Source organism: Streptomyces sp. NPDC051018 (assembly GCF_044456085.1).
GTDB lineage: Bacteria > Actinomycetota > Actinomycetes > Streptomycetales > Streptomycetaceae > Streptomyces.
On sequence record NZ_JBITFN010000001.1, the window covers coordinates 345719 to 461061 of the forward strand.

Annotated in this window: 93 protein-coding genes and 2 pseudogenes (2 of these 95 running past the window's edge); 40 read left to right on the forward strand and 55 right to left on the reverse strand. The window is 71.9% G+C overall.

Annotation, left to right across the window (positions count from 1 at the left end; translation table 11 throughout):
* The 3 genes in view from allB to ACIBCM_RS01370 are tightly spaced (at most 7 nt apart) and all read right to left on the reverse strand, a layout consistent with a single transcriptional unit that may run on beyond the window.
* Positions 1-1478: the 5' portion of an allantoinase AllB gene (allB, locus tag ACIBCM_RS01360; RefSeq protein WP_399238860.1), read on the reverse strand. Its footprint begins 268 nt before the window's first position; 1478 of the gene's 1746 nt are visible here — the first part of the coding sequence; the start codon lies at positions 1476-1478; the stop codon falls past the left edge of the window.
* Complete coding sequence (locus ACIBCM_RS01365) at positions 1475-2767, reverse strand: amidohydrolase family protein (protein WP_399238862.1); 1293 nt, start codon at positions 2765-2767, stop codon at positions 1475-1477. The genes allB and ACIBCM_RS01365 overlap by 4 nt, the downstream gene beginning before the upstream one ends.
* A gap of 7 nt (positions 2768-2774) precedes the next feature.
* Complete coding sequence (locus ACIBCM_RS01370) at positions 2775-3455, reverse strand: pyroglutamyl-peptidase I (RefSeq protein ID WP_399238864.1); 681 nt, start codon at positions 3453-3455, stop codon at positions 2775-2777.
* 314 nt (positions 3456-3769) lie between these two features.
* On the opposite strand from ACIBCM_RS01370, the gene ACIBCM_RS01375 reads away from it, so the two are divergent.
* The 8 genes from ACIBCM_RS01375 to ACIBCM_RS01410 all read left to right on the forward strand — a co-directional run bounded on the left by ACIBCM_RS01375 (position 3770) and on the right by ACIBCM_RS01410 (position 14104).
* Positions 3770-5416 (forward strand): ABC transporter substrate-binding protein, encoded by a 1647-nt coding sequence (locus tag ACIBCM_RS01375; protein ID WP_399238866.1) that lies wholly within the window; start codon positions 3770-3772, stop codon positions 5414-5416.
* Positions 5413-6441: an ABC transporter permease gene (locus ACIBCM_RS01380; RefSeq protein WP_399238868.1), complete on the forward strand. Its 1029-nt coding sequence runs from the start codon at positions 5413-5415 to the stop codon at positions 6439-6441. The genes ACIBCM_RS01375 and ACIBCM_RS01380 overlap by 4 nt, the downstream gene beginning before the upstream one ends.
* Positions 6441-7349, forward strand: coding sequence for an ABC transporter permease (locus tag ACIBCM_RS01385; protein ID WP_399238870.1), 909 nt, complete (start codon positions 6441-6443; stop codon positions 7347-7349). Before ACIBCM_RS01380 ends, ACIBCM_RS01385 begins: the two co-directional genes overlap by 1 nt.
* Entirely contained in the window at positions 7346-8557 is a 1212-nt protein-coding gene (locus ACIBCM_RS01390; protein ID WP_399238872.1) for an ABC transporter ATP-binding protein, read from the forward strand. Before ACIBCM_RS01385 ends, ACIBCM_RS01390 begins: the two co-directional genes overlap by 4 nt.
* Positions 8554-9378 (forward strand): ABC transporter ATP-binding protein, encoded by an 825-nt coding sequence (locus tag ACIBCM_RS01395; protein WP_399238874.1) that lies wholly within the window; start codon positions 8554-8556, stop codon positions 9376-9378. The genes ACIBCM_RS01390 and ACIBCM_RS01395 overlap by 4 nt, the downstream gene beginning before the upstream one ends.
* A gap of 28 nt (positions 9379-9406) precedes the next feature.
* Positions 9407-11050, forward strand: a complete 1644-nt coding sequence (locus tag ACIBCM_RS01400) for an ABC transporter substrate-binding protein (RefSeq protein ID WP_399238876.1) — start codon at positions 9407-9409, stop codon at positions 11048-11050.
* Between the two features lie 501 nt (positions 11051-11551).
* Positions 11552-12130 carry a hypothetical protein gene (locus ACIBCM_RS01405; protein WP_399238878.1) on the forward strand — a complete coding sequence of 193 codons (579 nt, stop codon included), beginning with the start codon at positions 11552-11554 and terminating at the stop codon, positions 12128-12130.
* Between the two features lie 240 nt (positions 12131-12370).
* Positions 12371-14104 carry an ABC transporter substrate-binding protein gene (locus tag ACIBCM_RS01410; protein ID WP_399238880.1) on the forward strand — a complete coding sequence of 578 codons (1734 nt, stop codon included), beginning with the start codon at positions 12371-12373 and terminating at the stop codon, positions 14102-14104.
* Between the two features lie 85 nt (positions 14105-14189).
* Here the strand turns inward: ACIBCM_RS01410 and ACIBCM_RS01415 are convergent, their stop codons facing one another.
* Genes ACIBCM_RS01415 through ACIBCM_RS01430 form a run of 4 tightly spaced genes read right to left on the reverse strand, consistent with a single transcriptional unit; the run spans position 14190 to position 17651 of the window.
* Complete coding sequence (locus ACIBCM_RS01415; protein ID WP_399238882.1) at positions 14190-15323, reverse strand: C45 family autoproteolytic acyltransferase/hydolase; 1134 nt, start codon at positions 15321-15323, stop codon at positions 14190-14192.
* Complete coding sequence (locus tag ACIBCM_RS01420) at positions 15320-16054, reverse strand: SDR family NAD(P)-dependent oxidoreductase (protein WP_399238884.1); 735 nt, start codon at positions 16052-16054, stop codon at positions 15320-15322. The genes ACIBCM_RS01415 and ACIBCM_RS01420 overlap by 4 nt, the downstream gene beginning before the upstream one ends.
* The gene (locus tag ACIBCM_RS01425) at positions 16051-16845 is read right to left on the reverse strand and encodes an SDR family NAD(P)-dependent oxidoreductase (RefSeq protein ID WP_399238886.1); all 795 of its coding nucleotides are present in this window, start codon (positions 16843-16845) and stop codon (positions 16051-16053) included. Before ACIBCM_RS01425 ends, ACIBCM_RS01420 begins: the two co-directional genes overlap by 4 nt.
* Positions 16842-17651 (reverse strand): polysaccharide deacetylase, encoded by an 810-nt coding sequence (locus ACIBCM_RS01430; protein ID WP_399238888.1) that lies wholly within the window; start codon positions 17649-17651, stop codon positions 16842-16844. The genes ACIBCM_RS01425 and ACIBCM_RS01430 overlap by 4 nt, the downstream gene beginning before the upstream one ends.
* A 263-nt stretch (positions 17652-17914) precedes the next feature.
* Here ACIBCM_RS01430 and ACIBCM_RS01435 point away from each other — a divergent pair, with 263 nt between their 5' ends.
* A complete protein-coding gene (locus tag ACIBCM_RS01435) occupies positions 17915-19324 on the forward strand; it encodes an APC family permease (RefSeq protein WP_399238890.1) in 1410 nt (469 codons plus the stop codon).
* A 464-nt stretch (positions 19325-19788) separates the two neighbouring features.
* Here ACIBCM_RS01435 and ACIBCM_RS01440 read toward each other — a convergent pair whose 3' ends face one another.
* From ACIBCM_RS01440 to ACIBCM_RS01475, 8 genes are all read right to left on the reverse strand, one after another.
* Positions 19789-24156 carry a CHAT domain-containing protein gene (locus tag ACIBCM_RS01440; protein ID WP_399238892.1) on the reverse strand — a complete coding sequence of 1456 codons (4368 nt, stop codon included), beginning with the start codon at positions 24154-24156 and terminating at the stop codon, positions 19789-19791.
* A gap of 26 nt (positions 24157-24182) precedes the next feature.
* Entirely contained in the window at positions 24183-24521 is a 339-nt protein-coding gene (locus ACIBCM_RS01445; RefSeq protein ID WP_399238894.1) for a hypothetical protein, read from the reverse strand.
* Positions 24522-24642: 121 nt separating this feature from the next.
* Positions 24643-26262, reverse strand: a complete 1620-nt coding sequence (locus ACIBCM_RS01450; RefSeq protein ID WP_399238896.1) for a serine/threonine-protein kinase — start codon at positions 26260-26262, stop codon at positions 24643-24645.
* A gap of 275 nt (positions 26263-26537) precedes the next feature.
* Positions 26538-27323 (reverse strand): ABC transporter permease, encoded by a 786-nt coding sequence (locus ACIBCM_RS01455; RefSeq protein WP_399238898.1) that lies wholly within the window; start codon positions 27321-27323, stop codon positions 26538-26540.
* Positions 27320-28330 carry an ATP-binding cassette domain-containing protein gene (locus ACIBCM_RS01460; RefSeq protein ID WP_399238900.1) on the reverse strand — a complete coding sequence of 337 codons (1011 nt, stop codon included), beginning with the start codon at positions 28328-28330 and terminating at the stop codon, positions 27320-27322. Before ACIBCM_RS01460 ends, ACIBCM_RS01455 begins: the two co-directional genes overlap by 4 nt.
* Before the next feature lie 72 nt (positions 28331-28402).
* Positions 28403-29245 carry a DUF4097 family beta strand repeat-containing protein gene (locus ACIBCM_RS01465; protein ID WP_399238902.1) on the reverse strand — a complete coding sequence of 281 codons (843 nt, stop codon included), beginning with the start codon at positions 29243-29245 and terminating at the stop codon, positions 28403-28405.
* Positions 29246-29325: 80 nt separating this feature from the next.
* On the reverse strand, positions 29326-29850 hold the full coding sequence (locus ACIBCM_RS01470; protein ID WP_399238904.1) for a toxin-antitoxin system HicB family antitoxin: 525 nt from the start codon (positions 29848-29850) through the stop codon (positions 29326-29328).
* A 557-nt stretch (positions 29851-30407) separates the two neighbouring features.
* Complete coding sequence (locus ACIBCM_RS01475; RefSeq protein WP_399238906.1) at positions 30408-30734, reverse strand: MazG-like family protein; 327 nt, start codon at positions 30732-30734, stop codon at positions 30408-30410.
* Positions 30735-31144: 410 nt separating this feature from the next.
* Here ACIBCM_RS01475 and ACIBCM_RS01480 point away from each other — a divergent pair, with 410 nt between their 5' ends.
* Positions 31145-31612, forward strand: coding sequence for an SUKH-3 domain-containing protein (locus ACIBCM_RS01480; protein ID WP_399238908.1), 468 nt, complete (start codon positions 31145-31147; stop codon positions 31610-31612).
* A gap of 5 nt (positions 31613-31617) precedes the next feature.
* Here the strand turns inward: ACIBCM_RS01480 and ACIBCM_RS01485 are convergent, their stop codons facing one another.
* Both ACIBCM_RS01485 and ACIBCM_RS01490 read right to left on the reverse strand, forming a co-directional pair.
* The gene (locus tag ACIBCM_RS01485; RefSeq protein ID WP_399238910.1) at positions 31618-32829 is read right to left on the reverse strand and encodes a transposase; all 1212 of its coding nucleotides are present in this window, start codon (positions 32827-32829) and stop codon (positions 31618-31620) included.
* 147 nt (positions 32830-32976) lie between these two features.
* Positions 32977-34551, reverse strand: coding sequence for an ISL3 family transposase (locus tag ACIBCM_RS01490; protein WP_399238912.1), 1575 nt, complete (start codon positions 34549-34551; stop codon positions 32977-32979).
* Positions 34552-34768: 217 nt separating this feature from the next.
* On the opposite strand from ACIBCM_RS01490, the pseudogene ACIBCM_RS01495 reads away from it, so the two are divergent.
* From ACIBCM_RS01495 to ACIBCM_RS01505, 3 genes and pseudogenes are all read left to right on the forward strand, one after another.
* A pseudogene (locus ACIBCM_RS01495) lies at positions 34769-35267 on the forward strand (IS21 family transposase); the annotation flags it as partial.
* 144 nt (positions 35268-35411) lie between these two features.
* Positions 35412-35780, forward strand: coding sequence for a VOC family protein (locus tag ACIBCM_RS01500; protein ID WP_399238914.1), 369 nt, complete (start codon positions 35412-35414; stop codon positions 35778-35780).
* Positions 35781-36521: 741 nt separating this feature from the next.
* Positions 36522-36908, forward strand: coding sequence for a VOC family protein (locus ACIBCM_RS01505; protein WP_399238916.1), 387 nt, complete (start codon positions 36522-36524; stop codon positions 36906-36908).
* A 121-nt stretch (positions 36909-37029) separates the two neighbouring features.
* Here the strand turns inward: ACIBCM_RS01505 and ACIBCM_RS01510 are convergent.
* A pseudogene (locus ACIBCM_RS01510) lies at positions 37030-37296 on the reverse strand (ATP-binding protein); the annotation flags it as partial.
* A 285-nt stretch (positions 37297-37581) separates the two neighbouring features.
* Between ACIBCM_RS01510 and ACIBCM_RS01515 the strand changes: the two are divergent.
* The 3 genes from ACIBCM_RS01515 to ACIBCM_RS01525 all read left to right on the forward strand — a co-directional run bounded on the left by ACIBCM_RS01515 (position 37582) and on the right by ACIBCM_RS01525 (position 38998).
* Complete coding sequence (locus tag ACIBCM_RS01515; RefSeq protein WP_399238918.1) at positions 37582-37830, forward strand: hypothetical protein; 249 nt, start codon at positions 37582-37584, stop codon at positions 37828-37830.
* A gap of 16 nt (positions 37831-37846) precedes the next feature.
* Entirely contained in the window at positions 37847-38755 is a 909-nt protein-coding gene (locus ACIBCM_RS01520) for a hypothetical protein (protein ID WP_399238920.1), read from the forward strand.
* A gap of 162 nt (positions 38756-38917) precedes the next feature.
* Positions 38918-38998, forward strand: a complete 81-nt coding sequence (locus ACIBCM_RS01525; protein ID WP_399239799.1) for a hypothetical protein — start codon at positions 38918-38920, stop codon at positions 38996-38998.
* 480 nt (positions 38999-39478) lie between these two features.
* On the opposite strand, the gene ACIBCM_RS01530 is transcribed toward ACIBCM_RS01525, so the two are convergent.
* Entirely contained in the window at positions 39479-40228 is a 750-nt protein-coding gene (locus ACIBCM_RS01530; RefSeq protein ID WP_399238922.1) for an SDR family oxidoreductase, read from the reverse strand.
* 192 nt (positions 40229-40420) lie between these two features.
* Here ACIBCM_RS01530 and ACIBCM_RS01535 point away from each other — a divergent pair, with 192 nt between their 5' ends.
* Positions 40421-41077, forward strand: coding sequence for a ScbR family autoregulator-binding transcription factor (locus tag ACIBCM_RS01535; protein ID WP_399238924.1), 657 nt, complete (start codon positions 40421-40423; stop codon positions 41075-41077).
* Positions 41078-41310: 233 nt separating this feature from the next.
* Here the strand turns inward: ACIBCM_RS01535 and ACIBCM_RS01540 are convergent, their stop codons facing one another.
* Positions 41311-42612, reverse strand: a complete 1302-nt coding sequence (locus tag ACIBCM_RS01540; protein WP_399238926.1) for an IS701 family transposase — start codon at positions 42610-42612, stop codon at positions 41311-41313.
* Between the two features lie 1022 nt (positions 42613-43634).
* Here ACIBCM_RS01540 and ACIBCM_RS01545 point away from each other — a divergent pair.
* Positions 43635-45284 (forward strand): MFS transporter, encoded by a 1650-nt coding sequence (locus tag ACIBCM_RS01545; RefSeq protein ID WP_399238928.1) that lies wholly within the window; start codon positions 43635-43637, stop codon positions 45282-45284.
* A gap of 339 nt (positions 45285-45623) precedes the next feature.
* Here the strand turns inward: ACIBCM_RS01545 and ACIBCM_RS01550 are convergent, their stop codons facing one another.
* The 4 genes from ACIBCM_RS01550 to ACIBCM_RS01565 form a co-directional block, all read right to left on the reverse strand.
* The gene (locus ACIBCM_RS01550; protein ID WP_399238930.1) at positions 45624-46937 is read right to left on the reverse strand and encodes an MFS transporter; all 1314 of its coding nucleotides are present in this window, start codon (positions 46935-46937) and stop codon (positions 45624-45626) included.
* Positions 46934-47539 (reverse strand): ArsR/SmtB family transcription factor, encoded by a 606-nt coding sequence (locus ACIBCM_RS01555; protein WP_399238932.1) that lies wholly within the window; start codon positions 47537-47539, stop codon positions 46934-46936. Before ACIBCM_RS01555 ends, ACIBCM_RS01550 begins: the two co-directional genes overlap by 4 nt.
* Positions 47540-47738: 199 nt before the next feature.
* Complete coding sequence (locus tag ACIBCM_RS01560) at positions 47739-48191, reverse strand: nuclear transport factor 2 family protein (RefSeq protein WP_399238934.1); 453 nt, start codon at positions 48189-48191, stop codon at positions 47739-47741.
* The gene (locus tag ACIBCM_RS01565) at positions 48188-49111 is read right to left on the reverse strand and encodes an aldo/keto reductase (RefSeq protein WP_399238936.1); all 924 of its coding nucleotides are present in this window, start codon (positions 49109-49111) and stop codon (positions 48188-48190) included. The genes ACIBCM_RS01560 and ACIBCM_RS01565 overlap by 4 nt, the downstream gene beginning before the upstream one ends.
* Positions 49112-49827: 716 nt before the next feature.
* Between ACIBCM_RS01565 and ACIBCM_RS01570 the strand changes: the two genes are divergently transcribed.
* Both ACIBCM_RS01570 and ACIBCM_RS01575 read left to right on the forward strand, forming a co-directional pair.
* Positions 49828-50859 (forward strand): small ribosomal subunit Rsm22 family protein, encoded by a 1032-nt coding sequence (locus tag ACIBCM_RS01570; protein ID WP_399238938.1) that lies wholly within the window; start codon positions 49828-49830, stop codon positions 50857-50859.
* A 135-nt stretch (positions 50860-50994) separates the two neighbouring features.
* Complete coding sequence (locus tag ACIBCM_RS01575; RefSeq protein WP_399238940.1) at positions 50995-51486, forward strand: universal stress protein; 492 nt, start codon at positions 50995-50997, stop codon at positions 51484-51486.
* A 264-nt stretch (positions 51487-51750) separates the two neighbouring features.
* Here ACIBCM_RS01575 and ddaH read toward each other — a convergent pair whose 3' ends face one another.
* Positions 51751-52575, reverse strand: coding sequence for a dimethylargininase (ddaH, locus tag ACIBCM_RS01580; RefSeq protein ID WP_399238942.1), 825 nt, complete (start codon positions 52573-52575; stop codon positions 51751-51753).
* Positions 52576-53363: 788 nt separating this feature from the next.
* Between ddaH and ACIBCM_RS01585 the strand changes: the two genes are divergently transcribed.
* Positions 53364-54140 (forward strand): bifunctional DNA primase/polymerase, encoded by a 777-nt coding sequence (locus ACIBCM_RS01585; protein ID WP_399238944.1) that lies wholly within the window; start codon positions 53364-53366, stop codon positions 54138-54140.
* Positions 54141-54236: 96 nt separating this feature from the next.
* On the opposite strand, the gene ACIBCM_RS01590 is transcribed toward ACIBCM_RS01585, so the two are convergent.
* From ACIBCM_RS01590 to ACIBCM_RS01620, 7 genes are all read right to left on the reverse strand, one after another.
* A complete protein-coding gene (locus ACIBCM_RS01590; RefSeq protein ID WP_399238946.1) occupies positions 54237-55196 on the reverse strand; it encodes a hypothetical protein in 960 nt (319 codons plus the stop codon).
* The gene (gene efeU / locus ACIBCM_RS01595) at positions 55114-56163 is read right to left on the reverse strand and encodes an iron uptake transporter permease EfeU (protein WP_399238948.1); all 1050 of its coding nucleotides are present in this window, start codon (positions 56161-56163) and stop codon (positions 55114-55116) included. Before efeU ends, ACIBCM_RS01590 begins: the two co-directional genes overlap by 83 nt.
* 228 nt (positions 56164-56391) lie before the next feature.
* Positions 56392-57801: an iron uptake transporter deferrochelatase/peroxidase subunit gene (efeB, locus tag ACIBCM_RS01600; protein WP_399238950.1), complete on the reverse strand. Its 1410-nt coding sequence runs from the start codon at positions 57799-57801 to the stop codon at positions 56392-56394.
* 12 nt (positions 57802-57813) lie between these two features.
* Positions 57814-58950, reverse strand: coding sequence for an iron uptake system protein EfeO (gene efeO, locus ACIBCM_RS01605; protein WP_399238952.1), 1137 nt, complete (start codon positions 58948-58950; stop codon positions 57814-57816).
* Positions 58951-59139: 189 nt separating this feature from the next.
* The gene (locus ACIBCM_RS01610; protein WP_399238954.1) at positions 59140-59970 is read right to left on the reverse strand and encodes a heme ABC transporter ATP-binding protein; all 831 of its coding nucleotides are present in this window, start codon (positions 59968-59970) and stop codon (positions 59140-59142) included.
* The gene (locus ACIBCM_RS01615; protein ID WP_399238956.1) at positions 59967-61268 is read right to left on the reverse strand and encodes a FecCD family ABC transporter permease; all 1302 of its coding nucleotides are present in this window, start codon (positions 61266-61268) and stop codon (positions 59967-59969) included. Before ACIBCM_RS01615 ends, ACIBCM_RS01610 begins: the two co-directional genes overlap by 4 nt.
* A 2-nt stretch (positions 61269-61270) precedes the next feature.
* Positions 61271-62272, reverse strand: coding sequence for a hemin ABC transporter substrate-binding protein (locus tag ACIBCM_RS01620; RefSeq protein ID WP_399239801.1), 1002 nt, complete (start codon positions 62270-62272; stop codon positions 61271-61273).
* Between the two features lie 379 nt (positions 62273-62651).
* Between ACIBCM_RS01620 and ACIBCM_RS01625 the strand changes: the two genes are divergently transcribed.
* The 5 genes from ACIBCM_RS01625 (at position 62652) to ACIBCM_RS01645 (ending at position 68612) form a co-directional block, all read left to right on the forward strand.
* Entirely contained in the window at positions 62652-64046 is a 1395-nt protein-coding gene (locus tag ACIBCM_RS01625) for an HtaA domain-containing protein (RefSeq protein WP_399238958.1), read from the forward strand.
* Between the two features lie 47 nt (positions 64047-64093).
* Complete coding sequence (locus ACIBCM_RS01630) at positions 64094-65701, forward strand: HtaA domain-containing protein (RefSeq protein ID WP_399238960.1); 1608 nt, start codon at positions 64094-64096, stop codon at positions 65699-65701.
* A gap of 151 nt (positions 65702-65852) precedes the next feature.
* Positions 65853-66596, forward strand: a complete 744-nt coding sequence (locus tag ACIBCM_RS01635) for a PhzF family phenazine biosynthesis protein (protein ID WP_399238962.1) — start codon at positions 65853-65855, stop codon at positions 66594-66596.
* A gap of 320 nt (positions 66597-66916) precedes the next feature.
* On the forward strand, positions 66917-67867 hold the full coding sequence (locus ACIBCM_RS01640) for a phosphotransferase family protein (protein ID WP_399239803.1): 951 nt from the start codon (positions 66917-66919) through the stop codon (positions 67865-67867).
* Positions 67868-68345: 478 nt separating this feature from the next.
* Positions 68346-68612: a hypothetical protein gene (locus ACIBCM_RS01645; protein ID WP_399238964.1), complete on the forward strand. Its 267-nt coding sequence runs from the start codon at positions 68346-68348 to the stop codon at positions 68610-68612.
* Positions 68613-68968: 356 nt separating this feature from the next.
* Here ACIBCM_RS01645 and ACIBCM_RS01650 read toward each other — a convergent pair whose 3' ends face one another.
* Both ACIBCM_RS01650 and map read right to left on the reverse strand, forming a co-directional pair.
* Entirely contained in the window at positions 68969-69622 is a 654-nt protein-coding gene (locus ACIBCM_RS01650; RefSeq protein ID WP_399238966.1) for a heme oxygenase (biliverdin-producing), read from the reverse strand.
* A 197-nt stretch (positions 69623-69819) separates the two neighbouring features.
* Positions 69820-70677 (reverse strand): type I methionyl aminopeptidase, encoded by an 858-nt coding sequence (gene map, locus ACIBCM_RS01655; RefSeq protein WP_399238968.1) that lies wholly within the window; start codon positions 70675-70677, stop codon positions 69820-69822.
* A gap of 58 nt (positions 70678-70735) precedes the next feature.
* On the opposite strand from map, the gene ACIBCM_RS01660 reads away from it, so the two are divergent.
* Entirely contained in the window at positions 70736-70990 is a 255-nt protein-coding gene (locus tag ACIBCM_RS01660) for a hypothetical protein (RefSeq protein WP_399238970.1), read from the forward strand.
* Positions 70991-71131: 141 nt separating this feature from the next.
* On the opposite strand, the gene ACIBCM_RS01665 is transcribed toward ACIBCM_RS01660, so the two are convergent.
* The gene (locus tag ACIBCM_RS01665) at positions 71132-72412 is read right to left on the reverse strand and encodes an MFS transporter (protein ID WP_399238972.1); all 1281 of its coding nucleotides are present in this window, start codon (positions 72410-72412) and stop codon (positions 71132-71134) included.
* A 174-nt stretch (positions 72413-72586) separates the two neighbouring features.
* Positions 72587-73192, reverse strand: a complete 606-nt coding sequence (locus ACIBCM_RS01670; protein ID WP_399238974.1) for a hypothetical protein — start codon at positions 73190-73192, stop codon at positions 72587-72589.
* Between the two features lie 117 nt (positions 73193-73309).
* On the opposite strand from ACIBCM_RS01670, the gene npdG reads away from it, so the two are divergent.
* Together npdG and ACIBCM_RS01680 are read left to right on the forward strand one after the other, a co-directional pair.
* Entirely contained in the window at positions 73310-74017 is a 708-nt protein-coding gene (gene npdG, locus ACIBCM_RS01675) for an NADPH-dependent F420 reductase (RefSeq protein WP_399238976.1), read from the forward strand.
* A 77-nt stretch (positions 74018-74094) separates the two neighbouring features.
* The gene (locus ACIBCM_RS01680; protein WP_399238978.1) at positions 74095-74277 is read left to right on the forward strand and encodes a hypothetical protein; all 183 of its coding nucleotides are present in this window, start codon (positions 74095-74097) and stop codon (positions 74275-74277) included.
* A 105-nt stretch (positions 74278-74382) separates the two neighbouring features.
* Here ACIBCM_RS01680 and ACIBCM_RS01685 read toward each other — a convergent pair whose 3' ends face one another.
* Positions 74383-75192, reverse strand: a complete 810-nt coding sequence (locus tag ACIBCM_RS01685; protein WP_399238980.1) for a site-2 protease family protein — start codon at positions 75190-75192, stop codon at positions 74383-74385.
* 336 nt (positions 75193-75528) lie between these two features.
* On the opposite strand from ACIBCM_RS01685, the gene ACIBCM_RS01690 reads away from it, so the two are divergent.
* Entirely contained in the window at positions 75529-79137 is a 3609-nt protein-coding gene (locus ACIBCM_RS01690) for an AfsR/SARP family transcriptional regulator (protein WP_399238982.1), read from the forward strand.
* A 106-nt stretch (positions 79138-79243) separates the two neighbouring features.
* Here ACIBCM_RS01690 and ACIBCM_RS01695 read toward each other — a convergent pair whose 3' ends face one another.
* The 3 genes from ACIBCM_RS01695 to panB form a co-directional block, all read right to left on the reverse strand.
* Complete coding sequence (locus ACIBCM_RS01695) at positions 79244-80152, reverse strand: ABC transporter permease (RefSeq protein WP_399238984.1); 909 nt, start codon at positions 80150-80152, stop codon at positions 79244-79246.
* Positions 80149-81162: an ATP-binding cassette domain-containing protein gene (locus ACIBCM_RS01700; RefSeq protein WP_399238986.1), complete on the reverse strand. Its 1014-nt coding sequence runs from the start codon at positions 81160-81162 to the stop codon at positions 80149-80151. The genes ACIBCM_RS01695 and ACIBCM_RS01700 overlap by 4 nt, the downstream gene beginning before the upstream one ends.
* A gap of 241 nt (positions 81163-81403) precedes the next feature.
* Complete coding sequence (panB, locus tag ACIBCM_RS01705; protein WP_399238988.1) at positions 81404-82276, reverse strand: 3-methyl-2-oxobutanoate hydroxymethyltransferase; 873 nt, start codon at positions 82274-82276, stop codon at positions 81404-81406.
* Between the two features lie 231 nt (positions 82277-82507).
* On the opposite strand from panB, the gene ACIBCM_RS01710 reads away from it, so the two are divergent.
* The 3 genes from ACIBCM_RS01710 to ACIBCM_RS01720 all read left to right on the forward strand — a co-directional run bounded on the left by ACIBCM_RS01710 (position 82508) and on the right by ACIBCM_RS01720 (position 86329).
* Positions 82508-84124, forward strand: a complete 1617-nt coding sequence (locus tag ACIBCM_RS01710) for an MFS transporter (RefSeq protein WP_399238990.1) — start codon at positions 82508-82510, stop codon at positions 84122-84124.
* 328 nt (positions 84125-84452) lie between these two features.
* Positions 84453-85091 (forward strand): TetR/AcrR family transcriptional regulator, encoded by a 639-nt coding sequence (locus tag ACIBCM_RS01715; RefSeq protein WP_399239805.1) that lies wholly within the window; start codon positions 84453-84455, stop codon positions 85089-85091.
* Positions 85092-85303: 212 nt separating this feature from the next.
* Positions 85304-86329: an endonuclease/exonuclease/phosphatase family protein gene (locus ACIBCM_RS01720; RefSeq protein ID WP_399238992.1), complete on the forward strand. Its 1026-nt coding sequence runs from the start codon at positions 85304-85306 to the stop codon at positions 86327-86329.
* Positions 86330-86452: 123 nt separating this feature from the next.
* On the opposite strand, the gene ACIBCM_RS01725 is transcribed toward ACIBCM_RS01720, so the two are convergent.
* The 3 genes from ACIBCM_RS01725 to ACIBCM_RS01735 form a co-directional block, all read right to left on the reverse strand.
* Positions 86453-88210: an NAD+ synthase gene (locus ACIBCM_RS01725; RefSeq protein WP_399238994.1), complete on the reverse strand. Its 1758-nt coding sequence runs from the start codon at positions 88208-88210 to the stop codon at positions 86453-86455.
* A gap of 82 nt (positions 88211-88292) precedes the next feature.
* Entirely contained in the window at positions 88293-89879 is a 1587-nt protein-coding gene (locus tag ACIBCM_RS01730) for a multicopper oxidase family protein (RefSeq protein WP_399238996.1), read from the reverse strand.
* A gap of 62 nt (positions 89880-89941) precedes the next feature.
* Positions 89942-90844 (reverse strand): hypothetical protein, encoded by a 903-nt coding sequence (locus ACIBCM_RS01735; protein ID WP_399238998.1) that lies wholly within the window; start codon positions 90842-90844, stop codon positions 89942-89944.
* Positions 90845-90914: 70 nt separating this feature from the next.
* Between ACIBCM_RS01735 and ACIBCM_RS01740 the strand changes: the two genes are divergently transcribed.
* Together ACIBCM_RS01740 and ACIBCM_RS01745 are read left to right on the forward strand one after the other, a co-directional pair.
* A complete protein-coding gene (locus ACIBCM_RS01740) occupies positions 90915-91592 on the forward strand; it encodes a DUF998 domain-containing protein (protein ID WP_399239000.1) in 678 nt (225 codons plus the stop codon).
* Positions 91592-92494 (forward strand): alpha/beta fold hydrolase, encoded by a 903-nt coding sequence (locus tag ACIBCM_RS01745; RefSeq protein ID WP_399239002.1) that lies wholly within the window; start codon positions 91592-91594, stop codon positions 92492-92494. The genes ACIBCM_RS01740 and ACIBCM_RS01745 overlap by 1 nt, the downstream gene beginning before the upstream one ends.
* A gap of 398 nt (positions 92495-92892) precedes the next feature.
* Here the strand turns inward: ACIBCM_RS01745 and ACIBCM_RS01750 are convergent, their stop codons facing one another.
* From ACIBCM_RS01750 to ACIBCM_RS01765, 4 genes are all read right to left on the reverse strand, one after another.
* Positions 92893-93312, reverse strand: a complete 420-nt coding sequence (locus tag ACIBCM_RS01750) for a CBS domain-containing protein (RefSeq protein WP_399239004.1) — start codon at positions 93310-93312, stop codon at positions 92893-92895.
* Between the two features lie 325 nt (positions 93313-93637).
* Complete coding sequence (locus ACIBCM_RS01755; RefSeq protein WP_399239006.1) at positions 93638-94297, reverse strand: DUF305 domain-containing protein; 660 nt, start codon at positions 94295-94297, stop codon at positions 93638-93640.
* Between the two features lie 5 nt (positions 94298-94302).
* Positions 94303-94956 carry a DUF3105 domain-containing protein gene (locus tag ACIBCM_RS01760; protein WP_399239008.1) on the reverse strand — a complete coding sequence of 218 codons (654 nt, stop codon included), beginning with the start codon at positions 94954-94956 and terminating at the stop codon, positions 94303-94305.
* 126 nt (positions 94957-95082) lie between these two features.
* On the reverse strand, positions 95083-95397 hold the full coding sequence (locus ACIBCM_RS01765; RefSeq protein WP_399239010.1) for a hypothetical protein: 315 nt from the start codon (positions 95395-95397) through the stop codon (positions 95083-95085).
* A 275-nt stretch (positions 95398-95672) separates the two neighbouring features.
* Here ACIBCM_RS01765 and ACIBCM_RS01770 point away from each other — a divergent pair, with 275 nt between their 5' ends.
* Entirely contained in the window at positions 95673-97034 is a 1362-nt protein-coding gene (locus tag ACIBCM_RS01770; protein ID WP_399239012.1) for a glutamine synthetase family protein, read from the forward strand.
* A 643-nt stretch (positions 97035-97677) separates the two neighbouring features.
* Entirely contained in the window at positions 97678-97872 is a 195-nt protein-coding gene (locus ACIBCM_RS01775) for an antitoxin (RefSeq protein ID WP_399239014.1), read from the forward strand.
* 194 nt (positions 97873-98066) lie between these two features.
* On the opposite strand, the gene ACIBCM_RS01780 is transcribed toward ACIBCM_RS01775, so the two are convergent.
* Together ACIBCM_RS01780 and ACIBCM_RS01785 are read right to left on the reverse strand one after the other, a co-directional pair.
* On the reverse strand, positions 98067-98498 hold the full coding sequence (locus tag ACIBCM_RS01780) for a VOC family protein (protein ID WP_399239016.1): 432 nt from the start codon (positions 98496-98498) through the stop codon (positions 98067-98069).
* 284 nt (positions 98499-98782) lie between these two features.
* Positions 98783-99328, reverse strand: a complete 546-nt coding sequence (locus ACIBCM_RS01785) for a pyridoxamine 5'-phosphate oxidase family protein (RefSeq protein ID WP_399239018.1) — start codon at positions 99326-99328, stop codon at positions 98783-98785.
* A 260-nt stretch (positions 99329-99588) separates the two neighbouring features.
* Here ACIBCM_RS01785 and ACIBCM_RS01790 point away from each other — a divergent pair, with 260 nt between their 5' ends.
* Positions 99589-102567: a bifunctional [glutamine synthetase] adenylyltransferase/[glutamine synthetase]-adenylyl-L-tyrosine phosphorylase gene (locus ACIBCM_RS01790; protein ID WP_399239020.1), complete on the forward strand. Its 2979-nt coding sequence runs from the start codon at positions 99589-99591 to the stop codon at positions 102565-102567.
* 217 nt (positions 102568-102784) lie between these two features.
* Here ACIBCM_RS01790 and ACIBCM_RS01795 read toward each other — a convergent pair whose 3' ends face one another.
* Complete coding sequence (locus ACIBCM_RS01795; RefSeq protein WP_399239022.1) at positions 102785-103444, reverse strand: TetR/AcrR family transcriptional regulator; 660 nt, start codon at positions 103442-103444, stop codon at positions 102785-102787.
* A 268-nt stretch (positions 103445-103712) separates the two neighbouring features.
* Between ACIBCM_RS01795 and ACIBCM_RS01800 the strand changes: the two genes are divergently transcribed.
* On the forward strand, positions 103713-105281 hold the full coding sequence (locus tag ACIBCM_RS01800; protein ID WP_399239024.1) for an amidohydrolase: 1569 nt from the start codon (positions 103713-103715) through the stop codon (positions 105279-105281).
* A 699-nt stretch (positions 105282-105980) separates the two neighbouring features.
* On the forward strand, positions 105981-106862 hold the full coding sequence (gene erm / locus ACIBCM_RS01805) for a 23S ribosomal RNA methyltransferase Erm (protein ID WP_399239026.1): 882 nt from the start codon (positions 105981-105983) through the stop codon (positions 106860-106862).
* A gap of 343 nt (positions 106863-107205) precedes the next feature.
* Here the strand turns inward: erm and ACIBCM_RS01810 are convergent, their stop codons facing one another.
* The 5 genes from ACIBCM_RS01810 to ACIBCM_RS01830 form a co-directional block, all read right to left on the reverse strand.
* A complete protein-coding gene (locus ACIBCM_RS01810; protein WP_399239028.1) occupies positions 107206-107694 on the reverse strand; it encodes a beta-class carbonic anhydrase in 489 nt (162 codons plus the stop codon).
* Between the two features lie 434 nt (positions 107695-108128).
* A complete protein-coding gene (locus ACIBCM_RS01815; protein WP_399239030.1) occupies positions 108129-109010 on the reverse strand; it encodes a phosphatase PAP2 family protein in 882 nt (293 codons plus the stop codon).
* A gap of 432 nt (positions 109011-109442) precedes the next feature.
* On the reverse strand, positions 109443-111053 hold the full coding sequence (locus tag ACIBCM_RS01820) for a glycoside hydrolase family 13 protein (RefSeq protein WP_399239032.1): 1611 nt from the start codon (positions 111051-111053) through the stop codon (positions 109443-109445).
* Positions 111054-111418: 365 nt separating this feature from the next.
* On the reverse strand, positions 111419-112138 hold the full coding sequence (locus ACIBCM_RS01825; protein ID WP_389269653.1) for a TetR/AcrR family transcriptional regulator: 720 nt from the start codon (positions 112136-112138) through the stop codon (positions 111419-111421).
* A 279-nt stretch (positions 112139-112417) separates the two neighbouring features.
* Positions 112418-115343, reverse strand: partial view of an alpha-N-acetylglucosaminidase gene (locus ACIBCM_RS01830; protein ID WP_399239034.1) — the 3' portion only. Its footprint extends 230 nt past the window's final position; the window shows 2926 of its 3156 coding nt (coding positions 231-3156); the start codon falls outside the window, past its right edge — the gene reads right to left on this strand; its stop codon occupies positions 112418-112420.

The following is a 115343-nucleotide window of genomic DNA, read 5'->3' on the forward strand; positions in this document are numbered from 1 at the left end:
CCCTTCGAGCCGTCAGCGCCGCAGATCCGCGCGGGGCCCTCCGTCATCAGGGCGACGATGTCCGCCAGGGGCATCCCGCGCCGCAGCGCCTCGCTGACGACCAGGGGTACGTACTCCTGGACGCTCTGGATGCCGAACGGGCAGCGGAAGACGTCGTCGGACCCGGCGAGCTTGTCGGCCCGGCCGTAGGGGCAGTGGTCGGAGACGACCGCCTGGACGTGACCGGCCCGTACCCGGTCCCACAGCCGCTCCACATGGCGTTCGTCCCGCAGCGGGGGAGCGCACACCGCGAAGCCGCCCAGTGCGGGCAGTTCGGCGGCGTTCAGCAGCAGATGGTGGGCGGTGACCTCGCAGGTGGCGTCCAATCCGGCCGCACGCGCCTGAGTGACCAGGTCGACCGCCTCGGGCGTGGACAGATGGACCAGGTGTACGGCGCAGCCGGTCCTGGTGGCCAGCCGCAGCACCTTCCGTACCGCGTCGATCTCGGTCGACGGCGGACGCGCCTCCAGCAGGGCCGCGACATCGGTGCGTCTGCGTGCGCGGAGCGCGGCCTCGCCCGCGGTGAGCGCGTCCCGGTCCTCCGCGTGGACGAGGACCCGGGCCCCGAGGCGTGCCGCGGTCGTCATCCCGGTCAGCAGATCGGCCTCGGTCGCGGGCGGGAAGTCCATGTCGTTCTCGGGGAGGAACGCCTTGAAGCCGGGTGCGCCCAGGGCGTGCTGGCCCTCCATCTCGTCCAGCGAGGGCCGGGTCAGCGCGCCCCAGAGGCCGAAGTCGACCACCGCGCCCGCCGCTGCCGACCGCCGCTTGTCGCGGTAGCGGGCGGCGGTGGTGGTCGGCGGGTCGGAGAAGGGGTGCTCGACGACGAAGGTGACGCCACCGGCGGCGGCGGAACGGGTGCCGGTGCGGAAGTCGGTCTCCAGGCTGATGCCAGGGACGTCGAAGTGCACATGCAGATCGATCACCCCGGGGACCAGATGCAGTCCCCGGGCGTCGATGGTCTCCCCGGCGGTGACCCGGGTGCCCGGGGGGACGACCGCCCGGATCCGGCCGCCGTCGACCAGCAGCGTGCCCGGTCGCGGGCCCTCCGGGGTCAGGACGGTGGCCCCGGTGACGGCGAGATCGGCGGGTCCGGTGGGGCGGGCACGGCCGCTGAGCCGTTCGACGGGCTCCGCGGGGGAGCCCCCGGCGCCCTCGGCGGGGGGACGCCCCGCGGTTGTGTACGCGCCCGGGAGGTGCGGGTCCCCGGTGCGCGCACCGGACTCGCGCGGGTCCGGGGCGGTGGGGTCCGTGCTGCGAGGGGCGGTGATGTGCGTGCCGCGAGGGGTGGGGTCGGTGCCGCCGTCGCCCCGGCCGGTGCCGGCGGGGGCGGGGTGCGGACGGGCAGGGGTGGTGAGGCCCGTGCCACCGTCGCCCGGAGTGGGCTCCTCGGGGGCGCCCGGGGCGCCCCGGCCGGGGGTGCCCGGCCGGTACGGGGTCACGGCCGCACCGGTTCCGCCGCCGCGCGTGCGGCGGTGTTCCGGCGGCTCACCACCCGCCCGCGCCTGAGCGTCGTCCGTGTGGAGGGCGCATTGGCCAGGGCCGTCGCCCGGTCCGGCGCCTCGAACAGCACCAGATCCGCGTCCTCGCCCACCTCGATGTCCCCGGGGCGCCCGCCGACCGCGGCCGACGCCTGCCCGCAGACCATCTCCCACGCGGTGTCCACCGCGCCCTCGTCGTGGAACCCCGCGCCGAAGAACGCCATCTGGGCGCGGTCCAGCGGATCCAGGGTGCCGAGCGGGTACCAGCCGTCGTTCATGTTGTCGCTGCCCGCCGCGACCACCGCGCCCGCCGCCATCAGCTCCCGGGGCCGCGACAGCCCGCGCGGCCCGCCGTCCAGCAGATTCAGCGGGACGACCACGATCCGTACGTCCGCCTCGGCGACCTTCGCGACGACCCGTGCCGCGTCCGTGTCCGCGTACACCTCCAGACCACAGCAGTGGCTGGCGAGGACATGGCCCTGGTAGCCGCGCCGGATCGTTTCCTCGGCGACGTACTCCAGCATGGTCTCGGCGGGGTCGATCATGCAGTCGGCGTGGATGTCCACCCCGACGTCGAAGCGTTCCGCCAGGTCGAAGACCTCGCGGACATGGGCCCGCTGCGCCTCGGCGCCGTCCTCGACATTGGGCCAGCCGCCGATCAGATCGGCGCCGGACGCGAGCGCCTCGGCCAGCAGGGCCCGGGACTCGGGGTCGCGGGCCAGCCCCTCCTGCGGAAAGGCCACGATCTCCACGTCCAGCAGATGCGCCACCCGTTCCCGGGCGGCCAGGACCCCGTGGAAGCCCCGCAGTCCGGAGACCGAGTCGACGTCGACGTTGGCCCGCAGCCTGGTGACACCGTTCGCGGACGCCAGCCGCAGGGCGCGGGTCGCCCGCTCGGTCACGTCCTCGACGGTGAATCCCGCCTTGATGAGCCGGGCGCGTTCGAAGGAGTCCCGGGCACCGGCGGGCGCGAGGGCGCGGCTGTAGGCCTTGTCCGGGTGGTAGTGCGGTTCGGTGAAGGACCGGGAGACGAGTCCGCCGCCCGCGTCCAGGACCTCGGGCGCGGGGTCGGGGCCGGCGGCAGTACCGTTCGGGCCGGTCGGCCCGGGGGCCTCGCCGCTCGGTACGACGGCGGCCACCTTCCCGCCGCGTACCCACAGGTCCACGAGCCCGTCGCGGCCGTGGACACGGCCCCGGCGGATCAGCAGGTCGGGGCCGGACGGCCCCTCGCTCGGCCGGGCGTTCGGCATGGCGGTCTCACCACTCCCATTCATTGGCGGGTACGCGGATGTCGGACGGATTGGCGACCACCGCCGTCACGCCCGCCCGCAGGGCGGCGATCTGGAGCGCGAGGTCCATGCTCGGGCCGTTGTGCCCGATCCGGGCCACGTGCTCGGGGGTGTCGGGCAGATGGACGAAGCCGCACCGGGTGGGCAGCCCGCGCAGGGCCGCCAGATGCAGCGCGGTGTACATGACGGCGTTGCAGCCGTGCGTCGAGGCGGAGTTGGAGATCAGCGCGGGCACACCGGCCTCGCGCATCGCGGTGCTCATGGCCTTGATCGGGAGGGTGGCGAGATAGGCGGCGGGACCGTCGGGATAGAGCGGCTCACCGGCCGGGCGCCGCCCGTCCTCGGCGAACTGGAAGTCCTCGACGTTGACCGCCGTACGCTCCACCGTGACGGTGGTCCGGCCCGAGAACACCCCGCAGGAGACGACCGCGGCGGGCGGTTCACCGTCGCCGAGGAGCGGGAGCAGGGCTTCCTCCGGCCGCTCGTTCCAGATGAGGCTGCGCCCGACCACACGGTGGCCGCCGATCTCCTCGCCGTCGAGCGCGAGTGCCACGGCGGAACTGGGGTTGTCGGCGTAGTGCAGCTCGGTCCGGCACGCCAGGGTGCCGAAGGCGCCGTTACCGGTCACCAGAATCCAGGGCTGGGTCATCACACATCTTCCGAAGGATGGAATGCACAGATCGTCAGGCGGAAGGGTGAGCGACCGCCTGGCTCAGCATCATGACGGATGCCAGACGGAAAAGAAACGTTTCTTTTTTAGAAAGAAACGTTTCTTTCAGTGTCTTGACCCTGGGAATCCGCCGGTGTTAACTGCCGCCATCAAGCCCGAGCACGATGGCTTCGCAGCGCGGCCGAGACGTTGGTGGTACCCCGCCGGGATGGTTCCTCCGCTGCCCGCATCTCCCGTTGGTTTCCGCTGAACCCTGCCCTGCGTGACCCCGATCCCCCGCGGAGGTACCTGACTTGAACGCCACCCCCGTCTCCGGCGGCGCCAGACGGCTCGCCGCCGCCCTGGCCGCAGGGACGCTGGCCCTCACCGCCTGCTCCGGCGCGGGCCCCGGCACGAAGGACGCCGGCGGGAAGAAGCCCGCCGTCACCGAGCTGACCCCGAAGGCGTCCGGCCCCCTGGACCGGGTCACCTGGGCGGTCTCCGCCGAGCCCGCGTCGTTCGACTGGATCCAGAACGCCAGCTTCGAGACCGGCCAGATCATGTCCAACGTCTGCGAGGGGCTGCTCCGGCTCGCCCCCGACCTCTCCCTCGAACCCGCGCTCGCCGAGTCCTTCGCCAACCCGACCCCGACGACCTGGGTCTACCGGGTGCGCCCCGGAGTGACGTTCCACGACGGCACCCCGCTGACCGCCGAGGACGTGGCCTTCAGCCTGGGCCGCAACCTCGACACCAAGGCGGGCTCCTTCTGGTCCGGCGCCTACGAAAACGTTTCCTCAGTGAAGGCCACCGGCCCGCTGGAGGTCACCGTCACGCTCGAGAAGCCCGATGTCCTGTTCAACGCCTACATGTCCAGCCCCGCCGGCATTGTCGACAGCAAGGCGACGGTGACCGCCAAGGGGAAGGCGTACGGAACACCCGCCGGCGGGGTCAACTGCGTCGGCCCGTTCTCCCTCGGCACGTGGGAGAAGGGGCAGTCCATGACCCTCACCCGCGACGACGAGTACTTCGACGAGGCCAGACGGGCGAAGGCGAAGGAGGTCGTGTTCCGCTTCGTCCGCGACCCCGCGGCCATGGTCAACGGCCTGCTGTCCGACTCCATCGACGGCAGCTGGTTCCTGCCGCCGTCGGCGCTCGAGCGGCTGTCGTCGAGCGGCAAGGGCACGGTCTACTACGGCAAGTCGACTCAGGGCTTCAACGCCATCGTCATGAACACCGACGGCCCCCTCAAGGACATCCGGGTCCGCCAGGCCCTGTCGATGGCCATCGACCGCGAGGGCATTATCGACGCCGTCATCAGCGGCGCCGGCGAGCCCCAGAAGGCACCGGCCGTCCCCGGCTCGTGGGGCTACGCCCAGAAGACGTACCAGAGCGCCTGGGACGGACTGAAGGTCACCGAGCAGGACATCGAGGCGGCGAAGAAGCTCGTCGCCGAGGCGGGCAAGCCCGCGAAGCCGATCTTCGTCGCCACCACCAGCGCCGAGGCCGAGGTGCCGGTCATCGGCGCGGAGATCCAGTCCGCCGCGAAGAAGATCGGCCTCGACGTCGAGATCAAGGCCGTCCCCGCGGACCAGTACAACGGCGTCTACACCGACGAGAAGGCCCGCGAGGGCATCGACCTCTATCTGACCGGCTGGGGCACGGACTTCGCCGACCCCCTCCAGATGTACCAGTACTTCCAGACGGGCCACTTCTACAACTTCTCCGGGTTCTCCGACCCGGAGTACGACGAACTGGTCGCCAAGGCGGGCCGGACCTCCGACGAGGAGGAGCGGGCGAAGCTCGTCACCGCCGCGCAGAGGATCGTCGTCGACGAACTGGTGTGGATCCCGCTGTACGCGCCGCACAACACGCTCTTCCTCAACAAGCGGCTGACCGGCACCCCCGCCTCCTACATGCAGCTGCACTACCCGTGGGCCGCCGACCTGGGAGCGTCCTCGTGACGGCCGCGGCGACCGGCGCGGGCCCGGTGGAGAAGCCCCCCGGGGCACCCGGACGGGCCGCCCCCGGCGCGGCGGCCGGGATGCTGCTCACTCTCGCCAAACGGCTCCTCGCCCTCGTCCTGCTGATGCTCGCGACCTCGTTCATCGTCTTCTCGGCGATGTATCTGGCGCCCGGATCCCCGGAGTCGTTCCTCGCCCGGGGCAACTCCGTCACCGCCGACACCCTCCAGGCCATCCGCGACCAGTACCGGCTCGACGACCCCTTCTTCGAGCGCTACCTCGCCTGGCTGGGCGGCATCGTCACCGGTGACTTCGGGCAGTCCCTCCAGTTCCGCCAGCCCGTCGGCGATCTGATCGCCTCGCGGCTGACCACCACCGGATTCCTGGTGGCGTACTCCTTCGTCCTCATCCTCGCCTCCGGCATCGTCATCGGCGTGATCGCCGCCGTGAAGCGCGGCAAGGCCGACAGCGCCGCCATCATCGCCACCACGGTCGCGATGGGCACCCCGGCCTTCGTCATGGCGATCGGCCTGACCTCGCTGTTCGCCGTCACCCTCGGCTGGTTCCCCGCCTTCGGCGCGGGAGAGGGCTTCCTCGGCCGGCTCCGGCACCTCACACTCCCGGCCGTGGCGCTCGCGCTCTCCTCGGCGGCGCTCGTGGCCCGCGCCACCCGGTCCTCCATGCTCGCCGAACTCGGCAGGGAGTACGTGGAGACCGCCCGTGTCCGCGGTATCCCGGAGCGCCGCATCATCTGGCGGCACGCCTTCCGCAACGCGCTGGTCCCCGTCGTCACCCTCGCCGGACTGGTGGTCTCCGGGCTGCTGGTGACCACCACCCTCGTCGAGACCGCCTTCGGGCTCAACGGCATGGGCTCGCTGCTGGTGCAGTCCGTCAACTCCAAGGACTTCCCGGTCACCCAGGCGATCGTGCTGATCATCGTGGGCGTGTTCGCGCTCTGCAATCTCCTCGTCGATCTGATCTACCCGCTGGTCGACCCGCGGGTACGCGGAAAGGTGGGTGCCTGATGGCCGTCGTCACCGACACCCCGGACACCACGGCGGACCCCGAGAAGGGTCCCCGCGGCGACAACGGACTGGTACGCCGCCGCTGGCTCGGCCGCATGCTCGGCGGCAGCCGGACGACGACCGTGTCGATCGCGGTCCTCGCCCTCTTCGTCCTGGTCGCGGTGTTCGCCCCCTGGCTCGCCCCGCAGGACCCCAACGCGGTGTCGCTCGCCGACAGCCTCCAGGGCACCTCCGCCGACCATCTCCTCGGCACCGACCAGTCCGGACGCGATGTGCTGTCCCGGCTGATCCACGGCGCCCGCACCTCGCTGCTCGGCCCGCTCGGCGTCGTCACCGGCGCCACCCTCCTCGGGGTGACCATCGGGGTGATCGCCGCCTGGCGCGGCGGCTGGGTCGACACCGTGCTGTCCCGTGTGGTCGAGCTGATCTTCGCCTTCCCCGGAGTGCTGCTGGCGATCCTGCTGGTCGCCGTACTCAGCGCCGGACTCAAGGCGACCGTGCTCGCGCTCGCCATCGCGTACACCCCCTACATGGCCCGGATGACCCGCAGCGCCGCCCTCGGCGAACGCCACCGCCCCTATATCCGCGCCCTGGAGATCCAGGGGTTCTCCGCCGCGAGCATCATCGTGCGGCATCTGCTCCCCAATATCGCGCCCCTCGTCCTGGCACAGGCGTCCCTCTGCTTCGGCTACGCCATGATCGACCTCGCCGGGCTGTCCTTCCTCGGCTTCGGAGTCCAGCCGCCGCAGGCCGACTGGGGAGCCATGATCTCCGAGGGCCAGGTCGCCCTGCTCCAGGGCGCGCCCCTGTCGGCGCTCGCCCCCGGGGTGCTCATCGTGATCGCCGTCGTCGCCTTCAGTCTCATCGGCGAGTCAGTCGCCGACCGCATCAGAAGGGCGGACCGATGACCACCGCACCCCTGAAGGACGCGCCGGCGGACCCCGCCATGCTGGACGTGGAGGACCTCTCCATCGCGGTCCGCGGCGGCGACCGGATCAAGCCGATCCTCGCCTCGGTCTCCCTCAGCTGCGCCCGCGGCGAGATCGTCGGCCTGGTCGGCGAGTCCGGCTCCGGCAAGTCCATGACACTGCGGACGGCCGTCGGGCTCACCCCGGCGAAGGCCGAGGTCGCCGGCCGGGTCCGGGTCCTCGGCCGGGACATGCTCGGCGCCTCCCGGAAGGAGCTGACCGAGGTACGGTCCCGGACCGCGTCCATGATCTTCCAGGACCCCCGGGCACACATCAATGCGTTCCAGCGCGTCGGCACCTTCCTCGCCGAGGGGCTCCGGATCCACCGGGGCCTGTCCAAGGAGGCCGCCGCCCGGCGGGCCGGCGGACTGCTGGAGGAGGTCGGGCTGCCCGATCCGGCCCGCCATCTGCGCCAGTACCCGCACGAGATGTCCGGCGGGATGCTCCAGCGGGTGATGATCGCCGCCGCTCTGGCGAGCGAACCCGATCTGCTGCTCGCCGACGAGCCGACGACCGCGCTCGATGTGACCACCCAGGCCGAGATCATGTCGATCCTGCTGCGGCTCCGCCGTGAACGCGGGCTGTCGATCGTCCTGGTGACCCACGACCTCGACCTCGCCGTATCCGTCTGCGACCGCATCCATGTGATGTACGCGGGCTCCGTCGTCGAGGCCGCCACCGCCGCCGATCTCGCCCGCGCCCCCCGGCATCCGTACACCGCCGCCCTCTTCGCCGCCCGGCCCGCGCCCGGCCGCGCGGAACTGCGGGCGGTGCCGGGCCGGCCGCTGGGGCTGTACGAGGCCGGGGCCGGCTGCGCCTTCGCGCCCAGGTGCCCCCGGGCGGCCGACGTCTGCCGGGAGACGGCACCCGTGGCCGAACACTCCGGCGGGCGCCGGGTGGCCTGCCATCTGGCGACGGGCGACGATCCCGGCCGGCCCGACGGCACCCACGGTTCCGGGGACGGACCTGCCCACAGCACCGGCACCGACGGTTCCGGGGACGGACCCGCCCGCGCCGACGGCCCCTCCGGCGACCGGGCCGACCGCCCCGCCCACGGCCCCGGCACCGGCCCCTCCGGCGACCGGGCCGACCGCTCCGGTGACCGGGCCGACCGCTCCGGCATGTTCACGAAGGGAGAGCGGCCGTGACCGACACCCACCCCGTCACCAGGGTCGAGGCCCTGCGCAAGACGTACGACCACGGCCGGGTCACCGCCGTCGACGACGTCTCCTTCGAGGTGCCCGTCGGCGGATCCCTCGGCATCGTGGGGGAGTCGGGCTCAGGCAAGACCACCACCGCCCGGATGATCGTCGGCCTGGAGGAGCCCGACGCGGGCCGGATCCTCTTCGACGGCCGGGAGATCGGCACCGGCGGCAGCCGCAGGCTCCGGCGGGAGCGCGCCCGTACCGTCCAGCTCGTCTTCCAGGACCCGTACCAGAGTCTGGACCCGCGCCAGAGTGCCGGGGACGCGATCGACGAGATCCTGCGGCTGCACTCCGGGCTGGAGACGTCCGCGTTCGACAAGCGGCGGGCCGAACTCCTCGGACAGGTCGGCCTCGGCACCCGCGAGGCGGCGGCCCTGCCCCGGGAACTCTCCGGCGGACAGCGCCAGCGCGTCGCCATCGCCCGGGCGCTCGCCGCCGACCCCCGGCTGCTGGTCCTCGACGAGGCGGTCGCCGCCCTCGATGTGTCCATCCAGGCGCAGATCCTCAATCTGCTCTCCGAGATCCGGCGGGACACCGGGGTCGCGCTGATCTTCGTCAGCCACGATCTGGAGGTCGTCCGGTGGGTCGCCGACGACGTGGTCGTCATGTTCCGCGGCGCCGTCGTCGAGCGCGGCCCCACGGCCGACGTCCTGAGCCGCCCCGAGCACCCGTACACCCGGCTCCTGCTGTCCAGCGTCCCGCGACTGGGCTGGGACCCCGCCCAGGTGTCGCAGGCCCGACGCGACTTCCTCGCCACCCCGTGACTCACGCCCGCCCCGTGGAGGACCACCCATGCCCCGCTGCACCCCGCGACACCGCACCACCGTCCTCGTCGCGCTGACCGCCTGCACGGCTCTCGCGCTCTCCGCCTGCGGAGGCGTGGAGAAAGCGGGCGGGAACGGTACGAACACCCCGGAGCTGACCGAGTCACTGCCGGCGGCGAAGAGCGGTGTCGACTCGCTCAGATGGGCTCTGTACGCCGAGCCCTCGTCCCTGGACCCCATCTACAGCAATGACTTCCCGCCGATGGAGGTCCTCGCCAATGTCTGCGAGAGCCTGCTGAGGATCGACCCCGACCTCACCTTCAAGCCCTCGCTGGCGGCCTCCTGGACCAACCCCGACCCGCTGACCTGGGTCTACAAGCTGCGTGACGGGGTCACCTTCCACAGCGGCGCCCCGATGACCGCCGAGGACGTCGCCTACAGCCTCGGCCGCAACCTCGACAAGGCGCTCGGCTCGTACCACGACGCCGTGTACAAGAACGTGGCGTCGATCCGGGCGAGCGGCGACCAGGAGATCACCGTACGGCTGAAGAAGCCGGACGCGCAGTTCAACCAGGCGATGGCGACTCCGGCCGGGCGGGTCGTCGGCAAGGCCGCCGCCGTGAAGGCCGGGAAGAAGCTCGGCCGCCCGGACGGCGGGGTCGACTGCACCGGCCCGTTCGCGCTGTCGGAGTGGGCGGCCGGGAAGTCCATCACCCTCGACCGCTTCGACGGCTACTGGGACAAGAAGCGCGCCGCCAAGCCGGCGAAGGTGGACTTCGAGTTCATCCGCGACCCCGCGGCCCGTACCACCGCGATGCTCTCCGGTGAACTCGACGGCTCCTGGTTCGTGCCCGCCTCCGGCTATGCGAAGCTGCTGAACACCGACAAGGGATCGCTCTACTTCGGCCGTACGACCGGGAGTTACGTCGGCATGGTGACCGACCTCAAGGGCCCGCTCGCCGATGTGCGGATCCGCCGGGCGCTCTCCATGGCCGTCGACCGCAAGGGCATCATGACCGCGGCCGTCTCCGGAGCCGCCGAACCCCTCAAGGCGCCCGCCGCCCCCGGCACCTGGGGCTACGCCCAGAAGGAGCTGAAGGCCGCGTACGACGCCCTGCCCGACCCCGGCGGTTCGCTGGAGCAGGCCAAGAAGCTGGTCCAGGAGGCGGGCGTGCCCGCCGAGCCGGTCACCGTCGCCGTCACCGGATCCCAGTCCGAGATGCCGGTCATCGGCACCGAGGTCAAGCGCGCCGGGGAGTCCATCGGGCTCAAGGTCGACATCAGGACCCTGCCCGCCGACAACTACAACGCCCTGTACAGCGACGCGAAGGCCCGTGAGGGCATCGACATGCTCTTCTCGCTGTGGCAGGCGGACTATCCGGACCCGACCGCGATCTACCAGTACCTCCAGAGCGGCGACACCTTCAACTTCGCCGGGTGGAAGGACCCGGAGTTCGACCGGCTCATCGACGAGGCCAAGGCGACCGCCGACGGCGCCGAGCGCGCGGGACTCATCGCCCAGGCCCAGCAGAAGGCCGTCGACCAGGTCGTCTGGATGCCGCTGTACACACCGTTCAACCCGCTGTTCCTGAAGAAGGGCCTGACCGGGGCGCCGATCTCCTCGGTCCAGCTGAGCTATCCGTGGGCCGCCGACATCGGCGCCGCCCAGTAGGACCGAGCCAGGGGGCGTGGGAGCGAGAGGGGAACAGGCCCGGCCGCCGGGCGCGCCTCGCTCAGGGGGAGGCTCCCGGTCCGGACGCCGGCGCATGTCGCCGATGTCCCGGACCGGGGGCCTTTCGCGTACGGCGGGCCGGGTGCGGCCCGGCGCGGTGCGGTCCGGTGCGGCCAGGCGAGCGCGGTGCGGCCCACGGGATCCGCCGTATCCGGGCAGGGCCCCAGGCGTGCCGGTGCCGGTGCCGGTGCCGGTGGGATGCGGGTGCGGGTGCGGGTCCGGGGTGCCGGTGCGTTCGGCCGGAAGACGGCGCCCGCAACGCCCCTGACACCGGTCCGTATCGCGCCACAGCGCGTCTCCTGCCGCAGGAGGCCCGTTGACACCGTCCGCATGCCCTCGCACCATCGATGCCGCCCCGGACCGGTCGGCCCCGGCCGACCTACCGGGCGCCCCGCTCCACTCCCCGCCGTCCCCGCCGTCCCCGCCGAAGGGTGTACTGCCATGCGGAAGTCCCTGTCCTTACTCCTCGGCGCCCTCACGCTCGCGGCCGGCGGTCTGTCGGCCGGGACCGCGCCGGCCGCAGCAGCCGGAGCCGCCCCACCCGGCGGGTCCGGCCCCGGCCCCGCCGCCGAGGTCGTCGCCCGGGCCCGGACCACCGCCTCCAGCGGCTTCGGCAGCCTGTGCTACCAGGCCTATGTGCAGGACGAGGGCTGGCAGGACCTGACCGCCTGCAACGGAGACATCGCGGGAACCGTGGGCCAGGCCCGGAGAATGGAGGCGCTCACCGTCGGGACCGCCGGAATCGGCGGGGTGTGCGTCCGCGCCCATGTGGCCGGCGTGGGCTGGCAGGGCTGGCAGTGCGCCCCCGACGGACGGGCGGTCACCGTCGGCACCACCGGTGAGAACCGGGCGATCGAGGCCCTGAACCTCCAGGTCTTCGGCAACACGAGGATGCGTGCCCTCGCGCATCTGGCCGACAGCGGCTGGCAGGGCTGGAGCCCCTGGTGGCCGACCGCCCTCGTCGGCACCGTCGGGCAGTCCCGTCCGATGGAGGCCGTCCGGATCGCCATCAGGGCGTGACCGTCGCGGAGGACCGGGTCCGCTTGCCGGGCCGCTTGCCTCCGGGCGGGCCCCGCGCCGCGGACGGCTCGGCGCCGTGGACGGACCGGCCCGGCTCCCGCCCGGCGGCCGGGGCGGCGCTGCCACGGGACCGAAGGCCCTGGTCGGAGCGGGATTCGCGGTTTATCGTACGTTGGGTCCGGAAAAACTCGCGCGGACAGGGGGAAAGTCGCGAATCGGCCCGACGAACGGAGGAGTGCCGTGCGGTCGCTTCACCCTGATCACGCCCCGACGGGTCCGGCGGACGGCGAGCAGTCCTGGGACATCGCCGTCGGCCCCGCCGTTCCCGTACCCGTGGCCGTTCCCGTACCCGCGTCCACCGAGGGGTCCGGCCGGCCCGGTCCCAGCCCCGCGCTGCTGCGGCGCGTCGCCGGATTCCATGAGTCCGGGGTGGGGACGGCCCGCTTCCTGTGGTGCGAGGAGGGCCGGTGGGCCCGGTGCGGACTGGAATCGCGCCCGGGAACCCCGGGCACCGTCGCGCTGACCCTCAGCCCCCTGCCGGGACCGCCCTCCGGACTGACCGCCCGAGAGATCGACATCATCTCGCTCGTGGCGCTCGGGCTGTCGAACCGGGAGATATCCAGCCGTCTCGGTACCAGCATCCGCACCGTCACCACCCAGGTCGAGCGGCTGCTGAAGAAGCTCGGCCAGGACTCCCGCGCCGGTGTGAGCGCGCTCGCCGTCGACCGTGATCTCATCCGGCTGCCGATCCCCGGCGGGGTCGAGCACCGCTCCGGCATCCGCGTCCTGGACATCGAGCGGCACAGCGCCACCGCGTCCGCCGTCGCCGCGCCGGCCCGCCACCGGGCCCGCGGCAGCCGTGACACCCTCCGTATCGGCACCATCGCCGTCTCCGGGGCCTTCGCCGCGGACGGCTGCGAGACCGCCCAGGGCGCGGCCCTCGCCGTCGGCGACATCAACACCCTCCGCCATGACTACGGCCGGTCCGTCGAGCATGTCACCGTGCGGATCGACCCCCTCGACGAGGAGTCGGTACGGACCGGGCTCGCCGCGCTCGTCGAGGCGGACGTCGACGCCATCACCAGCAGCTACGCCAGCGCGCTCAGCCCCGCCGTCTTCGAGTTCGCCGCCGACTTCGGCCGGACGTTCCTGCACACCAACACCTGGACGCGCAGTGTGGACGCCGTACGCGAGGACCCGCGCCGCTACGGGCACGTCTTCCAGACCTGCCCCTCCGAGACCACCTACCAGGCCGCGCTCCTGGCCTATCTGCGCACCCGGCCCGCGCCCGGCGACCACGCGCACCGGCTCGCCGTCGTCGAGCTGGACGGCTACGGCTGCGCGGTCACCGACCGGAACTTCGAGACCCGGGTACGGGAGGCGGGCTGGCGGGTCACCTCGACCCACCGGGTCGGGCTGGCCGTGGAGCACGTCGACGAGCTGATCGCCGGGGTGCTCGCCGACCGTCCGGACGTGGTCGTCCTGTCGCATCTGTCCGTGGAGACCGCCGCCGAGTTGCAGAACGCGATCACCCGGCACCGCCCGGACCAGCTCACGTACCACATCTACACCCCGTCCGTGCCGGGCTTCGCCCGCCGGATCGAGCACGGCGGCGGCCAGGTCGTCTGGTCCACCGTGACCGGCCGCCCGGACGATCCGCTGGGCCGCCGCTTCACCGAGTCGTACGCGCGCACCTTCGGCACCCCGCCCGGCCGCAGCCAGGCCAGCGCGGCCTACGACCAGGTGCGGATGCTGCACGCCGCCTTCTCCATCACGGGCTCGTACCACCCGAGGGCCATCGGCGGCTATCTGCGGGAGTCCGCGTACCGGGGGGTCAACGGCACCTATCTCTTCGCCGACCCCGGGCAGTCCGTGACGGGCTATCCGTACGACTCCGGCGACCAGAGCCTGTCCCAGCCCACGCTCACCTACCGACTGTCGGGCGGCGGTCAGGAGATCCTGTCCGTCGCCTGACGGCGACGAGGACAACCTGTCCGCCGCCCGACGGCGGCTCCCGGGAGACCCTGTCCGCCGCCCGGCGGGGGCGGCGGCGGGGGCGTCACGACATCCCGGCGAAGAACTTCGTGTAGTCGTAGCTCACCCGGGGCACCGCGCAGGGGTGCCCCAGCACCAGATGCATGGTGCGGCGCCGGGGCTCGATGACCGCGCTCGCGACCGTCGAACCCTGCTCCAGCTCGTGCTCCTCGGGGTTCGGGTGGCAGCACACCGCGTCCGGGTAGTTCTCGTGGTCGCTGAGCACCTCGTGCCAGCCGGCGACCGACGGCCGGGGCATCAGCTCCGCCATCGCGATCGCCCGCTTCTGGCGGAACAGGGTGTCCGGCATGACCCGGGGCCCGTGATCGGTGCCCGAGGACGCGAACGCCGTGTCGTCGCTGTCGAAGTGGTTGGTGTGCACCAGATAGCCGCCCGCGCCGACCGCCCGCCAGCTGATGTCCGACGCCGACCCGGGCCGGGTCTCCGCGTCCACGGCCCGGCCGTCGCCGACGATCAGATAGTTCGCCGACGAGGAGCGGTCGGCGGACATCAGCACGTCCTCCGCCGCGTCCACGGACTCCGTCTCCAGCAGGGCCCGCAGCATCAGGTGGTACGGCACGCCGGGGGCGCCCACGTCCAGCGAGGTCACCAGCGCGTTCGTCAGCACCGTCAGACCCGCCGAGTTCATGCCGAACTTGGCCAGCAGCCCGGCCTCGACGACCGACACCCACCGGGGGCCGTTGGTCGGCTCCGTCTCCAGGACCACGACCGTGCCGTCCGCGAAGGGGATCCAGTCCCAGTTCTGGCCCACGATCGGCTCGGGACCGCGCAGATCGCAGAACGAGGTGCACTCGGCGGGGGTGCGGCCGCCGGCCGCCGCCAGCTTGCGGGCCTTGCCGGAGAAGAGGATCTCGGTCCGCAGATTCAGGGCGAGGACGTCGGTGAACGAGACCCCCGCGCCCTCCGCGATGCCCTGCATCTCCTCCAGGCAGTCGGCGTCGAACCGCTCCACGACCGGGACGAAGGTCTCCGCCACCGCGGTCGCCGCCTGCCAGTTCAGGTCCGCGAACTTGGCGTAGACGCGCTCGTAGTTCTCCAGCGACAGCTGGATCCGGCCGGCGGCCGCGGCCCCGTACTGCCGGCCCCGTCCGCGAGCCCCGTCGCTCGCGCGGATCACCAGGGGTGTTGTCGTACTCATGCGGCGCTCTGCCCTCCGTCGACGGCGATGACGGTACCGCTGACATACGCGGCCTCGTCCGATGCGAGGAACAGGCAGACCCGCGCGACCTCGTCGGCGGTGCCGAGCCGCCGGGCCGGGATGCGCCCGAGAACCTGTTCGAAAGCCTGGGGGTCGTGCGACACGGTCGTCATCGGGGTGTCGATCACCCCGGGCGCGACCACATTGCACCGGACCCCGCCCGGTCCCCACTCCACGGCCAGCTGACGGGCCAGGGACACCACCGCGCCCTTGCTCGCGCTGTACGCGGCACTCGGCTCGCCCGCGTCACCGCGCACGGCCGCGATGCTGGACAGCAGGGTGACACTGCCGCCCTCGCCGCCCTCCAGCATGCGCTCGGCGGCAGCGGCGGCGACCAGCAGCGAACCCCGGGCGTTGATGTTGACGATCGTGTCCCAGTCCGCCGCCGTGGTCGTGACGGCGGGCTTGAAGCGGTAGATGCCCGCGCAGTGCACCAGCGCGTGCGGGGCGAGCCCGCCCCACGCCTCGTCGACCCCGGCGAAGGCGTCGCGCACGGACGCCTCGTCGGTGATGTCGCAGTGCCGCGTGACCACGCCGTCGTCCTCGCGCGCCCGGTCCCCGACCAGATCCAGCCCGAGCACGGACCAGCCGCGCCGAGCCGCGCCCGACGCCGTCGCACGCCCGATGCCCGAGAGGGAGCCGGTGACGAGCAGCCGTCGCTGCGTGTTCATGAGGTGAGAACCCCTCCGTTGACGTTGATGGTCTGCCCCGTGACGTACTCGGCACCCGAGAGCAGATAGTGGACGGCGTCGGCGACGTCCGCCCCGGCGCCGTGGCGTCCGAGCGGGACCTCGGCGGCCACCCGGTCGCGCTCCTGCTCGAAGGACCGCCCGCTGCGCCGGGACCGGGCGTCCAGTTCCTCACGGTGCATCTCGGTCATCACATACCCGGGCGCGACCGCGTTGATCGTGCAGAGCGGGGCGAGTTCCAGGGTGAGCGTACGCATCAGCGACTGCACGGCCGCCTTGGAGGCGCTGTAGGCACCGGCGCCCGGGGTGGGCTGCTGGGCGAAGAGCGAGCCGATGACGACGATCCGGCCCGTGGCACCCCGGGCCGCCGTCCGCTCCAGCTCCGGGCGTACGGCCCTGATGCCGTGCAGCACCCCGAAGAAGTTGATGTCGAAGACCCGCCGGATCTCGTCGTCCGGGGTGTCCAGCAGCGGGGTCTCGGGACCGCCGACGGCCGCGTTCGCCACCAGGGCGTCCACACCCCCGAACGCCTCCACCGCGGTCCGCGCCATCGCGGCCGCGTCCTCGGGGCGGGAGACATCGGCGACCAGCCCGGCGGCTCGCTCCCCGGTCCCGTCCAGGGCGCGGGCGGCGGCGCCCACCCCGGGGTCGACATCGGTGAGGAGAACGTTCCAGCCCTCCGCCACCAGCCGGGCGGCGATGGCCTGGCCGATACCGCGCGCGGCGCCGGTCACCACCGCCGTACGCCGGGTGACGGCCGTACCCCGGGTCATGACAGCGCCCCGGCGGCGTCACCGGCGGCCGGCAGGGTCGCGGGTGCGGTGTCGCGTACGGCACCGGCGATCTCGCCGCACCTCGCGAACCAGATCCCGTCCCGCTCCCTGAGGGAGGTCAGGAACGTCTCCAGCATGCGCAGCCGGCCGGGACGCCCGATGATCTGCGGGTGCACGGTCAGGGTGACCAGCCCCCCGTCCTCGTGGATCGCGGAGGTCTCCTCGCTCCACAGCTCCGCCACCTCGCGCGCGGAGCGGATCGTACGGTCCCAGCTCGTCGCGTCGAACCAGAAGTGCGGAGCGTCGTCGAGGGTCCAGTGGACCGGGATCTCCACCAGGTCATGGCCGGGGTGGGTGTACGGGGTGATCGCGTCCATCATGTTGGACGAGTAGCGGAACCCGCTGCCGGCCAGCAGATCCAGGGTGTTCGGGCTGATGTCCCAGGACGGCGAACGGTACCCCTCGACCCGGTCGGTGAACCGGCGCAGCACGGTCAGCCCGCGCTCCAGCTCCGCCGCCTCCTCGTCCCGCTCCATCAGATGGGGGGAGCGGTGGGTGAATCCGTGGTGCCCGATTTCATGACCCCGTCCGGCCACGGATTCAAGGATCCCGGGATATCTTTCCGCGTCACCGCCGCAGACGAAAAACGTGGCCGGTATGCCGAGCCGGTCCAGCATCTCCAGGAGCCGGGGAACGGCGATCTGTGCCCCGTACCGGGCCTGGGAAAGAACTCCCGGGCGGGCGGCGTTCGCGGGATCCTCGGCGAGCCACAATTCCTCGGCGTCGAAGTCGACCGTCAGCGCCATTGCCGCCCTATAGCCGTCTGGCCACATACGAGGTCCTCTCTCCATTACGGGATCGGGGAACACGTTAACGGCGGGGGTCCGCAATGCGAACTCCGTAAGATTACGTACTCATGCCCTGGTCAGCGCCGTTCCGGGGCAAGTGGTCCGGGTCACTGTGCGGCTGTACGTACAGTTGCGTATGTCGGTCACCGCCGGGGTTTGCCACCCTTCGGGAATCGATTGAACCCCCGTTGAACCGACGGGCGCGGAGAGGAATCAAGCCGGTGTCCAGTCCCACCACTGAAAAAGCACCTCAGCTGACGAGAGTGCTGCGGTTGCCCGCGATCGTCCTGTTCGGCCTCACCTACATGTCGCCCGTCGCCGTATTCACGACGTACGGCATCGTCAACGACGAGACCGGCGGCCATCTGCCCGCCGCCTATGTGCTGGCACTCGGCGTCATGCTGCTGACCGCGCACAGCTACGGGCGCATGGTGCGCAGCTACCCGGCGGCCGGTTCGGCGTACAAGTACGCGCAGAAGTCCTTCGGCGGCCACATCGGGTTCCTGACCGGCTGGACCCTGATGCTGGACTACCTCTTCATGCCGATGGTGTCCTTCCTGCTCGCGGGCATCTATCTGCACGCCGAGTTCCCGGGCGTCCCGCAGGCCGTGTGGAGCGTGGGCGCGCTGCTCCTGGTGCTGGTCTTCAACATCATGGGCGTGAAGTTCCTCAGCAAGATCACCGCGATCGTCATGGGCGTCACCGGACTGCTGCTGGCCTTCTTCGTGATCGTCGGCGGATCGAAGTCCGAAGCGGGTGCCGGTGACGCGTTCTCGGCGTTCGTCCCCGCCTCCGACCAGTGGGGACTGCTGGCGGGCGGCGCGGCCATCCTGGCGCTGAGCTTCCTCGGCTTCGACGCCGTCTCCACCCTCGCCGAGGAGGCCCACAACCCGCGGAAGACCGTGCCGCGGGGCATCATCCTCACCACCGCCATCGGCGGCGGGATCTTCATCCTGGTGGCCTGGATCGGTTCCCTGGTCCGCCCGGACAACAACTTCGCCAACCCGGACTCGGCGGGCGCGGAGCTGATGGAGACCGTCGGCGGCAGCGCCCTGGCCGGCGCGTTCACCGCGGTCTACGTGCTGGGCTGTATCGGCAACGCGATGGTCTCGCAGGCCAGTGTCTCCCGCATCATCTTCTCCATGGGCCGCGACGGGCTGCTCCCCAAGCGGGTCTTCGGCCGCCTCCACCCGAAGTTCGGCACCCCGGTGGGCGCGCTGATCGGTGTCTCCGCCGTCGCGCTGCTCTCCGTGGTCCTCACCCTCGACCAGGCCGTCGTCATGATCAACTTCGGTGCCCTGGCCGCGTTCTCGATGGTCAACCTGAGCGTCATCAAGCACTACCTCGTCGGCGCCGGCCGCGATCTCGGGCCGCGCTCCCTGATCGTCAACGGGCTGCTGCCCGGTCTGGGCTTCGCCACCACGGTCTGGCTGTGGACGAGCCTCACCGGCACGACCTTCGTCGTCGGTCTGCTGTGGATGGCCGCGGGCCTGGTGATCCTCGCGATCACCACCCGGTTCTTCACCCGTCAGCCGCCCGAGCTGCACATGGACGCGGGCGAGAAGGACGAGGCCGCGGTGCCCCCGGCGGACGGGACCCCGGACGCGCCGGAGACCGTGGGCGCGCGGTAGTTTCCGCCCCCGGGATTCCGGGACCGTGAGCCGTGAGCCGCGGGCCCCGGCGCCGGAGTGAAGCGCCCGGAACCGGCCCGTCCATCGGGTCGGTTCCGGGCTTCCGGGGGCTCCCGGGTTTCCGTTCTCGCGGGCCGACGGACTCGGGGGCCGGCGGACGCGCCGTCGGCGGGCTCCCGGGCTCCGGCGCACGGCCCGCCGCTCCCCGGACCGGGCCCCGGGGTCCGGCGCCCGGCTCAAGGCCCCGGGCTCCCAAGGCAATACACCCAAGGGCTGTCCCGCAATCTCCGGCGGGCGCACGACGACAGCTACGGCACCTCGCTTCGTTGTCGAAACGCCCAAATACGCCCAGTATGCGGGCGCTCCTCCGCCTTGCGATGCACCGCATCTGACGCCGCGCGCTGATCCACCGCCGATTACGGGACAGCCCTTAGGCCCCGGCCCCGACGCTCACCCGCCCGCGCTCAGGCCTCCGCGTCCGGGCGGCGCAGCGCTTCGAGGATGTCCCCTACGGGGATGTCCTCGATGCCCGGCTCCGGTTCCGGACGCGGCTCACCCGCGTCGATCTGCTCCCGGTAGCGGTGGGCCACCGCCCGGAGATCCGCCGTGACCTGGTCGATCGGGTCGCCCTCCGGATCATCCGGGATGATCAGGGTCGCGGTGTGGACGGCCTCGCCCCAGACGCTGAGGGTGAACCGGCCGGGCTCGAAACCGGTCGCGTCCTGGATGTTCACCGACGGCAGCCGCCACTGCTCCGCCGCCAGCAGCTCGCCCCGGAGCCGTTCGACCTGGACCAGGCTCGTCGACCCCTGGTCGGGGTCGAAGTGGTCGACGATGTCATCGGCCATCTGGATCCGCAGCACCACCCCGCGGTGCAGGGCGCGCTGCCCGGCCTCGCGCCACGACCACGCGTTCCAGGCGGCCCCATCGCTCTCCTCCAGTCCGGCGAGATCCTCCAGGATCAGGCTCTCGGTGTAGCCGGAGGGGACCAGCCGGCACAGCGAACGGGCCGCCAGCAGCGTCCAGCGCGCCGAGTCCGACCCCAGGGACCGCTGTACGGCGGCGAGCCGGCGCAGCGCCAGGGTGGCGCCCGGGTTCTCCTCCAGCTCCAGCCACTGGAGCGCGCAGCGCCGCAGATGGTCCTCGGCGGTGCGCGGATCCCCGGTGCCCTCGGCCGCCGTGGCCAGCAGATCGTGCAGTCTCGCCCGCGGATACGGATCCCCGGGCTCGGTGAGCCCCATGGCCTCCGTCAGGGGCGCCCGCGCCTCCTGGAAACGCTCCACGGCCAGCAGTTGCTCGCCCAGCCGCCGCAGGGCCGTCGCCACCCCGGCGGCGTCGTCGGCCGCGCGGTGCAGCTCCAGGAGCCGTTCCAGCGCCGGGACCGCCTCCGCCACCGCCGTCCCCGCGTTCTCCACCTCGTCGGCGAAGACGGTCCACGCCCTGATCTCGGCGCCCGGCATCCCCGTCTCACGGGCGAGGGACGCGGCCTGCCTCGCTCCCTCCAGCACGGCGTCCATGTCGTGCCCGGGGTCCTGGCGGTCCCGTTCCACGGACGCCAGCAGCAGCTCGATCCGGTGATCGGGCAGATCGAACGTCTCCGTCAGGGCGTCGGCCGCCAGCCGCTGCCGACCGGCATCCTCGGTCTCGTCGAGATAGGTGTGCAGATGGAACAGCCGCATGACGGACGTCAGTTCCAGCAACTGGTCGCCCATGGCACGGCTGACGTCCCGCGCGACGGCGTAGTGCTCCTTCGCCGTCTCGAAGTCCTCGCGGACCGAGGCGATGTCCCCGAGCGTGAACTCGCAGCTGGCCTCGACGCGTACGGATCTCAGCCGCTGGTTGAGCTTGATCGCGTCACGGACCAGCCGGGTCGCCTCGTCGGTGTCCGGGGGCTGCTGGTTCAGCCACACCGACGCCAGTTCCTGGAGCGCCATGGACTGGTGGAGGGGCAGATCGAGCCGCTTGAAGTCCTCCAGCACGGCGCGCATCTCGCTGCGGGCGGTGTCGGTGTCGTCCTCGCGGAGGTACTGCACCAGCGCCCGGTCGTAGCGGACACCGGCCACCGCGACCCCCCGGTCCCTCACCTTCCCGGCCGCCGCCATCGCCTCCGTGAACAGCCCGGCGATCCGGGCCCGTTCACCCGCGTCGCCGTGGCCCGCCCAGTACCGCGCGAGGGTGCGCAGCGCGTCGGCGAGGGTGCTGTCCCGCCCGTGCAGCCGGGAGAGCGTGATCGCCTCCGTGACCTGCGCGTAGCAGCGCTCCGGCGCACGGCGGCCCGCCTCGGCGGCGGAGTAGCTGAGGATCGCGGCCCGGTCGCGGGGATTGTCCGGGGGACACAGCTCCAGCGCCCGCTCGTAGTACAGATCGGCGTCCGTCGGGTGTCCCAGCTCGCTCTCCGCGTTCGCGAGCTGGAGGAACAGCCGGTGGACCCGGGCGTGCTGGAGCATCTCCCGGCAGATCGCGGCGGACCTGCCGAAGCGCATACGGTTGAACTCCACCTCCGCCAGCGAGATCGCGGTGTCCACGGCCAGCTCCGGCAGCTCCCCCTCCACGGCCAGGCGGTGCACCTCCCGCAGGATGCCGTGGTCCAGCAGCCGCGCGTCCGGCTCCTCCAGGAAGTCGCCCAGCTCCTCGGCGAGCCGGCGGGCACACCGTGCCGCCCGCTGTCTGCGCTCCCGCGGATCCGTGAGCGCGAACAGCGGATCGAGCATCAGCGGCACCCGGAACCGGGTCCCCCCGCCCTCCACCGGGGTGCGCTCCAGCAGGCTCAGCCCCGCCAGCTCATGGGCGCGCCGCTCGGTCTCGCCGGGGTCCGTGCCGGTGAGCCGGGCGAGCGTACCGACCGGCACGGGCAGCAGATACGGCGCGGCCGCCGTCAGCAGCTCCCGGGCGGCGGAGTCGATCCGGTCCATCAGCATGGGCGCGAAGATGTTCTTCTCCAGGAACTCCCCGCGCTTGTCCCGCAGCCGGGCCCGCAGCGCCTGCTCGTCGAGATCGCCGTCCATATCGCTGCGCGCGACGTTGAACAGCCACTCCAGCAGCCGCGGATTCTGCCCGGCGAGCCGGCGCGCCCAGCCCACCACCGGTTGCGGCAGCGGTGCCGGCTGCTGCAACCGGTCCACCAGCCGGTCGAGTTCGGGCTCCAGCAGCGGATGCAGCTCCATCCGCTCCAGATGGCGTACGCAGTCCAGTACGGGCAGATAGCGGCTGGTGATCACGATCCGGTGCACGGTCACCGACGCCCGTACCGCGTCGACCAGATCGGCGAGCACCGCGGCGGCCTCCGGCAGGGTCACCGGCCGCCCGTCGACCAGCTGGAGATCGTCCGGAGTGAGCCGGTCCTCGCGGAAGTTGAACTCGAACTCGTCCAGCACGATCAGCAGATTGGGCGCCCGGTCGAGGAACGACAGCAGCTGCCGGCGCAGCGGCCGGCCCGGTGTGGGATCGCCGAGGGCCGGGGCGAGCCGGGGGTCGTCCTGGATGGCGCTCAGCACGGAGCCCTCGTCGAGATGGCCGTGCAGCCACAGCGTGTGCCGGTCGCCGTCGACCAGGCGCTCCCGGATCCGCTGCGCCAGGGTGGTCTTGCCGACCCCGCCCATCCCGTGGACGATCAGCCCCGCGGACGGCTGCTCCACGTCCCAGAAGTCCAGCAGCCGCAGCGCCCGCTGGATCTCGCGCCGCCGTCCGACGAACCGCCGGGGATCCAGCGGCTCCCCGGCGAACCCGGGGCGGGATCTGCGGATCACCCGGTCCCTGCCGGGCGCCCGGGCGGGGGTGACCAGCGGCCCGGGCAGATCGCCGCGTACGAACATCCGCAGCAGATGCCAGTACGGCACCGAGTCCCGGACCAGCCGCCGGTAGGTGCCCGCCAGCGCGACCGCGGGCGACAGCCCTTCCGCCAGCTGCTGATAGAACGCCGCCGCCGCCCCGGTGGCGGCGCTGTCCGGCACGGGCCGGCCCCAGCCGAGCACCAGCGGCGCGGAACAGCGGGCCAGCGACTCCGCGAGCGAGGCGACCGCGCCCGACTCCGGCGACTCCGCGGTACGGCAGCCGGACAGGAACACCACATGGGGGGAGCGGCCCAGACCGTCGTGGATGTCCTCGGCGGTGGCGGCCACCGCCTCCCCGTGCGGCCCCTCGGCGAGAAACCGCGGCCCGTCCTCCGTCAGCACCGCGTGCCCGGTCAGATGGACGACGTCGACATCGCCGCGGGAGTACTCCAGCACCCGGTGCCGCAACTGCTCCAGCTCCCCGCTCTCCTCCACCTCCAGTTCGATCCGGAAGCGCCGGGTGGCCTCCCAGATCTTCGCCTGCTCGGCGTCGTGGTCGAGGGCCCCGCCCGCGGACTCCGGAGCGCACGCCATGAACGCCAGATGCAGGGGTCTGCTCTGCGGGCTCCGGTGGCCGGCCGCGCCCGCCACCTGCCGCACCGGAACGACCGGGTTGGCCGCCGCGACCAGGAAGCCCTTGCCGTCGTGCAGCAGCTCCCACGGCAGATGCCCGAATCCGGCGTCCGTGCCGATGACGAGCGCCAGCACGTCCCAGGAGCCCCGGGTCCGCCCGATGAACCCCGACAGCCGCCGCTCGGGGGTGTCCAGAAACGTGAACAGCCGGGTGCCGTACGACTCCAGCAGCGCCCGGGCCTCGCCCGGATCGGCCGGGAGAGGGGCGTAGTAGTCGGTCTCCGCGCGCGCCAGCATGTCCTCGATCGAGGACAGCTCCACGGGTGCGGTGCCGGGTTCGGTGTCCGGCCCGTAGTCGTAGCCCAGTAGGGCCGTTCCGGGGCCGAGCCGGTCGACCCGGATGGTGATGGTGCGTTCGCGCTGGTCCATGGCCCGGGGTCCGCCCCTGGCGCCGCTCAGTCGTCCTGCTCCGGCGGCGGCGCCAGCAGCCGGGCCAGCGCGGCCTCGTCGAGGGAGTCCAGGGCGATCCTGCGGCCGTCGACCAGCACCATCACCACCCTGTCCGGGCGGTCGGGACGGCCCTTCCAGCGCTTCCACCAGCGCATGATCTGCTCGGCCAGCGCGGCCGATCCGGCGGCGATGCCCACGACCGCGGCGACCGTGACGAGCACCGGTTCCTTGTTCGTCGGATCGGCGGTCAGCAGTTCCACGTCGTCGTGGACACCGGGCAGCGCGGCGAGGTCCTCCGCGGCTCTGTGGAACCCGTTGCCCTCGACCAGGATCCGAACCGTCACGAAACCCCCCAAGGCTCAGCTGATCGCTGTTCATATCGTGCCCCAAGGCCCCGGCCGGGGGAAGCGAAACGGCTCCGGAGGGGCCCTGGACCGCGCGGACCCGTGCGGGGCCGCGATACGGCTACGAACGGGTGCAGCGCCCGGTGGGAGAACTCGCCGGCGGACGGCACTGGAGTCCGAAGTCCGCGGAACTCCCGCTGAGATAGCGGCCCATACAGGTGTTGGCGGAGGTCCGGCCGCGTTCGGCGCAGAAGGCGAGCGCGGCCCGCCCGTCGGCGAACGGTCCCGGCGCGTAGATCACCCAGTAGCCCGGCCGCAGCGAGGCGTAGTCGTCGCTGCGGATGTAGACCGCCTCCGGTACGGACTCCCGCACGCGGGCGAGCCGCAGGTCCCGCGCGTCGGTGCCGGAACCCACCGGCTCCGAGAAGAGCTGGGCGATCCAGCGGCCCCCGGAGGCGGGCGGGGCGGTGAACGGCTGCTCGGGCTCCGGGGCGGGCGCGGGCGCCGAGGTCCGGGGGGACGGTGGCGCCGAGGTCTCCGGGGGCGGTGCCTGGGACGCGGACACGGACGTAGAGGGGGAGGGAGAGGGAGAGGCCGACGGGGAGCCGGAGGGCGCGGGGGAGGCGCCTCCGGCCGGGCCCTGCCGTGCCTTCGGCTCCCCGTCACCGGAGTCGCGCAGGGCCAGGAGCAGCGCGGCCGTCGCGATGACCGCCACCACGGCGACCACGGCGACGACGACGGCGGTACGGCTCCGGGCTCCCCGGGAGGCGGGCACCGAAGGGCTCGGCACCGTCGCGTCCGGCACCGCGGGCCGGGGGCTGTCGATCCGGGTGGGCACGGGAGGCACGGGCCTTCGGGCCCCCGGCGGGGGAGGCACCGGCCCGGGAGGCGGTGGCGGCACCGCGGAGGTCAGCGTCGGCCCGGCCCAGTCCGGCACCCCGCCCGACTCCACCCGCGCCAGCATGGTCTCCAGCTCCGCCGCGTCCGGCCGCGCCCCGGGATCCCGTACGAGCAGGGCCTGGAGTACGGGAGCGAGCGGCCCCGACCGCACCGGCGGCGGCACCGGCTCGTCCAGGACGGCGGCCAGCGTCGCGAGCGTGGTCGGCCGGCGCAGCGGACTGACACCCTCCGCGCAGACGTACAGCACGATCCCCAGCGACCACAGATCGGACGCCGGATGGTCGTTCCGCCCCCGGATCCGCTCCGGCGCGATGTACTCGGGCGAGCCGACCAGTTCGCCCGTCATCGTCAGCGAGGTGGATCCCTGGAGCGCCGCGATCCCGAAATCCGTGAGGACGGCGGTCCCGTCCGCGCGCAGCAGGATGTTCGCGGGCTTGACGTCCCGGTGCTGGATGCCCGCCGCGTGGGCCGCCCGCAGCGCCGAGAGCACCTGGCGGCCGATCCCCGCGGCCCGGACCGGGGTCATCGGGCCCTCGTTCAGGCGCTCGTCCAGTGAGGAGCCGGTGACCAGCTCCATCACGATCCACGGATGCGGATCACCGTCCACGATGTGATGGACCGTCACCACATGCGGATGGCTGAGCCGGGCGAGCGCGCGGGCCTCGCGCAGCACCCGTTCCCGTACGGAATCGGACGCCGCCGCGTCGTGCCGTACCTCCTTCAGTGCCACTTCCCGGTGCAGGGCGGTGTCCCGCGCCCGCCACACGGTGCCCATTCCTCCGCTGCCGAGCCGTTCGATCAGCTCGAACCGCCCGTCGACCATGTCCCCCGAGGTGCTCATGGCGGACAGATTAGAGGAATTGACCTACCCGGCCCGGGGATCCGCCCCGGTTTCCGGCCAGTGGCCGGCTGCTGTTCCGGGCGCCGGTACCGGGCCGGTCTCCGGTCCCGGCCGGGCAGGGCATCCGGGGCGTCCGCCGTCACCGTGGTGCCTGCGGCCGGGTGGGCGGCCGGGATGCCGGAAGGACGCCGACGGGGCGGCGTACGCCGATGTGTGTCGGGTACGCCGCCCCGGGGCGGGTGGGGCCGCGGGGGCGGCCCGGGGGTTGGTGCCGGTTACCTGGGGTCGCGGTTGAACTGCGCCGTCGCCCAGCGGTAGCCGAGCGCGGCCAGGCCGATGGACCAGGCGAGGGCGAGCCATCCGTTGTGGCCGATCTCGGTGCCGAGGAGGAGGCCGCGGAGGGTTTCGATGGCGGGGGTGAAGGGCTGGTACTCGGCGATGGGCTGGAACCAGCCCGGCATCGCGTCGATCGGGGTGAAGGTGCTGGAGACGAGGGGCAGGAGGATCAGGGGCATGGCCATATTGCTGGCCGCCTCGGCGTTGGGGCTGGCCATGCCCATCCCGACCGCGATCCAGGTGAGGGCCAGGGCGAACAGGGCGATCAGTCCGAAGGCCGCGACCCACTCCAGGACGGTGGCGTCGGTGGAGCGGAAGCCGATGGCCACGCCGACGGCGCCGACGAGAACCACGCTGGCGATCGACTGGAGGACGCTGCCGAGCACATGCCCGATGAGGACCGAGCCGCGGTGGATCGCCATGGTGCGGAAGCGGGCGATGATGCCTTCGCTCATGTCCGTGGAGACGGACACCGCGGCCCCGATCACGGTGCTGCCGATCGTCATCAGCAGGATGCCCGGGACGACGTAGGCGATGTAGACGGAGCGGTCGGCGCCGCCGAGGCCCGCGCTCATCACACCGCCGAAGATGTAGACGAACAGCAGGAGCAGCATGACCGGCGTGAGCAGCAGGTTCAGGGTCATGGACGGGTAGCGCCGGGCGTGCAGCAGATTGCGGCGGAGCATGGTGCCGGAGTCGCGTACTGCGAGGCTGAGAGAGCTCATCGGACGTCCTCCTTCTCGGTGCGGTCGGTCCGGGCGGGCTGGGTGTTTCCGGTCAGGGCGAAGAAGACGTCGTCGAGGTCGGGTGTGTGGACGGTCAGTTCGTCGGCCTCGACGCCGGTGGAGTCCAGCCAGTCGAGGATGGCGCGCAGTTCGCGCTGGCTGCCGTCGCTGGGGATCTGGAGGGCGAGTGCTTCGTCGTCGCGGGTGACCTCGTGCAGCGCGGCGGCTGCGGAGTGGTAGGCGGTGGGGTCGGCGAACCGGAGTCGTACGTGTCCGCCGGGGATGAGCCGCTTGAGTTCGTCGGCGCTGCCCTGGGCGACGATTTTGCCGTTGTTGAGGACGGCGATGCGGTCGGCGAGTTCGTCGGCTTCCTCGAGGTACTGGGTGGTGAGGAAGACAGTGACGCCGGTGGTGACGAGGGCGCGGATGATCTGCCACATGTTGTGGCGGGCGCGGGGGTCGAGTCCGGTGGTGGGTTCGTCGAGGAAGATGATCTGTGGGTTGCCGACGAGGGTCATGGCGATGTCGAGGCGGCGTTTCATGCCGCCGGAGTAGGTGGAGGCGGGCTTTCTGGCGGCGTCCACCAGGTCGAAGCATTCGAGGAGTTCGGTGGCGACCTGTCGTCCTTCGCGCTTGGAGAGGTGGTGGAGGTCGGCCATGAGGAGCATGTTCTCCTCGCCGGTGATGAGGCCGTCGACGGCGGAGAACTGGCCGGTGACGCCGATGGCGGCGCGTACGGCCTGGGGGTCGGCGGTGAGGTCGTGTCCGGCGATGTGGGCGTGGCCGGCGTCGGCGGTGATGAGGGTCGAGAGGATTTTGACGGCGGTGGTCTTGCCGGCGCCGTTGGGGCCGAGGAGGGCGAAGACGGTTCCGGTGGGGATGTGGAGGTCGATGCCGTCGAGGACGGTCTTGTCGCCGTACGACTTGTGCAGGCCGGTGGCGGAGACGGCGGCGGGCGGGTGTGAACCGTCACCGCGCCTGGACGTGGGCATGACAGACGAAGACATGGAGTCCTCCCATTCGGGGACTGAGGTCATCGGGGGATCGGGGGAGAGGGGGCCGGTGCCGGGATGGGGAGTTCAGACTTTCGCGCGGCGGATGTCGATGTTGCCCCAGTTGGTCCGGGCGCGGACCGTGACGGATTCCTCGGACTGCTCGGGAGCCTTGGACGAGTCGAGCGTGTTGCGCACCTGGCCGCGCGTGGTCCTGACATCCAGCCAGGCGGCCGTGCCCTCGCGGATACCGATCTCGATGGAGCCGTTGGACGTCTCCAACTGGACCTCTCCGCGTACGACTTCGGCGAGGCGAACCATGCCGTGGGTCGTGGTGCCGGTGACGGACGCCTCGGCGCGGGCGATGTCGATGCCGCCGTGGGCGCCCTTCAGCCGCAGCTCGCCGGTCACGGCACCGATGGCGGTGGTGCCGTGCGTGTTCTTCAGGCTGGCGGGGCCGTCGATCAGGCCGACGCGCACATTGCCGGTGCTGCTGGTGATCTCGGCCGAGCCCTCGACGCGGTCCACCGTGGTCGAGCCGTGCGGGACCTTGAGATTCACCGGGCCGGTGGTGTCGAGGCGGACGTCGCCGGCCGAGGTCTTCACCCGGACCTCACCCAGCCGGCCTTCACTGATCACACTGGTCCCTTCGCCGGTCACATCGATGGCCGAACCCGTGGGCAGCGCCACCGTGACATCGACGGTGCCGCCGCGCCCGAGGAGGCCGGCCTTGGGCGTGGTGATGGTCAGAACGCCGTTCGCGCAGCTGACCTCGGTCTGCTCGGCCGTCCGTACGTCCAGGTCCTTCTTGGGGTCGCGGGGGAGTACCTCGACCAGACTGCCGAGGCGGTCGCCCGTGGTGAACTGGATGGAGCCCGCGTACACATAGGCGTTGACCGAAACGTGCTCGGGCGTGTCGAAAGAAGGCATGGCTGTCCCGTCCTCATGGGTCGTCGATTCGTCCCCGCTGGTGGGACGTGGTGTGGGTGAAGTGGTGGTGGCGGGTGCGGTCAGCGCACCCAGCCCGTGAAGCTCTGTCCGATGCCGACGCTGCGGGGCTTGTTCGCCGTATGCGGCCGGGTGCTGTCGTCGACCGCGGCCGACACGGTCCGCACCAGCCACGCGTTGACCGACAGGCCCTCGCGATTCGCCGCCTCCTCGGCGCGCGCCTTGAGGTGGGCCGGCAGACGCAGATTGACGCGGGCGGTGCCACCCTCGTCCCCGTCGGCGGGCGCCTGCGCCCTGGGCGGTTCGACGGGCGCGGTGACCGCTTCCATGGGGCCGCCCTCTGCGGGCGGCGGCGTCACCACGAAGTCGGGGTCCAGACCGCGCAGCCGTACGTCGACCGAGCCGGGGGCGAGTTCACGGGTGATCTCGTCCATCGCGGCGGAGAGCACATTGAGCATGGTCAAACGGGTCGCCGACTCCAGAGGAGCCGTGAGGCGCTCGGCCAGCTCACGGGCTTCCTTCCCGCCGGCTTCGGCGGCCACCGCGAGTTCGCGGCGGAGGGTGTCGACATACGGAGTGAGGTCCATGGCATGAGTATGGCACCACTTTGGCGCCACATGCAAGTCTGGATGGCGTCTTGTGCGTGCAGATTCTGGCGCGATGGCTCTGACCTGCGGAAATGCCAAGGTGCTGGGCTGGGTCAACGTGGCGCCATGTGTGCTCAGGGGGTGATGGCGGTCCGTGGTGGCGCTGGATGGCGCAGTGTGGCACCTGTTGGCGCAGGGTGGCGCTCGGTGGCGCCATCTCGGGCCAAGTGGTGCCACAGGATGCCCTGAGAGGGCGGCCCGCTCCCGCCGTACCGTCTGCGGCCGGGCCCACCCGGGGCGCCACGATCGTCGAGCCCCCCGGGTGGCTCCGGCAGAACAGGCGGGCGATGGCGACGTGCGGGACCAACGGTTCAGGATCAGTGGCCCGGCGGCAGGCGTCTGCCTCGGCGATATCCGCCTGATCGGCGACGTGAGGGCCGGGCGACGTGAGGGCCGGGCGGCGCGGGACGGCGGACGGTCCGGGGGCGGTGCGCCGACCGACCCGGCCCGGCTGCGGGACCGTACGACGGCCCGGTCCGGGCGGCGGGCGGGGCCGGTCAGCCGTTCCGGCCGAGTGCCCGGGTCGCGACCTTCCCCAGGTGGGCCGTGAACACCCGTTCCGCCTCCGGGGTCAGGGTGCGCAGGGCCACCATCGCCGTGAGGATCACATCGCACAGTTCGGACTCGACGTCCTGCCAGGTGTGGGTCCGGCCCTTCCGCGGGTTCTGCCCGGTCGCCCCGACGACGGCCTCGGCGACCTCGCCGACCTCCTCGGAGAGCTTCAGCATCCGCAGCAGCAGCTCCTGTTCGGCGGGGCGGGTGCTCGCCTCGTCCAGCCAGCCGCGGAGGCGGTCGACGGTGGGCCAGATCGGGGTGTCTTCCATCGGGGCAGCCTCCCACGGGCGGGGAAGGGGGAGCGCACCCGAGCCCGCGGGGTCCTCGTGCTCCGGTGCCGGTCCGGGCGCGGCTCGTATCCGCGGTGCCTCGCGACCGGTCCGCGGCCGGGGCGGGACGGGTACGCGGCGGGAGCGGGGCGGGCCCGGGGCGCGGCTGGTCCGGATTCGGTCGGGACCCGGTCGGGCCGGGCCCGGGTGCCCGGTGGTGACCCGGGGCGTGCGGCTGGTTCGGTCCGGCGGCAGGGGCCCTGGCGTGGTACCGGTACTGGCGCTACCGGTATGGCTGTGGCACTTTGCGAGGGCTCTGGTCCACTTCGTGTGGTGCGGCAACACGCTGTTCTCCCGGTTCGTCTGCTGGGAGGATCGCCTCATTCTTCAAGTGGGGGGCTGGGCCTGTCATGAGTGAGTGGTCGCCGGAAGTGCTCAAGGTCCTGGAGGCTTCTGGTTGGACGGCGGACAGGCAGGTCGACACGACCGACTGGCGGTCCATGTTCGAAGCGGTCGGCATCGTCATGCACGATGCTGCGGAGAGGTTTCTCCAGGAGTTCGGAGGGCTGACCGTTAGCATCGGCGGCCCGGGAATCAACCGTGCCCGGGAACCATTCGAGCTGGACCCGGAGCTGGCCTGGGGAGAGGATGACCGGTTCTCCGAGTGGAGCGAATCCTTGGGGAGACGTCTCTTCCCGCTCGGCGAGCTCGATCACGGCCGGTTCTTTCTCGGTATCGACGAGGACAGTGAGATCTGCCTTGTCGAGACCTGGGTCGCCGGCTTCGGGTCAATGCCGCACGCCCTCGAGAACCTGATCCTCGGCGTAATGCCCCGCAGGATCGATGGCGATCACAGACCGTCGGATCGGAGCCGCTGACATGGTCATTGGGCTAGCAGGACGCGCTTGCGGAGGAGCTCGAATCCTGCGCGGCCGAACATCTGGCGCTTGAGCATCTTGATCCGGTTGACATGGCCCTCGACGACACCGGAGTTCCACGGTTGGGAGAGTCCGGCGACGACGGCGTCAAGGTCGCGTTCGAGGTGGTGAGCGAACCGGCTGAGACTGGGCAGGCCGGTAGCTGCTCTGGCTGATTGGATCCACTCCGGCAGTTGGTCGCCTTGCAGGTCGGTGACCATGTGGGCGAAGGTGCGCACGTGCTTGGCGAGGACGTCCAGCTCGGGGCAGTTGGCCAGCACGGCCTTGAGCTGGATCCGGTGGCTCTCGACCAGGGCGTCGGGGTGGGTCAGGAGCCAGCGGGTCACGGCGCGGGCCGATGGCGGCCGGGGGCCGACCGGCTGGGGTTTGCCGCGCAGAGTCCTGCTCACGTAGTTGCGGACGTTGCCGTAGCCGTCCGGGTAGCCCTGCTCTCCGATCTCCTCCCACAGCTTCCAGGCGTTGGTGCAGCCTTCCTGCCGGCGCAGGTCGAGGCAGGGCTTGTAGGCGTCGAGCTCGGTCGCGCGGCTTTGCCACTGGCCGGTGAACAGCTCCTCCGGTGTGGCGGCCCGGCAGAAGCGCAGGATCGTGTTGAGCGTCATGCCGAGCTGCCGGGCGACGGATCGCTTGCTGTGGCCAGCCTTCAAAAGCGTGTGGATGGCGGCGTGCTTGGCGCGGGTGCGTTCGGCGAACCGGTGGCCCGTCGGCCAGGGCGATGACGCGGGCAGCTCCGCCTCCTCTGGTGGTTCATCAGGTGGTGCTGGTGCGGGGCGCAGGCAACTGCGGTGCCGGTAGACGCACTTCTCGGCGGCTTCGCCCAGGTTGTGCCAGAGGTGCCACCGGTCCGCGATCTGTATGGCCTGCGGGGCGCCGCGGGTCGCGCCCTCTGCGAAGAAGGGGGCTCGGTCGCGGCAGACGATTTCGATGCCGGGCCGCTCGGCGAGCCAGGCCGCCAGCGTGGCCGCCTCCCGGTCCGGCAGGAGATCGATCGGGCGACGTGTCTCCCCGTCGACGAGCGCAGTTCCGTAGACGCGGCCCTTGCGCTGGGCGTACTCGTCCACGCCGACCACGTGGGCCGCCGTGACCGGAGGATCCGGCAGTGAGGCGATCAGCCTCAGCAGGGTATTCCGACTGACGGGCGCCCCGAAGACGTCCGTCATGCGAGCCCCGGCCCGCGAGCGCAAGGCCGATCGAGATGAGCGTCGCTCGCAGCCGTTCCGTCCGCCGGTGTCGGCGTACGACCTGAGCTGGCCCTGGCAGGATTTTCGTGAAGCGAGGGTGTGCCTCCGTGCGCCGGTGACGCCCCGTCACGGGTAGCGGCGTCGGAGGTGGGCCATGAGGACGACGCGTTGGCGGAGGAGGGGAACTCCTGCGCGCCCGGCCATGATTCTTTTCTGGAGCTTCAGGTCTGTGATTCGGCCTTCGTTGACACCGGAGTTGAACGGTGTGGTGATGCCCTGCACGACTGCGGCCTGGTCCTCGCGGAGGGCCTTGGCCAGGCCGGCCAAGGCCGGGAGGTCCGCGGCCGTGAGGTGATCGGGCCAATCGGACAGCCCGGCTGCGTCGCAGCCCGCGAGCATGGCCGCGAACTGCCGCACCAGATCGTGGGTGCGCTTCAACTCCGGGCAGTGCTCGAACAGCCGACGGAGGCCCTCCGTTGCATGCAGGCCGCGCCGGGATGGTGTCGTGGTGATCCAGCGGGCGACCTGGCGGGGCGAGGGTGGCCGCTCGCGCGGTGTGCCGATCGGCAGCCCGCGACGCAGCGGCGCGACGGCCATCTTGACGCGTTGGCAGTGGCCCAGGCAGCCCTTGGCGACGATCTCCTCGTGCAGCACCGTCGCGGTGTGCTCACCTTCGTCCCATTGTTGACGCAGATGTTCCGGATACGGGTCAAGACTCGTGGACCGGCGCGGCGCAGTGCGCCGTACGCAGTCCTGCCAGGAGGCAGCGCGTGCGTACTTGGCCACGGTGCGTCGGTTCAGGCCGAGCTCACGGGCGATGGCGCTGAGTGACCGGCCTGTGTTGGAGACCGCGTGCACCGCCTCGAACAGGCGCTTGGCGTGGCGGCGAGCGGGAGAATCAGCTGCCCCGGACGGATCCGCCGACGATGACGGAGCCGGTTCGGGCTCAGGCACCGCCTCGGGCAGGCAGCCGCGGTGGGCGGCGGCAATGTCACAGACCCGTTCCGACAGCCCCTGCCAGAGGTGAAAACGGTCGCTGGCCTGCACCGCGTCCGGAGCCCCTTCCCTGATGCCCTGCCGGTGGACCAGCGAGCCGTCCCGGCATACGACCTCGACGCCGGGATGCGTGCGCAGCCAGGCGGCCGGCTGCCCGGCATCGCGCCCGGACCGCAACTCGATCGGCAACCGCGTGCCGGCATCCACCAGCAGCGTGCCGTAGACGTCCGCGTACAGCGCGAAGTCGTCCACCCCCAGCACCCGCGGTGTCACGACCGACGGCAGTCGCATACGCATCAGCTGGAACAGCACACTCGTCCGCGACAGCGGCGCCTTCAGGATATGCAGAAGCCGGGCCCCGCCGCGGCCGGCGAGCAGCACCCCGGCCATCTCCACCAGATGCTGCAGCAGCGGACTACGACGCTGATAGCGCACCGTCAGCCCGTCCACCTGCTCGGCGAAGGTCCGCCGGTCACAGCCCGGACCGTCGCAGAACAAGCGCCGCACCGACAGAGTGATCAGGACCGGGCGTCCACCAGCAGCGACGTCGGCCAGTCTGCGGAGACACCGGCTGTGCACCCGAGCGGACTCGCGCCCGCAGTCCGGACACACCACCCTCAACTCTCGTGTCCGAGCAGCGATACGGACCACCACGCCCGCCGACCACACACGCTCCACCCGCACCCCGTCCAGGTGCGGAGACATGATCCGTACAAGGTCATCACACACGTGCAGACGGTCCCGCTACCCGTGACGGGGCGTCACCGCCGCACGGAGGCACACCCTCGCTTCACGAAAATCTAGCCAGGGCCGTGAACGTGCATAGCCGCGTACGGATGAACGTACAGAGTTCTTGATGTGCTGAGTGCCGACCCCCGGCACGCTGCTGCCTGTTGTCGAAGGTTGCAGAGAGGGGTGGGCCATGGTCTTGGACCCGCAGCGCTGGCTGGAGCTCCGGCGTTTCCGCGGCCTTGGAGTCCGGGGCGATGAGCCTGTCGGAGGTCGCCAAGGAGACCGGGCTGAACTGGCGAACGGTCAGCAAGTACCTGTCTGCTGACTCACCTGCCCCGCCACGCCGGACGGCGAGTGGTCAGCCACGCAAGCGAGTGGTCGACGAGGTTGCTCCACTGATCGACGCGATGCTGCGGGCCGAGATCCTGATGAAGGCCGCGGTGATCCACGAGCGGCTGGTCACGGAGTACGGATTCACCGGGAACTACCAACGGGTCAAGCTCTACGTGCAGGAGGCCCGTCCAAGGATCGCCGAGGAACTGGGGATCACCCCGCGGGAGCTGGCGGGGATGCACCGGCGGTTCGAGGTGATCCCGGGTGCTCAGGCTCAGGTGGACTGGGGCGATGAGGGCAAGATCCTCGCCCATCTGGGCATCCCGAAGGTCTACTCCTTTCACATGGTGCTGTCGTAGTCGCGTGATCCGTTCTGCTGCTTTACCACCGGCCTGGACCTGCAGAAATACGGTCGCGGAGGACGATCCGGCACTCTCAACTGCGGGGCAACCGCCTCTAAAGTGGCATCAAGAGTGTTCACCGAGCGTCCTGGAGACTCCATGCCCGTGCAGATGAAACTGATCGCGATCAACCTCGACTGCCCCGATCCGTTGGCACTGGCGTCGTTCTATCAGCAGGCCACCGGCCTCTCATCCCACCCGAAATCGGACGCAGACTTCGCCGGCCTCAACGGAGACGATGGACTTTTCATCGGCTTCCAACGAGTCGACGACTACCAAGCTCCGAGCTGGCCTGACCAAACCGTTCCTCAGCAACTACATGTCTGCTTCAAGGTCGAGGACCTAGACCAGGCTGAGGCCCGGCTGCTGGAACTGGGCGCCAAGAAGCCAGAGCAGCAGCCCAACAAGGACAAGTGGCGGGTCCTCATCGACCCAGCGGGACATCCGTTCTGCCTCGTCACATCTTGACTGGCTCGGCCGAGACACCACGTCTCGAAGGAGCGAGCACGCCCACCATGAGAAATGGATTGCTCTGCACGTTTATCCGTACCTGACTCTGCACATAGGCATACTCGGACAGTCGGCCGAACCGGCGAGTGAGCCCCGGAACCTGCTCGGCGAAAGTCTTGCGCGAACAGGAGCCCTCCGCGCAGACGAACCGCCGCACCCTCAAATGCCACCACGACGGACTTGCCCACCGTCGGTAGAGCGTGAGGAAACCGCAGACAGGAGCCGTGTATTCGCCCCGACAGGTACCCGCAGCCAGGGCAGGCTGCCTGCCGAGCAGTGCTCAGGGCCTCGATCCGGACGACCATGTCGGTTGCCGCGACCGACTCCACCGACACGTTCTCCAGCGAGGAGAACAGCAACTCATCAAGTTCCGGCCGTATTTCGTTCACGGCGCAGCACTGTCGGCGACACCGCACACCGACCGGGCGATTCTCGGGCTATCTCAGCCAGCCTCACGAGGAGATCGACAGGTACGCTGCGTACGCGACCACACGAAGTGGACCAGAGCCTTTGCCGGAGTCCCTTGGAGGTGGTTCCGGGAGTCACCTCGTGTGGTTCAGGGAAGATCGATGTCAGTGAGTTCTGATGTCACTCGCTGAGTGCCGAAGCCTCAAGTGATCCTGGAGGGCCTGGGCCCCGAGTCATCCGTGTTCTGAAACCTGCGAGACACCGTCCGCCGGACGCGTGGATCATGGGTGGATGGCCCGACTCCACGACATCGTTTTCGACTGCGCCCGCCCTGCGGCCACGGCCCGCTTCTGGTCCGCGGCTCTGGACGGCTATGCCGTCGCGCCGTACGACGATGCGGAACTTGCGCGCCTGCGCTCCTTGGGGATCACCAGCACCGAGGATGACCCCACTGTTCTCGTCGAGTCGCCGGACGGAGGACCTCGTCTGTGGTTCCAGCTCGTGCCGGAGGCCAAGGCCGGGAAGAACCGCGTGCATCTGGACCTGCTCGCCGTGGACCCGGAAGCGGAGATCCAGCGCCTGACCGCTCTCGGTGCGACCGTTCGAGCCCGGCACGCTGACAACGTCGTCCTGGCCGATCCCGAAGGCAACGAATTCTGCCTGTCCCCAACGGATTGACGCCGGAGGCAGAGCACTTCGGCGGTCGTGCCGATCTCATCCGCGAGCAGATCGACGGGGTCGCCGGCGAATGAGACCTGCTTGCGCGGTCGGGAGTGCCGCGCAAGCACCCGCTCCGTTCTCAGCCGGCGGCGGTCTGCTCGGCCAGGGCCTTGGTGTGGGCGAGCCGGTAGGACTCAGTGCCGGTCTGGATGATCGCCGTTGAGGGTGAGCCGGTCGACGACGGCCGCGCACATCCGAGGATCGGTGAACGTCTTCGTCCATCCGGAAAACGACTCTTGGAGGCGATGGCGACGCTGTTCTTCTCCTCGGGTTCAGTCAGAACCTGGAACAGCAAATCGGCTCGACGGCGGTCGAGTTCCATGCAGCCGAGTTCATCCATGCATAAAGAGAGCGCCGAGAACCTGGCGGTTCATCTCGGCCACGCGCGCCTGGCCGCAGGCCTCGGCGGCGGACATCGAACGCCCGCGAGCGGTACACCGCCGAGGACCCACGTCCCCGGTTCCGGCTCGCCAACGGATCTCCGACGCCTCTCTGCTGCGGCGGCTCGAAGCCGCGAACACCCGTGTCCGGCAGCTTCCGAGGAGAACCGGCGCCTGCGTGACCGGCTCGCCCGCGCACTGGGCGAGCAACGAGCAGGCAGAATCACGAAAGAGCAAGCGAAGGGAAGGCGATGAGTGCCGCCGAAGAACAGGACCGCCTCCTGCGGGGACCTCGAAGCGCTCTCGAACGAGCGCGGCAGGACCCGGCGACGTGGGACGACCTGGCCTACTGCGCCCGGATCACCGACGAGGATCCCCTGGCCGACCGCAACAGAGCCGCCCGCTTCGCGGTTCTGTGGGCACTGCAATACGACCGCCGTGCCCAGGACCTGCCGCTGCTGCGCTTCCTGCTCCAGCAGCAGACCAACTTACTACCGTGAGGTGGTCCCCTGGGGCATGGCCTCCGACCTGACACTCGCGGGATTCCTGGTCGCCGAACACCGGCAGGCAGGGGACCTGTGGCTGCATTGGGACGCCAAGAACATCAGCTTCGATACGGCGCTGGGCTACCACCTCTACCATCTCCTCACCGCAGGCGTCGCCTCCGCCACGGAGACGGTGCGGGCCGGCTCCCATCCCGACCGCGAACGCATCCTGGTCGACATCACATCGGCCCGGCATACCGATGCCGCCGTCGAGGAGTGGCTGGACCGGCAACGCACACGATTCCCTTCCGATCCGGCCGACGAAGGACTCAAGTCGTGGGCGCACCACGCGGCGCGCCTCGGCGAGCGCGAGGCGTCCCGCCTGTTCATGACCGAGTGGGCCGCAGGTGAGCCCCGAACCGCGGACACGCTCAACACACTGCAGTTCCACCTCGCTCAGCTCGGCTACCTCGCCGAAGCCGTGGAAGTACAGAAAGAAGCCGTCGCGATCTGTGATTCGTCGTGGTCAGGAGCCAGGGTGAGCAAATTGCTCACCCTGGCTCGGCTGCAATGCCGAACCGACGACTTTGCGGGCGCACGGCAAACGCTTCAGGAGGCTCAGCGCAGCCTGCCTCCCGATAAGCAGGGCTTCGACCAGGGAGTATGGCGGCATTTCGTCAAGGAGTGCTTCCTCCTCGTCCCGATCATCCCCGACGGCTCAGCAGCGCGCCGACTGCTCGCCGCGAGCGAGCAGGATCTGCACGGGACTACTCGGCTCTGGATGGACGGAGTCCTCGACGCCGCAATCGCGGCTGCCGAACACATCGGCGACCAGTCGGCACTCCGCCGCTACCGCGCTCAGCAGCAGGCCGCGGCCCGCGAACGCGAACAGGAAGTCGCGCAGTCCCGTCACTCCGCATCTGGACCCGAACCCTCGTGAACCCCAGCACCAGCCACACCCAGATGGGCCACCCCGCCAGGAACTGCGGCAGCGCGTCTCGCCCCGACAACGATCAGTCAGCCATCCGCTACGAGAATGCCGCTGCCGGCCTCCCGGCCGGTCGAGGAGATCGTCGCAGCCGAGCAGGTTCTGTGGGACCTGATGATTGACTCCTGCACCAATCCTCTGTGGGCCGCTGCTCACATCGCCAACGGCGGGTGCTCTGACGACGGCTTCGACTAATTCCGCGGCTGGCTGACAGTTCAGGGCCGTGAAGTCTTCGAGCCCGTGGTCGCTGATCCGATGCCCTGGCAGAACTGCCCATCGTCCGAGCCTCCGCAGCCGACGGTGTCGACCTGGAGGGTGAGGACATGCTGGGCATCGCCTGGAACGCACACATCTCGGCGACCGGGTGATCAACTCCCTGCGAGCCCACCCACCATCGGCTACCGGGGGCTGGACCCCACCCGGAACTTCGATGTCGATGACCACGACGAAACGACTCGCCGACTGCCCCGCTTGGCAGCTCTCCATCCGGAGTAAGCGCAAGCCCGCAGTCGTAAGGCGAGGCAAACAGCGGAGGACGGGGCTCCCGAGCATCACTGTCCGTCACTCCATCAGGCCATGAACCCGTCTCGGCTGACGAATACGCGACACCTCACCATGCGAGCCCACCAGCCGCAGGTTCGGGTATTACGCGGGCCCGGGGGGCGGCAGGGGGGCTCAGCCCCGGCCGATGTACGGCATCGCCGTCGCCATCACCGTCACGAACTGCACATTCGCCTCCAGCGGCAGCTCCGCCATGTGCAGCACTGTCCGTGCCACATCCGTCGTGTCCATCACCGGCTCCGCCGCGACCTCGCCGTTCGCCTGGAGGATTCCGGTCTCCATCCGCCGCGTCATCTCGGTCGCCGCGTTGCCGATGTCGATCTGACCGCAGGCGATCCCGTACTCCCGGCCGTCCAGTGACAGGGACTTCGTCAGACCGGTGATCGCGTGCTTGGTGGCGGTGTACGGGGCGGACCGCGGGCGGGGTGCGTGGGCCGAGACCGAGCCGTTGTTGATGATCCGGCCGCCCCGGGGGGACTGGTCCCTCATCGTGCGAAAGGCCGCCTGCGCGCACAGGAACGCGCCCGTGAGATTGACGTCGACCACCGCGCGCCACTCCTCGTACGGGATGTCCTCGAAGCGGACGCCGCCCGGGCCGGGGACGCCCGCGTTGTTGAAGAGCAGGTCGACGCGGCCGAAGTTCTCCCGGACGGCGGTGAAGAGCGAGGTCACCTGGTCCGGGGAGGTCACATCGGTGGGGACACGCAGCATCCGCCCGCCCGCCGCCGACGCCGTCTGCTCCAGTGTGTGGGATCTGCGGCCCGCGACCGCCACGGACCAGCCCGCGTCCGCCAGGATGAGGGCGACGCTCCGGCCGACGCCCGAACCGGCACCGGTCACCACCGCGACTTTTTCCCTGCTCATGGGCCCGCAGCCTAGACCCGGCGGCACCCGTCGACGGCGGGGGCCCGTTCACCTGCTCCGGCGGCACATCGGGGACCGGGTCCGGGGGCGGGTTTCCGTCGGCTTCCCGGGGGCCCCTGGCCGTGAGGCTCCCGCGCCAGTAACATAATGGACGTTCTTTTTGTTTGTCGAGCAAAGATTTGAGACAGCGAGATGATGAGGCGTCAGTCCGACCGCGGGATGCAGCAACGGGCCGTAGAGACTCGTGGCAGCATCCTCCTCGCGGCGGCGGAGGTGTTCGACGAGTTCGGCTTCGCCGGGGCGAGCATCAGCAAGATTTGCGAACGTGGAGGAACGACTCAGGGGGCCATCTACTTCCACTTTGCGTCGAAGGAGGGTCTCGCACGGGAAGTGATGCTGGCGCAGCCGACCGTGATCGTGCCCCGCCTGGCGACGGAGGGACTCCAGCGGCTGGTCGACATCACCCTGGTCTGGTCGCGGCAGCTCCAGTCGAGCCCCCTGCTGCGGGCGGGCGTCCGGCTGGTCACCGAGCAGCGCAGCTTCGGGCTGAACGACATCAGGCCGTACGAGGTCTGGGTCGGGATCATGGAAGAGATCCTGGTGACCGCCGGTGAGCGGGGGGATCTGCGGGAGTCCGTCGATCCCCGGCGGCTCGCCGAGTATCTCGTCGCCTCGTGTACGGGTGTGCAGATGTACTCCTACGTGGTGGCGGGGCGTGAGGATCTGACCGAGCGGGCGACGGAGATGTGGCGGTTCCTGCTCCCGGGTGTCGCCGCGGAGCAGGTGGCCCAGCTGATCGACGCGAGCACGGAGCGCGCCGATCAGCTGGAGATCCTGCCGGTCGAATGAGGCACGGAGCCCGCCGGATGCGTACGGGCCAGGAGGGCGCCGGTCAGGGGCGCCCACGAGTACCCGGGGTACCGGGTGCCGGCCCGTCCTCCGGGGCGTCGCGGAGGGTCCGTCGTGAGGTGCTGCCGCCGGGAGCCGGTCCGTGTGCCGGGGTGCCGGGATGCGGCGACGCCGGGATATCGAGATGGCCGGATACCGGGATGTCGGGATGCCGGGTGCGCGTCGGCCCGGTCTCAGGCGGCTGTGCCCATCGGGTCGGTCGACGAACCGCCCGGGGCGGGCGCCGCGTTGAGCCGGCCGTAGGCGTACGCGGCGGACACCAGCGTCATATGGTGGTGCCAGCCGGGGAAGGAGCGGCCCTCGAAGTCGAGGAGCCCGTAGTCGGTGGCCATGTCGCCGAGCGCGTGGGCCGTTCGCGACTGCAGCCGGGCCAGGCCGAGCAGGTCGTCCATCCCGCAGTGCACGAGATTGGTCGCCCAGATCCTGGCGGAGTCCTGTGCGCGGAACAGTCGCAGGGTGTCCTGTACACCGACCGCCTCCCACCGCGAGGAGGGCGGCAGCCGGACCACCCCGGAGGCGATCCGGATGAGCGTCGGCTCTCCCCGCCGGCCGGACAGTGTCATCGTGGCGGGGTGGCGCAGGCTGCACCGGCGCAGGAACTCCCGTGCGCCGGACGCCGGGCCCCCGCCTGCCCGGCGGCCGTCCATGGGGACGACGGGCAGACTGCCCGGGACGGTGACGACGAATGCCTGACCGCGTGCCAGCAGCCCGTTGACCAGTGCGGAAGCGTCGGCGCAGTCGCCGGGACCGCTCAGGTCGGCCACGATCGGCGGTCTCGGCCGTGGGCCTGCCGAGGTGGCGGTGTCGATGAGGTCGAGCGCGTACGCCGACAAGGGCTCGTGGCCGACGGACGGCGGGATGCGCGCCCGCTGCCGCCGTTGGACGTCCAGGGCCCAGTCCTTCGGCAGCAGCAGCCGCCAGTCCACGGGCAGGGCCTCTCCCGCGGTCAGAAAGAACAGTCCGACCCCCTGCTGGCAGTTGAGGACGCGACCGGCGGCCGGGATGAACGACTTGTGCACGCCGACCGAGTGCTCGCCGCGCTTGGGGACCACGGCCGTCGCCACACTCCAGGCCCGCACGGGTCCCCGGCGTCCGGCCAGCACGGCCAGCTCGGCCCGTACGGGCGCCCAGTCCCAGGGGCTCGCGTTCAGGAACTGCTGGAGCGAGTGGGACGCGGTGGGGGAGGACGAGACCGCTGCCGCCAGCCTCCGTACGGACTTCTTGCCGGGGGTCGTCAGCAGGCCCCGCAGATAGGCGGCGGCCCAGCGTCGCTGGTCGGCCCGTGGCAGATGCCCGAAGACCTCCTCGGCGAACTCCTGGAACCGCGGGGACTCGGTGGAATGCCGGGAGGGCCGGGCGGGGGAGTGGGGGAGCGGCCGGGACCGCGCGGGCCCGGCCCTGGACACCGTCGATGCGGCGTCCACCGGCAGGGCGGCCTCCGGTGCCGCCACCTGGGTGGTGTCGAGCGCAGGCATGGTGAGTGCCCTCCGTTTCGGTGCGGGGTGAGGATGAACAGAGAAAAAGAATACCGATCGTTCTGTTTTTTTCTAGGGGGTATCGCGGAGATACCCGCAGACGGGGTCTGACCTGGGCACCCGGCGTGGATCCGAGCTGGACCCGAGGCGGGACTCGATCGGACACCTGGACCTGAGGCGGGTCTGAGGGTGGAGATCCGCCGGCCCCCTGACCGTCTCCGCCGTCGGCTGCCGGGCCGGGGTGCGGGGGTGCGGGGGTGCCAGCGGCTTCCGGAGCCGGGGAGTGCCGCAACCGGCCGTGGACCGGCGTACCGCAAGCGGCCGGGGCCGTACCCGCCAGGGCCCCCGGGGGGCGGCTCCGGCGCCCCGGTCCGGGCCTGGGGATCCGCTCCCGTCCGTCGGGGCGGCTGTTCCTCTTCCGCCGGCCGGTACGCGCTTTTCGGTGTGCCGAACGCCAGGTGATAGGGCTTCGTCTTCGGGCGTTTCCGTGCTGCACGACGACGCGAATGGCGCCCGGAAATCCCCGCGTGGTCGCGCGTATACCGGTACAGGGGAACGAAAGGCCGTGCCCATTCGGGACGCGAGGCCGACACGCATTTCGGAACGCGGGGCCGGCACGCATTCGGGACGCAGAACCGCCCGCATTCGGGACGCGAGTCCGCGCCGTGGATATCACCCCAACCCCCGGGAGGGGCGCAAGCCGGGAGGGTGACTTGGGCAAGTTGTGAAAGTGAGCGCCGCGATCCGCGCCGGCATTGTCCCGGCCCGCCCCTTCGCAGTTCGCTTTGTACGGGTGGTGCACGGGTGGTCGGACTCGCGCGGACCCAGCCCGGAACCGACTTCCCGTGAGAGGGCCAGCCATGGCGGTGACCAATAGGCGCCAGACGACTCCGAACGACGAAGCGGAGGAGACGCGGACGACCGATACGGCCGAGGGAGCGAACAGAACCACGACGACAGCGAAAACCACGACGACCACGAAAACCATGACGCTCAGGACGACAAGGAGGGCACGGAAGAACATGGCGAACAAGGGGGCCGAAGCGGTCCGGGCGGGCGAGGTCTTCGGCCCGGTCACCGAACCGGGGGCGACCGGGGCGTTCGGCGCGACCGAGGTGATCGGGGCCGGCGACCGCGCCGGGCGCCCCGGGGCTCCGCCGGGCGTGGCGGGGGAGCCGAGCACGGCCGCGGGGCCTCCCTACGCGGGCGGGGCCGCCGAATCGGGGACGGCCGGGCCCGGAGGGGACCGGCCGGGCCCGGCCGGGGCGGATTCGGACCGGCTCAGCACCCGGGGCTGGCTGATCCTCTTCACCCTGTGCGGGGCCACCTTCATGGCGGGCCTCGACTTCTCCGTGGTCACCGTCGCGCTCCCGGAGATCGGCCGTGACCTGGGCTTCGGCAGCACCGGCTCGCTCCAGTGGGTGGCGACCGCCTGTCTGCTGCCCACCGCCGGACTGCTGCCGCTGTTCGGACGGGTCTCCGATCTGGTGGGCCGCCGCCGGCTGTTTCTGGCCGGTGTGATCATCTTCGGGGCGTTCTCCCTGGTCGCGGGGCTCGCGAACTCACCGGGCATGCTCATCGCCGCCCGCGCAGGACAGGGCGCGGCAGCCGCCATGATCGCGCCGACGGCGATCTCGCTGATGACCGCCGCGTTCCCCGAGGGCCCGCAGCGCACCCGCGCCCTGGGCGTCAACGGCGCGGTGCTCTCCCTCGGCTTCGTCCTCGGCACCCTCGGCGGCGGAGTGATCACCAGCGGTCTCAACTGGCGCTGGACCATGCTCATTCTGGTGATCATCGCCGCGGTGGTGCTGATCGGCGGCCTCACCGTGCTGCCGCGCACCGATGTGCGTATCGAGGCCCGGCTCGACATCCCGGGCGCGATCCTGGTCAGCATCGGTCTCTTCGCCCTCGTCTACGGCATCTCCACCGGCGGCGAGGAGGGCTGGACCAGCCTGTCCACGCTGGCCTCTCTGGTCCTGGCCGTGGTGGCGCTGGGCCTGTTCCTGGTCGTGGAGCGACGGCACCCCGATCCGCTGGTCCCGCTGGGGCTGCTGAACCGGCCGACGGTGAAGTGGGGCGGGCTGATGGGCTTCATCACCCTCGGCATGTGCGCGGGCGCGACCGTACTGCTGAGCCTCTACATGCAGGACGTACTCGGCTACTCACCGCTCGCCACCGGCGCCGGATTCCTGGCCGAGGGCGTCACCGCGCTGATCGCGGGCATCGTCGCCGCCCGGCTGATCAGGGCGTACGGCACGGTCGCGGTGATGGCCGGGGGTCTGGTCATCCAGGGCCTGGGCACCGGGGGCATGGTGTTCCTGCCCGCGCAGGACGGGCTGGTGCTCCTTCTGGTCACCTCGGGCGTCATGGGCTTCGGTCATGTCCTCACCGTCGTCGCCTTCATCACGACGATGACGTCCGGCCTCGGTGACGAGGAGCAGGGCGTCGCCGGCGGGCTGGCACAGCTGCCCCAGTTCATCGGCGCCATCGGGGTGGCGGGCCTGGCGGCCATCGCCACCGCGCGCACCTCGGCGCTGTCGTCGGGCGGCGACGGGATCACCGCCACGCTCGGAGGACTGCACACCGCCATGCTGACGGCGGGCATCGTCTGCCTCGTCGGCGCAGCGGCGAGCGTGGTGTTCCTGGGCCGCCGGATCCCCGGAACGCGCTGAGCAGTTTGGCGTTGCCCTCCGGCGCGGGCACCGCGCCCCCTGTTCCAGCCCCTGCCCGTCCTCCCCCCTCGGGCAGGGGCTTCGCGGTGCGCGGCGGATGTCAGGTTCCGTGGGATCCGGCCCCCGCCCAGTGCTTTGAGCAGGCATGGCGCACGGTGCGGTGGGACGGCCCGCTGCCGGCGCCTCAGTTCTTCGTGTTCTCGGTTCTTCGTGTTCGCCGACGGTGAGTGGGCGACCGTGTCTCGGTTCATCCTGTCACCGAGTGCGAACTCTCCCCGTGAGGGCCGACGGGAGTTCCTGCGCTCGGTTCCGAGGAGCGATGTCCCGGCGCGGCCGTGGTCAACGACGAGGCAGGGCCGCCTCGCCATCGGAATCCAGCGGACCTGGAGAACTACTCGTCGGCCGGCGGGACGTCGGCAGGTCCCGGGATCGCCGGATCGGGGAGAAGAGAAGGATCAGCGCGGCGAGCGGGACCCCGGCTGTCGTGATGACCATGGCGGCGCGGAGGCCGAGTTCGGTTCCGAGCGCGCCGCCGAGCAGTGCTCCGACGGGGATCGTTCCGTAGCTGAGGAATGCCGTGCTCGCGGTGACACGGCCGAGGAGTTCCGGCGGGCAGTAGCGTTGCTGGAAGCCCACTTTGATGATGTTCCCGGCGACGACGCCCGCGGAGACGCTGAAGCCGCCTGCCGCGAAGAGCAGGATCCCGGCTCCGCCGACGGTCAGCGGGATGAGCAGACCGGGCAGGGGAAGTCCCAGTTCGAACAGCAGTGTCGCGCGGGCCGTGCCGATCCGGTGAGCGACCCGGCGTGCGGCGAATGCCCCGGCCACGCCTCCGGCACTGGTCACCGCGATGAGTGCGCCGACCGTCCCTGGTGCCAGACCGACGCTCCGGACCAGGAAGACCACCTGAATCGACTGGTACCCCATAAGGGCCAGGTTGGAGGCGGCTCCGAAGAGTGTGAACGTACGGAACCAGGGGTCGACGGCGACCAGCCGCAGACCTTCGCGGACTTCACCGACCAGTGAAGTGGGGCGATGTTCGGTTCCGGTGACGCGTGGCTCGCGATGCCGGATGCCTGCGAGGCACAGGAGTGAGACGAGGAATGTCGCGGCGTTGGCGAGCATCCCGTTCACCGCGCCTGCCAACTGTGCGATCAGACCGCCGGAGCCGAGCCCGGCGATCTGCGCGGCGGACGCGCTGCCGTGCAGTTTGGCGTTGCCCTCGGGCTGGTCATCGGGTTCCAGAATGCCGGGGAGGTAGGCGCTGTAGGCGGTCTGGAAGAACACCGCCGCCGTGCCCGTCAGCAGGGCGACGCCCAGCAGTAGTTCGATGCTCAACCAGCCGCACCATGCGGAGGCCGGGACGCCGGCGAACAGTACGAGGGAGACCCCGGCGGCGGCCAGCATGATCGGTCTGCGCCGCAGCCGGTCCACCCAGACACCGGCCGGGAGACCGATGAACAGCCAGGGGGCCCAGGCGGCGGCGCTCAGCAGGCCGACCTCGAACGGGCCGGCGTGCAGGGTGGAGACGGCGACCAGCGGCATCGCCACCCCGGTGACGGACGCGCCGAACTTGCCGGCGGTCTCACCGCACCACAGCAGGCGGAAATCGCGGTGGCGGCGCAGGAGGCCACCGCGTATGCCACGGCTCATACGGAGCCGCGCTCCTTGCGGGGGAAGGACTGGAGCTGTACGACGACGGGGAGCGCGTTCGGCGCGGGCTCGGCGCCCGGAGCAGGGGTGTGGCGGGCGATGACGGCCATCAGCTCCGCGTTGAGCGACTCCAGCTGCTCCGGGGTCATCCGCAGGTCACTCCAGTCCGAGACGGTGCCTGCGCTCCTCCATCTGTCGTCCCAGTCCTCGCTGATGTAGTTCACGACCCGGCTGAAGTGCTGCTGCACCAGTTCGTGCAGGTAGACCGACAGCGCGCCCCGGGTGTCGGGGTCGTCGCGGAAGTCGGCGGTGTTCAGCTCATTCGTGACGTCGACTCTTCTCCACCAGCGCTCGCGTTTTGTGCCCCGTCCGGTCTCCTCCTCGATGAAGCCGTGCTCGGCGAGGTGGCGCAGGTGCCAGCTGATGGTGCCGGTGTTCTCCCCGAGACGTTCGGCGAGCCTGGTGGCGGTGGCGGGGCCGTCCAGGCTGAGCAGTTCGAAGATGTTCATCCGCAGCGGATGGGCCAGCCCGCGCAGGCTGCGCGCATCGAGGCGCCGGGCGGGCTCGGCGGGCTGTGAGGTGTGCTCGGGTTCGTCGGACATGCCGACAGGGTATGTTGCAGAGGATCCTCTGCATAGGAGTCTCTGCGTGGAAGTCTCTGCATAGTCTTCTTTGCAGAGATGTCTCTGTTGATTCACGCCGCGGCTTGGCGTGTCCCGGCTGCCGGCGCTCGCGCCGTCTGTGGGGCAAGCCGGGTCCGCCGAACCGGGCGGGGTTCGGCGGACCCCGACGTTTACACGCTCAGGCCAGGCGGTCGGGCAGCGGGGCGAGAGCGAAGTTCGCCCAGATGAAGCTGTCCATCTGATGCTGGTCGGCGCTGAGATTCAGTACCCGGTCGACCTTGCCGTCCGGGCCGAAGTGCCACACCAGCGCCCAGGTGGTGTCCACCCTGCCGACACCCTCGGTCGACCAGCCGCGGTGCACATCGACGACGTACTCGTCACTGGCCTCCAGGAACAGCGGCGCCGCCTGGAACCCGGTCCTGGAGAGGGCCTGGAAGAACGAACGCACCTCATCGATCCCGTACTTGGTCCCGGAGAGCGGGTGGTGGCCGGGGATCGTCCACTCGATGTCGGGGGCGAGTACCTGGGCGATGCCCTCCTCGTCGCCCGCCGCGTACGCGGTGAAGAAACGCTCGATGGCCTCGATCTTGGGGTCGATCTTGAGGCCGGTCTTGAGGTCGGTGGTGGTCACAGTTCCTCCGTTGAGTTCTCGAACAGTGCGGATACCTGCGTGAATTGATCAGGTGTCAGGTCGATGTCCAGCGCCTCCTGGTTCTCTTCGAGATGGCGGACCGAGGAGGTGCCGGGAATGGGGATGACGCACGGGTCGCGGTGCAGCAGCCAGGCGAGCGCGAGCTGTGCGGGGGTGGCGCCCAGGGCCTTGGCCGTGTCCGCGAGCGGCCCTCCGGCCGCCGTGTGCGCGCCGACGGCGAGCGGGAAGTACGCGAGGAAGGCGATGTCCTGCTCCGCGCAGTGCCGGACGACCGCCTCGTTGGCGCGGTTGGTCACGTTGTACAGGCTCTGCACCGCCGCCACCGGCGTGATCGCGGACGCCTCGCGGATCTGCTCGACGTTCACCTCGCTCAGGCCGATATGGCGGACCTTCCCCTCGTCCTGGAGCTCCTTGAAGGCGCCGATCTGGTCGGCCAGCGGTACTTGCGGGTCGACCCGGTGGAGGAACAGCAGATCCAGCCGCTCCACCCCGAGCCTCCGAAGGCTCAGCTCCGTCTGCTGCTTGAGGTACTCGGGGCGGCCCAGCGGCACCCACTCGGACGGTGAGGGCCGGGTGACGCCCACCTTGGTGGAGATCAACAGTCCTTCCCGGTAGGGGTGCAGGGCTTCCCTGACCAGTTCCTCATTGGCGCCGATACCGTACGAGTCGGCCGTGTCGACCAGATCGACGCCCAGCTCCACCGCGTACCGGAGCACCGCGCGCGCCTGCTCGGCGTCGCGCGGTCCGCCCCACACCAGGGAGCCGCTGCTGGGTCCCGGGCCGTCGGAGAGACGCATCGCGCCGAAGCCGAGCCGCCGTACCGGAAGGTCACCGCCGATCGTGGTCGTGCGCGGATGGGGAGAGGTGGTCTGTGCCTCGCTGTCCAAGGTGATTTCCATGGGGCGACGGTAGGAGGGCCCGCCGACGGTCCGGGGGGCTCCCGGACTACTTCGGCAAGTCCGGCGCTCCTGCGGCCAGTTCCCGGAACTACTCGGCCAGGTCCCGGCCGTGGCCCCGTCGGCGGGAACGTTTCCTCGCGTGAGGCGCCGGTCGCTCCGGGTGGGGTCCGGCGCGGCGGGAGTGGGGGTGGTGGGAGCGGTGCACTGTTCCGAGAGCGGTGCTCTTGCTTCGGGTCGGTGCTCTCGTCTGGGGGCGGGGGTTTGGTGCGGGAGCGGTGCTCGCGGGTGGGGGCGGGGGTCGCGTCTGTGAGCAGTGCTCTTGGTTGCGGTTGGTGTTCTTGGCGGTGAGCGGTGAGCGGTGAGCGCGTGAGCGGTGCTCTCGGTTCAGGGCGGTGCTCTCGACGTGGTGCAGTGCTTCCAGGAGCGGTGCTCGTGAGTAGGAGCGAGGCTCGCGTTTGTGAGCAGCGCTCTCCGTTGCGGCCGGTGCTCTTGCTGGTGAGCGGCGATCGCGTGAGCGGTGCTCTCGGTTGCGGGCGCTGCTCTCGCTCCCAGTGCGGCGTTCTCGGCATGGAGCAGCGCTCCAGCACAGGAGCGGTGCTCGCCGGTAGGAGCGGTGGTCGCAGAGGTGAGCAGTGCTCTCGCTTGAGGGCGGTGCACGCACCTCGGAGCACCGCTCGCGTTCCCGGCGCCGGCCCCGCCCGGCCTAGAATCCCTTGGTGAACGCCAGTCTTCCCACCACCGAAGCCCTGCGTGGCGCGCTTGCCGCGCTGCTGGACGGATTGCCGCCCACGCAGGCCGCGCAGGCCGTCGAGCGGCTCATCGCCAGCTATCGCGGCGACACCCCCACCGATGCGCCCGTGCTGCGGGACCGGTCCGATGTCGCCGCGTACGCCGCGTACCGGATGCCCGCGACCTTTGAGGCCGTACGGTGCGCGCTGGGCGCGTTCCGGGACGCGGCGCCCGAGTGGGTGCCCCGTACACACACCGATCTCGGCGGTGGTACGGGCGCGGCGAGCTGGGCCGTGGCGGAGGCGTGGGAGGACGCGGACCCGGCGCCGCTGACCACCGTTGTGGACTGGGCCGAGCCCGCGCTGGCGCTGGGGCGGGAGCTGGCCGCCGCCTCGGGAGTGCCCGCGCTCCGCGCCGCCCGCTGGCAGCGCTCTCGTATCAGTGCGGCGCTCCGGATCGAGAGCACTGATCTCGTCACGGTCTCCTATGTCCTCAAGGAGCTGACCGGGAACGACCGCGCCGCCCTGGTCACCGAGGCCGCCCGCGCCGCCCGCGCCGTGGTGATCGTCGAGCCCGGCACCCCCGACGGCTACGCCCGGGTCATCGAGGCCCGTGACCGCCTCGTCGAAGCGGGGCTGACGGTCGCCGCGCCCTGCCCCCACAGCGGCGCCTGTCCGATCGTTCCCGGTACGGACTGGTGCCACTTCTCGGCGCGGGTCAGCCGTTCCTCGCTGCACCGCCAGGTCAAGGGCGGGTCGCTGGCGTACGAGGACGAGAAGTTCAGCTATGTCGTGGCCACGCGGTTCCCGGTCCGGCCCGCCCCCGCGCGTATCACCCGCAAGCCCCAGATTCGCAAGGGCCTCGTTCTGCTGGACCTCTGCACCGCCGACGACGGAATGCGCCGCGAGACCGTCACCAAACGCCGCGGCCCCCTCTACAAGGCGTCCCGTGATGCCACCTGGGGCGAACAGTGGCCTCCGCCGGAGGAGCCTGCACCCGGGGCGCCCGCGCCCGAGTAGCCCGGGCCCGAGGCGCCTGCACCCGAAGACCCGGCCCGGAGGGCCCCGCGTCACCTACGTCCCGAGGGCGCTCCCCGTGCCCGTCGCCCACGATGGGAGGAGGGAAAGCCGGCTCACCGCATCAGGGAGGCGTACGTGTCCGAGCGAGACAGTGCCCCGAACAGAGCCCCCGGCGGTCGGGCGGCGGGAGGCGAGCCCGAACGCGTCGTGGTCGGTGTCGACGGCTCCGTGTCGTCCAAGAGCGCGCTCCGCTGGGCCATCCGGCAGGCCGGTCTCACCCACGGGGTGGTGGAGGCGGTGATCTCCTGGCAGCTCCCGCCGTACTACGGCTCACTCGGCTGGATGCCGTCGCCCGTGGACTACGACCCCGCGACCACCGCCGAACGGGTTCTCAAGGATGCCGTCGAGGAGGTGGCGGGCCAGAAGCCGCCGGTGGAGATCAGGATCGAGGTGGTGCACGCCGGTGCCGCCGACGCCCTGCTGGACGCCGCCCGTGACGCGTCACTGCTCGTCGTCGGCAGCCGGGGCCACGGCGGGTTCACCGGGGCGGTCCTGGGCTCCGTCGCCCAGCACTGCACCCAGCACTCTCCCTGCCCGGTGGTCGTCGTCCGAGGCCCGGACCGCTGATCCGGCGCCCACACCCCGAGCCCCGCGCGGGCCCCGCCCCCGATCACCGCCCCCAACCCCGCCGGGGAGCCCGCCCCCGATCACCGCCCCCAACCCCGCCGCCCGGGGAGCCCGAGCCCGAGCCCGATCGCCCGCCCCGCCCCACCGCTGCCCAGGCCCTCCCTGCCCTCCCTGCCCCCCCCATGCCCCCGGAGGGTTCTTCCCCCGGCAGGAGCACGGGGGAAGAACCACACCACAGGTCAGATCACCACCGGCCCCTGACGCTCACTCACGCAACTCCTGCGTACAGCACTTCACACTGCCGCCCCCCTTCAGCAGCTCGCCGAGATCCATCCCGATCGGCTCGAACCCGCGGTCCCGCAGCGGTTCGAACAGCCCCACCGCGGCCTGCGGCAGCAGCACATGGCGGCCGTCGCTCACCGCGTTCAGCCCGAGGGCGGACGCGGCGGACCGCCCGGCGATCAGGGCGTCGGGGAAGAGCCGTGCGAGGACCGCGCGGCTGCCCGGCGAGAAGGCGTCCGGGTAGTACATGATCTCGTCCGTCGTGGCGTCCAGGACGCTCAGCGCCGTATCGAGGTGGTAGTAGCGCGGATCGACCAGGTCCAGTCCGATCACGGGCCGGCCGAAGAACTCCTGTGCCTCGTCGTGGGAGAGCGGACTGGAGCGGAAGCCGCGCCCGGCCAGCAGATACGAGGAGGTGACGGCGAAGTCGCCCTCGCCCTCGTTGATATGGACGGGCTCGTGGACATCGGTGAATCCGGCGGCGCGGAACCACTCCAGGTGGACCGCGGCCTCGGGCTCCCGTTCCGGATGGGCGAACCGGGCGCCCAGCACCCGGCCGTCGATGACGGTCGCGCCGTTGGCGGCGAAGACCATGTCGGGCAGGCCGGGTCGCGGCCGGAGCAGCTCGACGGTGTGACCCAGCGCGGTGTAGCGGTCGCGCAGGTCCTCCCACTGGGTCATGGCCAGCGGCAGATCGACGGGCTTCGCCGGATCCATCCATGGGTTGATGGAGTACGTCACCTTGAAGTGCGCGGGTGGGCACATCAGAAAGCGGCGCGGCGATGCCTCACGAAGCGATGAGCGCAATGAGGGCTCCTCACATACGAGTACAGAGGGGATACGCGGGTGTGCGTGCAGCCATGGTGGGGCCAAATCGGCCGTTGTGCAGGGAGGCGGCGGGGGGTTCGTTGTTTTGTACGGAAAGGCGGCCGCGTTGCGTTGTGCGAAACCGTAGCCATGCCTGCGCAACAACGGTTCCGGGGGAGTTCCGTACGGAAGACGCGGACGCCGTGAGGGGGCCGCCGGTCGCCCGTCAGGGGAGGCGATATGTCTCGATTCACTCCCGTCCGGATCGGGCCGCCATGGCCGGGACCAGGCCCCCCGGGGCCGATCTCGCGGCGGCGAACGCCCCCGGAGCGTGATCCACGGGGCCGCCCCGTCCTTGTCACCGTGGTGGCCTACCCGCGTACGGCCGTTGAGGGCATCGCCGCCCGTCCCGGAGCCGGCGGGCGGACGATCCACCGCCGGGGGCAGTCCAGGGGCCGCCCGCCGTGCCCCGCCGGCCGCCCCGCCTCACCCGCCACCTGCGCCTCGCCCGCACTGCGCCCGTACTTCGCCCTCGCCTCGTCCGTGCCCCGCCCCCGCGCCCCGCCCGCACCCCCCGTGCCTCCCCCCGGGACCCCGGTGATCCCCTCCCCGTGCCCCGGTGGGCGGGCCCCCAGGTCACGGGCCGTGCAGTATCCCGTACCACCCGCACGCGGGGGTCGGGAACGGGCCGATGGACCCCCCGGTTGAGGACTGTGGACACCCGGGGAGCAGGATGGTGGGACCATGGCAGGGACCGCGAGGGGCGAGCGTGATGTGTGAGGGGATAGATGGGCGACGGTAAAGGCCGCTACCGCGGCACGGAGAACAGGCTCCCCCGGGAGAACCGGCTGACCCAGTGGCTGCGCCGGCGCCCCAGGGACACCGGGCCCGAGGACTCCCGCCGCGAGGATCTGCTGCTTGCCGCCGCCGCCGCGGGCCTGCCGCTCGCGCCCGCCGCGTATCCCGTCTCCTACCGCTGTTCGTGCGAACGCATCGGCTGTCCGACGCCCGGCCGCCACCCCGTCTCCTTCGCCTGGCAGACGCAGTCCACCACCGACCCCGCCCAGATCCAGCGCTGGGCCCAGGGGCAGCCGCACGCCAATTTCATCACCGCGACCGGCATGGTCCACGACGTACTGGACGTACCGCTGGAAGCGGGCCGCAGCGCGCTGGAACGGCTGCTGGAACGGGGTATCGAGGTCGGCCCGGTCGCCGAGTCCGGCGGCGAGGGCGAGGACGCGCGGTCGCTGTTCTTCACCGCCACCCGCGGCACCCCCGAGGACGAGGACGAGTGGTGGCCCTGTGAACTGGACTGCCATCCGGAGACCATGGACGAGCACCCCGGGCTGCGGTGGCACTGCCGCGGCAGCTATGTCCTCGTACCCCCGGCGCGGCTCCCCGGCGCCGGGGACCGTGACCATGGGGTCGAGTGGGTACGCGGCCCGGAGCATCCGCTGCCGGACCCGCTGACACTCCTGGAGACCCTCACGGACGCGTGCGCCCGGTACGCGGGCGAGCACGAGCGGCTCGACCCGCACGAGGCGGCCTGGCCCCTGCACCGCTGACCCGCGGGAGCCGGCCCGGCCGCTCCACCGCAGACCCGGGGCCGAGCCGACCCCGGGGGCCGTTCCAGCCGACCCCGGGGCCGTATCGGAAGCGCCCTAACCGCCCTTCGCCGTCGTCAGACCCGCCAGGCGCCCCAGTACCTCCACCTGCCCCCCGCCCGGGCCGGATCCGCCCGACGGAGGGACCAGGACGGCCTGGCTGGAGACCCGCTCCTTGGTGATCGTGGACTTCGCGTTCCCCGTCAGCAGCGGCCGTACATCCGGGTGGATCTTCAGCGATACGCCCTTGGCGGCGGTCTGGCGTTCGTAGTTGCGGACTGTGAAGAAGACCAGCGCCCCGCCGTCCGCCGTGGCCAGCGCGAGCGGGGCGAAGTCGCCCGCGTCCAGGGGCTGGTCGATCCACTGGGTGGAGATCCCCGGCAGATTCGACGACTTCCCGCGGGCGTCGCGCCAGCCGGAGGTGTGCGGGCCGTCCGCGAAGAGCTTCGGCTCACCGGTCTGCATGAACGCCGTGTACTTCTTGCCCAGTTCACCCGGCGCGCTCACCAGCCCGGTGGCGTCCGCGGGGACCGGCTCGGCGAACCCGCCGCCGTCCGTCTTCAGCTCGGGCACCCGATCGGCGGGCAGGACCGTCAGATAGGCGGCCTTCCACACATCCGCCGGAGCGCCGCGGAGGAAGACCAGCAGCCAGCGCTCGTCCGCGCCGCCGCTGTCCGCCTGGGCCCCGGGGTCCGCGTTCGCGACGAAGTACCGGGGCCAGCCGGCCTTCTTCGGGATCGTGAACTTCGTGTCCGTCAGCTCCAGCGGCACATGCCGCGGGTTGCCGCCCGGAAAGTTGGTGCCGCGCGACTTCAGCCCGGCCTGGTTGATCGCGCCGAGCGCCCCCGTGACCCGGTCCGCGTCGAGCGAGGGGTCGTACGCCTTGTCGGCGGCGTTGTACGCGGCCGTGAACTCCCGTACCGCCTCGGCGGCCTCAGCCTTCGTCGCCGCCGGGACGACTTCCCGCTCCCCGTGCACGGTCACGCACCCGCTCGCCGTCAGGGCCAGCGCCGTCATCGTCACCAGCGCCGTCACCGCGCGCCTGCGGTACGGCGGCACCGGAGCGCCCGCCGTCCGCCCCCGCGACCGGCCCCGCCGCCGGTTCAGACTTCCCACCCGTATCGGCCTTTCCATCGGTCGCCTTCTCCTTGCCCCCCACGCCCCCGACTGAACGACCGAACCCTACCGGGGAGAGAAACAGTACGAGGGTGGGGATCAGATACAGGGACCAGACGACGACCTGGAGGACGGTCGGGTTGGGCTGGAAGTTGAGAACACCCTTCAGGAGCGTGCCGTACCAGCTGTCCGGCGGGATCGTGGTGCTGATGTCGAACGCCTTGTTCCCCAGGCCGCCGAGGAAACGGGCCTCCTGGAGGTCGTGGACGCCGTACGCGAGCACACCCGCGGCGACGATCACCAGCATGCCGCCGGTCCAGGTGAAGAACTTCGCCAGGTTGATCCGCAGCGCGCCCCGGTAGAACAGCCAGCCCAGCACGACCGCGGTCGCGATGCCGAGCAGCACCCCCATCAGCGGCTGCCCGCTCGCGCTGTCACCGGTGGCGGCCCGCACCGACGCCCACACGAAGAGCGCGGTCTCCAGCCCTTCGCGGGCCACCGCAAGAAAGGCCGTCGCGACCAGCGCGCCCGTGCCCATCCTCAGGGCCGCGTCCAGCTTGCCGTGCAGCTGGGACCTGAGGTGCCGTGCGGTGCGCCGCATCCAGAAGACCATCCAGGTCACCAGGACGACCGCGAGGATGGACAGGGTGCCGCCGAGGAGTTCCTGCGCCTCGAACGTCAGCGTCCGCGAGCCGAACTCGAGGGCGAAGCCGAAGCCGAGCGAGAGGGCGACCGCGACCCCGATACCGGTCCAGACCGGCCGTAGCGCGTCACGCCGGCCGGTCTTCACCAGATACGCGATGAGGATGCAGACGACCAGACTGGCCTCAAGACCCTCGCGCAGGCCGATCAGATAGTTGCCGAACACGGCGGGTCCCTTCTGTGGTGTGCGGTGCTGCCCGGTCTGGGGTGTGCGGTGCCGCCCGGGCGCCGGCCGGGACCGGCCGCCACGCGAGCGGATACGGCCGCGGTCCGGTGCGGACGCCCGACCGGGTACGGCCGCGGTGCGGGCACCTGGCCGGATGCGGCCACGGTGCGGTACGTGCGGTACGGCTCGGCGGTTACGGCCACGCGGTTTGCGGGGCCTTCCGCGCCGCTACGAGAACAGCGCCCGGCCCCACCAGTCGTCCCCGTCGCGGACGCCCGGCGGAATCGCGAACAGCGCCGAACCCACGTGCTGGATGTACTCGTTGAGGACATCACGCGCGGCCAGCGAACGCTGCACCGGCACGAATCCCCGGGCGATATCACGCTGGTACGCCAGGAAGAACAGCCCGGCGTCCAGCCGGCCCAGCCCGTCCGTGCCGTCGGTGAAGGAGTAGCCGCGGCGCAGCATCCTCGCACCGCCGTTGGTGTCCGGGTGCGCGAGCCGTACGTGCGCGGCCGGCAGCATGGCCGGAAGAAACGGCTCGTCGCGCTCCTTCGCCCTGCCGACGGGAGCGCCCTCGCCCTTGTCCCGGCCGAAGATGTCCTCCTGCTCCCGGAGCGAGGTGCGGTCCCAGGTCTCGATGTTCATCCGGATCCGGCGCGCGACCAGATACGAGCCGCCCGTCAGCCAGGCGGGCCCGTCCTTCGCGGCCACCCACACATGCCTGTCCAGTTCGGCGCCGTCGGTGCCGGAGATGTTCCGGGTGCCGTCCTTGAAGCCCATCATGTTGCGCGGGGTCTGCTCGTCGGGCGTCGTCGACGACGTCTTGCCGAAGCCGAGCTGGGACCAGCGGACGGCGACCCTGCCGAAGCCGATACGGGCGAGGTTGCGGATCGCGTGGACCGCGACCTGGGGGTCGTCGGCGCAGGCCTGGACGCACAGATCGCCGCCGCTGCGGGCCGGGTCGAGATTGTCGCCGGGGAAGGCCTCCAGCTCGGTGAGGGCCTCGGGCCGTCTGCCCTCCAGACCGAAGCGGCCCCTGCCGAACAGCGACGGGCCGAACCCGACCGTCAGCGTCAGCCGCGACGGTTTGAGACCGAGGGCCTCACCGGTGTCGTCGGGCGGCGCTTCGGGGAGCGCGCCGAACGCGCCCCCGCCGACCGCCAGACCCGCCGTCATCCGCTCGGCCGCGCGGGTCCACTCCCCGAGCAGCGCGACGAGTTCGGCGCGGTCCCGCGTACGGACGTCGAAGGCGGCGAAGTGCAGCCGGTCCTGTACGGCGGTGGCGACCCCGGCCTGGTGGACGCCGTGGAACGGCACGGCCGCGCCCGCCGGGGCACCGGTGCCGGTGCCGTCGCGCCCGCCGAGCGCGGCGGCGGTCCCGCCCGCGGCGGAGGCTCCGGCGACCAGTCCAGCGCCGCCCCATCCGAGCACCGCCCGCCGCGACGGCCTCCGGCCGCCCTCCGGCTCCCCGCCCCGGGCGCCCCCGGCGCCGCCGGGGCCGGTACCGTCACCGGCGCCCGTGCCGTTCCGATCGTCCCGGCCGCCCCGGCCCTCGGGCCGGTCCGGGCTTTCCGGCGGGGGCACCTGCTCCGTGCGGATCGTGTTGTCCGTGCGGTCCGTACCGGGCTCGGACATCTTCCGTACTCCCTACTTCACCACGGCCGCGGCCAGCTTCGACAACGGCTCCGCGAGCGCGTTCACCGCGTCGCTCAGTTCCTTGCGCTGACCCTTGCCGACCGTGTCGTAGGAGACGAAGTCGTATGCCGTCCTGTCCGCACGGTACTTGTCCAGCAGGGTGTTCAGCGCCGTGAACTGTCTGTCCAGCTCCGCCACGAGCTTCGGATCGTTCCTGACGGCGACGGGCTTCAGCAGCTCGTGGGACTTCTGCGCGCCCTCCACATTCGCCTGGAAATCGACCAGGTCGGTGTGGCTGTAGCGCTCCTCCTCACCGGTGACCTTGCCGGTGGCGACCTCGTCCAGCAGCTCCTTGGCGCCGTTCGCCATGGAGGTCGGGGTGATCTCCGCCGTACCGACCTTCTTCTGCCAGTCCGTCAGATCCGTGATCAGGGTGTCGGCGAGGGCCTTCTCCTCGGGGCCGATCCTGCGGTCCTGCCACAGGGCCTTCTCCAGCCGGTGCCAGCCGGTCCACCGCTGCCCCTTCTCCAGACCGTCCTCGCGGAGGTCCACCTTCGGGTCGATGTCACCGAAGGACTCGGCGACCGGCTCGGTCCGCTCCCAGCCGATACGGGAGGGCGCGTACGCCTTCTTCGCCGCCTCGATGTCCCCGGCCTTCACGGCGTCCGTGAACACCTTCGCCTTCGGCAGGGTCTCGTCGGCCTGCGCCTGCGCGTACTTCCGGTACGCGGCCACCGCGGCGTCCATCTCCGGGCTCCGCCGCGCGGCCGTGGCGCCCGTGACGGTGACCTTCTGCCGGATGCCGTCGCCCTTCATACCGGGCTTGCAGGCGATCTCGTACGAGCCCGCCTTGACCTCGGCGGTGAGCCGGGCCCGGGTGCCGGGGCCGATGTTCTCGCGCTCGGTGACGATCCGGTCGTCGGGGAACAGGATGTAGACCTCGGTGACCTTGGAGCCCTTGTTCTCGATGTCCAGCTCCACATGGCCCGCCGGGAAGTCCTTCTTCGACACCTCGCAGGAGTCGTCCTTCGCGGTGACCCGTACGGCGCCGTCGCCGCCCTTGCCGTCGGCCTTCTCCGCGCAGCCCGTGACGGCGGTCAGGGCGGCCGCCGCCGCGGTGGCGGTCAGGACGGAGAGACGGCATCGCATACGGGCTCCACGAAGAGATGAGGGGCGGCCCCGGGAGGCCGCTGCCGAAGTGGTGAGGCGGACCTAACTTAGCCGAGGCTCACCTGACCGGAACCCGCCTTCGCTGTGATGTGGACCTCAAGAATCCGGCCCGGAAAAAGGCAGGTCACACGGGTCCCATGCCGCCCCCATGGCCCGGTCAAGCACCGGTCAAAACGTCCGTTCCGGCAGGACCACCGGAGCGCCGGAACGCGGGTGCGGGAAGACCTCGACGGGCTGCCGGTAGACCCGGCTCAGCAACTCCCCGCCGAAGACCGCCGAGGGTTCGCCCTCGGCCTCGATCCGGCCGCCGTCCAGGACGGCGACCCGGTCCGAGTAGGCGGCGGCGAGCCCGAGATCGTGGAGCACCACGACGACGGCGTCCCCGCCGGCCGCGCGCGCACGGCAGATCCGCAGCACCAGTTCCTGGTGGCGCAGATCCAGCGCGGCGGTCGGCTCGTCGAGGAGCAGCAGCGCGGTCCGCTGGGCGAGCACCCGGGCCAGGGCGACCCGGGCGCGCTCACCGCCGGACAGCGCGGAGAAGGGCCGGTCCGCGAACTCCCCGGTCTCCGTGGCGGCCAGGGCTTCGGTTACCGCCTCGTCGTCCTCCTCTTCCCGTCCGGTCCCGGACCAGGGCGCGCGCCCCATCCGTACGACCTCCTCCACCGGGAAGGGGAAGGAGAGCGTGGCGGACTGGGGCAGTACGGCCCGGCGCAGGGCCAGCTCGGCCGGGGTCCAGCCGGCGGCGGGGCGGCCCGCGATCCGTACGGAACCCCCGTCGGCCGGGAGATCGGCGGCGAGCGCGGCGAACAGGGTCGACTTGCCCGCGCCGTTGGGCCCGACGAGTGCGAGCACCTCGCCCGCGCGCGCGGACAGATCGATCCCGGTCAGGACCTCCCGGCCGCCGAGCCGGACCCGGAGCCCGTGCGCCTCGGCCAGCACCTCGCCTGGCCCCGGCCTGCCGGGCAGCTCGCGCCGGCGGATTCCGAAGAGCGTTCTCATGCCCAGCCACCTTGCTTGCGACGGGTCCTGCGGAGCAGCCAGAAGAAGAAGGGGCTGCCGAAGAGGGCGGTGAGCACCCCGAGCGGGAGCTCGGCGGGCTCGGCGACGGTACGGGCGGCGAGATCGCCCACCGCGAGCATCAGCGCGCCGCCCAGTGCGGCGCCGGGGACGAGGAAGCGGTGCCCCGGGCCGTTCGTCATGCGCAGCAGATGCGGTACGAGGAGCCCGACGAAGGTGATGATCCCGGCGACGGCGACCGCGGCGGCGGTCAGCAGCGCGACCACCAGGACGAGTACGATCCGCAGCCGTTCGACGTCCACCCCCAGATGGCGGGCGGGCCGTTCGCCGAGCGCGAGGAGATCCAGCCTGCGCGCGTACAGCGGCGCGATCAGGAGTCCGAGCAGCGCGCAGGGCAGCACCGCCAGCACCTTGGGCCAGGTCGCCTGGGAGAGGGAGCCGAGCTGCCAGAAGGTGATCTGGGTGATCTGCGCGTTGTCGGCGAAGAAGACGAACAGCCCGATGAGCGCACCGGCGAACGCGTTGACGGCGATACCGGTCAGGATGAGCGTGACGACCTCCGTCCTCCCGCCCGACCGGGACATCACGTACACCAGCAGCACGGTCGCGAGGCCGGAGACGAAGGCGCAGACGGTGACGGTCCAGTTGCCGAGGAAGCTCAGTCCCAGCGCGATCGCGCAGACCGCGCCGACGGCCGCGCCCGCCGAGATCCCGATGATCCCCGGCTCGGCGAGCGGATTGCCGAAGACGCCCTGCATGAGTGCCCCGGCGCATCCCAGGCACGCTCCGACCAGCAGCGCGAGGACCACCCGGGGGAGCCTGACGTTCCACAGCACGCTCTCCCCGACCCGGTCGAGCGGCTGCCCGCCGAGCCCGGCCCGGTGCTGGACGGAGGCGATGACATCGCCGAGCGGAATGTCGTACGCGCCGTAGCCCGCCGAGACGAGCGAGACGGCGAGCAGCGCGCCGACGAGCACGACGGTGAGGAGACACGCGGTGGAGCGCGCCCGCCGGGGCCGGACGCCCACGGTGGCGGCTTCCGCGGCCGGGGGAGTTCCGGTACCTGTGGAGCTTCCCGTAGCCGCGGGGGTTGCTGTGCCTGTGGCGGCCCCCGTAGCCGCCGGGGTTACGGCACCCGCGGCGGCCTCCGCGGCCGGCAGGGTTCCCGTATCCGCGTGCGCTCCCGTATCCGTATCCGTGCCCGTCCGGGGGGCGTCGTTCAGAACCGGCTCGTCCTCGCCGGAAGGTTCCTGCGCGCGGGGACGCACCCCTGTGGTCATCGTCAGCCGCCGTTCGCGTAGAGCTGGTCCACCAGGGAGGCGAGGACCTGGTCGGTACGGGGGCCGTAGTTGAGCAGTACGCCGTCGTCGATCGAGACGACCCTGCGGTCCATGCCCGCCGGGGTCTGGGCGACGCCGGGGATCTTCACCAGGCCGTCGACGCCGTTGACCGACTGGAGGCCCTTGGTCATCACCAGGATGGCGTCGGGCGCCGCCTTGGCGAGGGCCTCGCTGGTGATGGCGGTGAAGTCCTTCCTCAGCCCCGACTCCTTGCCCGCGTCCACCGCGCCGGCCGCCTCCAGGAGGGACGCGGCGCCGGATTCGCTGCCGCCGAGCAGATAGACGGAGGCCGAGCCCCGCAGATACAGGAAGGCGACCCGGGGCTTCTCGCCCTCGCCGGGCTCCGGGATGTCCTTCTGGACCGCCGCGATCCGCGACTCCGTACGCTTCTTCAGCTCGTCCCCGGCCGCCCGGACACCCAGGGCCGCCGCCACCGCGTCGATCCGGGTGCCCACGTCCGCCAGGCTCTTCGCCGCCTTCACGGTGACGAGCGGAACGCCCGCGTCCCGTATCTGGGCCACCGCCTCCGCGGGCCCGGTGGTGGTGTCGGCGAGCACGAGTGTCGGCTTCAGCGACAGCACGCTCTCGGCCGAGACGTCGTGGCCCCGTGTCACCACCGGGAGGGAGTCGGCCTGTTCGAAGGTCGCGGTGACATCGCGGGCCACGACCTGCTTGCCGAGACCGAGGGTGAAGACGATCTCGCTCAGCGACCCCGACAGCGGAACGATCCGGTCCGTCGAGGTGACCGCGACCCGCCTGCCGTCGGCGGAGTCGACGGTCACCGGCAACTCCGGCTTCGGCGTGCCCTCCAGGGGCTCGACCCGGTCGGCGGCGGCGGAACCGGAGGCGGCCGTGTCCTTCCCGTCGGGGGAGGCGGTGGCGCCGCCCCCGCACCCGGTCGCCACCAGGGTCAGGGCGAGCGCGGCGAGAACCCGGCCGGCCAGACGGGACACCGGACGGATCACCTGCCGGGTTTCCGGGCCTGGTGCAGGGCGCGTATGCGGAGTTTCCGGGTGGCTTTCCGGGCGGGTTCCGCGCCGGGGACGCGTCGAGCGCGTCGGGAGCACCAAGGGCCGCGAGGGCTGCGAGAGCACCGGGAGACACCGTCCTGTCGTTCTGTGGCATGCGGTCGGGAGGCGGCGGGGTGACCGCCGTGGGGGCGGGCCGCCGTCGCCGCGGGCGGGGTTGGGCCGGAACCGGTACGCGGGGCTTCCGGCCTCGGCGAACTTAGCTTAGGTTAGCCTTACCTTGCTGGCCAGGCCCCTGGTCGATCAGGCCCCTGGGCTGTGAGCTGCCCCCGTCGTCGTATCCCGGGAGGGACCCATGCCGTCGTTCAGACCTGTCCGCGCGCTCGCCGTCGCGCTTCTCGCGGCCCTGCTCGGAGCGCTGCTCCCGGCCGGTGCCGCCCACGCGGCCGAGCGGACGGTCCAGGGCGGCAGGCTCGACTGGGGACTCAAGTCCTCCTTCCAGACCTATGTCACCGGGCCGATAGCCAACGGCAGTTGGCGGCTGACCTCGGGCGCGGCCACAGTCGCCGGCGGTCAGTTCCGCTTCCACTCGGCCCAGGGCTCGTACGACCCGGCCACCGGCGCCTTCGAGGCGCGGTTCACGGGCGGGGTCCACTTCACCGGCCACCGCAAGCCCGACGGCACCCAGGAGCTGGATCTCGCCATCAGCCGTCCCGCCGTGAAGGTCTCCGGGGGCCGCGGGACCCTCTACGCCGACATGGTCAGCAGGGCCAGGGGCACCGGAAAGGTCACCTCCTCGTCCCAGGTCCCGTTCGCCTCCCTCGATCTCTCCGGCGTCAACATGCGGGGCGGCACCGGACCCGTCGCCCTCAACAACATTCCCGCGACGCTCACTTCACAGGGAGCCACCGCGTTCGCCGGGTTCTACACGGCCGGCACCCCCCTCGACCCGGTCAGCCTGAGCGTCGACCTCGCCGACGAGCGGCCCGGCCGCAGCGCCGAACCCCCGGCCGGCGGGAACGACGCTCCCTCCGAGGCGGGCAGCCTCCAGGACGCCGCCGTCGACTGGGGTGTGCGCCGCACGTTCCGCGAGTACGTCACCGGGCCCATCGCCAAGGGGGAGTGGGCGCTCTCGGGCGGTGCGCAGGACGGCGGCGCGCTCTTCCGCTTCCCCCGGGGCAAGGGCACGTACGACGCGAAGAGGCAGAGCCTGGACGCGGCCTTCGCCGGATCCGTCCGCTTCACCGGTGAGCGGCTCGATCTGACGCTCACCCGGGTCACCGCGAAGGTGACCGGCGGCAAGGGCACGCTCAGCGCCGATGTCGTCAGCGGGGGTACGACCAGGAAGGCCGTCCCTCTGATCACCTTCGAGGCCCGGGACTTCGCGCCCGAGAACGGGCTCGCCGCGCTCACCGAGGTCCCCGCCACCCTCACGGCGGGCGGTGCCGGGGCGTTCGGCGGCATGTACAAGGCGGGCACGGCGATGGACCCGGTCTCCCTCGCCCTCACCGTGGACAAGAAGGCGAAGCTGCCCGCCCTTCCCGACCTGGGCAGCGATGTCACGCCCGCCCCGAGCGAGACGGCGCCGACGGCCCCGGCCACGCCCGCCGCCGACGCGGTCCCCGCGGCGGACTCCTCCGACTCGTCCTCCCCCACGGGGACGTATATCGCCGTGGGCGCGGGAGTGGTCCTCGCCGCGGCGATCGCCCTGTACGCCGTACGCCGTCGCCGTACGGCCGCGAACAGCTGATCCGCCGGAAACACGGACCGGATCCCATCCTCTAGGAGCAGACCCTCATGGCAGTACCCGGACGTCCCCAGTCGATAGCCGCCGCGGCCGCCGCCGCGGTCGTGCTCGGGGCCACCGCCCTCGCCCTCCCGGCGGCCGCCTCGACCGGTTCCCCGGGCGCCCCGTCCGCCGGCCCCGGGGCCGCAGAGGCGGGCCCGAGCGCGGCCCAGCCGCCCTACACCCTGAAGGAGGGCACCCTCGACTGGGGCCTCAAGGAGAGCTTCCGCACCTATGTGACCGGGGGCGCCAAGGGCCGGATCGAGGTCGCGGACGGGGCCCGGCAGGCCCCGGGCAACGGCCCGTTCACCTTCACGGGCGGCACCGGCACATACGACATGGGCAAGCACATCGTCGACACCGCCTTCAAGGGCAGCGTGACCTTCGTCTCCACCGCCCACGGCTACAGCATCGAAGTGGCCGATCTGAAGCTGGTGACCGAGGGCAGGAGCGGCAGCGTCAAGGCCGATGTCACCCTCAACGGCACAACCCGCGACGACATCGATCTCGCCGTACTGGATCTGTCGGCCACCCGGCCCGCCACCGGCCAGGGCGGCACGATGGTCTTCAAGGACATCCCCGCCAAGCTCACCGCCGACGGCGCCACGGCCTTCAACGGCATGTACCAGGCGGGGCAGGCGCTGGACCCGGTCACCCTCACGGTGAAGGCGGAGGCCGGAAAGCCGGATCCCGGCGGCCCCGGTGGTCCCGGCGGCCCCGGCGGCCCCGGTGGTCCCGGCGGCCCCGGTGGCCCCGGCGGTCCGGAGAACCCCGAAGGTCCCGGGAAGCCGGGCGACACGTCCGGCAACGTCCTCGGCGGCAATCTCGACTGGGGCGTCAAGAAGAGCTTCCGTGAGTACGTCACCACGGGCTTCGCCAAGGGGAAGATCGAGGTCGCCGGCGGTACGGCCACGAACGCCGCCGGATTCCGCTTCCCCCGGGGCAAGGGCTCCTTCGACGCCGGGAAGACCCTCTCGGTCTCCTTCGACGGCTCGGTCCGCTTCCTCGGCCACCTCGACAAGGGCGAGTACATCCTCGACCTGCGGCTCAGCGACCTCAAGGTCCGGGTCGACGGCACCCGGGGGACCCTCCTCGCCGATGTGAGCACCAAGGACCGCGAGAGCCGGAAGGTCGCCACGTACAACGACCTCGGCATCGCCTCGCTGAAGGTCCCGGCGGGCGCCCTCAAGGCCGAGAAGAAGGTCGTCAGCCTGAGGGCCGTCCCGGCCACGCTCACGGCGGACGGCGTCAAGGCGTTCGGCGGCATGTACCAGGCGGGCACGGTGCTGGACACCCTCAGCGTCTCGGCGGCCCTCGACAAGAACGCCCAGCTGCCCGGCGCGTCCGGCGGCGGTGGATCGAACGGCTCGGGCGGATCCGGTGGTTCGAACGGCTCGGGCGGTTCGAACGGGTCGGGCGGCTCCACCGGCGGGGCGACCGGTTCCACGGGCGGCTCGGTCGGTGGCTCGGTCGGCGGCAGCGGCACCTCGGGCGGTGCCCTGGCCGCCACCGGTGCCGGTGTCCCGACCACCGCGCTGCTCGCGGCGTCGGCGGGCATCGTCGCGGCGGGCGCCGGCGTGGTGGTCGCGACGCGCCGCCGCAGGTCCGCCGGGAGCTGACGAGCCCCGCGGGGCAGCGACAGCCGCATCCCCCCTGCGACGGGTCCGCACCGGCGGTGAACACGCCGGTGCGGACCCGTCGTTGTGGCCCGGGCGGTGGGATCCGGCCGACGGGCGCGCCCCCCGGCCCGGCTGGTGCTTCAATGCCGGGGTGAACGAACGCCCCGCACTCGATGTGCTGAACGTCTTCTGCGGCGCCGACGGGCGGCACGGCAGCGCCCTCGGAGTCGTACGAGACCCCCGTGCCCACCCCGACCAGGCGTCCCGGCAGGCGCTCGCCGCCGAACTCGGCTTCAGCCGGACCGTCTTCGTCGACGACCCCGAGCGCGGGGTCGTCGACATCCACGCGCCCGGGCTGCGGCTCCCGTTCGCCGGGCATCCGCTGGTCGGCGCCGCCTGGCTGCTCGATCTGGAGGAGCTGAACCCCGAGGCGGGACCCGTGTGGGCCCGCAACGACGGGGAGTTCACCTGGATCACCGCACGCGCCCCCTGGGCGCCGCCCACCGTGATCGAGCAGTACGCCACCCCCGACGAGGTCGACGCGCTGCCCGCGCCGCCCCCGGGCGAGGGGCGGCTCTACGCCTGGGCGTGGGAGGACGAGGCCGCGGGCCGGGTCAGGGCGCGGGCCTTCCCCCGCCGTGACGGTCCGATCGTGGAGGAGGAGGCCACCGGCTCGGCGGCGCTGCTGCTCACCGACGGGCTGGGCCGGGCCCTGAACATCACTCAGGGCCGGGGGTCGCAGATTCTGACCGCCCCCGGCCCCGGCGGCGAGGTCGAGATCGGCGGCCGTGTACGCCTCGCCGCCGCGGCCCCGGTGCTCGTGCCCGTACCCCCTCCGGCCGCGGTGCCCCGGCGCAGGCTGAGCGTCGCCCAGGCGCTCAAGGCGATGAGCTGACCCCGGAACCCCGGAACCCCGGAACCCCGGAACCCCGGGGCCGGACCCGAGTGCTTCCGGACCTCGGGACGCGGGCGCTTCCGGACCGGCCGCCGCGGGGGCGGGCACGTCCGGACGGCCCGGGGCTCCCGGCCCGTATGCCGGCCGCGCGGCGGCCACCCGCGCCCGCTGAACGGAGCCGGACGCCGGACCGGCGTCGACAACGCCCCCGGCTTCGCGGAGTATGACGGCTTCGGACGACACTCCGGCCGTCCCCCTGCCGTGCCCGCGCCGGTGTGCGGCCCGGGTGCCTGAACCGTGGATGACGAGGTGACACCGTGATCGACCGTCATGAGGCCGCCGCCGTCCGGCCGTTGACGCTGGCCTGGGTGAGCCGCCACCTGGAGGCCGGCGAAACGATCGTCGGAACGGAGGCGCTGCACGGCGGTATCACCGCCGAGATGCGGCGGCTGACCATCGGCACCCGGGACGGAGGTACCCGTGACCTGGTGCTGCGGACCTTCGTCGGCATGGAGCACGCCGAAGACGGTCTGACCAGGGAGGCCGGTGCCCTGACGCTCCTCCCGGGGACCGGAGTGCCGGCTCCCGCACTGGTCGCGGTCGATCCGACCGCGACGCACTGCGAGTATCCGTCGCTCCTGATGACCCATCTGCCGGGCCGGACGGTCCTCGGCGACGAGGGGCTTCGGACGCGCGTTGCCCTGCTGGCCCGTCAGCTCGTGGCGATCCACGCGTTGCGACCCGCCGAACGGCCCCGGGAGTATGTGACGCTGACGACCGCCGACACCGTCGTGACGCCGAAGGGCGCCGACGCGGCGGCATGGGCCGCGGCGATCGACGTGATCCGCAAGCCCGCGCCGCCCTATGAGGGGCGGTTCCTGCACCGGGACTTCCAGCCGGGCAATGTGCTGTTCGACGTGCCGCCCGGACGTCCGGCAGACACCCGGATCACCGGCGTCGTGGACTGGGTGCAGACTTCCTGGGGTCCGGCGGATCTCGATGTGGCGCACTGCTCCACCAATCTCGCGCTGCTCCACGGCCCGGCGTGGGGCCCCCGGTTCGCCGAGGCGTATGAGGAGGCCGGCGGGGTGCCGGCCGCGGACGCGGGCGAGCGGCTGTACTGGCGGGTGCGTGACGCGCTGGCCTTCTCGGAGGACGTGCGGCTGGTGTCGCGGCCATGGCGGGAGGCGGGGAGGACGGAGCTGACGACACAAGCCGTGGAGGAGCGGCTGGACGCCTATGTCACCGGCCTGATGGACGCGCCGGACTGAGCCGGGGGCGGCCCTCCTGCTCCCGCCGGACGGCACCAGCCGGAGCCTTGGCCCGGGCCCTCGGGAGCCGGGCACTCCCGGACGCCCGGCACCCCGGCCGCCGCCCCGGGGCCATGTTCTGCCAGGCGGCACTGACAGGCCCGGTGTCGCTCCATCGCGGTCCGGGCCCGGACGCGTCCGGCGATGGTCTCGGGCCGTCCGTCGGTTGCGCGTACGGTCCCCGGCGCGCGTGACGCACACCGGGCCGGGGAGCGGCGACCACGACCGCGGCGACGGGTACGCAGGGCGTCGCCCCTTCGAGCCGCGGCACCAGGACCGCCACCGCCTCGTACTCCGGTGCCCCGTGCACGAATCGGCAAGTGGTGGGTACGGAGCGTCGACGACCTCCGGTACCGCCTCCGGCATCCTCATGTGCAGGCCGGGTCCCATCCGGGACAAGGGCTCGACATACATCCGTACCGATGCAAAGGAGACGCATATGCGAGGACGTCTGTTGATCACCGGCATGGTTCTGGGGGCCACCGCCCTGCTGGGCACCGCGGCGACCGCACAGGCGGCCGTGGTGCCGGCGGGCACGAGCGCGCCCGCCGGCGAACGGTCCGCCAGCGCGTGGATTCCCATCCCCGGCACCTTCCCCAGCTCCACGGCCTGCAATGCCGCCGGTGCCAGCAGTGTCTACTCACAGTGGGACTGCGTCCGCCTGCCCAACGGCCGGTGGCAGCTGTGGGTGAACGACGCGTCCTGAGTGCTGAGCAGCTCCCTCGGCACGGACCCGTGGACGCCCGCCTCCCGCTGAACGGCGAGGTCCCCGGGCGACGTGCTGTGGCGGCGCGGACGTGCCCTCCTCCTGAGGCACGTGCGCCGTGGGCGCTGCCGGCGGTGTACAGCGGCCTTCGGGACCTCCGCGGTCTCGGAGGCCGCTGCTCGCTGAGGGTGCACCGCCGGCCGGGACGGTCGCCGGCCCGATCCGAACCGACCGCCCGCGCGGGCCCTGTACCGAAATCCGACCGTGGCCGGCGCGGCGGGCCCGCCCGGCGCGGAGAGCCGGCGGCCGGCCACCGGCTCCGGCGACGGGCGGACCGTCGGACGCGCGGGGCGGGCTCAGGCGCTGAGCGGGAACTCCGAGCCCAGCTCGCGGAAGACGGCGCCGTTGAAGTCGAAGGCGCGCCGGCACTCGTCGATGATCCGCTGCTTCTCCAGATCGTCCGCGTCCACCGCGTCCAGCAGCTCGCGGTACCCCCGCTTGAAGGCGGCGGGGTTGGGGATCTGCTCGAAGACGTAGAACCGCACACCGTCACCCTTGCGGGCGAAGCCCCAGGTCTTCTCCGCCTTGTCGCGGATGATCTGGCCGCCCGAGAGATCACCCAGATAGCGGGTGTAGTGGTGCGCCACATACCCGGCGGGCCAGGTCCGCGCGCACTCCTCGACCCGTGAGGCGTACGCGGCGGTCGCGGGCAGGGGGCTCAGCGAGTCCCGCCAGCCGTCGCCCCGCAGATGCGCGAGATCGCGCTCCAGCTCGGCGGTGCGCATCAGCTCCGGACGGATGAAGGGTCCGGCGACCGGGTCGTCCCTCAGTTCCCGCGCGGCCCCCTCCAGCGCCCGGTACACGAACCACAGCTGTTCGGTGTAGCGCGTGTACGCCTCGACGCCGAGCCGGCCGCCGAGCAGATGGCTCATGAAGGGGGAGGTCTCCGCTTCGGTGTGCTGCTCGTGCGACGCGACACGGATCAGGGTGGAGAAGGGCGTGGCGTCCAAGGCGGACCTCCAGGGAACGGAAGGACGAAGAGCGGACGGCAGCGGCGCAGGACTGTTGCCATCGATGATTCTTCCTACTTAGGCTTACCTAAGTCAATACGTTCCCGACGCACTGTCGGTAAAACCGCGGGGATCCACAGGCCCGCGGGGATCCACAGGCCCGCGGGGATCCACGGGACCCGGAGACTCACATGACCTCAGGGCAGTGTGAGGATCTCCGCTCCGGTGTCCGTGACCACCAGGGTGTGCTCGAACTGGGCCGTCCGCTTCCGGTCCTTGGTCACCACCGTCCAGCCGTCGTCCCACATGTCGTACTCGTACGTCCCGAGGGTCAGCATCGGCTCGATCGTGAAGGTCATGCCGGGCTGGATGACGGTCGTCGCGTGCTCGGAGTCGTAGTGCGGGACGATCAGCCCGGAGTGGAACGAGGAATTGATCCCGTGCCCCGTGAAGTCCCGCACCACGCCGTAGCCGAACCGCTTGGCGTACGACTCGATGACCCGCCCGATCACATTGATCTGCCGGCCCGGCTTGACGGCCTTGACGGCCCGGCTGAGCGACTCCCGCGTCCGCTCCACCAGCAGCCGTGACTCCTCGTCCACGTCGCCGCAGAGATAGGTGGCGTTGTTGTCCCCGTGGACCCCGCCGATGTACGCGGTCACGTCGAGGTTCACGATGTCCCCGTCGCGCAGCACGGTGGAGTCGGGGATGCCGTGGCAGATGACCTCGTTGACCGAGGCGCACAGCGACTTGGGGAACCCCCGGTAGCCCAGGGTGGACGGATAGGCCCCGTGATCGCACAGGAACTCGTGCGCGACCCGGTCCAGTTCGTCCGTGGTCACGCCCGGGGAGATGTGCTTCGCGGCCTCCTCCATCGCCTGCGCGGCGATACGGCCCGCGACCCGCATGCGCTCGACGGTCTCGGAGTCCTGCACCTCGGGCCCGGTGTACGGGGTCGGTGCGGGCTTCCCGACGTACTCGGGACGGGGGATGGAGGCGGGAACGGAGCGGATGGGGGAGAGCTCCCCGGGTACGAGCAGCGACTGGCCAGACATGTCAGCGAGTCTAACCAGCGCCCGTGGGGCAGGCTGGACCCAGAGGAAGGGAGCCGAGATGGCCCTGTTCAAGCGGCGCGCCGCCGGCAAGCCGGGCGAGTGGTACTACTGCCTCAAGCACCAGAAGGTCGAGGAAGGGCCCGAGTGCCCGGCCCAGGACCGCTTCGGCCCCTACGGGAGCCCCGAGGAGGCGGCCCACGCCATGGAGACGGCCCGGGAGCGCAACCTGGAGTGGGAGAACGACCCGAGGTGGCACGACAAGGGCGGTGAGGGAGGCGAGGGCGCCACGGGGGACGCGGGGGACAGGCGCTGACACGGGCTGACACGGGCCCTGCTCCATGGCCTCGACGGCCCCGCTCCTCGCGAGCGACAGCGCCGCCCGCTCCCGGGCCTCCCTCCGTTCCCGGCTGCGGCGCCCGTGGCGTTCCACCGTGAGGGCCGGTCCGCCCGGCCCTCACGACGGGACCGCGGCCTCCTTCTCGGCACGGCGGCGCAGGGCGTCCTCGTCGGTCGTGGCGTCGTAGCGGACCAGCCGGGGGAGCGCCGCCGCGAGCAGCCCCACCGCGGCGGCGCACACCAGGCCACCGCTCCAGACGGCCGGGCGCGTCCCCGTCCAGCCGGCCATCGCCCCGGCGCGGACCTGTCCCAACTGGGGGCCCACGCTGTAGGAGAGCACCTCGATCCCGGCCAGGCGGCCCCGCAGCTCGTCCGGGATCGTCTGGTTCCAGATCGTGGAGCGGCCCAGACCGCTCACGGTGTCGCCCGCCCCCGCGATCGCCAGACACGCCAGCACCAGCCATACGTTGCCGAGCAGACCCGCGCCCGCGATCGCCACGCCCCAGACCGCCGCCCCGACGATCACCAGCAGCCCGTGCCGGCGGATCCGCGAGGTCCAGCCGCTGGTCAGGCTCAGGGCCACGGAACCGGCCGCGATCGCCGCGTACATCAGTCCCAGCGACCACTCGGCGTTCAGATCGTCCGCCAGAAAGGCGAAGATCGCCGTCGGGAAGGCGATGACCATCGCCGCCAGATCGATCACATACGTCCCGAGCAGCACCGGCCGCGACCACGCGTAGCGCGCGCCCTCCGCGATGCCCCGCAGCGACGGCTTCCGGGCATCGTGTGCGGGCGGGGCCGGAGCCAGCCGCAGACACAGCAGTACGGACACGGTGAACCCGGCGATCGTGATCGCGTACGCCGGGGCGTGGCCGAAGTACGCCACCACCAGGCCCGCCACCGAGGGGCCCGCGATTCCGCCGATCTGCCAGCGCAGGGTGTTCAGGGCCGCCGCCGCGGTCAGCTCGTCGTGCGGGACGATCCGGGCTATCAGCGAGTCGAGCGCCGGGCGCTGGAGTCCGGCCAGCGCGGAGACCCCCGCGGCGACCACGTACAGCGGCCACAGCAGCGGCCGGGGCAGCAACGCGTTCACCAGCAGGACGAGCGCCAGGGCCCCGAGCCCCGCCTCGGTCCACAGGATCAGCTTCCGGCGGTCCGCCGAGTCCGCGAGCGCGCCCCCGTACAGCCCGAAGACGATCAGCGGCACCAGTTCCACCGCGCCCATCGCGCCGACCGCGAACGGGGACCCGGTCAGGTCCTTGATCTGGAGCGGCAGCGCGATCATCGCCATGAAGCTGCCGAAGTAGGTGATCAGGCCCTGGACCCACAGAAGCCGGAAGTCGGCGGAGGACCGCCACGGCGAGAGGTCGGGAAGGATCGCGGACAGCTTGGACGTCACAACCGGTCATGGTCGGCGGCACCTGCCGCCGGCGGCAAGCGAATTACCGCGATCCGGACACCCGGCGGACCCCGGCGGACCGCGGCGGATCGGACCCGCCGGCCGCACCGCCTGGACCGCACCCGCCGGGCCGCGTCCGGCGCCCTCCTCACCCGGCCCGTCCGCGGCGCCCGCTCACCACCTGGCGGGCGGCGGCGACGTCAGATGGTCCACCAGACGGGAGAGCCGGTCCCTGAAGTGCCGCCGCCCCCGGGGCACGGGCAGGCCGTTCTCCCCGGCCGCCGCGCTCACCAGGTGCTGCACGGTGTCCAGATCGATCTCGTCGGTGCCGGACTCCACCGTCAGCGCCTCGTGCGCGAGCGCGTGCACCTCGCCGTCGCCGCCGTCCAGCGCCAGTACGGTCGCGCCCGCCCGGCGCGCGTCGTGGACCCGCTCCAGCAGCCCCGCGTCCGGCCGCTCCGGGGCCACCATCAGCAGCGTCTCGCCCCGGCCCGCCTTTTCCAGCCTGCCGAGACCGACCGCGAGGTGCGGCGGGTCGCCGGGGCGCGCCCGATGGCGTACGAGGGTGGGCGTCAGCTCCGGCCGGCCCGACCAGGCGGCCTCGTCCACGAGATGCGCGGCCAGATGCCAGGGCTCGTACTCCCGCGTTCCCACCAGCAGCAGCCCGCCGCCCTGCGGCACCACGGACGAGCGCAGCACGCCCGCGAACCTCCGGGTCGCGGCGGGCCAGTGGGTCTGGGCGAGGACTTCGCGCAACAGCGCGACACGTATGGCATCCATGGCCCCGCATCCTGTACCAGCCGGGGCCCGCGCGAGGGCGGGATGTCCCGTGCTCACCCGTTCGTGAACCTCGTCCCGTCCTGTCGCGGGGCCGATCACCACCAGTAGGGTCGGCCCATGACTTCCTCAGACAACATGACGACGAAGCCTGTGGCGAAGGATCCCTGGGAGCTGCCTGATGTGTCCGGCCTGGTGGTCGGGGTGCTGGGTGGTACGGGTGATCAGGGGCGTGGGCTGGCGTATCGGCTGGCGCGGGCGGGGCAGAAGGTGATCATCGGGTCGCGGGCTGCGGAGCGGGCGCGGGCGGCGGCCGATGAGCTGGGGCTGGGGGTGGAGGGTGCGGACAACGCGGAGTGCGCGCGGCGCGCCGATGTGGTGATCGTGGCGGTGCCGTGGGAGGGGCACGCGCGGACGCTGGAGGCGCTGCGGGAGGACCTGGCGGGCAAGCTGGTGGTGGACTGTGTCAATCCGCTGGGTTTCGACAAACAGGGTGCGTTCGCGCTGGTGCCGGAGGAGGGTTCGGCGGCGCAGCAGGCGGCCGCTCTGCTGCCCGCCTCGCGGGTGACGGCGGCGTTCCACCATCTGTCGGCGGTCCTGCTCCAGGACGCGTCCGTGGAGGAGATCGACACCGATGTGATGGTCCTCGGTGAGACCCGCGCCGACACCGACACCGTCCAGGCCCTCGCCGCCCGGATCCCCGGGATGCGCGGCGTCTTCGCGGGACGGCTGCGCAACGCCCACCAGGTCGAGTCCCTGGTGGCCAACCTGATCTCGGTGAACCGCCGCTACAAAGCCCACGCGGGCCTGCGCGTCACCGACGTATAGACGCCGGCGGGGCATGGGCGACGGGGCATGGGGGAGACTGGGCGGGACGTACCGCCCCCCGACAGGAGCCCGACCCCATGCCCCGCCTCGCACTCTTCTCGCTCATCGTCTGCGCGCTCGCTGTCACCGCCGCGGTGGTCTCCTTCACCCAGGGGATGTGGATCGGGATCGTGTGGGTGATGCTCGCCGGGCTGTCGTCCAACATGGCCTGGTACTACGTCCGCCGGGCGAAGGCGGAGCGCCGCTCGGCGACCGGCTGACGCCCGGGCCGGGCCGCCGGGCCCGCCCGGGTTCCCGCCGTCCGCCGACTGTCAGCCCCGTTTGTCACCCGCTGTCGTTCGCCCGCCGTCCGTCGCCGCCGTTGGTCACCGGTCGACGTACGACGCGCAGATCTCGTTCTCACCCGTCCAGAAGCGGTAGTACTCATAGCCGCAGCGCGACTCCAGATCGCCGACGCCGAGCCCGCGCAGAATCGCGTCGACCAGGTCGAAGAACGCGTTGTTCACCTCCGGCACGAAGAACAGCAGCGCGAAGACGGCCAGCAGTCCGTACGGGGCGATGGGCTCGATCCGGCGGCGGAGCGAGTACGAGAGCCAGGGCTCGATCACGCCGTAGCCGTCGAGTCCCGGGACCGGCAGCGAGTTCAGGATCGCGGCGCTGACCTGGAGCAGGGCCAGGAAGCCGAGCGCGTAGCGGAAGATGACGGGGACGCCGTCCAGCGCGCCCAGCCAGAACGGCGCGGTGCACACGACCGCGAACAGGACGTTCGTCAGCGGGCCCGCGGCCGAGATCAGGCTGTGCTTCCAGCGTCCGTGGATCCGGCCCCGCTCGATGAAGACCGCGCCGCCCGGCAGACCGATACCGCCCATGATCACAAACAGCACCGGGAGACCGATGCTGAGCAGGGGGTGGGCGTAGACGAGGGGGTTGAGCGTCAGATAGCCCTTCGTACCGACCGAGATGTCACCGCCGTGGAGCGCGGTACGGGCGTGCGCGTACTCGTGCAGACAGAGCGAGACGATCCACGCGGAGGTGACGAAGAGGAAGACGGCGACCCCGGCGGCCGTGGCGAAGTCCGTCCACACCGCCCAGCCGGTGACCGCCATCACGGCGACGATCCCTATGAAGACCGGGCTGATGCCCCGTCCGCTGTGACGGGTGGTGGAGGTGGTCATGGGAGCGGCTCCTGGGAGGTTGTGATGTGCGGACCGACCGTACCGGTAGACGGGTACGGAACGTCCGGGGGGTTCCTGCCGGTTCCTGCCCATCCGGATGACTCCCTGGCGGTGCGGACGTTTCGGGAGGTTCCGGGCGTCGGCGGGGGCTGTCGGGCGGGCTCCGGGGTGCTCCGGGCCTCACGGGTGGGCTCCCGACCGGGCCGGGGCTGCTCCGGGCGACCGTGGAGAGCGGGGGTCTCGTGGGGCGCCCTGCCGTGGTGCGGTGGGCACTCCCGAGCCGTTCCCGGCCGGGTCCCGGCCCGCCGGCCCCGCCGTACCGGTGACAATGAGCGGGTGCGCTATCGCTTCCTCGGCACCACCCGGGTCCTCCGCGCCGACGGCTCCTCCGCAGCCGTCGGCGGCGCGCGGCTGCGCGCGCTGCTGACCGTACTGGCACTGCGTGCCGGGCGCGCGGTGCCGGTCGGGGTGCTCGTCGACGAGGTGTGGGACGGCGATCCGCCCGCCGACGAGGTGGGCGCGCTCCAGGCGCTGGTCGGCCGGCTGCGGCGGGCTCTCGGGCCCGGCGCGGTGCTCTCGGTCGACGGCGGCTACCGCCTCGACGCCGACCCGGACGCCGTGGATCTGCACCGCTTCGCGCGGCTCGCGGGGGAGGGGGCGCGTGCCCTGGAGGAGGGGGATCCGGCCAAAGCGGTGACCCTCCTGGAGGACGCGCTCGCGCTCTGGCAGGGCCCGCCGCTCGCCGACCTGCCCCGCAACACCTCGGAGACCGCCCGGCTGGAGGTGCGGCGCCTGGAGGCCCGCAGGGCGAGGCTCGGCGCGCTGCTCGCCCTCGGCCGGGCGGACGAGGCGCTGCCCGAACTGGCCGCCCTGTGCGACGCGTTCCCGATCGACGAACCGCTCCAGGCACTGCGTCTGCGGGCCCTGCGCGACACCGGCCGCCCGGCGGAGGCGCTCGCGGCGTACGAGGAGGTCCGGCGTGAGCTGTCCTCCCGGCTCGGCACGGACCCGGGCCCGCGGCTGCGCGCGCTGTACCGGGAGCTGCTCTCCCCGGACGCCCCCGCCGGTCCGTCCGCGGGGCCGTCCCCGGGCACCGGCCGTCCGGCGCCGGACGGGCCCCCGGACCTGGTGCCGTCCCCGTACGGCGCACCGGACACCTCACCCCCGGCGGCACCGCACCTCCCGGCCGGACGCCCGGCCACCGCCCCGCACCCGGCTCCGCAGCCCGCCCCGGCGGCCGGGTTCCCCGCCGGGTCCGGCCTCGGTACGGCGTCCTCCCTCCCGGACGCGCCCGCTCCAGAGCCCTCTGCTCCAGAGCCCTCTGCTCCGGGGACCTCCGCTCCAGAGCTCCCCGCTCCGGAAACCCCCGCCCCGGCGACCGCACGGCAGGACCGGGCCACGGCCCCCGGCCGGGCGGTGGCGGCGGGGCCCGGAGCCGGCAATCTGCGCGCCCGGCTCACCTCCTTCGTCGGACGGCAGGAGGACATCGGCGCCCTCCGGGACGACCTGCGCGGCGCCCGGCTGGTCACCCTGCTCGGCCCCGGCGGGGCCGGGAAGACCCGGCTGTCGCAGGAAGCGGCCGAGCGCACCGTGGCGGACCACCCCGACGGGGTGTGGCTCGCCGAACTCGCCCCCGTGGACGATCCGGCGAATGTGCCCGGAGCCGTACTCACCGCGCTCGGCGCGCGGGAGACCGTGCTCCGCGCCGCCGGGGCGGAGGAACTGCGGGGTATCGAGCAGCCGGACGACGACCCGCTCGCGCTGCTGATCGAGCACTGCGCCCGCCGCCGCATGCTGCTCCTGCTGGACAACTGCGAACACGTGGTCGAGGCCGCCGCCGTTCTCGCCGAACGGCTGCTGGAGAGCTGCCCCGGGCTGACCGTGCTCGCCACGAGCCGTGAACCGCTCGGTGTGCCGGGTGAGCTGGTGCGGCAGGTCGATCCGCTGCCGGACGCCGTCGCCCTCGAGCTGCTCGCGGACCGGGGTGCCGCCGCCCGGCCCGGTTTCCGCCCGGACGACGATCCCGAGGCGTGTGCCGAGATCTGCCGCCGGCTCGACGGGCTGCCGCTGGCCATCGAACTCGCCGCCGCCCGGCTCCGTATGCTCACACCGCGTCAGATCGCCGACCGGCTGGACGACCGGTTCCGGCTGCTGACCGGCGGCAGCCGTACCGTACTGCCCCGGCAGCAGACCCTCCGCGCCGTCGTCGACTGGTCCTGGGACCTCCTCGACGAGGCCGAACGGACCGTTCTGCGGCGGCTCTCGGTCTTCTCCGGCGGCTGTGATCTGGCAGCCGTGGAGGCCGTCTGCGCCGACGACGCGTACGACGCCGTCGGCGCGCTCGGCTCACTCATCGACAAATCCCTGGTCGCCGCCGCCCCCGCCGACGAGGGCGAGATGCGCTACCGCCTCCTGGAGACCGTGGGGGAGTACGCCTCCGAGAGGCTCGGCGAGACCGGTGAGCGCGCCGAAGTGGAGCGCCGTCATCTCGTCCACTACCGGGAACTCGCCCGTACCACCGATCCGCTGCTGCGCGGAACGCGACAGCGCGCCGCCATCGCGCTGATCGAGCTGGAGTACGAGAATCTGCGGTCCGCGCTCCGCCGGGCCACGGCCGCCCGGGACGAGCAGGAGGCGCTCGTCCTCGTCCTCTCGCTCGCCTGGTACTGGCACATGAGGAATCTGCGCACGGAGGCCCGGCACTGGGCCGTCGCCGTCCGCGCGCTGGGCCCGGACCCCTTCGCGCCGCCGATCGCCCCCGCCGCCCCCGTGTACGAACGGTTCACGGACGCCCCGCCGCCCATGCGCCGGGAGCTGACCGAGGAGGCCAGACGGGGCGTCGAGCTGATCCGGATGTCCTGTGCCAACCAGCCGGCCGAGGAGCTGACCACCCCCGAGAGCCAGATCCGGCTGCGCGCGATCAAGGACGCGTACTGGAAGGTCCTGCCGCAGAACTGCCGCTTCCCCGGATCGCTGTGGGCCTTCGCCGTCATCTTCACCGAAGACCTCGCCGTGCTGCGGACCATGCTCGACGACACCGTGCGGGCCTGCCGGGAGCACGGCTACGACTGGGAGCTGGCCGCGGCTCTCCAGGCCCGGGCCGACATCCTCGCCAACCGGAGCCTCTGGGCCCCCGAGGCCGTCCGTGACGCCGAGGAGGCGCTCGGCCTCTTCGAACGGCTCGGCGACGACTGGGGCACGGCCGAAGCACTGTCGGCGCGTGCCGAGGCCTATGAGAGGCAGGGCGATTTCGCGTCGGCCGCCGAGGACTACACGGCCGCCGTCGGGTGCGCCGAACGGATCGGCGCCCAGAGCCAGGTGACCCTGCTGCACTCCCGGCTCGGCGGTGTGCTGATGGAACTGGGCGAGGCCGAGCGCGGTGAGGCCATCCTGCGTGAGGTGATCGCCCAGCAGCGGGGAGCGATCAGCGAGGCCGCGGCCTTCGCACGGCTCATCCTCGCGTTCTGGCTCGGCCACACCGGCCGCCGCGACCAGGCGCGGGACGAGCTGAACAACCTCCTCGTCGACTTCCGTACGAGCAGTATGGCGATCTTCGAGAGCCTGGTGACCGGTGCTCTCGCCTGGCTGGACTTCATCGACGGCAGATACCGGGACGTCCTGGACCGGGTGCGGAACGCGCTGCCGATGGCGCGGGGCCCGCTGGGCACGATGGTCGCACCGCAGCTGGTGTCGATGCATCTGCTGACGGCCGCGGGGGCCCTGGCCGGAGGGTGGCCCGAGCGGGCGGCCGACTCGGCCCGTGTCATCGCGTTCGCCGACTCCCACCTTCCGCCGGGCCACTTCCTCTCCCGTTACGAGAGGGAGAACCGGGACTTGAGCGAGGCGGTCACGCGTTCGGCGCTCGGCGATGCCGCGTACGAGGCGGCGTACGAGGACGCCGGCCTCACCCTGGAGGAAGCCGTCGCCCTCGTCTCGGCGGCCTGAGCGCGCGGTCCGGCACACGGTCTGGGCAGGGCGCCCGCCCCGGCCGCCGCGGCGCTCAGGTCCCGGTGTGCCCGACCGGGGCGAACGGGGCGTGCCGCCGCGGACCTCAGGTCTTGCTGCGGAACTTGCCCACCGCCAGCGGTGCGGTGACCACGGTGATCACTGCGGCCCAGCCGAGGGTCATCCAGACGGAATCCCCGAGCGGGCCGCCGTTGATCAGGGCCCGTGCCGCGTCCGCGAGATTGGAGAGCGGGTTGTACTCGGTGAACGCCTCCAGCCAGCCGGGCATCGTACTCGGCGGGGCGAAGATCGAGGAGCCGAACTGAAGGGGCATCAGGACCATCATGGCCATTCCCTGTACGGCCTGGGCCGTCTTCAGTGTGAGCCCGAGCAGGATGAAGACCCACATCAGCGACGCTCCGAAGACGAGGGACAGCCCCACCGCCGCCAGCAGTTCGACCACCGAGGTCTTGATCTCCAGGCCGAGCAGAAAGCCCATCCCGAGCAGGACCGTCGACGCGACGAGCATCCGGCCGACCTCGACGACGATCTTCGCGATGAGGACGGAGGAGCGGGCGATGGGCATGGACCGGAAGCGGTCCATCACCCCTTTCTTGAAGTCGTCGTTGACGCCCGCGCCGACGGCCATCGCGATGCCCATGCCCATCATCGCCATCAGACCGGGGACGACGTAGTTGACGTAGTCGTCCCGGTTGCCCTCGCCCGAGATCGCGCCGCCGAACACGTACACGAACAGCAGGGTGAAGATGACCGGCATCAGCAGTGCGTCGAACATCGACTCCGGATCCTGCTTGATCTGGAGCAGATTGCGGCGGGTCAGCGCGCCGATGTGCCGCAGATTGGCCCGGGGACCGATCCGTCCCTCGCCGGGCGGGACCTCCCTGACCGGCGCGGGCTCGGGCGCGGGGTGACGGGCGCCTGAGCCGGTGGCCGCGCCCCGGCCCGTCACGGGGCTCGTGTCCCTGCCCGAGTCCGGGGTGGTGGTGCTGTTCATGCGGCGACCTCCTCGGGACGCGTCCCGGACACGGGCGTCTTCTCGCCGGTGATGGCGAGGAACACCTCGTCCAGACTGGGCAGATGGGTGCCGATGTCCGCGATGCCGAAGCCGCGCGAGGCCATCAGACCGATGACGGCGGTCAGCTGGACGTCGGCGAGGATCGGTACGTACAGCCGTCCCTCGTCGGGTACGACCGTCGCTCCGGCGACCCCGTCGAGACCGGAGCCGGCGAGCGCCGAGGCCATCGCGGGCAGCTGCCCCGGATCGACGGGCCTGATCTTGAGGGTGCGTCCGCCGACCCTGGCCTTCAGCTCGTCCACCCGGCCTCCGGCGATCACCCTGCCCCGGTCGATGACGGTGAGCTCGTCCGCGAGCTTCTCGGCCTCCTCCATGTACTGCGTGGTGAGGAGTACCGTCACCCCCTCCGTGACCATGCGCTGCACCTCCGCCCAGACCTCGTTGCGGGTCCGGGGGTCGAGCCCCGTCGTCGGCTCGTCCAGATAGAGCACGGCGGGCAGACCGATCATGGACGCCGCGAGGTCCAGCCGGCGGCGCATACCGCCGGAGTACTGCATCGCGGGCCTCTTCGCGGCCTCGGTGAGCGAGAAACGCTCCAGCATCTCGTCGGCCCGGCGGCGTGCGGCGGGACGGGACAGATCGAGCAGCCGCCCGATCATATAGAGGTTCTCCCAGCCGGAGAGCTTCTCGTCGACGGAGGCGTACTGCCCGGTCAGGCCGATGGTGCGGCGCAACTGGCGGGGCCGGCGCACCACGTCGCAGCCCGCGACGGTCGCGGTGCCCGCGTCAGGGACGACGAGGGTGGAGAGGCAGCGTACGAGGGTGGTCTTCCCGGCGCCGTTGGGGCCGAGCACTCCGCGTACGGTTCCCTCGCGGACATCGAGGTCGACACCGTCCAGGGCCTTGGTCTCCCCGTAGTGCTTGACCAGCCCCCGGACCTCGATGGCGGGGCCCGGGCCGCCGTCCGGTTTCTTGTCGGTTCGCTTCATGCGGTCCACGATGCCGACCCGTTCCTACAGGCCACCGACGGGACGCCGACAGCCCGCCGACAGCCGTACGGCACGGGCCCGGCATACCGACAGCCCGCCGGCGGGGGAAGACCGGCGGGCTGTCGGCCGTGCCGGGAACGGCTCCCGGCGGTGGTGCGGGCGGTGGCTGCGGTGGCTTATGGAGGTGGTGCGGGCGGCGGCTCGCGGTGGGCGGCCGAGCCGGTCGCCGGCGCGGAACCGGTCAGTGGAAGGTGTGCTCCTCCTGCGGGAACGCGCCGCCGACGACATCGTCCGCGAACGCCTTGGCCGCGTCGCCCAGCGCCCGGCGCAGATCGGCGTACTGCTTGGTGAAGCGCGGCACCTTGCCCCCGGTGAGACCCGCCATATCGGTCCAGACGAGGACCTGGGCGTCCGTGCCGGGGCCCGCGCCGATACCGATGGTCGGGATCCGCAGCGAACGGGTGACCTCGGCGGCCAGCTCGGCCGGCACCAGTTCGAGGACGAGGGCGAACGCGCCCGCCTCCTGGGCGACCTTCGCGTCGCGCAGCAGTTCCTCGGCGGCCTCCTCACCGCGGCCCTGCACCCGGTACCCCATGGAGTTCACGGACTGCGGGGTCAGGCCCAGATGCGCCATGACGGGGATGCCGGCCTGCGCGATCAGCTCGGTCTGCGGCACCGAGCGCCGCCCGCCCTCCAGCTTGACGGCGCCGACCCCGGCCTCCTTGACCAGCCGGGTGGCGTTGCGCAGGGCCTGCACCGGCCCCTCCTGGTACGAGCCGAACGGCAGATCGCCGACGATCAGCGCGCGGCTGGTGCCGCGTACGACGGCCGCGGACAGCATGGTCATCTGGTCCATGGTGACCGGCACGGTGGTGTCGTAGCCGAGATGGGTGTTGCCCATGGAGTCGCCGACGAGCATGACCGGAATCCCGGCCTCGTCGAACACGGAAGCGGTCATCGCGTCGTAAGCGGTCAGCATGGGCCACTTCTCACCGCGCTCCTTGGCGGCGGCGATGTCGTGGACGGTGATGCGGCGAGTGCCCTTCCCCCCGTACAGCGCCTTACTGCTGTCCGTGCTGCTGTCGGAGGACTTGCGGGCAGCCTGAAGCGTCATGGCCAACGGCTCCTTGTGTCATCTCGAGGCGCCCTCACGGCGTCCCCGGACCACCACCATGGTGGCACTTCGTGCCGTGTCGGGCTAGGCCATGTCGACAGAATCCCGCCTGCTCCGCCCCCGGCCCGCCGGCGGACGATGATCTTCCGGTGGCACGGCCGGGGGTGTTCTCCGGGTAACGAATTTATATACGAGACGGTCTCGTATCGAAATATGTCTACGCTGGGGCGCATGTCGACTCCCGCCACCGCCGGCCCGCCACCGCCCGTGCACCGTGTGCCCGAGGCCGTCCACCGCCGCCGCTGGGCCATCCTCGCCGTGCTGATGTTCAGCCTGCTGATCGTCGTCCTCGACAGCTCGATCCTGAATGTGGCGGTGAAGACCATCGCCAGCCCCGCGCCCACCGGGGTCGGAGCCACCCAGGGCGAGCTGGAGTGGGCGATCAACTCCTACACGCTCGTCTTCGCCGGACTCCTCTTCACCGCCGGGCTGCTCGGTGACCGATTGGGCCGTAAGAAGGTCCTGCTCTCCGGGATCCTGGTCTTCGGCGCCGGCTCCGGGCTCGCCGCATTCTCCGGGACCCCGGGCGAGCTCATCGCCTGGCGCGCCGTCATGGGACTCGGTGCCGCCTTTGTGATGCCGGCCACCCTCGCCGTGCTGATGAACGTCTTCGAGCGGGACGAGCAGCCCAAGGCCATCGGCGTCTGGGCGGGCAGCGTCGGCCTCGGTATCGCGATCGGCCCGATCGCCGGCGGAGCGCTCCTGGAGCACTTCTGGTGGGGCTCGATCTTCCTCGTCAACGTTCCGGTCGTCGTCATCGCGCTGATCGCGATGGCCGTCCTCGTACCCGAGTCCAAGGACCCGGACCCCGGCCGGATCGACCCCGCCGGGGTGCTGCTCTCCGTCGTGGGCCTGGTCCTGCTGGTGTACGGGATCATCCGAGGCGGCGAACTCGCCGACTTCACCGCCGCCTCCGCGCTGCTGCCGATACTCGGCGGAGTGGTCGTCCTCGTGCTGTTCGTGCTGCACGAGAAGCGCAGCGACCACCCCGCCATCGACATCACGTACTTCAGGAAGCCGGCCTTCTCGGCCGCCGTCGCCGCCATCGCCCTGCTCTTCTTCGCGCTGATGGGCGTGACCTTCTTCTCCGCCTTCTACCTCCAGAGCGTGCGCGGCCACAGCGCGCTGGAGTCGGGGCTGCTCATCCTGCCGCTCGCCGTGGCCCAGATGGTGTTCGCGCCCCGCGCGCGGCTGGTCGCCGAACGTTTCGGGGACCGCGCGGTCTGCACGGGCGGCATGCTGCTGGTCGCCGCCGGACTCGCGGCCTTCGCCTTCTTCGACGCCTCGACCCCGCTGTGGGTGCTCGAAGTGGCCCTCTTCGCGCAGGGCGTCGGCATGGCACACGTCATGCCGCCCCTCACGGTCGCGGTGATGCAGGCCCTGCCCCGGGAGAAGGCCGGCTCCGGCTCGGCGATCAACAACACCTTCCGCCAGGTCGGCGGGGCACTCGGTGTCGCCGTTCTCGGCTCGGTGCTCTCCACGCGCTACCGGGCGGAGATCGAGGGACAGCTGGAGCATCTGCCCCACGCCGCGCGCGAGGCCGCCGGAGAATCCATCGAGGGTACGCTCGCGGTCGCCGGGAAGCTCGGACCCCAGGGCCGGGAGCTCATCGGCCCGGCGAACGACGCGTTCCTCGGCGCGATGCATCTGACCGCGATCGGTTCGGCCGCGGTCGCGCTGATCGGGGCGCTGGTCATCGGTCTGTTCCTGCCGGGCAGGACCGCCGCGCCGCCGGGGCCCGCGGAACGGCGGCCCGAGCCGGCGAAGGAGGGGGCGGCCGGACGCTGAACCCGGCCGACGCCTCTGGCGGGGTCCCGGACGGAGCCCGGGGAGAACCGGGTCCCGGTGCGGGGCCCGCCCCGCCGATTCCCCGGGTGGCCCGGGGCACCCGGGGAATCGGTGAGAATCGGAGGTGACGACGGTGCCGGCGAGAGACGGAGTGGACGTGCCCCTGCACGAGCAGCACGACGAGCGGGGGAGCGGCGACGGTGCCGCCCCCGGTCCCGCCTCCGGTCCTGTTCCCGGCCGCCCCGCGCCTCGCGCCGGGACCGCTCCGGAGCCTGATCCGGTACCCGCTGCCGGACCGGTGACCGGTCCCGAACCCGGTCCCGAACCCATCTCCGGTCCCGAACCCGTCTCCGGTACGGATTGCGGACCCGCGCAGCCGTGTGCCGCCCGCCGGGGCCGCCCCCGCAGCGAGGCCGCCGAGGGCTCCATCATCGGGACCGTGGTGCGGCTGCTGGAGGACGGCGTCCCGCTCTCCGAACTCTCCATCGAACGCATCGCCCGTACCGCCGGCGTGGGCAAGGCCACCATCTACCGCCGATGGGAGGGCAAGGAGGCGCTCTTCGTCGACGTCGTCCGCTCCATCGAGCCCGTGGACCCGCCGCTGCCGGGCACCGGTGTCCGCGACGATCTGGTCGCGATGGTGGAGTCCCTGCGCCGGCGCGGTCTCGCCAAGCGCTCGTCCACCCTGCTCATCAACACCTTCGCGCAGATGCAGTCGTACCCCCAGCTGTGGGACATGTACCAGCGTGTCGCCGTCGCCCCGAGACGACGGCGGATGCGGGAGATTCTGTGGCGCGGTGTCGAGAGCGGCGAGCTTCGCGGGGACCTCGACCTCGAGCTCCTGGGCGATCTGTTTGTGGGGCCTATGCTCATGCGCACCTTGCTGTACCCGGAGAGCACCCTCGCCGAGGGCAGCGCGGAACGGATCGTCGACGCGGTGCTCTCGGGCGTACGAATCCGGAAGTGACGGCCCGGGACACGCCCGGAACCGGATCCCGCCCGAAGTGTGCGGGTTCTGTCACAGCGCCCCCACCTGGCTGGATATCAGGAACTCCATCCGCCACACGGCTCGTCATCCGGACAGTACGGCCGCTCAGGGGCGGCAGGGCACGTACCGTCATCGCCTAGTGTCGGGGTCCAGGCCGGTGTGTGGCGGCGCAACGCAGTGAGGACAGCTCCATGGTGCAGGCGTACAAGACGCAGACGGGGAACGGCGGCCCGGGGGACCGGCACACCCGTTCCCGGTTCCGCGGCCTGCTGGAGAGATGGCGCGGTGACCGGGGCATCTGGCGGCGCGGCCTCGTCGTCGCCTCCTTCGCGGTGCTGATCGCCCTTCTGATGCTCCTTCACGCGCAGCTGCCCAATCGCATCGGGAATCTCGGGAGCCTGTCCGAGACGTTTCTGCCGTGGCTGGGCGTGGTGTTCGTACCGCTGCTGCTCGTCGCCGCGCTCTGGAGGCGTTCGGCCACCGCGCTGATCGCCCTGCTGTTTCCGGTCATTGTGTGGTTCAACCTGTTCGGCGGCCTGCTCACGGACAAGTCGTCGGGCCGCGGCGATCTGACCGTCGCCACCCACAACGTCAACGCGGAGAATCCCGACCCGGAGGGCACGGCCGAGGAGGTCGCCGCCTCCGGCGCGGATGTGCTGGCCCTTCAGGAACTGGACCACGGGCAGGTCCCCACCTATGAGCGGGCGCTCTCGTCCGCCTACAAGTACCACTCGGTCCAGGGCACGGTCGGCCTGTGGAGCAAGTACCCGCTGTCCGGCACCCGGCCCGTCGAGATCCGGGTGGGCTGGACCCGGGCGATGCGCTCCGTCGTCACCACCCCGCAGGGCGAGGTGGCCGTGTACGTCGCCCATATGCCGTCCGTACGGGTCAAGATGCGCGCGGGCTTCACCGCCAATCAGCGCGACAACAGCGCGGACGCGCTGGGTGAGGCCATCGCCGACGAGCCGGTCCGCAAGGTGGTGCTGCTGGGCGATCTGAACGGCACGATGAACGACCGCGCGCTGAACGCCATCACCTCCCAGATGCGCTCCACCCAGGGCGCGGCGGGCGACGGCTTCGGCTTCAGCTGGCCGGCCTCGTTCCCCATGGCCCGGATCGACCAGATCCTGGTGAAGGGCGTCGAGCCGGTGTCGTCGTGGACGCTCCCGCGGACCGACAGCGACCATCTGCCGATCGCGGCGGGCATCGAGCTGTGACCGGTACTCCGGGGCGGGCCGCCTGGGAATCGGGCGCACCGGTCGCTCCGGGCGCACCGGCCGCTTCCGGGCAGGACCGGGAGCCCGGCGCCCCGGCGCGGGCCCCGGAGCCGGGCCCGGGGCTCAGCCGTGCGCCGTCTCCCGCCAGCGGTTGGTGATCGGCAGCCGGCGGTCCTTGCCGAAGCCCTTCGCCGAGATCTTGGTGCCCGGCGGGTACTGCCGCCGCTTGTACTCGGCGGTGTCCACCATCCGCAGGGTCTTCGCGACCAGTTCCTCGTCGAACCCGGCGGCCACGATCGCCTCCCTGCCCCGGTCGCCGTCCACATACAGCTCCAGGATCCGGTCCAGGACCCCGTAGTCCGGCAGGGAGTCCGTGTCGACCTGGCCGGGTCGCAGCTCGGCGCTCGGCGGCTTGGTGATCGACGCCTCCGGGATCGGCGGCACCTGCCCGCGCTCCTCGGCGGCCCGGTTGCGCCACTTCGCCAGCCGGAAGACCGTCGTCTTGTAGACGTCCTTGATGGGCCCGTACGCGCCGACGGAGTCGCCGTACAGCGTCGAATACCCCACGGCCAGCTCGGACTTGTTGCCCGGCGCGAGCACGATGTGCCCCTCCTGGTTGGAGATGGCCATCAGCGCGGTGCCGCGCAGCCGCGACTGGAGGTTCTCCTCGGCGAGTCCGGTCAGCGCGAGGGAGTCCATATAGGCGTCGAACATCGGGCCGATGGGGACGGTACGGAACTGAAGTCCGGTGCGGCGGGCCAGTTCGGCGGCGTCGTCCCTGGAGTGCCCCGACGAGTACTTCGACGGCATGGAGACCCCGTACACATGCTCGGCGCCCAGCGCGTCACAGGCGAGGGCGGCGACCAGCGCGGAGTCGATACCGCCGGAGAGACCGATCAGCACCGAGCGGAATCCGTTCTTCGCGGCGTACGCGCGCAGGCCCACGACCAGCGCGGAGTACACCTCCTCGTCGTCGTCCAGCCGTTCGGCGTAGCCGCCCGTCAGCTCGGCCTCGTACGCCGGGAGCGGATCCGGCGAGATCACGACATGGTCGACGCGCAGCCCGTCGTCGACCACTCCCGCGGGGATCGCGCCCGCGGCCGGGAGGTCCAGATCGAGGACGACGCTGCCCTCGGCGAACTGCGGGGCGCGGGCGATGACGTCCCCCGCCGCGTCGACCACGATGGAGTCGCCGTCGAAGACCAGCTCGTCCTGGCCGCCGATCATCGCGCAGTACGCGGTGACGCATCCGGCCTCCTGGGCGCGCTTGCGCACCAGCTCCAGCCGGGTGTCGTCCTTCTTCCGCTCGTAGGGGGAGGCGTTGACCGAGATCAGCAGCCCCGCCCCGGCGGACCGGGCCGCGGGTACCCGGCCGCCGTCCTGCCACAGGTCCTCGCAGATCGCGAGCGCCACATCGATACCGTGCACCCGGATCACCGGCATGGTGTCGCCGGGCACGAAGTAGCGGAACTCGTCGAAGACGCCGTAGTTCGGCAGATGGTGCTTGGCGAAGGTCAGCACCACCTCGCCGCCGTGCAGCACGGCGGCGGCGTTGCGCGGCGCGCCCGCCGGCTGGCCGTACTTCGGCTGTGCCTTGTCCGAGCGGTCCAGATAGCCGACGATCACGGGCAGCCGCCCGAGCCCCTCCTCGTCCAGCCGCGCGGCGAGGGACCGCAGGGCGGACCGGGACGCGTCCACGAAGGACGAGCGCAGGGCCAGATCCTCCACGGGATAGCCGGTCAGCGCCATCTCCGGGAAGGCGACGAGATGCGCCCCCTGCTCGGCCGAGTGCCGGGTCCAGTGCACGATCGCCTCGGCGTTCGCGGCGAGATCGCCGACGGTCGAGTCGATCTGATTCAGGGCGAGGCGTAGTTGAGGCACGCGGCCAGTGTAATCGTCTGTCTGACGCGATGGGGGGTCCGGGAGGTGTGGGACGCCCCACGCGAGGCGTCCCACCTCTGTGCTACTTGCGGTAACCCAGCACGGTCATCATCCCGGCCTCCGCGTGGTAGACGTTGTGGCAGTGGATCATCCACAGTCCCGGGTTGTCGGCGTCGAAGTCGGCGGTCAGCGTGCCGTTGGGCAGCACGATCGCGGTGTCCTTGCGCGGTCCGCCCGCCTTGCCTGCGAGGGCGAAGGTGTGCCCGTGCAGATGGAGCGGATGCCACATCTCCGTCGGGTTGCTGAACACCAGCCTGACCCGCTCACCCGCGCGGACCTCATGGCGCGGGCCGGGCGAGTACGGCTTGCCGTCGAAGGCCCAGTCGTACTTCTCCATCCCGCCGGTCAGCCCGATCCTGATCACGCGGTCCGGCTTGCGGGAGTCGAGGGCGGCCGGCGGGGCCGCGCGCAGCCGGTCCGCGGTCAGCACGCGCCTCGTCAGCTCCCCGGGGCGTACGGAGGCGGCCGGGGCGGATCCGCCGCCGGTACGAAGCAGGGCGAGCGCGGTCGCGTTCTTGCCCTCCGCGAGCGCGACGAGCGGAAAGACCCCGTCGCCCGCCGTCACCAGGACGTCGTACCGCTCGCCCATGCCGATCAGCAGGGCGTCCGTCTTCGTGTGCCCGACCGGGAAGCCGTCCGTGTGGGTCACGGTCATCTCATGGCCGCCGAGCGCGACCCGGAAGGCCGTGTCCCCGCCCGCGTTGACGATCCGCAGCCGGATCCTCTCACCGGGCCTGGCGCTGAAGGTGACGGGCGCCTGCGGGGTCCTTCCGTTGACGAGATAGTGCGGATAGGCCACATCCCCGGCGTCCCCGCCGAGCAGATCGCTCTTGGCGCCCATCATCATCCGGGACGGACCGCCGGGGCCGGGCGACTCGGTGGTCATCGCGCCCATGTCGTGCCCCTCGTGCCCGCCGCCGGACATGCCCTTGCGCAGTTCGCCGAGGACCGCGTCCGGGGTGGAGCCGTCGACGCCGTCGACCCAGTCGTCGAGGACGATCACCCACTCCTTGTCGTACTTCAGCGGCTCCCTCGGGTCCTCGACGATCAGGGGCGCGTACAGGCCCCGGTCCTGCTGGACCCCCGAGTGCGGGTGGAACCAGTAGGTCCCCGGGTGCGGGACGGTGAAGCGGTACGCGAACGACGCCCCCGGCCCGACCGGCTTCTGGGTGAGATCCGGGACGCCGTCCATGTCGTTGCGCAGCGCGAGCCCGTGCCAGTGCAGGGACGTCGACCGGGGAAGGTTGTTGGCGAGGGTGAGCGCCAGGGTGTCACCTGCGGTGACCCGCACCTCCTGGCCGGGCAGCCGGTCCCCGTACGCCCAGGACTTGACCGTGAGGCCGCCTCCGAGATCGAGCGGGGTCGCCACGGCGGTGAGCTTCACCTCGCGCACGGGGCCCTTGCCCCGCCGGGCCTCGGCGTCGAGGACCTCCTTGCCCCCGGGCTCGACGAAACCCTTGGCACCGGGTGCCTTGCCGCCCGGGGCCTTGCCGCCGTGCCCTTCGTGTCCGCCGCCGTTCCTGCCTCCGGAACAGGCGGCGAGGACGCCCGTCCCGGTCGCCGCGAGCGATGCTCCGAGCAGGGAACGGCGCGTGATGTACGTATTCATGACTGGGTCCACCTCGTGAAGATGTCGGTGTGCTGCCTGGAGATCGGACGCGTGACGCGCTCCTAGATCCGCAGCACCGACAACCGCGCGAGGAGTATCCGGGGAGGGGGAGCACCGGACCAGGGGATCTCCCGCCGGGTGCCCGTGAGTACACGGGCGGGACCGGCCCACCGCCCGAACCACGCCGCCGCGACGACGAGCAGCGCGACACCCCAGGCCCCGAGCACGGCCAGACAGACCATGGTGGGATCCATGGCGTCGTGCTGCGGCCCGGAGGGACCGAGTACGGCGGTCGCGGCGCCCTGCCCGGGCCGGGGCTCGGTGGTCTGCCCTGTCTGCACAGTCTGCTCGGTGTGCCCGGTCCCGGCGGCCTGCCCCGGCCGGGCGGCGGAACCCGTGGACGCGGTGGACTCCGTACCCGCGAAGCCTCCGCCCCGTGCGGCCGGGTGTCCGCCGGGGGAGCCGGGCACCGGCCGGGCGAGCCCCTCGGGCGCCATGCCGGTTACAGGTGCGGCGGGTGCGGTGGGTGCGGTGGGTGCGGCGGCGGTTGCGGGCGGGGGATGAGCGGCGGCCCGTACGTGTGCCGCACCGGTCGCCGTGGTGGCGTCCGCCGGGGGCGGTGTGACGCCGAGGGCGCGGTCGGGGTGGCCCGCACCCGGTAGGACGGGGGCCGTGCGCTCGGCCGCTACGGCGGCGGCACGCTCGGCCGGTACGGGGCGGTTCGCGGCCGGCTCGGGCCGGTCCGTCGTCGCGAGGGCTCCCGCCCCGGGCCCGGTGGCGGCCGTGTCCCGGGCGCCGCCGTGGTGCGATGGGCCGCCCGCCTCCGCCGTGCCGAGCGCGACGGCCGCCGACGGCATCCCGTGTGAGGAGGAGGGGTGGCCCATCGTGTGCATCGTGGCGATGCCGAACAGCAGCGCGAGGAACAGCAGAAGCTGTCCACTGCGCGAGCCGGGGGCGATCACCATGATCCGTATCTTACCCCTCCCGGGTATACGGCCCCCGGGGATTGGCCCATCCGTGGGCGATCATGGACAAATGAACGCCGTCCTCATAGCCCTCGGCGCGCTCGCCTACACCGCCTGGCTGCTCGAAGTCGTCGTGTCGACCGGCCTCGACCCCGTCCGGACGTACGTCAGTGAACTCGCCGCCGCCGACCAGCCGCTGGGCGGACTCTTCCGCGCCACGGACCTCACCGCCGGGGTGCTCGTCCTCGCCGGGGCCGTCTGGGCCCTGACCCGGGCGCCACGCAGGCCGTGGGCGCTCATCGGCTGGGGCGGCGTCACGCTCTTCGGCGCGGCGACCGCCGTCGACTCCCGGCTGCCGCTGAGCTGCGCGCCGACCGCCGACCCCGAGTGCGCCGCCCGTGAGACCGCCGGGCTCGTCCCCGCCACCCACACCGCGCACGCCGTCAGCTCCTCCCTCGCGATGACCGGCGCGCTCATCGGGATCATCGGACTCACCGCCGCCGCACGGCGGTACGGCTGGTGGCCGGAACTCGCCCGTTTCGGACCCGCGCTCGTGGTGCTGGAACTGCTGGCCACCGTATGGACCCTGTCCGCCGTCGCCGCCTTCGAGGCGGGGCACGGCACCTGGTCGCTCGGCGCAGGACAGCGGCTCCAGGTGCTGTTCGTGGCAGTCTGGCTGGGACTGCTCGCGCTCTCCATGGCGCGGGAGGCGAGGCGGCCACGGCCGGCGGGAGACGGGGCGTTGTGATGTTCGTACGGGTCGCAGGCGTTGCGCACCATGTGGTCGTCGAAGGCAGCGGGCCGGTCTGTGTGCTGAGCGCCGGGCTGGGGCTGAGCTGGTTCGACTGGGACCCCGTCGTGCCCCTGCTCGCCCCCCACCGCACCGTCGTGCGCTTCGACCGGCCTGGCCACGGGCTGAGCGCCCCCGCCGCCGCCCGCCCCACCGCCGCCGGAGAGGCCCATCGCGTCGCCGCCCTGCTGGACGCCATCGGCGCCGACGGGCCCGCCACCGTCGTGGGGCACTCGATCGCCGGGTTCCACGCGGAGGCCTTCGCCCGGCTGCATCCCTCCCGTACGGCCGCCGTCGTCCTCGTCGACTCCAGCGTCGAGGAGCGCGCCCTCACGCCCGCCGCGCCCGCCCTCCGTACGGCCGCCGCCCGGGTCACGGGCGGCGCGCTGAGCGCGGCGGGAGTTCCGGCGGCCCTCGGCCCCCTCGCCCGGCGTGCGCTGGTCCGCCTGGCCCGTACGGGCGGCGGGGATCCGGCCCCCGCGGACCTCGTACGCCGTGTCTACGGGACCTCACGGGTGCTGCGGGGCGCGCTCCTGGAGAACGTCCACTACCGCGCCGTGGCCGCCGAACTCCTCGCGCTGCGTGCGGAGTACGCCCTGCCCGAGGGCGCCCCGGTCACCGTGCTCGCCGCGACGGCGGGCGGACGCCGCTGGACGGCACGCCAGCGCGAACTGGCCCTCCTGCTGGGCGCCCGCTTCCGTGAAATCGCCCCGGCCGGGCATCTGCTGATGCTGGACCGCCCCGACGCGGTGGTCCGCGCGGTCCTCGACGGCGCGGGACGCTCCCCCGAACCCCGTGCCCGGAACGCCGGCGCGGGTGCTGCCGGTCCCGGCGGGGAGCCCCGCACCGGAACCGTCTGAGACAACGGAACGGGCAGGGGTACCGGCACCTCGCCGGGACTCTGGCGCCACAACTGCACCCGGAATCGCGCCGGAACGCCGGACCGCCGGGACCGGCCGGGGCGCCGGAGCCGCGTCGGGTGCGGAGCCCGATCCGTACCGGCCGGACCGCCGGTGGCGGACCGTGCGGCTGGTCCGATCCGTCAGTAAGGGATCCATCCGTAAGGGAACGGCCCCGGCCGCACACGAGCGCCGGCCCCGCCATACCACGCTGCGGGGATACGGGACGTACCGGATGTACAAGACGTACCGGACGGGCCGGGCGGGCCGTTCGGGTCGGAGGCGGCGGCGCGAGCGGTGGGCGGCCCACCGCCGGGCGGGACGCCGAGGAGGGGCCGGGTGGGTGACGGTTCGGGGCCTCAGCCTCGCGCGTAGACCCGTTCCATCCACGACGCCAGCTGCTCGTCGGACAGATGCTGTGCCAGATCGGCCTCGCTGATCATGCCGATCAGCCGCTTGTTCTCGATCACGGGCAGCCGCCGGATCTGGTGGACCTCCATTTCCTGGAGCACCTCGTCCACCCCTGACTCCGCCTCGATCCAGCGCGGGGTGCCCTTGGCCAGTTCGCCCGCGGTGGTCTGCGCCGGATCGTGGCCCATGGCGACACAGCCCACCACGATGTCGCGGTCGGTGAGGATGCCGCAGAGCCGTTCGTCGGCGTCCGCTATGGGCAGCGCGCCCACATTCGCCTCCCGCATCAGCTGCGCGGCGCGGTCGAGTGTCTCGTGCGCGGGGATCCACTGGGCCCCGGTGTGCATGATGTCCTTTGCGGTGGTCATGTGCGTCCTCCTGGAACCTGGAGTCTGGTGCCCCGGATCCCGGAGCCTGGAACGGCTGACGGTCCGGGCGCCTTCATCGTCGTTGGGCCGTTCGGAGTACGCGACCGCTGTAGGCCAAACGGGTGAAAGCCCCGGGCTCGATTCCATGGAACGCGCAGGTCAGGAAGGGTTCACGGAGCAGAGGGCGGGCCTCAGGACAACCACCGCCCGGGAGGCCCGCGAGGTTCCGCAGGGTGCGGGCAGAGCGAGGGCCGGGCAGGGCGGGCTGTTCCGCACCGGTCCGTCCGGGCGCGCGCCCGGACGGACCGGCAACGTGACGGAAGCCCTAATCCTGGGCCCGCACCTGCGCGCCCCGCTTCTTCAGCAGGTCCACCATCAGCTCCACCTCGGAGCGCTGAGCCTCGACCATGCCCTCGGCCAGCTCCTTCTCCGGGCCGACCGCGCAGAGCTTCGCGCAGCCCTGGGCCATGGCGACCCCGCCGTTGTGGTGGACGATCATCAGCTGGAGGAATTCGATCTCCGCCGCCTTGCCGCTGAGGCGGCCCAGCCGGTCGAGGTCCTGCTGGGTCGCCATGCCCGGCATCAGCTCGCCTTCGGACGGCTTCGGATGGCCCGCGTGCCCGGCGTGGCCGCCCCCGCCCGCCATCCACGCCATCGGCTCGGCGTCCGCGTCGAACTTCGGCAGACCCCACAGATCCAGCCAGCCCAGCATCATGCCGCGCTGATTGGCCTGCGTATTGGCGATGTCGTACGCGAGCCGGCGCACATCCTCGTCCTCGGTGCGGTCCCGCACGATGAAGGACATCTCCACCGCCTGCTGGTGGTGGACCGACATGTCCCGGGCGAAGCCCGCGTCCGCCGAGTCCGACGAGGGCGTACGGGGCCCGGAGTCGCCGCCGTCCCCCGCGGAGGCCACCGTCGCGGCCCCCGCGAACAGCAGCGCCAGGACGACCGCGGCCACGGCAGCCCAGTGCGTACGCGTCATGGCCCTCACTTGCCGTTCAGCTGGCTCATGCACGCCGCCCCCGGCTCGGGCGTCTGCGGGCCCTGCACGTACTTGGTGAAGAACTGGCTCACCCGCGGGTCGTCCGCGGTCTCGATCGTCAGCTGCTTGCCCCACGCGGTCAGCATGATCGCGCCCGGCTGGTCCTTCACCGGGCTGATCATCGAGTACGAGGTCTTCTTGACCCGCTCCTCCAGCTTGGTGACCTCGGCCTTCGGTGCCTTGTCGTTGTAGGTGACCCAGACCGCGCCGTGCTCCAGCGAGTGGACGGCGTTCTCGTTCGGGATGGGCTCCTTGTAGACCTTGCGCTCGCAGTTCATCCAGGCGTTGTGGTGGTCACCGCCCACCGGGGGCTTCTCCGGGTAGGAGACGGCCTTGCTCACATGGTTGCGGCCCAGCTTCTTGGCGTTCCAGGACTTCTCGCCGGTTATGGGCTTCTTGGCCTCGGAGGCCTTCAGCTCCTTCTTCTCGCTCTCCTCGCTCAGCACGTAGACGCCGAAGCCGACGAGACCGGCGACGACCAGGGCGCTGACCCCGATCGTGATGAACCGGCTGCGGCGCTCGCGGGCCATCTCGGCCTTGCGCATGGCCTCTATGCGGGCGCGGCGGTCGTTGGCGGCGGAGTTCTTACGGGAAGCCATGGTGTGTCGTCCTTCGTCATCAAGTGATCAGAATCGATCAAGGGGGATACCGGGGCGGGCGCGGGCGCGGGACGTGCCGAAGGGGGCGCGATCCGGCGGACCGTGCCGGGCAACTCGGGACGGCGTCTAGATCCGGAGGACCTGAAGGACGTGCAGGCCGGGGGTGCGCGGCGGGGCGTCGGAGCGGGGCTGCCCGGAGTCCGGGGGCGGCCGGTCGAAGCGCGGCGCCTGCTCCCCGGCGGCGGGCGGGTCGTCCAGCGGCGGCGCGGTCAGCACGGCGGCGCCCACCGGGGGCCGGGGCCCGCAGGGGCCGCCGTCATGAGGGCAGGAGAAGGCGAGCCCCGTAGGGTCCTCGGCGGCCTGGGAGTGCTCGTCGGCGGGCGGGCTGAGGCAGATGAAGAGCGCGCCGAGGAGCGTCGCCGCGGCACTCAGCAGTGCCATGGGACGCGTGGTGCGCGCGATGTGGCTGAGCCGCGGACCCCCCATGTCCGCAGATCGTAGCGAGCGTGCCCGCCGGACACCTCATACGGGGCGGTAATCGGACCGGTACACCGGCCGGGCGGGGCCGGAGCCCGGGGGCCTCGGGCTCCGGCCGCGGTTGCTGGGGGCGGCCCCTGGCACACAATGGGGTCGGCCGGGGTTCGCAACCTGCCTGAAACCCGCGGATGGGATGCTCGCGGGAGCAGGTCGGCTTGACCAGCAAGGATTGGGTGAAAATGGATAAGCAGCAGGAATTTGTGCTCCGCACGCTGGAAGAGCGCGACATCCGCTTCGTGCGCCTGTGGTTCACCGATGTGCTCGGCTTTCTGAAGTCGGTCGCCGTCGCACCCGCCGAGCTCGAACAGGCGTTCGACGAGGGGATCGGTTTCGACGGTTCCGCGATCGAGGGCTTCGCCCGTGTCTACGAGTCCGACATGATCGCCAAGCCGGACCCCGGCACCTTCCAGGTCCTGCCCTGGCGCGCGGAGGCCCCCGGCACCGCCCGGATGTTCTGCGACATCCTGATGCCGGACGGCTCGCCCTCCTTCGCCGACCCGCGCTTCGTCCTGAAGCGGATCCTGGCCAAGACCTCCGACCTCGGCTTCACCTTCTACACCCACCCCGAGATCGAGTTCTTCCTGCTGAAGGACAAGCCGCTGGACGGCTCCCGCCCGGTGCCCGCGGACAACTCCGGATACTTCGACCACACCCCCCAGAACGTCGGCATGGACTTCCGCCGCCAGGCGATCACCATGCTCGAATCCATGGGCATCTCGGTCGAGTTCAGCCACCACGAGGGCGCCCCGGGCCAGCAGGAGATCGATCTGCGGTACGCGGACGCGCTCTCCACCGCGGACAACATCATGACCTTCCGGCTGGTCATGAAGCAGGTGGCGCTGGAACAGGGGGTCCAGGCGACCTTTATGCCGAAACCGTTCAGCGAGCACCCCGGCTCGGGCATGCACACCCATCTCTCCCTCTTCGAGGGCGACCGGAACGCCTTCTACGAGTCCGGCGCCGAGTACCAGCTCTCCAAGATCGGGCGCTCCTTCATCGCGGGCCTGCTGCGCCACGCGGCCGAGATCTCCGCCGTGACCAACCAGTGGGTCAACTCCTACAAGCGCATCTGGGGCGGCTCGGCCCGCAGCGCGGGCGCGGGCGGCGAGGCACCCTCGTACATCTGCTGGGGGCACAACAACCGCTCCGCCCTGATCCGCGTCCCCATGTACAAGCCCGGCAAGACGGGCTCGGCGCGGGTCGAGGTCCGCTCGATCGACTCGGGCGCCAACCCCTATCTCACCTACGCCGTGCTGCTCGCGGCGGGCCTGCGGGGCATCGAGGAGAGCTACGAACTCCCGCCGGGCGCCGACGACGACGTCTGGGCGCTCTCGGACGGGGAGCGCCGGGCCATGGGCATCGAGCCGCTGCCGCAGAACCTCGGCGAGGCGATCTCCCTGATGGAACGCAGCGAACTCGTCGCCGAGACCCTCGGCGAGCACGTCTTCGACTTCTTCCTGCGCAACAAGAAGCAGGAGTGGGAGGAGTACCGCTCCGAGGTCACCGCGTTCGAACTGCGCAAGAACCTGCCGGTGCTGTAGTGCCCGGCGGGCCGAGCCCGTGCTGAACCGTATCCCCTCGGGTGCCGGGGTTGCCGTACGGTCCCGCACTGCTTTGCACTGGCTTGCACTGCCTTGCGCGGACCTGACGGGTCCGTCCGGCCGACGGCCCCGCGTCCGGAGACGGCGTCCTGCCGAGTGGTGTAGCCGATCAAGCTGACGAAATCCCCAGGTCGCGGCCTTGAATCGCTCTCGCGGAAGGCTCTGTTGAGGTTCGTCGAGCCGGGACCAGCGGTGTTCGCACGACGGTCGGCAGCGGCACGTACCGGATGGCTCCAATGCGGAGGCAACGGACCGTGATCGGCTACACCACGACGGGGGGCACGACCTGTCCGGACGGATTCCCGCCGTCGGCGCGGGACCTGTGCGCCGACGCGCCGTACCTCTCGCCACCCCTTGCCGCCGACGTGCCGTTCCCCTTCCTGCTTCCTGCCGGGGCGCGCCCCGGCAGTAGCCGTACGGGTGCGTTCCGCCGGCCGCGGAACCCCTCGTCCCGCTGCTCCGAACCGTTGTGCGCGGTGCCGGAAACGCCGGGCGCCCGACGGCCCGAGCAGCCTCGACATGCGAACCGGGCCGTGTCCGGTGACCCTGGAAGGGCGGGGGATTTGCGGCGAAAGGGTGACCAATGTCCGTGATGGACAAGCTCAAGCACATGCTGAAGGGCCATGAGGCCCAGGCCGACAAGGGTGTCGACAAGGCGGGAGACGCCGTCGACACCAAGACCCAGGGCAAGTACAGCGGCCAGGTCGACCAGGGGCAGGAGAAGATGAAGGGCCAGTACGGCGGTGGAGGAGAGGGAGACCAGCCGCCCAGGACCTGACGGGGCACCGCTCCGGCGGTGACAGCGGCCGTGACAGCGGTCCGCGTGACAGAGATCCGTGACGAGACGGCCCGGCCCGGAGGCGTTCGCCTCCCGGCCGGGCCCTCGTGCGTGACGGTCCGGGCGCGCGTGGTGCGGGGGGGTGCGGTCCGCGCCTCAGCGCTCCGAGCGTCAGCGCTTCGAGCCTCCGAGCCTCAGCGCTCCGCGAGCGGTGACGGGGCCTCCTGGATCGCCCAGCCGTTGCCGTCCGGGTCCTTGAAGAACACGAAGGAGTTCCACTCGCCCCCCGGACCGTCGGCCCAGCCGTCGTCTCCGACGTGCTGGATCGGGGTCACGTCCACGGAACGCTCGACCAGTGCCTCGCGGGCCGCCGCGAGGTCCGTGGTGCAGAGCTGGAGGCCCTGGAGCTGCCCCGGCACCAGGTTCTGCTGGCCGGGATTGTCCGGAAGGCCGCTGCTGAGGGTGATCGAGCAGCGGGAGCCGGGCGGGGTCATCTGGACGATACGGATACCGGGGGCCACCTCCTGGTCGACGTCGACCGTGAAGCCGCAGCCCTCCTCGTAGAACTTCTTCGAGCGTTCGAGGTCGGTGGCCGGAATCATGATCACTTCGAGTGTCAGTTCCATCGGTGGACATCCCTTCGGTGGACTTCGGTGGACGGTGCTCGTCGGTGAGCGCTTCTCTGCGCGCCTGTGTTCGTCTGTGTGCGTCTGTGGGCTCGACAGGTGCTCGGGGTGGTCGGTGGGCTGTGCAGGACGGTACGGGTGGGCGGGCGGCGGGGATCCACGGCCCCCGGCGCCGCGCGCGAGGACCGGGAACCGGGCCGCGTTCCGGGCCCGGTTCCCGGTGTGGCGGTACGGGGAGTCCAGAGTGTTCAAGGGGATCCAAGGGGGTTTCGGGGGTCGGCGCGCTAGCTCTCCGTGAACCGGAAACGCGTCTGGCCGTAGATGCCCTTGGCGAAGCCGAAGACCGTACGCGGCTCGACGCGGTACACGAGCGCGAACCCGCCCTGGCCCACGAATCCGCCGTCGCGGACCTCCCACGTCCACGCCTCGCCGTACTTCCCGGTGTACGCGCGGGCCAGCGGGCCCAGCCGCGGCGGGTCGGTCAGCCGGACGGCCGTGCCCTCGACGACCACGTCGTATCCCTCGTGCAGGGCATTGGTTCCGGTGGTGAGGACCACTTCCGGGTTGCCCTGGAGGTTCTTGTTCTTGCGCTCTTCGGCGCCGGTGCAGAAGTGCGGAGCGCCGTCCAGCCAGACGGCCAGCACCGGGGTGACGTGCGGCCGGTGGTCGGGGCGTACGGTCGTCAGCCAGTAGACCTCGGCGGACGCCAGGCGGTCGACGGTCCCGGCCCAGTCGGACGCCTCGGCCGCGGGATCGCTGTAGCGGCGGTCGAGTTCGGCCCGGGGTTCGGGCGGGGGCGCGTTCCCGGAGCTGCGCGCGGGCTCGGTCATGGCACACGTTCCTCTCGTATCGGCATCGCCGTGTCGACCGTACTGACGCCCCATACTCATCGGTCGCAACACATTTGTCAGTCATGTGTTCGAGGGGCATGTGTTCTATTACGCGCTGCGGGGGTGGTTGGGGTGGTGGTGTCCCGCACGGTCGGGACCCGTCGCCGGGTCGGCCGTACGCGCCGCTGAGGCTAGGCTCATTGCCCGGGGCCTTGATCGCGGGACATGACGCGGCGCACGCGTGGAACGGGAGCGACGGGATGACGGTGCCGGGACGCAGAAGCAGTACGTTCACCCGACTGCTGCGACACGGCTTCACCGACCCCGGTGCCGCCGAACGGCTGCTCGAACTGCCCGTCATGGCGCCCGTGCGCTCCGACCCCCTCCTCCTCGACGCCCTCGGTGCCGCCGCCGACCCCGATCTCGCCCTCCAGAGCCTCGTACGCCTCGCGGAGGCCCAGTCCGACCGGGTGTTCCTCGACACCCTCGTCACCTCCAAGCCCCTGCGCGACCGGCTCCTCGGTGTGCTCGGCGCGTCCGAGGCGCTGGGGGACCATCTGGCCCGCCACCCCGGCGACTGGCGGGTGCTCGCCACCTACGAGGCCGCCGATCTGCACCCGGGCGTCGAGGAGTTCGAGGACTGCCTCGCCGACGCCGCCGACCCGGTGACCCTGCGCGTCGGCTACCGGCGCTGTCTGCTCGCCATAGCCGCCCGCGACGTGTGCGGGACCACCGATGTCGCCGAGACCGCCGCCGAACTGGCCGACCTCGCCACCGCCACCCTGCGCGCCGCCCTCGCCATCGCCCGGGCCGCCGCCCCCGAGGACGCCGCGCTGTGCAGGCTCGCGGTCATCGCCCTCGGCAAGTGCGGCGGCCATGAACTCAACTACGTCTCCGACGTGGACGTCGTCTTCGTCGGCGAGCCCGCCGCGGGCGCGGACGAGAACAGCGCGCTCCAGGCCGCCACCCGGCTCGCCTCCCACCTCATGCGGATCTGCTCCGAGACCACCGTCGAGGGAACCATCTGGCCCGTCGACGCCAATCTCCGCCCCGAGGGGCGCCACGGCCCCCTCGTACGGACGCTCTCCAGCCATCTCGCGTACTACCAGCGCTGGGCCAAGACCTGGGAGTTCCAGGCGCTGCTCAAGGCGCGCCCGGTCGCCGGGGACCTCACGCTCGGCGACGAGTACATCGAGGCCGTGTCCCCCCTGGTGTGGCAGGCCGCCGAACGGGACAACTTCGTCCCCGACGTCCAGAAGATGCGCCGCCGGGTCGTCGACAACATTCCGGCCGCCGAGGTCGAGCGCGAGCTCAAACTCGGCCCCGGCGGGCTCCGGGACGTCGAGTTCGCCGTACAGCTCCTCCAGCTGGTGCACGGCCGCGCCGACGCCACCCTGCGCAGCGGCAGCACGCTGGAGGCGCTCCAGGCGCTCGCCGCGGGCGGCTATGTGGGACGGGCGGACGCGGCCTCGCTCGACGAGGCGTACCGGTTCCTGCGCGCCATGGAGCACCGCATCCAGCTCCACCGGCTGCGGCGCACCCATCTCGTACCGGAGGACCCCGGCGATCTGCGGCGACTCGGACGCTCCCTGGGGCTGCGTACGGACCCCGTCGCCGAACTCAACCGGGAGTGGCGCCGGCACGCCTCCGTGGTGCGCCGGCTGCACGAGAAGATCTTCTACCGGCCGCTCCTGGACGCCGTGGCCCAGCTCGCCCCCGGCGAGACCCGGCTCAGCACCGAGGCCGCGCGCCAGCGGCTGGAGGCCCTCGGCTACGCCGACCCCGCCGCCGCGCTGCGGCATCTGGAGGCACTGGCCTCCGGCGTCAGCCGCAAGGCCGCCATCCAGCGGACCCTGCTGCCCGTGCTCCTCGGCTGGTTCGCCGACTCCGCCGACCCGGACGCCGGACTTCTCGGCTTCCGCAAGGTCTCCGACGCGCTCGGCAAGACTCCCTGGTACCTGCGGCTGCTGCGCGACGAGGGCGCGGCGGCGGAGAATCTCGCCAGGGTGCTCTCAGCGGGGCGGCTCGCGCCCGATCTGCTGCTCCGCGCGCCCGAGGCGGTCGCCATCCTCGGCGACCCCGGGGGGCTGGTGCCGCGCCGGCGGGATCATCTGGAGCCGGAGATCCTCGCCGCGGTGGGGCGCGCCGACTCCGCCGAGGCGGCCGTCGCGGCGGCCCGCGGGGTACGGCGCCGGGAGCTGTTCCGTACCGCCGCCGCCGATCTGATCAGCTCCTACGGCACCGAGGACAGTCCCGCCGAGCCGGACACCGGCGCACTCGTCGACCAGGTCGGCGGCGCGCTCACCGACCTCACCGCGGCGACGATCGCGGGTGCGCTCAGGGCCGCCGTGCGCGAGCGCTGGGGCGACGAGCTGCCCACCCGGTTCGCCGTCATCGGCATGGGGCGCTTCGGCGGTCATGAACTGGCGTACGGCTCCGACGCAGACGTCCTGTTCGTGCACGAGCCGCGCGAGGGCGTCGGCGATCAGGAGGCCTCCCGGGCCGCCAACACCGTCGTCGAGGAGATGCGGCGGCTGCTCCAGTTGCCCACCGCCGACCCGCCGCTGCTGATCGACGCGGATCTGCGGCCGGAGGGCAAGAGCGGGCCGATGGTCCGTACGCTCGCGTCCTACGAGGCGTACTACCGGCGCTGGTCCCTCGTCTGGGAGAGCCAGGCGCTGCTGCGCGCGGAACCGGTGGCGGGGGATGTCGCGCTGGGCGCCCGCTTCATGGAGCTGGTCGATCCGCTGCGGTATCCGGCCGAAGGACTCGGTGACGACGCCGTACGCGAGATCCGCCGGCTGAAGGCCCGGATGGAGTCCGAGCGGCTGCCCCGCGGGGCAGACCCGACGCTGCACACCAAGCTGGGGCGGGGCGGCCTGAGCGATGTCGAGTGGACCGTCCAGCTCTTCCAGATGCGGCACGGATGGGCGGAGCCGGGCCTGCGCACCACCCGGACCCGCGAGGCCCTGGCCGCCGCGCACGGCGCGGGTCTCATCGGCACGGAGGACGCCCAGATCCTGGACGAGGCCTGGGTACTGGCGACCCGGGTGCGCAACGCGGTGATGCTGGTCCGTGGCCGGGCTGGGGACACCTTTCCGTCGGACGGCCGCGAACTGGCCGCGGTGGGCCGCTATCTGGGATACGGGCCGGGCCACGTCGGCGACATGCTGGACGACTACCGCCGCATCACCCGCCGCGCGAGAGCGGTGGTGGAGGTGCTGTTCTACGGAGCCTGAGGGGCCCGGGACCGGAACCGAGGCCGGGGCCGCGACCGGGGCCGGAACCGCGATCGCGAGGGTACCCGCGCCTGGTGCTGTCGTACGAGCTGCCGCAGCTTGGGGGCGGCGCGCGCCGGGCCGGCCACGGGTCACCTGCCGGTGAGCCTCCGTCCCCGTTCTTCGCGTGGGGGCCGCCGGGGCGGGGCCGTGTCAGCCGGGCGGGGCCGGGGGCTCGTCAGCCGGGTCGGGGCGGGGCCGCCGGGTGGGGCGGGGTCGCCGGCTGGGGCGCGGGGCGGTCCCGAAGGGTCCGGAGGCGGTCCAGGCATCCGCTCAGCGCAAGTTCGAACGCCGCGTCCGTACGGTTCGCGGGCGCCGCCGCGAGGGCGCGGGCCAGTCCGGGGGTGCTCGTCTCGTCGGGCAGCTCCCACATCGTCTCGGGCGCGGCCAGATCCAGCGCCGAGCCGAGGATCACATTCTCCAGCGCGATGATCGCCGTCATGACGTCCGCCAGGGCGAACCCCGCGTCCAGCAGGACCCGGACCGCCTTCTCGTAGCCCTCCAGCGCCCTCGGCGCCCGGACCGGTGAGGCCATCAGCAGCGGGATCACCCGGGGGTGCGCGGCGAAGGCCGCGCGGTAGGAACGGGCCCAGCCGGCCAGCGCCTCGTCCCACGGCCGTCCGGCCGGGAAGGAGGTGTCGATCCCGTCGGCCACCCGTTCCCGCATCAGCTCGACGATGGCGTCCCGTCCGTCCACGTGGTGGTAGACCGAAGCGGTCCGGACCCCGAGCTGCCGCGCGATCGCCGGCACGCTGAACTCGCCTTTCTCCTCGACGAGCCGCAGCGCGACGGTGGTGACGCGCTCCGGATCGATCAGCGGTGTGCGGGGCCGCCCCATGGTCTCGATCCTCCCCGATAGGTCTTTCCGGATCCGATGGGTCTTTCCGGATCTCCTGCGGTGAGGTTACATTGCCAAAACCGAAAGCCTTTAGGTTTACGGTTGTCCGGGCGGATGTCCCGGTGCGTACGGCACGGGCGCTCCGCCGCCGCTCCCGTACCGGCCGGGGCGGACGCCGTACCCCCTACCCCGTACCCGATCCCGATCCCGACGGACGCCGTACCCGCCGAGAAGCACCACCCGCACCGACCCTCACCAGGAGTGATCCGTGTCCGCAGCAGACGTCGTCCTGACCGGAGCCAAGGTCCGCACCCTCGACCCCGCCCGGCCGTACGCCACCGCCGTGGCCGTCAAGGACGGCCTGATCGCGGCGGTCGGCGACGAGGCCGATGTACGGGACTGGAGCGGATCCGGCACCGAGACCGTCGATCTCTCCGGGGCCACCCTCACCCCCGGGCTGACCGACGCGCACAGCCACCCCGTCTGGGGCATGGAGCTGGCGACCGGGGCCGACCTGTCGAAGATCCGCGACCTCGGCGAACTGCTCACGGCCCTGCGGACCACCGAACGCATCGACGGCTGGGTCATCGGCTACGCCCTCGACCACAACGCCTTCGGCGGCCGCCCACTCCACCACGACCTCATCGAGGAGGCCCTGAACGGCGCCCCCGCCTTTATCCGGCTCTACGACGGGCACTCCGCCCTGGTCAGCGAGGCCGCGCTGAGGATCGCCGGTGTCGACGGGCCGCGCACCTTCGACCAGCGCTCCACCGTGGTCTGCGACGACCGGGGACGGCCCACCGGGCATCTCGTCGAGCACGCCGCCATGGACCTCGTCGGAGAGCGGCTGCCCCGGGCCCCGTTCGCCGAGCGCGGCGAACGCCTGGTCGGCCTGCTCGAAGCGATGGCCGCGACCGGACTGACCTCCGCCCATGTCATGGACCTCGGCGCCGACTCCCTCCGGCTGCTCGCCGCAGTCGAGGAGAGCCGGGATCTGCCGCTGCGGCTGCGCCTCGCGCCCTGGTGCATGCCGGGCGCCGGCCCGGACGAACTGGCCGGACTGGTCGCGCTCCAGGGCCGGGGCGGCCGTGACTGGAAGGTCGGCGGGGTGAAGTTCTTCATGGACGGCACCGTCGAGGGCGGCACCGCGTGGCTGGAGCACGCGGACTGCCACGGCCAGGGCACGGACGCCTTCTGGCCCGACCCCGACGCCTACAGCGGCGCCGTACGCCATCTGCACGCGGCCGGGGTGCAGACGGCGACGCACGCGATCGGCGACGCAGCGGTACGCCATGTACTGGACACCGTCGCAACGCTCGGCGCGGGCGGCCCCCGTCACCGTGTCGAGCACATCGAGACCGTCCCCGACCACCAGCTCCCGCGCTTCGCCGAGTTGGGCGTCTTCGCCTCGATGCAGCCGCCGCACGCCGCGTACACCCGCGCCGACCACACCGACGAGTGGTCCGTCCGCCTCGGCGACGAGCGCGCGTCCCACGCCTGGCGCTGCCGGGATCTGCGTGACGCGGGCGCGGTTCTGGCCCTCGGCTCCGACTGGCCCGTCGCCCACTTCGACGCCCGGGACGTCCTCGCCATGGGCCGCTCCCCGAGGGGCGCCTCCGAAGGAATCGGGCTGACGGGCCTGATGGCTCTGGAGGGCTGCACCAGCCACGCGGCCCTGGCCGCGGGCGAGTCCGGCGTCGCGGGGCGGATCGCGCCCGGCTACCGTGCCGACCTCACGGCGTTCACGCTCGACCCGGTGACCGCCCCCGCCGACGAGATCGCCGAGGCCCCGATCCGCCTCACGCTCACAGCGGGCCGCATCGTCCACCGCGGCTGACCTCATGGGGCGTGCGGACGCGCCCGTTGGACCGGCCCCGTTGTCGAGGCCGCTCGGGCCCCGCTGCCCAATGGAGTCCGTCCGTGGGCAGGACCCGGTTCCCCGGGGGCGCTCGGCCCGGCTTCCGCCGGGCACCCGCCCCCGGGTCGCCCCTTGGCCTCGCCACCCGCGGACGCTTGGGACAGCTTTCCGTCGGGGGCGCGCCCCGTGCCTGCCGCACGCGGGCGACGGCCGCAGTCCTCGACACCCGGGGCCGCAGCGCGCTGGGGTGCGCAGCCAACCCGGCCCCGTGCCCAAGGGACACTCGGGACGGCCGCCACTGGACCGCGCCCGTGCCCGGTCGGCCGCTCGGGCCCGCCGCCCAATGGAGCCGCCCGCCGCTCGGCCCCGCCACCCCGGGACATCCTTCCGCGTACGCGGCACCGCGCCCCCGCCGCCGGGTTCGGGTGGCCCGGGGCGACGTTCAGGCGTTCGCGTCCGCCGCGGTGCCTGGCCGGGCATCGCGTAAAACCGGTTGGAGGCATCCCGCCGACGCCGCTAGGGTCGGCTCCCATGTGTGCAGGTATCGCTGTGATGAGGATGCGCCGCTCCTAGCGCGGCGGATCAGCCTCTCCTCGAAAAGGTTCCGCCGCCTCAGTGCGTACGCGCCGAGCGGCCCTTCCGTGCTGCCCGGCTCACCTCGAAGCCGCGGAGAACCTGTTGCACACGCACCGCCCTGGCCGGCATGAGCTGGGTCAGAACTTTCTCGTCGACCAGACCACGATCGGCGCCATCGTCGAGCTCGTCGCGCACACCGAGGGACCGATCATCGAGATCGGGCCCGGCGACGGCGCGCTGACCCTGCCGCTCCAGAGGCTGGGCAGGCAGCTCACCGGCGTGGAGATCGACGAACGCCGGGCCCTGCGGCTGGACCGCCGTACCCCACGGTCGACCACCGTCGTCAACGCGGACTTCCTGCGTTTCAGGACTCCCGCGACACCGCATGTACTGGTCGGCAATCTTCCTTTCCATGAGACGACTCCGATGCTCCGCCGTATCCTCCGCGCGACCGCGTGGACCGACGCCGTACTGCTGGTGCAGTGGGAGGTCGCACGCCGCCGGGCGGGAGTCGGCGGGGCGACCCTGATGACGGCGCAGTGGTGGCCCTGGTACTCCTTCCGTCTGGTCCGGAGAGTCCCCGCCTCGGCGTTCCGGCCCCGGCCGAGTGTCGACGGGGGACTGCTGACGATGACCCGGCGGCCCACCCCGCTGGTCCCGTTCGCCGAGCTGAGGGACTATCAGGACCTGGCACACCGGGTGTTCACGGGCAAGGGGCGCGGCCTGGCCCGGATCGTGGCGTCCGCGGCGCCCGAACTGCCGGGGGAGTCGATCCGGCGCTGGATCCGGCGGCACGGGATCGGCCCCGCGGCGCTGCCCAGGAATCTCACCGACGAGCAGTGGGCCGATCTGTTTCTGCTCACCCGGCGCACCCGGCCTGGGGCCGGACCCGGACGGGCCGCAGGGGCCCGGCCGCGAAGGGCCGGCTCCCCGGGACGGGACCGGGCCCGGCGGCCGGCGCGACCTCCCCGACCCGGCGGATGAGACGCCCGGGAGCCGGGCCGCGCCGAGGAGTTCATCGTGCGTGGAGCGGCAGCACCGCAGAGCCGCATGCAGCGTCGCCGTCGCAGCCACACAGCCGCACCCGAGCCGCCGTCCCCGATCCGGCCGCACCTGGGGGCGGGGACCCGGTGACCCCACCGCCCCGGACGTCCGGTGCCGCGACGCTCGCTCCGGGCGTCGGCGTCCCGGCCGCCGACCAGCGCGGTGCGGTCAGCGGTACGGGCACTGGGCGGCGGCGCCACCGGTCCCGTCGCCCGGGCCACCCGACCTCACCGTGTTGCCGAAGACGCCTTGACTCGCACCATCCCCCGTCTTTCTCTCCTCTTCATTTCACCTCCTTCAGTTTTCCGGTGGCGACATCGAAGATGAATCCGCGAGTCGCCTCGGTATGTGGAATAAAGGGATCCGCCTTAATGCGGCGCATGGACTGACGGACATCCTCCTCAAGGTCCGAGAAAGCCTCCGGAGCCCATGGCGGTCGGATTCCGGTCTTCTTCTCGACCTGTCGTTTGAACTCGTCGTCGGTGAAGGTCTGCATCGCGCAGTCCGTGTGGTGGATCAGCATGATCCTGCGGGTGCCCAGCAGGCGCTGGCTGATGGCCAGTGAGCGGATGGCGTCCTCGGTGACCGCGCCGCCTCCGTTCCGGATGATATGCGCGTCCCCCTCTCTCAGTCCGAGCATCGCGAAGATGTTCAGCCGGGCGTCCATACAGGCGACGATCGCCAGCTCACGGGCGGGTGCGAGAGCGAGCGGACCTGTGAACGAAGCCGCGTACGACTCATTGCTGACCAGGAACTCATCGGTCACCGACATGTGTTTCCTCGCTATCTGCGGGCTCTGTGCGCGTGCGAACCGGTTTTCTCCCCGCGAATAACGTACCCACCCCGAATTCGAACAAAAAAGGGGTTGGCTAGTATGCGCCACCGGATTGCACAGCCCGGAGTGCCCGGCGCACCAACCGCACCCGTGTGGCGCCCGTTTTACCGAGATGCCGCTGAGGTCCCTGTGAAAGGAGGGAGAGGATGTTCCCGCGTAGGATCCCTTGGCCCCCCACGGCCGCAGTTGTGTTTCTCCCCGTCGGCGCCCCGCCCTCATCCACCCCTCACGCCGGGGAGCCTCTGAAGAGACGTCACTTCATCCGTCGGACCGAGGCGAGGATCAGCGCGCCCGCCCTCCGCGCAACCACGCGCGAAACGTGCAACCACGCGGGAAACGCACCACCGCGAGGGAACCCGGGAACCCGGGAACTACGCCCGGACCGCCGTCCGCAGCCGCTTCCGCGGCCCCGGGACCGGCTCGGGCAGCTTGGGCAGGTCGTGCGGCAGCGCCCCGTACCAGGCGTACGAGAGGGCGAAGCCGAAGGCGAGGCAGACCATCCCGCCCACCGCGTCCAGCCAGAAGTGGTTCGCCGTGGCGACGATGACGACCAGCGTGGCGACGGGGTACAGCAGCCCCAGGATCTTCGCCCAGGGCGCGGACGCCAGGGCGAGGATGATCAGTCCGCACCACAGCGACCAGCCGATGTGCATCGAGGGCATGGCGGCGTACTGGTTGGACATGTTCTTGAGGTCGCCCGAGGCCATCGAGCCCCAGGTCTCGTGGACCAGCACGGTGTCGATGAAGGACTCGCCGTTCATCAGCCGGGGCGGTGCGAGCGGATACAGGTAGTAACCGACCAGGGCCACACCCGTGGTGGCGAACAGGACGAGACGGGCCGCCGCGTACCGGCCCGGATGCCATCGGTAGAGCCAGACCAGCACCCCGATGGTCACGATGAAGTGCAGAGTCGCGTAGTAGTAGTTCATGGCCACGATCAGCCATGTGACCGAGTTCACGGCGTGGTTGACCGAGTGCTCGAACGCCATCCCCAGGGAGTGTTCGAGATCCCAGATCCAGTCCGCGTTCTTGAGGGCCTGTGCCTTCTGCTCGGGCACGGCGTTGCGGATCAGTGAGTACGTCCAGTAACTCACCGCGATCAGCAGGATTTCGAACCAGATGCGGGGCCGGCGGGGCGACCGCAGACGCTGGAGCCGGGTCGGCCGGCTCTCCGGGGCATCGGCGGCCTCGTCCACCATGGGTGAAGGGGTGGCCGTCCGGCCTTCCAGTGTCTCTGCGATCGTTTCACCCATGGGACGAGAGTCTGCCAGATACCCACCCACCGACCGATCATCCCTCGGTCTGGTTCAGCGCGCACCCTCTCGTCCCAGCGGACGAGAAAGGACTGGTCAGATACACCCACCGGGCCCGGGCCGAAGCCCGTCGAACAGCGTACGACCTGCTGGGCACGGTGGTGCAACCGCTGTACCAGGCCATGCGGAACCACTAAGGGGCCGCTCCGGACCCGGCCGGATCCCCGCCGGCGTCCGCGCATCAGCGCCTGCGCGCCTTCAGGAACGTCCGGCAAACCCTGAGCCGTCCGGGAGGAACGTACGCATACCAGGCAAGACCGGCGTACCCGGGAACGTCCCGCTCATCGACGAGCCCGCGCACCCCAGGACCGTACGCACACCGGCCCGGCGCACCCCGGAACCGCACCCGGCGCACTTCCGGGCCCGTGCCCGTCAGACAGCCCACCAGACGCAGGTTCCGCCCGGGATACGCGCCGTGCCGCCCGTGAACTCCAGGGCGGCCGACGAGAGCAGCGGTCTGCCGGGCACCGGGAGCGGGGCCTTCGCCGACAGGGTGTTGAGTGTGCAGACCAGTCCCGGGCGGGCGAAGGCCAGTACGCCCTCGGGCGCCGGCAGCCACTCCATCTCACCGTCACCCAGACCCGGCAGCTCCTTGCGCAGCGCGATCGCCGAGCGGTACAGCTCCAGTGTGGACCCGGGGTCGCCGGTCTGCGCCTCGACCGTCAGCTCCTTCCAGGAATCGGGCTGCGGAAGCCAGCTGCCGCCCGGACCGAAACCGAACGGCTGTGACGAACCCGACCACGGAAGCGGCACCCGGCAGCCGTCACGCAGACCGTCCTGCCCGTCCCCCCGGAAGAAGGCCGGGTCCTGGCGCACCGCGTCCGGGAGATCCGCCACCTCCGGCAGCCCCAGCTCCTCGCCCTGGTAGACATACGCCGAGCCGGGCAGCGCCAGCGCCAGCAGCGCCGCCGCCCGGGCCCGCCCCAGCCCCGCCGGCCCGCCGCCGTACCGGGTGGTGTGGCGTACGACATCGTGGTTGGAGAGCACCCAGGTCGTGGGTGCCCCGACCGAACGGGTCGCGGCCAGCGACGCGTCGATGACCCCGCGCATCGCGGTGGCGTCCCAGTCGCAGGTCAGAAACTGGAAATTGAACGCCTGGTGCAGTTCGTCGGGCCGTACGTACAGCGCGAGCCGCTCCGGTGTCGGCGCCCAGGCCTCGGCGACGCCGATGCGCTCCCCGTCGTAACTGTCGAGCAGCCGCCGCCAGGAGCGGTGGATCTCGTGCACACCGTCCTGGTCGAAGAAGGGCAGCACCTGCGCCCCGATCATCTTGGCCTGCTCGCGCATCCCGATGTCCGGCATCCCGGCGGCCTTGATCATGCCGTGGGCGACATCGACGCGGAAGCCGTCGACGCCGAGGTCCAGCCAGAACCGCAGGACCGAGGTGAATTCCTCCCGTACGGCGGGGTGTTCCCAGTTGAGGTCGGGCTGCTCGGGGGCGAAGAGATGGAGGTACCAGTCGCCCGTGTCGGTGCGGGTCCAGGCCGGGCCGCCGAAGACCGACTCCCAGTCGTTGGGAGGCAGTTCGCCCTGCTCGCCCCGGCCCGGCCGGAAGTGGTACAGGCCGCGCTCGGGTGCCCCGGGCCCGCCCGTGAGCGCCGCCCGGAACCAGGCGTGCCTGTCGGAGGTGTGGTTGGGCACGATGTCGACGATCACCCGCAGACCCAGCCGGTGCGCCTCGCCGACGAGATCGCCGGCGTCCCGGAGATCCCCGAACAGCGGGTCGACGCTGCGGTAGTCCGCCACGTCGTAGCCGCCGTCGGCCTGCGGAGACGCGTAGAACGGAGTGAGCCACACCGCGTCGACACCCAGGTCCGCGAGATGGGGCAGCCGGTCGCGGACGCCCCGCAGATCGCCGATGCCGTCCCCGTCGCTGTCGGCGAAGGAGCGTACGTACACCTGGTAGATGACGGCGTCCCGCCACCAGCCCGCCGAGCGGGCGGCGGGCTGGTCACGGAGGGTGGGAGCGAGCTCCTGGGTCATGTACGTTCCCTTGTGAGTCGTCAAAGTCCGTCGTCGTGCGGCACCCGAAGGCCATGCGGTTACGTATGGGGATGTTTCCCCCGTACGAGGATGGTCAACGCGTATCGCGCGCTTCCGGATACGAGACCCTTGCGGCCCCGGGGCCCGGTTCCCGAGGCGCCCGCGCGCCGGAGCCACCGCCGCGATGCATGCGGGCGGGTTCCGGCGCGGCTCACCGCCGTGAATGAGTCCCAGAAGGTTCCGGCGCGGTCCGCCGCCGTCGGCGGGCGCACCGGATCCGGGCCCGGAGGACGGTTCCGGATCCGGCTGTGGATACGGCTCCGCCCCATGCTTCGTACACCCCCTGCGCGGGGCGCGGTGCGGGGTCAGCGCGGGGCGGGCACCTTGGACATCACCGCGGGCGCGATCGCCATCAGCCGGCCCACGAGTTCCCCGAAGGGCCCGTCCATCGGCTCGTCGGCCAGCATCCCGACCACCACACCCGCCATCTCGTCGTCGTACGCGGCGCTCACGGCGCACAGCGCCGCGAAGTCGTGCACGAGCTGCAACTCCAGCTCGGAGCGCGGGATCTCGCGACCGTCCAGCCACAGCAGCGCGGTCGACTCGGCGAGCGACACCCAGGAACGCACCACGAGCGCCAGCCGGACCGGCGGGTCCTGGATCCCCAGATGCGCCATGATCTGGTCGTACGCGGCCTGGCGGACCTCGTCGATCATCGCGTTGGTCGTGGTCGAGCCGACGGCCGGGCCGCCCCGCATCAGCGCGGAGAACCCGGGGCCGTGGTCGTCGACGAAGTCGAAGAAGCGCCGCATCACCCGCAGCAGCCGTGTTCCGAGCGGGCCTTCGTGCGGTTCGTGGAAGCGGGCCGCCAGTTCGTCGGCCGCGCGCCGCAGCGCGGCCTCGTACAGACTCTGCTTGCCCGGGAAGTAGTGGTACACCAGGGGCCTGGAGATGCCGGCCGCCGCCGCTATCTCGTCTATGGAAACGTCGTCGGGGGAGCGGGCGCTGAACAGTTCCAGCGCCACACCGATCAGCTGCTGCCTGCGCTCCTCGACGCCCATCCTGCGGCGTACCCCGGTCGTCATGCCCACCAGCCTACCGACTGCCGTACGGGCATTTGTTCTACAGGTCGGCCCTTGCGGACCGCCCGGACCGCGCCGATCGTGCCGCCGGGCCCCGACACCCGCCCGCCCGGGGCGAGTTCACGTCCGGTGGATCGGACGCGCACTTGTTCCGTCGGCGGAGTGCGCGGAAACCCTGTTGGCGGGAGTACGCCAGACACCCGCCCGGCCCCGGCCGACGGGCAGGCCGGGCCGACAGCCAGGCCGGGTGCCCGGGGCGCCCGCGTCTCCCGGAAACGCGGATCACCCCCGATGTACGGACCACCCGCTGAAGGCCGCCGTACCGCGCGCCCCGCTTCCCCCGTTCATGGCCGTCATGAACAGGCCGACGTCCTGGGCCGCCGCCGTGCGCGGCACCGTCACCGTCCCCACCGGGCGCCAGGTCGCGCCCCGGTCCAGGGACAGTTCACCGGTGAAGGCGGTGGCCCCTGTCCGGGTCAGCCGCAGCAGCAGGGGCGCCCGGACACCCGTCACACGGCGGTAGGTGTCGAGCGTCCCGTCGCCGTTGGAGTCGTAGGAGAGGGCGACACCCCGGCGGGGGGTGACGGCGAGATTGAGGAACCCGGCCGCGCCGGGGGTCGCGAGGCTGTTGCGGGCGACGATGCCCGCGCGCGCCCAGGCGCCCGTGTTGTCCTGGGAGTCCACCCGCAGGACGACGCTCACCCCGGGCACCAGCGCGCCCTCGCGGTACGCCGTGCCGAACTGCGCCGTGCCGCGCCACATGTCGTAGCCCCCGCCGTTGATGGCGTATCGGTCCCCGAGGCGGCCGAAGACGGCCGCGTTGCTTGAGTGGGTGCGCCACTCGGGCCCGAGCGGCGCGGCGATGTGGAGCGCGCCGGGCTGGACGACGGTGACCGGGCTCTCGCCGGCGGGGCCGTACCGGACGGACAGCCGGTAGGGGAGCGCGCGCAGAGGCTCGGTCAGCGGCTCCGGGGGAGCCGTCACCCGCCAGGAGACCGAACCCGTGCCCCCCGCGGGCACCGAGTCGAGCGACAGCGGGCCCTGCGGCTCGGGCCCGGCGGTGTTCGCCACGACGTCGGTGCTCAGGGCGAAGTCGACCCGGCCGGTCGCGCGCAGCCCGCTGAAGTTGCGGAACTCGGCCGTCATCACCCCCGCGCTGCCCGGCCGGAACGCGGGCGGATCCACCGTGACCGAGGCGAACCCCTGGTAGGGCGCGGCGGCGAGCGTCTCGCGCACCCGCAGCGCCGTACGGTACGCGTCACCCGTCGGCCGGTCCGGATACGGGCGGCGGTCCCTCGTCCACGCCTCCTCCGCCGGATACCAGTCGAACGCCTTCGGCTTCCGGCCCTCCGCCAGCGCCGAGCCCACCTCCCCCAGATACTCCTCCCACTGCGGCAGATGCACATCGGCGATCAGCCCGTGCCAGTCGCGGTCGGCGTAGTTGCCGACGTGGTCGGCCGCCGTCCGGTCCGCCCAGGTGGTGATGAGCGCCCGCGCCGTCCGCTCCAGCTCCACCGCCTCCGCCGGGGTGGTCGCGAACCGCTTGGCGTCCATCAGCCAGGGTCCGAGGAGGAACGAGCGATGACAGCCCGCCATGGTGTCGGCGAGCCGCATCAGCTTCAGCCAGAGCGCCGAGACGGCCCGGAAGGTCTCCGCGTCCTTGCGCGCGTACGCGGCCCGCAGGCTGAGCTGGAGGGTGCGGGAGCGGTTGGCGAGCGCCTGGCGGGCCACATCGGTGAGATCGTGACGGTAGGCGTCGCTGTCGCGCAGCGCGGGCCGTACCTCCAGCAGGGCGGTCAGCGCCCGGTCGAACTCCGCCGGGTCGAAAGCCGTGCCGATGGCCGCGGTGAGCCCGGGCCGGCGGCCGAACAGCGAGGGATAGGGACGGCCGTCGGTGCTGGTGAGCCGGTACGCGGTGGCGGCGAGCGAGGCGAACGCCGCCCGCGCCGAGGGGTCGTCGCCGCCGTAGCGGATCCCCGCGTACCCGGCGAACCAGGCGTCCCTGTCGATCCGCTCCCGCCGCCACGCCAGCTCGCTGAACAGTTCCAGCGCGACCGGATCGCGCTCGGCGGCCTCCGGCATGTACGCGGTGCCGGCGAGCGCGCTGCCCGGCTTGTCGCGCCAGTCGGTGAACTTGGCCGTCCAGCGGTCGGTGTTCGCGCCGATCGTCGTACGCCCGCCGAAGTTGGGGATGGTGCCGAAGGCGTACGGGGCCCCGCCCCACTCCGTCTCCCGGTCGGTGACCGTGTCCAGGTCGGCGAGGCCGTCGACGATCAGGACCCGCGAGGTGTCGATCGCGCCGAGGAGCGCGGGCCGCGGATTGGACTGCCAGCCGAGGATCACCCAGGTCGCGCCGGGCGCCGCCGTCCGCAGCGCCGTCTCGACCGCGCGGGCCGCGTCGGGCACCGGCACGTCCCCGGCGGTGCCGCCCTCGTGGAGGAGGTCCATCTTGAAGAAGCGGGACTCGCCGAGGAGTTCTCGCTGATGGCGGTAGAAGGCGGCGGCGGCCTCGGGGAACACCGGGGTGCGCGGGTCCAGCCAGTCGGGGCGGCGCAGCCCGTTCCAGGTGCCCTGCGGGATGACACGGGCGCCGGGGTTGCGGTCGGCGAAGCCGTCCGGGACGGTGCCGAAGTAGCCGGGCAGGACGGCCCGCATACCCAGTTCGCGCAGCCGTCCGGTGATACGGCGGCCGAGGTCGGCACGGCGTTCGATCAGCGCGGGGGAGAGCGGGCCGCCGTACCCGCTCATGTTCTGGAGCAGCCACCACGCCTGGTGCGACGGCGCGGGCAGCCAGGTCCTGGCCTCCGTGTCCGAGTAGCCGAAGTCCAGGAGCAGACGGTGGTAGACGGCCTCGTGGCCGGGTGTCACCAGCACCTCGTTGCAGCCGTGCAGCGCGAGGACGTCGATCAGCCGCTCCCAGCGCGCCCAGTCGGCGTAGGGGGCGGTGTAGCCGTCGTGGGTGTCGTTGAAGGCGAACCGGTGCGGCACGGTCGCCGAGCGCTCCAGCGGCCGGCCCGGGGCGGGCAGCCGCCGGGGCAGGCGCAGTTGGCCGCCCGACCAGGAGATGTGTGCCCGGCAGACGTATTTGAGGTACCAGTGCACCCCGGTGAGGATTACGGCGGGGGAGGTGCCCGCGACCTCGATACGGCCGGTGGAGCCGGTCACCCGGAAGTGTTCGGGGCCCCCGGCCGCGCTCAGGGCGAACTGA

Bases quoted from the DNA above. Each gene is read 5' to 3' on its own strand.
- ACIBCM_RS01365 (WP_399238862.1), bottom strand. From the start codon at position 2,767: ATGCCGAACGCCCGGCCGAGCGAGGGGCCGTCCGGCCCCGACCTGCTG.
- ACIBCM_RS01370 (WP_399238864.1), bottom strand. From the start codon at position 3,455: ATGACCCAGCCCTGGATTCTGGTGACCGGTAACGGCGCCTTCGGCACC.
- ACIBCM_RS01385 (WP_399238870.1), top strand. From the start codon at position 6,441: ATGGCCGTCGTCACCGACACCCCGGACACCACGGCGGACCCCGAGAAG.
- ACIBCM_RS01390 (WP_399238872.1), top strand. From the start codon at position 7,346: ATGACCACCGCACCCCTGAAGGACGCGCCGGCGGACCCCGCCATGCTG.
- ACIBCM_RS01400 (WP_399238876.1), top strand. From the start codon at position 9,407: ATGCCCCGCTGCACCCCGCGACACCGCACCACCGTCCTCGTCGCGCTG.
- ACIBCM_RS01405 (WP_399238878.1), top strand. From the start codon at position 11,552: ATGCGGAAGTCCCTGTCCTTACTCCTCGGCGCCCTCACGCTCGCGGCC.
- ACIBCM_RS01415 (WP_399238882.1), bottom strand. From the start codon at position 15,323: ATGAGTACGACAACACCCCTGGTGATCCGCGCGAGCGACGGGGCTCGC.
- ACIBCM_RS01420 (WP_399238884.1), bottom strand. From the start codon at position 16,054: ATGAACACGCAGCGACGGCTGCTCGTCACCGGCTCCCTCTCGGGCATC.
- ACIBCM_RS01425 (WP_399238886.1), bottom strand. From the start codon at position 16,845: ATGACCCGGGGTACGGCCGTCACCCGGCGTACGGCGGTGGTGACCGGC.
- ACIBCM_RS01430 (WP_399238888.1), bottom strand. From the start codon at position 17,651: ATGGCGCTGACGGTCGACTTCGACGCCGAGGAATTGTGGCTCGCCGAG.
- ACIBCM_RS01440 (WP_399238892.1), bottom strand. From the start codon at position 24,156: ATGGACCAGCGCGAACGCACCATCACCATCCGGGTCGACCGGCTCGGC.
- ACIBCM_RS01450 (WP_399238896.1), bottom strand. From the start codon at position 26,262: ATGAGCACCTCGGGGGACATGGTCGACGGGCGGTTCGAGCTGATCGAA.
- ACIBCM_RS01455 (WP_399238898.1), bottom strand. From the start codon at position 27,323: ATGAGCTCTCTCAGCCTCGCAGTACGCGACTCCGGCACCATGCTCCGC.
- ACIBCM_RS01460 (WP_399238900.1), bottom strand. From the start codon at position 28,330: ATGTCTTCGTCTGTCATGCCCACGTCCAGGCGCGGTGACGGTTCACAC.
- ACIBCM_RS01465 (WP_399238902.1), bottom strand. From the start codon at position 29,245: ATGCCTTCTTTCGACACGCCCGAGCACGTTTCGGTCAACGCCTATGTG.
- ACIBCM_RS01470 (WP_399238904.1), bottom strand. From the start codon at position 29,850: ATGGACCTCACTCCGTATGTCGACACCCTCCGCCGCGAACTCGCGGTG.
- ACIBCM_RS01475 (WP_399238906.1), bottom strand. From the start codon at position 30,734: ATGGAAGACACCCCGATCTGGCCCACCGTCGACCGCCTCCGCGGCTGG.
- ACIBCM_RS01480 (WP_399238908.1), top strand. From the start codon at position 31,145: ATGAGTGAGTGGTCGCCGGAAGTGCTCAAGGTCCTGGAGGCTTCTGGT.
- ACIBCM_RS01485 (WP_399238910.1), bottom strand. From the start codon at position 32,829: ATGACGGACGTCTTCGGGGCGCCCGTCAGTCGGAATACCCTGCTGAGG.
- ACIBCM_RS01490 (WP_399238912.1), bottom strand. From the start codon at position 34,551: ATGTCTCCGCACCTGGACGGGGTGCGGGTGGAGCGTGTGTGGTCGGCG.
- ACIBCM_RS01500 (WP_399238914.1), top strand. From the start codon at position 35,412: ATGCCCGTGCAGATGAAACTGATCGCGATCAACCTCGACTGCCCCGAT.
- ACIBCM_RS01505 (WP_399238916.1), top strand. From the start codon at position 36,522: ATGGCCCGACTCCACGACATCGTTTTCGACTGCGCCCGCCCTGCGGCC.
- ACIBCM_RS01515 (WP_399238918.1), top strand. From the start codon at position 37,582: ATGAGTGCCGCCGAAGAACAGGACCGCCTCCTGCGGGGACCTCGAAGC.
- ACIBCM_RS01520 (WP_399238920.1), top strand. From the start codon at position 37,847: ATGGCCTCCGACCTGACACTCGCGGGATTCCTGGTCGCCGAACACCGG.
- ACIBCM_RS01525 (WP_399239799.1), top strand. From the start codon at position 38,918: ATGATTGACTCCTGCACCAATCCTCTGTGGGCCGCTGCTCACATCGCC.
- ACIBCM_RS01530 (WP_399238922.1), bottom strand. From the start codon at position 40,228: ATGAGCAGGGAAAAAGTCGCGGTGGTGACCGGTGCCGGTTCGGGCGTC.
- ACIBCM_RS01535 (WP_399238924.1), top strand. From the start codon at position 40,421: ATGATGAGGCGTCAGTCCGACCGCGGGATGCAGCAACGGGCCGTAGAG.
- ACIBCM_RS01540 (WP_399238926.1), bottom strand. From the start codon at position 42,612: ATGCCTGCGCTCGACACCACCCAGGTGGCGGCACCGGAGGCCGCCCTG.
- ACIBCM_RS01545 (WP_399238928.1), top strand. From the start codon at position 43,635: ATGGCGAACAAGGGGGCCGAAGCGGTCCGGGCGGGCGAGGTCTTCGGC.
- ACIBCM_RS01550 (WP_399238930.1), bottom strand. From the start codon at position 46,937: ATGAGCCGTGGCATACGCGGTGGCCTCCTGCGCCGCCACCGCGATTTC.
- ACIBCM_RS01555 (WP_399238932.1), bottom strand. From the start codon at position 47,539: ATGTCCGACGAACCCGAGCACACCTCACAGCCCGCCGAGCCCGCCCGG.
- ACIBCM_RS01565 (WP_399238936.1), bottom strand. From the start codon at position 49,111: ATGGAAATCACCTTGGACAGCGAGGCACAGACCACCTCTCCCCATCCG.
- ACIBCM_RS01585 (WP_399238944.1), top strand. From the start codon at position 53,364: ATGGGCGACGGTAAAGGCCGCTACCGCGGCACGGAGAACAGGCTCCCC.
- ACIBCM_RS01590 (WP_399238946.1), bottom strand. From the start codon at position 55,196: ATGACGGCGCTGGCCCTGACGGCGAGCGGGTGCGTGACCGTGCACGGG.
- efeB (WP_399238950.1), bottom strand. From the start codon at position 57,801: ATGTCCGAGCCCGGTACGGACCGCACGGACAACACGATCCGCACGGAG.
- efeO (WP_399238952.1), bottom strand. From the start codon at position 58,950: ATGCGATGCCGTCTCTCCGTCCTGACCGCCACCGCGGCGGCGGCCGCC.
- ACIBCM_RS01610 (WP_399238954.1), bottom strand. From the start codon at position 59,970: ATGAGAACGCTCTTCGGAATCCGCCGGCGCGAGCTGCCCGGCAGGCCG.
- ACIBCM_RS01615 (WP_399238956.1), bottom strand. From the start codon at position 61,268: ATGACCACAGGGGTGCGTCCCCGCGCGCAGGAACCTTCCGGCGAGGAC.
- ACIBCM_RS01625 (WP_399238958.1), top strand. From the start codon at position 62,652: ATGCCGTCGTTCAGACCTGTCCGCGCGCTCGCCGTCGCGCTTCTCGCG.
- ACIBCM_RS01630 (WP_399238960.1), top strand. From the start codon at position 64,094: ATGGCAGTACCCGGACGTCCCCAGTCGATAGCCGCCGCGGCCGCCGCC.
- ACIBCM_RS01645 (WP_399238964.1), top strand. From the start codon at position 68,346: ATGCGAGGACGTCTGTTGATCACCGGCATGGTTCTGGGGGCCACCGCC.
- map (WP_399238968.1), bottom strand. From the start codon at position 70,677: ATGTCTGGCCAGTCGCTGCTCGTACCCGGGGAGCTCTCCCCCATCCGC.
- ACIBCM_RS01660 (WP_399238970.1), top strand. From the start codon at position 70,736: ATGGCCCTGTTCAAGCGGCGCGCCGCCGGCAAGCCGGGCGAGTGGTAC.
- ACIBCM_RS01670 (WP_399238974.1), bottom strand. From the start codon at position 73,192: ATGGATGCCATACGTGTCGCGCTGTTGCGCGAAGTCCTCGCCCAGACC.
- npdG (WP_399238976.1), top strand. From the start codon at position 73,310: ATGACTTCCTCAGACAACATGACGACGAAGCCTGTGGCGAAGGATCCC.
- ACIBCM_RS01680 (WP_399238978.1), top strand. From the start codon at position 74,095: ATGCCCCGCCTCGCACTCTTCTCGCTCATCGTCTGCGCGCTCGCTGTC.
- ACIBCM_RS01685 (WP_399238980.1), bottom strand. From the start codon at position 75,192: ATGACCACCTCCACCACCCGTCACAGCGGACGGGGCATCAGCCCGGTC.
- ACIBCM_RS01695 (WP_399238984.1), bottom strand. From the start codon at position 80,152: ATGAACAGCACCACCACCCCGGACTCGGGCAGGGACACGAGCCCCGTG.
- ACIBCM_RS01700 (WP_399238986.1), bottom strand. From the start codon at position 81,162: ATGAAGCGAACCGACAAGAAACCGGACGGCGGCCCGGGCCCCGCCATC.
- panB (WP_399238988.1), bottom strand. From the start codon at position 82,276: ATGACGCTTCAGGCTGCCCGCAAGTCCTCCGACAGCAGCACGGACAGC.
- ACIBCM_RS01710 (WP_399238990.1), top strand. From the start codon at position 82,508: ATGTCGACTCCCGCCACCGCCGGCCCGCCACCGCCCGTGCACCGTGTG.
- ACIBCM_RS01720 (WP_399238992.1), top strand. From the start codon at position 85,304: ATGGTGCAGGCGTACAAGACGCAGACGGGGAACGGCGGCCCGGGGGAC.
- ACIBCM_RS01730 (WP_399238996.1), bottom strand. From the start codon at position 89,879: ATGAATACGTACATCACGCGCCGTTCCCTGCTCGGAGCATCGCTCGCG.
- ACIBCM_RS01735 (WP_399238998.1), bottom strand. From the start codon at position 90,844: ATGGTGATCGCCCCCGGCTCGCGCAGTGGACAGCTTCTGCTGTTCCTC.
- ACIBCM_RS01740 (WP_399239000.1), top strand. From the start codon at position 90,915: ATGAACGCCGTCCTCATAGCCCTCGGCGCGCTCGCCTACACCGCCTGG.
- ACIBCM_RS01745 (WP_399239002.1), top strand. From the start codon at position 91,592: ATGTTCGTACGGGTCGCAGGCGTTGCGCACCATGTGGTCGTCGAAGGC.
- ACIBCM_RS01750 (WP_399239004.1), bottom strand. From the start codon at position 93,312: ATGACCACCGCAAAGGACATCATGCACACCGGGGCCCAGTGGATCCCC.
- ACIBCM_RS01755 (WP_399239006.1), bottom strand. From the start codon at position 94,297: ATGACGCGTACGCACTGGGCTGCCGTGGCCGCGGTCGTCCTGGCGCTG.
- ACIBCM_RS01760 (WP_399239008.1), bottom strand. From the start codon at position 94,956: ATGGCTTCCCGTAAGAACTCCGCCGCCAACGACCGCCGCGCCCGCATA.
- ACIBCM_RS01765 (WP_399239010.1), bottom strand. From the start codon at position 95,397: ATGGCACTGCTGAGTGCCGCGGCGACGCTCCTCGGCGCGCTCTTCATC.
- ACIBCM_RS01770 (WP_399239012.1), top strand. From the start codon at position 95,673: ATGGATAAGCAGCAGGAATTTGTGCTCCGCACGCTGGAAGAGCGCGAC.
- ACIBCM_RS01775 (WP_399239014.1), top strand. From the start codon at position 97,678: ATGTCCGTGATGGACAAGCTCAAGCACATGCTGAAGGGCCATGAGGCC.
- ACIBCM_RS01780 (WP_399239016.1), bottom strand. From the start codon at position 98,498: ATGGAACTGACACTCGAAGTGATCATGATTCCGGCCACCGACCTCGAA.
- ACIBCM_RS01785 (WP_399239018.1), bottom strand. From the start codon at position 99,328: ATGACCGAGCCCGCGCGCAGCTCCGGGAACGCGCCCCCGCCCGAACCC.
- ACIBCM_RS01790 (WP_399239020.1), top strand. From the start codon at position 99,589: ATGACGGTGCCGGGACGCAGAAGCAGTACGTTCACCCGACTGCTGCGA.
- ACIBCM_RS01795 (WP_399239022.1), bottom strand. From the start codon at position 103,444: ATGGGGCGGCCCCGCACACCGCTGATCGATCCGGAGCGCGTCACCACC.
- ACIBCM_RS01810 (WP_399239028.1), bottom strand. From the start codon at position 107,694: ATGTCGGTGACCGATGAGTTCCTGGTCAGCAATGAGTCGTACGCGGCT.
- ACIBCM_RS01815 (WP_399239030.1), bottom strand. From the start codon at position 109,010: ATGGGTGAAACGATCGCAGAGACACTGGAAGGCCGGACGGCCACCCCT.
- ACIBCM_RS01820 (WP_399239032.1), bottom strand. From the start codon at position 111,053: ATGACCCAGGAGCTCGCTCCCACCCTCCGTGACCAGCCCGCCGCCCGC.
- ACIBCM_RS01825 (WP_389269653.1), bottom strand. From the start codon at position 112,138: ATGACGACCGGGGTACGCCGCAGGATGGGCGTCGAGGAGCGCAGGCAG.